This window comes from Listeria sp. ILCC792 (genome assembly GCF_900186135.1).
Classification (GTDB): Bacteria; Bacillota; Bacilli; order Lactobacillales; family Listeriaceae; genus Listeria; species Listeria goaensis.
This window is the reverse complement of sequence record NZ_FYBO01000002.1, coordinates 230,686-346,028: the sequence shown is the minus strand read 5'-3', so window position 1 is coordinate 346,028 and position 115,343 is coordinate 230,686. Positions and strand designations below refer to the sequence as shown.

The following is a 115,343-nucleotide window of genomic DNA, read 5'->3' as shown; positions in this document are numbered from 1 at the left end:
CGTTTTAAATTTGTCCGAAAGAGTTTCAAAACTTGAGGAGGGAGGCAATACGAATGGCATTACGTAAAATTGAAGTGACAATCGACATTAATAATAGAACGTGGAATCATGTGCCTATCGAGCTTGTGCAAGGGGATGATAATTCACTCGAACTTATTGTTAAAACGCAAGGGATAGAAGAATCACTTGAAGAAGCAACAATTACATTTTTCACACTGATAGCAAATACTAATAACTATGTATCAGATTCTACTATTAAACCAATTAATTTAGCAAATGGTGAATTTAGTTACACATTCCCCGCTCAAGCTACACAATTACCGGGATTATACGATACTGCAAGATTTATTATTACTAGAACTGGAGAAAATGGGGAAGAGCTATCAAGTATGTTGCGTTTTAGTTATACAGTAAAAGCGGATCCATCCCAAGGAGCAATAGCAGCAGAAAGCTGGATTAGTGATTTTCAAAATTTACAAAATGCTATCACTGGTATGCAAGATGAACTTGACTTAAATGACGCAAGACAAGACGAATTACAGCAATCTATGGATATTTTGAAAAATGAAATATCTCAAAGCGGTTATGTAAGCAAGCAAGGCGATAACATGACTGGAACAATTAATTTAGGCGCTCAAGAAGCGTTAAATGTTCAATTAGGAACAATTAGGCATTATGTTGGCACTGGGTTAACAGCGGGGACAGAAATTACTTTTATGATAGGTTATGATAGTTCAAATTTCGCTACTGAAAATACTCTCACGTTTGTCGTTGGTGGCGATTCAGTCGGCGATTCTCGTTATTCGATTTCAAGCTACAGTGATGGCTATGTGTACGGATATGCACCAGCAGACTTCATTTGGTGTAAATCGGTAGTAAATGGCGCGTCTAGAATAGGGAAAACTGTCACACCCAAAAATTTAATTTCGTTATCTCGCAATGGAATGAAGGGGCTTATTACTGTAAATGACTTTGACATTTATACAAAAGAAAATCAAGTTCAAGAGTATCTCTTGACTGATTCAGCAGGTAAGCTTTTGATTAAGCAACAAGTCGACTTTAACAATCTCGATGCAAGTATAACCTCAACGTTTCATGGATATGTGAATCTTTCTAAAAATGTTCCTTTTAATTTAAACGCAAATGGTTATTTAGACGTGCAAATGCATTCAAGTGGTTTTGCGAAAGCCACTTATCAAGCATATGATTCTAATGTTGTGATTTATAATCGACGCGAGGGCGACAGTTGGACTGGGTGGGAGATGCAACAAATTAATAACGCGCAATTTCAAGCTTTGCTAAACGACGCATTAACAGTTCAAACAGTGAGTTTAACTACTTTAAACGGATTTACTGCATTTATACCAGTAACAGCAAACTACACCAAGTTTGGAAACCGCTATCTCGTTCATATCTCTGGAATTGTTGGAGCGGGAACAAGCTCGGGAACAGGAGTGTGCGCAATAGTTCCCGATTATTTACAGCCAGACACAAGCTGGAATAAGGTATTTCCTGCGGCACAACAGTCCACTTCTGCATCTAATCAATCAAATGTATACTTGAGTGCGGCCGGTGAAATTAAAATCGTGGCAAGTGGTGCGCCAACGGTCAATGTCGGTTTAGACAGCATTTCATATTTCACAAAGGTGATAACGAATTGATGTTTATCTAATTGGGAAAGAGGTGGTGAAGATGAATCAAGAAGTAAAAATTTCTAATGCGGATTATCTCACTTTAAATAAGCGAATTCAAAGCAATGAAAAATGCGTGGAATCGCTAAAAGAAGACCTTCAGCAGTCCAATGCGGTTATAAGTAAAATGCAAGAAGAGTTTGAAGAGGTCAAACATAACCGCGTGTTAAACGAGGACACTCTTTCGCTCATGATGGAAAACGCCGTCCGCAACGGTCTTGGAGAGGTCTTGAAAGAAATAAAAGACCACGAAAAACAAATTCACGAGTTAAAAATAGATAAGTATAAAATGTCTTATCGCATCATTGTTTGGGGATTTAGCGTTGCGGGGGCGGTCGCTATAACTTATTTTGTCACTCGGTTTTTGCACGGATTATAAAATGTTAAGGAGTGTTTAAAAAATGAAAATCAATTGGAAAGTACGTTTCAAGAATAAAACATGGGTAGTGGCGATGATTGCCGCTATCTTTTTTGTTATTCAAGCGGGGCTATATGTATTCGGCATTACGTGGGATTATAACGAGCTCTTGCAACGTGTAGTTACAGTCGTTACTGGTCTGTTTGCTGTTTGGGGGCTTATTATTGACCCGACGACGGCAGGAAGCCCTGACAGCCCACAAGCCTTAGAATACGAAAAGCCACGATTAGATACCGAAAAGCTCGATAAAAAAAATCAAGCTAGGAAGGTGAGATAAAATGGCCAAAATATTAGACGTCTCCCATCACCAAATACCAAGTGATTTTGATTGGGCTAAATTAAAGCGGGAGATAGACGGGATTATTATCCGCGCACAGTTTGGGAGTAATCTGATGGATCGTCAGTATAAACATTTTGTCGCAAAAGCAAAACAATATAAAATTCCGTTTGGGGTCTATGCGTTCGGCATGTTCGTATCGGTCAATGACGCGAAAGTGGAAGCCCGCGACTTTTTAGCACGTAGCGATTCAGAAGCAAAATTCTTCGCGCTAGATGTTGAAAAAGAGAGCATACAAGCGTGCGGCAAGAAAAACCTTGCGGCTGCATCACAGGCTTTCCTTGATGTCCTAAAAGCGGCAGGAAAGCGTACAGGTTTTTATTATGAGCATAATATGATTGGGGCATATGGCTTGGAAAATGTAAAAGCTGATTTCACTTGGATTCCGAGATATGGGACAAATAACGGTACGAAACAAAGTCAATATAAACCAAAAGTCAAATGTGATTTGTGGCAATATACTAGTACAGGTATCGCAGGTAATGGTAAACCTGTCGACTTGTCAGACCTGAACAGCGACAAGCCTATCAGTTTCTTTTTTGGCAGTACTAGCAACGCAATCAGTGCAAAAGTGCAGGACGTTGCACCGCTGTTATTGAAGCCGCAATTTAAAGGGCAAACACCCATTAGATTATGGCGTACAGGAACGAGAATAAAAGTGTATCGACATTCCAAATACTGGTATAAAACGTATGTTAATGTCAACGGGAAAATGACGCTTGGCTACGTTTACCATAGTTTTCTAACTAAAGTAGGGAAGCCGAACAGAAAAGGGCAGATTAACGCAACTGTGAAAGCCTTCGCTATTTTTTGGGATAATGAAGAATTGAATGGCGGTCAAGTTTTGACATATAAACCCGGAGCGAAATTGAAGCATTATCCTACGAGAAACGGCTTGAAATCAGCGTATTTTTTAAAACAGAAAAAAGTATTTTACACAACGACTTATTGGCTTAAATAACCCTTCGCCTCGTCCTTATGGATGGGGCGTTTTTTTATGTATTTCTATTAAAAATTCACAAATCATCTGCATGCTATTTTTTTCTATGTTAAACTAGAAAGACAGGAGGTGAATTTTTTAATGAAAGATATACATTATCAGGAAGATGACTTTGAAAAAGCGAAAAAAAGCATCGGAGACCTCATCGGAAAGGGTGCTTGGGGAAAGGGCGCCATCGACTGTTTAAAAGATGCTTCTAAGAATTTAGAAGAAGTAGAAAAAGATATTCGTACATATGATTCAGACGGTGCCATTTCATTTCAACATACGAACCAAAAAGCCCAGTACCAAGAGCTTTTCGAAGATTTCGATGTCCTCTACCGCTTTTCCGACCAAATTGGCGAAATCGTCAAAAATACGATCGACCGCCCCTTTTATGAAAAGCTAGATGATTTTGTGGAAGGGATGCGCAACCTAGATGCCACCACTTTCACAACAGAAAACCGCATCGGCGCAACAAGAACAAGCATGGAATTTGTCAACAGCTCCACACAAAAACAAGTCGAAGTCCCGAAGAGCAAAGTGAGCCTCGACGATTTATTCAGCGGAAGCACGTTTTACGCCGACCAAATGAAAGCACAGTTTGACGCATGGAAAAAGACCCATCAAGAGAAAGACGTGAGCCGCCAAGATTTCCAAGCCGCCATGCTAAACTCTCGCGCTTTCAGCTATACATCCATCAAAGACGAACAACAGAAGCAAGAATTTTGGGTGAACATCGCCGCCACAGTGGTCATTATCGGGGTTGCCGTCTTCTGTCCTCCCGCCGGCCTTGCCTTAGGAGCCGTATACGGTAGCCTAGAAATGAGCACCGCAATCACTGGAAAAGACTGGGTAAGTGGCCGCGAGCTCGATGCCTCCGAACGCGCTATGCGCGGTAGTTTTGCCTTATTCGACGTCTTGCCCGGCGTAAAAGCCCTATCTGGCGGCGTACAAACCATGCGCTCGGGAAGCCGTTTAGCGAGCCTAAGCGATACATTCGTGCACGGAGTAAAAAGCGCCCCAACCCAACTCGGCGACATCACAAAAATCGGCCAAACCCAAATACGCACACGCATCAAGAGCCTAAAAAACGTCACCCAAGACGCCTTACAAATCGCCACCCAAAAAGGCATCCAAGGTTTAGACAAAGTGGGGCAAACTGCGACAACCATGAAAGGCTCCCTCAATTTGCCTCCAAGGCAAAACCTAGCCTTAGCCGGAATGGGCGGCATCCCAAACCAAGTCCCATCCCAAATCACACAAGGGACGGAAAACCTCAAAGACATCCTCCAGAAATTTGACGTGAACTTGAGTGGCAAAGGAAAGCAGGCGGATGGTATAATAAAAGAAACAAGTAAAGTGTTTGAGCCTGAAAAAGTGACATTGAAGAATGGAGAAACAGCTTATAAATCCTCACGTGGTGAACTTGTAAGGTCTCCTAATTTTCTAGATGAAGCTGGAAAAATAAAATGGCCTGATGCAGATGGATTTGTATGTGATAGTGCTGGGAATCCAATAAAGACCGATGCTAATTTGAAGGCAGGTCAGGTAATTGACAGGTATGGAGATTCAATAGGTAAATTTACAAGTCCAGTCAAGAATGGAAAGATACTTGATTATAATACAAGGGGTCTTCCTTATCATGAAAGTGTAAAGCCATATCATCAATATGAGGTTACAGCAGATATAAATTTAGAGAATGTAAATGAAGCTTTTAATAAATTGGATTTTGATACGCAAGAAGAACTAAGAAAGGTTATGGACGACTACGATTTAAGTTTTTCCGATATAGCTAATCCACAGCAAGGAGAGATTGCAGAAGTTTTTGGTGAAGGCGGAGGAATTCAGATTCAACTGGGAACTGTAGTTAAATGGTATGAAAAACTAGGTCTTTTAAAGGAGCTTAATTAATAATGGATAAAAATATTTCAAACTATAAAAAAATGATAGAAGACGAAATTGAGCTACTAGGTTACACAGATTTAAGATATTCACTTTTTGCAGGTAGAGACAATAATCGTGATGAGTTTCAATTAAGAATAGAATATCTAGATGATCATTTTGAAGTTTACATGACGGGCGAAAGAGCTTCTGTTTCTGGATCAAAAAAATACGATGAATTTTTTCAAGCGTATAAAGATTTTATGTATAGAATACAAAGTAGAGTGATAACAAATAGAAAAAGTGTTAGAAACAATGAACCTCCTGAATATCCTTCATTTTTATGGGATAAAAATATATAAAACAAAAGACCTCTTTGCTTCTAATGCAAAAAGGTCTTTTCATATTTCACTATTTTTAAATGCTAAATTTAAAATCACAGACTAAAATTTTAGTGTATCATGTTGTCTCCTACCATCATAATTCGCACCGAAAAACTTGCAACTGGTTTTAATTAACTCAAATGGGGTAAATTTAGAAATAGAGTCAGACCCAATTTCAATTACCCTCGAAAAAAGTGGACCTCCGGCCGAGTGTGGCAAAATAATCATCGTATGTGGATTCACCTCATAGATTTGTTTCTCTGCTTTCTTGTTTTCCATTTTCATACATCCCTTTCTCGTGATAGTCTTTTTTAATTATGTAAAGAAGTAGTTCACTTCAAAACACCAATGTTAAGGAGTTACTATTTTTTCGTAATTATAGCACAGAAAAAAACGGGAGTCAGTATATTTTGGGAAAGTAGAGTTTTGGAGCAGTACAATGATTTTTGAAGCCAAATTGTGAATTTTCGGAGTTGTTTTCGCCATATAGTAGTGAAAGGAGTGATTAGTCGTGGAAATGCGAGATTTTTCAAACTCATTAATGAATCAAGTTGGCATTTTAAAAGGAGAAAAAGAGTTAACAAACGTCTTTATTGAGTGCTACATGACAATGCTCCTAGATCAGAGGAAAGTAGAACAGTTGAAAAAAGAAGTCGATATTGCTCTCGATAAGAAGGACGAAAAAAGTTTTATAGAGCTTACAAATAAAATAAATGAAATTCAAAAGGAAATGCTAGCATTTCAGTGAATTTTATGAAAAACTAAGGTAAAGAAGAATTTGCCTTAGTTTTTTTATTGTAGCGCTTAAAATTTTATAAATGGACCTCAAAATAATACTAGACGAAGTTAGTATTTTTGGTTAAAATAAAACAAAACGTATGTTCGGTGGTGAGGCTATGAGTTTACAGTTTATATCTGGAAGGGCTGGAAGCGGAAAAACAACTTTTTTGATTGAGCAACTCAAAAAAAGAATGCTAGAAAATCCCAGTGAGAATCAAATTCTCATTGTGCCAGATCAAATGACATATCAAATGGAGCGATTTCTTTTTAAACAAACCGGATTTAAAGGAATGATGAATATTCAAGTTTACAGTTTCAGCCGAGTAGCGTGGCGAGTATTACAAGAAACTGGTGGACTTTCTCGAGTATTTTTGACCCATTCTGGTATGGAGATGCTTGTACGACAAGTTGTGCAAGAAGAAGCTGGTGAGTTGAGGCTGTTTGGTAAAGCTTCTTCTAAAAGAGGGTTTTACAAAGAATTAACTAGTTTGTTCCAAGAATTAAAGCAATACGAAGTAGAATTAGCTGAGCTAAAGCAACAGTCTGAAGAAGCAAATGATTTTGCGATGCGCGAAAAACTAGCAGATATTTCATTAATTTATGAGCGTTATCAAGAAAAATTATTCGGAAAATTTCTTGAAAATGAAGATTATTTACGTTTGTTAAATGAAAAAATGGACAAAAGTCCATATGCCCAAAATGCCTCTATCTATTTTGATGGCTTCGACTCTTTTTCAAAACAGGAAATTTCAGTGATTTCAAAATTTATGGAAGTTGCTAACCAAGTGCAAATTACTTTGACTACAAGTAAGGAAGCTGTCGCTGGACAATTAAATGATTTTGATATGTTTGAATTGACCCGAGAGTCCTTATTACAAATCAGAGAAGCAGCTAATAATTTAGGAATACATGAAAAATCACTTGTGTTTTTAAATACGAACAAGCGATTGCAACACCCAGATCTTACTCACCTTGAAGCAACTTGGGGACAAAGCAGGTCTGCAAAATATGAAGGAGAAATATCTGGAATCCGCCTTCATCAAGCGAATAATAGACATTCTGAGCTAGAAGGAATTGCCCGTGAGGTGAAACGCTTAGTTCGCGAGGAAAACTATCATTTTTCTGATTGCGCCATACTGGTTCGCAATATGGCTGATTATGAAGAAACCATTTCTTCCGTATTTCGCGCCCATAAGCTACCGTATTTTTGGGATAAAAAACGTTCTATGGCAAAACATCCTTTGATTGAGTTTATTCGTTCTAGTTTAGATGCACTAAAACTAAATTGGCAGTATGAAACGCTTTTTCAGACAGTTCGAACAGAGTTTTTCTTTCCAATTGAGAAAGATATTAGTATCTACCGGAAAAAAGTAGATTTATTTGAGAACTATTTATTAGAGAATGGTATTTTTAATCGCGGACGTTTTATGAAAAGCGATAAATGGACATATCGGCGAATTCGCGGCCTTGAAACGAATGTGCAGACGCAAACGGACGCTGAACTCGAAATCGAAGAACAAATCAATGAAGTCCGTAACCTTATTCAAATTCCACTTCTTTTTCTTGAAGATAAATTGCATTCAGCTAAGACAGGAAAAGAATATGCAGAAAGTCTATTTGCTTATTTAGAAAAGCTAAATGTGGCTGAACGTATTGAATTATGGCGTGCTCGTGCAGACGAGGAAGGACTACTTGAACTATCTCGTGAGCATGAACAAGCTTGGCATGCCGTTATCAATCTCCTCGATGAATTTGTGGAATTATTAGGAGATACCGTAATTTCGCTGGATGATTTTATTGAAATTATTCAGACAGGACTTGAGTCGATGGAGTTTTCATTGCTTCCACCTTCTCTTGATCAATTCGTTGTCACGGATATGGAACATGCTCGTTTGTTAGAAGAAAAGATTGTTTTTGCAATAGGTCTTAATGATGGTGTGTTTCCGAAGAAAGTGGGCGATAAAGGCATTATCTCAGACGAAGAACGCGAAACCATGACAAATGATGGAATTGCTTTAAAACCAAGAAGCTATCAATCACTTATTCAAGAAGAGTTCATAGCTTATCGTGTATTTACAGCTGCAAGTGACCGGCTGTATTTAAGCTATCCAATTGCTGATTCAGAAGGGAAATTGCTTTCAGCTTCTAACTATGTACGTAAGATAAAAACGGTGTTTCCAACTTTAAATGAAGAGCTATATTTAAGTGATCCATCACTTTTATCAGAAAAAGAGCAAATGGAGTATATTGCGGGTGAGATGGATGCGCTAGGTTTTCTTACCGCTCAACTACAAATGTATAAGCAAGGATATAAGATTGCGCCAATCTGGTGGGATGTTTATAACATTTTTATTAAGAGTAAAAATAAACTAGCTTTACAAGTGCTTGCAAGTTTAAACTATCATAACGATACAACTAGATTGACCGAGGAGACAGCTACAGAATTGTTCGGTGATAAAATTCATGCCAGTGTTTCTCGTATGGAAAAATTTTTCAGTTGTGAGTTTCAACATTTTGCTCAGTATGGCTTGAAGCTTGAAGAAAGAAAAACATATCAATTACAAGCTGTTGATATGGGGGAAATCTTCCATGGGGCGATGGAGTGGATATCCGCTCAGCTAAAAGAACGCGGCATTGATTGGGGAGCTCTATCTGAAAATGATTGTTTGACTCTAGCTAATCAAGCGATGACTTATTTAGCGCCGAAACTGCAACATGAAATACTTCTTAGTACAAAAAGAATGGCGTATATTCAATATAAGTTGCTTCACATTATTTTACGTGCAACTAATGTGCTAAATGAACAAGCGAAACAAAGTACATTTCGTCCGCTTGGTTTAGAGGTTGATTTCGGTATTGGAAAAAGTATTCCCGCAATGAAGATTCCGTTAAAAGGCGAGCGTGAATTGTTCTTGCAAGGGCGCATCGACCGAATTGATTACGCTAGTGCAGAGGAACGAAATTATCTCCGCATTATCGACTATAAATCTAGCGCACGAGATTTACAACTTCCCGAAATTTATTATGGTCTTGCGCTCCAAATGCTAACTTACTTAGATATAGTCGTGACAAATGCTAAGAAATTAGTAGGAAATGATGCTGACCCAGCAGGTGTTCTTTATTTTCATATGCACAATAAGCTTGTCAGTGCCGATAGTCCATTAGATGATGAAATACTCGAAAAAGAGCTTCAGAAAAGTTTTAAGATGAAAGGAATTGTTTTAGGCGATCCTCTTGCTGTAACGCTTATGGATAACTCAATTAAAGACGGGGGAGCCTCTTTAATTGTTCCTGCCGAAATTAAAAAAGATAACACGCTTAGCGCAAGGTCAAAAACAGCTTCTAAAGAGGACTTTGATTCTATGCGGCATTTTGTTCGCCACAAATATCAGGAGGCTGGAAACAAAATTTTAGATGGGGAAGTAACAATCAATCCGTATCATTTAAAAGAAACAACGCCGTGTAATTTTTGTCCGTTTCGCTCAGTATGTCAATTTGATCCAGGTTCACAAAGTGACAAGTATCGCTATTTGGCGTCAGAAAAACCAGAAGTAATTATTCAGAAAATGAGAGAAGAAGGAGGGGAGAGTCAATGAATCAACTACCTGCTAAGCCAGAAAATGCAACATGGACTGATGAGCAGTGGCAAGCGATTCATGCGAGAGGTCAGAATATTCTAGTTGCGGCAGCGGCCGGTTCGGGGAAAACAGCTGTGTTAGTAAATAGAATTATCGAACGGCTTCAAGATGAAGAAAATCCGTGCAATGTGGACGAGTTACTGGTCGTTACATTTACGAATGCTTCGGCAGCTGAAATGAAACATCGCGTCGGACAAGCATTAGAGAATGCCCTGGTGCAAAAACCGGATTCACTACACTTGAAGAAACAACTGGCACTTTTAAATAATGCATCGATTCAAACACTCCATTCCTTTTGTTTAGATTTAATTCGCAAATATTATTATATTGCAAGTGTCGACCCGGATTTTAGGTTGATGGACAGCATTGAAAGTATGATGTTGCGAGATGAAGTTATAGATAAGTTACTAGAGGAAGAATATGCAAAGCCAAATAATGAAGCTTTTTTCCATCTCGTGGATAGTCTGACAGACGATCGGTCAGACCGAAATTTAACAGAAGTGGTTTCGAAGCTATATGACTTTTCGAGAGCGAATCCAAATCCAGAAAAGTGGTTAAAACAGCTCGTTGATTTTTATGAAACTAAGGATTTGCAAGGGATAAAGGATCTACCATTTTATGATGAAATCATGAATCAGATTCAATTGTCCATTCAACAAGCACTAGGTGCGCTTCAGCAAGGAATGAATATTGCCAAAATGGTCGATGGTCCAGAAAGCTACATAACAAATTTTACAGAAGATATCGCTGAGGTAGAAACGTTGACTGGACTTCTTGACGATGACTGGAACAAACTGCGCGAAGGTTTTTCTCAAGTCGTTTTCGGTCGTTTGAAGCCGCTTAAAAATAAAGAGGAAGTAGATGAACAGTTAGTAAAGCAAGCAAAAAAAGCTAGAGATCGTGCTAAGAAATATATTCAAGATGCAGCGACAGATTGGTTTAAACGTGAAGAACGAGCATATTTAAGCGATTTAGAAAATATGAAGCCAGATGTTGCCACGCTTATTCAACTTGTTCAAAATTTCTCCGAACAGTTTTTTCGGGAAAAAGAAAGAAAAGGTGTGCTCGATTTTAATGACCTAGAGCATCTAGCGCTTGCCATTTTATCAGAAAACGATTCGCCCTCATTTGTAGCAAAAGAGCTCCAAAGTCGCTATCATGAAGTGTTGATTGACGAATATCAAGATACTAATCTAGTACAAGAAACTATTTTGCAATATGTGACTTATTCGGGCGAAGCGGATGGGAATTTATTTATGGTAGGCGATGTGAAGCAATCTATATACCGCTTCCGTCTTGCTGAACCTACACTGTTTATGTGGAAATATGAAAATTACCGACTAGACGGAAAAGATACTGGTTTACGTATTGATTTAGCCAAAAATTTTAGAAGTCGAGCAGAAGTTCTAAATGCGACTAACTTTATTTTTAAACAAATTATGGATAAAGAAGTCGGCGAAATTGCATATGATTCGGCAGCAGAACTTGTTCTTGGTGCTAGTTTCGAAGAACATAATAATACTGAAACAGAACTGATGGTAGTAGACATGAAGAAAAAGTCGCTCGATACAGAAGAGGGCTTATCAAAGGACGAATTACAAAAAAATCAGCTTGAAGCGAGAGCTATTGCCCAGAAAGTCAAAAAGATGATAGATGAAAAATATCCTGTTTTTGATAAATCAATGAAGCAATTTCGACCAATTCGCTACCAAGATGTTGTCATCTTATCAAGAGCGATGACTAGTGCGCCTGACATCGAGGAGGCTATGAGAGAGCAAGATATTCCTTTCTATGCATCTAGCCAACGTGGTTATTTTGAAGCGGTTGAAGTGGCCGTCATGATTTCGGTGCTTAAAATTATCGATAACCCTTATCAGGATATTCCGCTTGCCTCGGTTTTACGCTCACCGATTATCGGATTATCAGAAGAAGAGCTTGCCTCTGTCAGACTGGTTAACAATCGCAGCTATTTTTTCGATGCATTAGAAGAATATGCCAAACAACCAAACCAAACAGCAGAAAAAATAAGCTCTTTTTTAGAAAAACTAGTAAAATGGCGAGAACTTTCCATTCGTGAGAATCTAACAACGCTTATTTGGCAGATTTATGAAGAAACCGGCTTTTTTGAGTTTGTAGGTGGACTTCCAGGTGGCAAAGTGCGGCAAGCCAATTTACAAGCGCTATATGAGCGGGCGGGACAATACGAAAAGACAGCATTTCGTGGCTTATTTCGATTTGTTCGTTTCGTAGAACGTTTAGAACTGCGTGGCGATGATTTTGGTACAGCGAAGGTATTAGGCGAAAAAGAAGATGTTGTTCGTATGATGACCATTCATTCAAGCAAAGGCTTGGAATTTCCAGTTGTTATTCTAGCGGGAGTAGGACGCAAATTTAATATGCGTGATATTAATAGTAAAGTATTGCTTGATAAAGACTTTGGTTTTGCATCAAGTTATACGGACGTTCAGAAACGAATTACTTATCCGACAATCATGCAACAAGTTTTCCGTAAGAAAAAAATAAATGAAATGATTGCAGAAGAAATGCGCGTTCTATATGTCGCTATGACGAGAGCAGAAGAAAAATTAATTATTGTTGGGACGATTCCGGAATGGGAAGAAACATTAGAAAACGCGTTTCAAGTAGCGGAAATGACCGACTGGGTCTTGCCGCCGAGCATTAGAGTGCAGGCAAGAACTTATCTCGACTGGATACTTCAGACGCTAATTCGGCATCCTGATTTTGCGGAGCAGGTTAATAAAACAGCAGGCGTAACATTGCCAACAGATATGAAATTGTGTGTTACGATTATTGAGAAGGAAACTTTGACAGATGATTTTGTGAATGAACAAGCCCAGCCCTATTTGCGCTCATTAGAAACGCTTGAAGAAGTCCCGCTTTCTGGCGGAGCAGAAGGGCAAATTGCTGAGATTTTTTCCTTCAAATATGAGAAGCAAGCAGCAACTGAAATTCGCTCTAAACAGTCGGTTACAGAATTAAAAAGGCAGTTTCAAATTCAAGATAGTTTTAGTGATGACCGCTTTTTGAAAACGTTAAAACAAGCTTCGCTTAAGCGCCCCAAATTTATGCAGGAAAATAAATTAAGCAGTACGGAAATTGGGACGGCAATGCATACTGTCATGCAGGCGATATCGTTTGAAGCGATACCTGATGAGGCAGAATTAGATCAACTTTTAGATGAGATGGTGGCAGAGTACAAATTAACAGAAACAGAGAGTAGAGCAATTCGTAGGCAACAAATCCTTTCTTTTTTTCAAACAGCACTTGGTAAAAAAATGGTTGAAGGGGTGGATCAATTAGCTAAGGAGGTTCCATTTGTGTATCAGCTTCCTGCTAATCGGGTGTCTGAAGGTGCAGACGACGCGGACACCATTTTAATCCAAGGTGTAGTAGACTGTATGTTAATAGAGGATGATGGGATTATTTTGATTGATTTTAAGACGGATCGTACCGAGGGGAAATATGCGTCTAAGGAGCAAATGGAGAAAACCATGCATAGCCGTTATCATACGCAATTGGAATTGTACCGGGAGGCTGTACAAGCTATCACAGGCTTGCCGGTGAAGCAAGCCTCACTGTACTTCTTTGATTCGGGAGAAATACTGGATTTTTGAGGACTATAAGCGTTCATGCTATGATAGAACATATAATAAAAGAGGAGAGGGATTTTTATGTGGGGATATTTACATTTAATATCGTGGGCGGCTATTTTTGTACTGACAATTGCGGCGTTTATTGCATATCCAAAGTCAGAAAAAAGCTTTACGATACTTGCGATGATTAATCGTGTTTTCTACTTGCTTGTTATTTTTAGTGGGATTATGATGATTCAATATAGTGTAGAGAAAGGTTGGCTCATTGCGATTTTTAAAATTTTAATGGGACTTCTTACAATTGGTGTGATTGAAATGTTGCTTAGCTATCGAAAAAAACAAAAGCCGACAGGAATGTTTTTTATATTGTTTTTTGTGGCTGTCATTGTAACGGTTTCTCTTGGGTTTTACCTATCAGGTGGAGCGCCTTTATTTAATTAAAAAAGGACTAATGGAGCTCCCTAAAAGAGTTTTCATCAGTCCAGCAGTTTATAAGATATTTTCTTCTAAATAAACGGCAATACCGTCTTCTTCGTTGGAAAGTGTGATGGTGTTGGCTACGTTTTTTGCAGATGGGACAGCGTTTCCCATCGCAACGCCAACGCCAGCATAGTCCAACATTTGTAAATCATTTGATTCATCGCCAAAAGCAATGATGTCTTTTTGAGAGATGCCAAGTGATTTTGCTGCTTTTTGGATTCCAACGGCTTTATGAATGCCGTATTTTACGATTTCAACAGCTGGCCAGCTCGCACCCCAAGTGTGATGAGAAATAACATCAGCCAATTGTTCATCAAGATGTTTGCTCATTAAAGCCAGTTCTTCATTTTTTCCAAAGAAAAGTAGTGAAGTTGCGTTGGCGTTAATTGCATTTCGTATATTTCCGATGATCATGTTGTTGACGCCTAAATGAAAGGTGTCGGGCACAGTGTCATCGCTACGCTCTAAAAAAACGCTATCTTGAACTTCAGCAGCAATATTAGCAAGGGGTAGTTGATAAGAGTAATCAAGTATATCTCTTACGATATTTAAGTCGATTGCTTCGTGGTAACCATCATGGAAATTGACGTCGAGTGGGTGATGCAAAACAGCACCGTTAAAATTAACAATAGGTGTTGTAAGTTCTAGTTCGCTATAATAGAAGCTGCTTAAACGGTAAGGGCGACCAGTTGCAATCATTACTTCGTGGCCAAGGTTACGTGCTGATTCAAGAGCTACCTTTGTTCGTTTCGAGATAGTTTGGTCATCTTTTAAAGTTGTGCCATCTAAATCAAGTACAATTAATTTTTTATCCATAGTTAGCTCCTTTTAATTAAGTTGGATATTTTTTGTTAGCATAATCTACTATCATGATAGACTGTAAAAGAATCTTTGTAAATGAAAGAACATTAATAATTGGTAAGAAAAACAAATAGAAATGAGGCCGTGCAATTGATTCAAGTATTTCATGAAAAAATAAAAGATATTCCAGTTTTACATATTGTTGGCGAAAAATATAGTGCAGAAAAGATTCGAACTGTAGTATTTTATCATGGATTTCAGTCCCAAAAAGAGCTGTACCTTCAGTATGGCTATTTTTTAGCTGAAAAAGGGATTCGAGTGATTTTGCCAGATGCGAAATTTCACGGAGAACGAAAAGGGAATATTAGTGAAGAAGAGCAAGCGATGTATTTTTGGGATGCTGTGCAGGCAAATATTGATGAACTAGGTGGAATTGTTGATGAGCTTGTTGAGAGAGGACTTACTAATAAGCAAGAAGTGGGCGTTGGCGGTGTATCCATGGGAGCGATTACTTCGCTTGGAATATTAGCCAAATATGACTGGATAAAAGTTGTTGTGAGCCTCATGGGAAGTGCTTATTATGGTCATTTTGCTAAAGCGCTTGTCAAGCAGTCCGTAGAGTACGGGTTGGAATTTCCTTTTGATGTTGAAAGTAGGATTGCGGCGCTGAATCCGTACGATTTAAGTGAGCAACTTGAAAAAATAGAGAACCGTCCACTGCTTTTATGGCACGGGAAAAAAGACGATGTCGTTCCGTTCGCTTATAGTGAAAAACTGTTCCAAACATTGGTGGAACAGCAATTAGATCAGAATGTAGAATTTATTGTTGATCAAAAAGCGAAACATAAAGTGAGCATTGAAGGAATTTTAGCTGGCGTGGCGTTTTTTGAGAAGCACCTCTAGAACAACGATAGTGAAAATGATTCTCATGTATGATACAATAATTTTACAAACAGCTAAAAGGAGGTTCGTACCTAGTGGATGAGGAACTAAAAGAAAATATTATGGGTGCACTTGAACAAGTGATTGACCCTGAACTTGGAATTGATATTGTCAATATTGGTTTAGTCTACGATGTAGATTTAGATGAAGACGGTTTATGTACGGTAACCATGACGTTAACGACGATGGGCTGCCCGCTTGCTGGCGTGCTGACAGATCAGGTTCACGCAGCGTTAAGTGATATCCCAGAAGTTAAAGATACGAATGTTGAAATCGTTTGGAATCCACCTTGGACAAAGGACCGGATGTCACGTTATGCTAAAATTGCACTCGGTATCCGTTAAATAAAAAAGTGAGAGCTAGCATCTACACAGGATGCTAGCTCTCACTTTTTTTCAAGTTGTTCAATTCGTTTAACGAGAGCGGCTTCACGTTCATAAACTTTTACAAGCTTTTTAGCGAGATTTAATTCGGTGTGCGCGGTCATTAAATGATCTTGACCATGAATTAATAAAAAACTAGGTGCGGTATTTTCAGTTTCTCTTTGTGAAACTAATTTGACTTGCCAACTGTGACCGCTTTGGTATTCAACTAAACCAGCTTGTAGGTGTGCTTCTGCGGACGCAAAATCATATTTTTCGGCGGCATCAATTGCGTTAAAGGCTTCTTTTCGTGTGTTGCCACCATGAAAAATCATTTTAACAACGGCTTCCTCAGTTTTAATCCCCATAATCTCACCTCAACATATACTTTCTTTTTATTTTAGCAGAATAAAGCGAATAAATCAGCCTATAGATGGATTTAGTGAAGAGTTTTTTTGTTTATAATGAAAGTATCTAGTTGAGTAGGAGGGATTTTTCATGGAAGAGCGTTTATACGAGCTAGAAGATAAGGTTCAAGATTTAGAGCTTGAAATTTTTGAATTGAAAAAACAAGTCCATGAGCTGGAAAGTCATCCGAATGAAAGTAGGGGTTTGCTAGGCGGACAAGTGTGGGTTTTAATTCCCATTATAGCCATTATTGGCGGTGTTCTTATTACTATTTTGGATTGATGAAAAAATTTTGTAAAAAATATAAGGGTTTTTACTCGATTTTTTTGTCATTTTTAGATATTATGTATAAAGGTGCTATTTTTTTAAAAGAATTATTCTAATTGGTCACAAATTTTCCACAGTTTGTTCCCTTGCTTTTTTTGAGAAGAATAGTACAATATAAAGTATAGAGTTTTATCCTGATGAAAGCGAAATTGTATATTTTGTTTTCATGGGGATAAGACCCTATCATGGTTATAGTGGCTTTCGGTGTATCCATCTTCCAATAGATTAACGTTTGTTAATCGTCTGTTTTGACACCGAACCATTATTTGTTTTCATTCATCTCATTTGCCGTGTAGTTCTGTTTATGCCTCATCCCGTTATGCATAGACTGATGAACATGATGGCGACGCTGAATTTCTATTCAGCGTATTTTTTTTGCCATAAAAAAAGAAGAAGTATGACTTCCTCTCTTTAAAAATAATAGCTAATAATAAAACCAATGAAATTTGGAACTGCCGCAATGGCGAACATGATGCTCCACTGCATTTGTTTTTTTCGATTTGGATTGCCAGCGCGGCCACCTAAAGAGACGAAAGCAGAACAGAAAATAGAGGCGAACACGAGTAGCGCAGCGATAAATGAAAATAAGGTCGAAAGCGTGTAATTTGGTAAGATGAAGCTAGATAAAAAGATAAGAAATGCTAAACCGATGCCGGCTAAAAATGATTTTAAGTACAAAGTAGTCATCCTTTTCTAAATTAAGATTACTTTCTTTATAGCAAACGTAGCTTTTTTTGTCTAGTAAAAAAAGCCAAAAGTCTCGGAGGAAACTTCTGGCTTTTGGCATTAATGTGGTAAGAAGGCGACTAAAATGAAGAATAGTACGGCGATAACAATGAGGAATACGTTAAGCTCACGCCATTTACCAGTAAATATTTTTAGGATTGGATAAGAAATGAAACCAAACGCAAGTCCGATTGCAATGCTTGAAGTTAGTGGCATCGCTAGAATGACTAGGAATGCTGGGAATGCCTCGTCAAGCGTATCCCAATCAATTTCTCTAACAGCGCCAATCATCATGCTTCCAACGATGATAAGAGCGGGAGCTGTAATGGCTGAGATGCCGGAAACAGCGCCAACTAGTGGTGCGAAAAAGGCTGAGATGACGAACAGAATCGAAACCGTTAGCGTCGTCAAGCCGGTTCGTCCGCCAGTTGCCACACCTGCTGTGGACTCAATATAAGCGCTCGTAGGGGTTGTTCCAAAAACAGAGCCGACTGTAGTTGCGACCGCATCCGCCATTAGAGCTTGTTTGGCATTCGGCAATGATTCGCCTTTCATTAGGCCTGCTCGCTTGGCTACGCCAATCATTGTGCCAGTCGTATCAAAAATGGTAATAAGTAAAAATGATAAAATGACAGCGTATAAACTGTGTGTGATAACATCTGAAAATGCGTTAAGCGGGTTTGTAAATACAAATTCAGGCATTGGCGGCAATTTTACGAAGCCATCTGTGAATTTTAGTTCGCCAGTGAAAAAGGCGATGATACCTGTGGCAATCATACCGATGAATAAAGCGCCTTTTACATTTAAAGCCAGGAAGATTAACGTGATAAGTAGACCTGCAATGGCAAGCAGTGCTTCTGGCGAGTGTAGGTTTCCTAGGCCGACCAAGTTTGAATCGTTTTGTACGATGATGCCGGTCATTCGGAAGCCAAGAAATGCAATGAACAAGCCAATTCCGGCGGTGATACCAGCTTTTAGATTATGCGGAATAGCCGTGATGATTTTCTCCCGAAACGGTGTTAATGAAAGCAGTAAGAAAATAAGTCCCGCGACAAAAACGGCCGCGAAAGCTACTGAATAATCGAGTTTTTGAGTGGTGACAACAGTGACGAAATAAGCATTCATTCCGAGGCCAGGTGCGATAGCGATTGGGTAGTTGGCGAATAATGCCATCCATAGGGTACCTACAACAGCGGAAATGATTGTGGCCATAAACACTGTGTTAAACGGCACGCCTGCTGCAGATAAAATCGCTGGGTTCACGACGATAATGTATACCATCGTTAAGAAAGTTGTAAATCCGGAGATGATTTCTGTTCTAGCATCGGTTCCGTTTGCTTTTAATTGAAACATAAAATAGTGACACTCCCTTTAATTAATGTTATTTACGAACAATAACTATTACACATACAATAATATTCGTTTTTTAGTTAAAAAGCAAGTGCGGCTTGGCAATTTTTTCGCGCTACCGTCAAAAAGTGAATTATGATACAATGAAAAGGATTACAAAAAGAAGGAGGGCGCAATTTGAAGGCGATTATATTTGATTTTGATGGTACGATGATTGATACCGAAAATTTATGGCATGAGGAAACCATGCGCTATGTCAAAGAAAATTATGATATTACAATTCCCGCGCATATTTATCAAGCGATAATTGGAACATCAGAAGAACCATTACATGAATACTTATTGGAAAAAACAGCCGGGCGGTTTAATGTCGAAAAATTTACAGCCCATATTGCGGAACGTTTACACGGAGGTGTAGATGAATTAGAACTTCGGGAAGGCTTCCTACATATTTTTAATTACGCCGTTCAAAATAATTTTAAAATTGGTTTAGCAACCAGTTCTGGTCGCGATTGGGTCATTCCTGTTTTAGAAAAATTTGAGTTGTTGAAACATTTTTCTAGCATCCAAACAGCCGATGATGTTACAAACATAAAACCGCATCCTGAACTTTACATAAAGGCAATCGAAGAACTGGGGGCGGGAATTGAACGCACTTTTGCCGTTGAGGATTCCTTAAACGGTACGCTAGCCGCAAAAGAAGCCGGCATCCAAGTCATCGTTGTCCCAAATGAAGCAACAAGCGGCATCAAATTCCCTACAGACGTCAAAATCTATCCCAACTTTGAAGCAATTCCATTAACAGAAGTATTCAAATAAGCCATACGCCAAGCGTATGGCTTATCTTTATCTAATTTTACAAATCTAAAATTCAAGCCCCGCCAGTCGGTCGAAAGCTTCTTCTAGTGTTTTTAAGTCTTGAGTTGCCGCTAGTCGGACATAATTGTCGCCGCCATCGCCAAATGCGCGTCCCGGGATAACGAGAACTTGCGTTTTTTTCAACAGATATTCACTAAAAGTTACAGAATCCATGCCTGTTTTCGTGATATTTAGAAAAGCGTAAATCGAACCTTTCACAGGATGAAGTGATAAATAGGGAATTTCTTTGACGCGTTTTGCGACGTATTCCAGGCGTTCCTGAAAGACTTTACTTACCTCTGGGATAAGTTCTTCCGCATGATTTAAAGCGTAAATAGCCGCACGCTGTGAAGGAGTAGGGGCAGAGTAGGTGATGCCCTCGTTTACAAGCTTGGCTGCCTCGTTAATATAGCTCGGCGCAACCATGTAACCAAGCCGCCAGCCTGTCATCGCAAAGTTTTTCGACATGCTGCCGAACGTAATCGTGTTTTCCGGCGCAAGACGCGCCATCGGAATAAAAGGCTCATAAAAACTAAAACCGTCGTACACTTCGTCAGAAAGAATATAAAAATGATGTTTCTTAGCAAGCTCCGCGATTTTCTCAAGCGTTTCAAGTGAAAAAACCGCGCCAGTTGGATTGTTCGGCGAATTTAAAATAAGCGCCTTCGTTTTATCCGTGATGGCCGCCTCTAAAATGTCCGTATGAATCATAAAATCATCTTTTTCAAAAGTAGGAATGATGACCGGCACGCCACCAGCTGCCAAAACCTGATCTTTATACGGCGAAAAATAAGGTTCATGAATGATAACTTCGTCGCCTGGATTTGTAATGACTTGTAGCGCCAAATACATGCCGTGCAAAGCGCCCACAGTTGCCCGAACTTGATTTCGCTCAAAAGAAAGTTCATATGTACGCTTGAAAAAATCACGAATGGCGTCAATCAACTCGACATCGCCGCCTGATTCCGTGTATTTCGTATGCCCCGCTGTAACGTCTTTGAAAGCCGCCTCAATGATTTTCTGATTCGTAATTAAATCCGGATCCCCAATGGAAAGGTCCAAAATGTTTGGCGTTGTTTTCGCAAGCGTCCCAATATCCGCTAAAATATTAACAGGCGTTTCCTGCCATTTCGCACTAATAAAACTTTTATCCATTATGTCATCTCCCTAACGAAAAAGGAACGCACGGAGCATCCCTTTTTCTTGTATTGTAGCATTAAGCTAAAACTTTTCCTAGAAAATCTTTCGTCCGTTCATTTTGCGGATTGCCGAAAATTTCTTCCGGTGTGCCCATTTCTTGAACAACACCAGCGTCCATAAAGACGACACGGTCAGCCACTTCACGAGCAAAGCCCATTTCATGTGTGACAACCACCATCGTCATGCCCTCTTTCGCAAGAGATTTCATGACGCCAAGCACCTCACCGACCATTTCTGGATCAAGCGCGGAAGTAGGTTCATCAAACAGCATCACATCGGGATTCATCGCGAGCGCTCTAGCGATAGCCACACGTTGCTGTTGACCGCCAGATAAACTTGACGGATAACTTGATGCTTTTTCTGCTAACCCCACTTTGGTTAAAAGCTGAGTCGCGTGTGTTTTCGCTTTGTCGGCGTTCTCTTGCTTGACCTTCAGAGGAGCAAGCATTAAATTCTCAAGTACAGTTTTATGTGGAAATAAATTGAAGTTTTGAAAGACCATGCCCATTCTTTGGCGTAAGCTGTTGATATCCGTACCCTTGGCAAGCAAATTTTTGCCTTCGAATAAAATTTCACCGCTTGTCGGTGTTTCTAGTAAATTTAAACAGCGTAGGAAAGTACTTTTGCCGCTTCCAGAGGGGCCAATGACCACCACCACTTCTCCGGCTTGAATGTCTAAATCAATTCCTTTTAGAACCTCATTTTTCCCAAAATATTTGTGTAAATCATTGACTTTAATCACTTGTTTTCATTCTCCTTTCAGCAACGCCTAGCAGTCTTGATAAGCTGAACGTTAAAACAAAGTAGATGAGCGATGTGATGATAAGCGGAATAAATGGCTTGAAGCTTGCGCCTTGAACAACACCTGTCATAAACATCAGCTCGCTGACGCCGATGATGGAAACAACGGAAGATTCTTTAATAACTGTTACGAATTCATTTCCAAGCGCAGGGAGGATATTTTTAATCGCCTGCGGAAGAATGATGTAACGCATTGCTGCACCTTGTGTCATGCCAAGCGAGCGAGCCGCCTCCATCTGACCTTTATTCACGGCCGAAATACCAGCACGAATAATTTCTGCTACATATGCGGCGCTGTTTAAAGATAGCGCGATGCAACCTGATGCAAAAGCAGATAAATTCAGCCCGAAAACTTGTGTGCCGAAGAAAACGATGAAAATTTGCACGAGTAGTGGGGTACCACGAACAAATTCGATGTACCAAGTCGCCGGCCAGCGCAACCATCTTGTTTTCGCTAGTTTGAGGAGAGCAAGGAAAGCACCAAAGATAGCACCGAAAAACACGCCAATCGCAGCGAGCGCAATCGTATAAAGTGTTCCTTTTACAAAATAACTACCATACTGCTCAAAAAAACCACCTTTTTGGAACATTAGCTCATTCGCTTCTTTTTGATAGTCTTTCAAAAGCCCCTCATCTTTAATCGTTTTAATAGATGAGTTTACTTGATCTTTGAGCGAGGTTGCCCCTTTTTGCATCGCAATAGCTGTTTCTTTTTCGCCATTTACAAATGTAATATCAGAAATGGCAAGCGCCTTATCTTGACTAACATAAGCATCAGCAACAGGCCCCTCAAGCACAACACCGTCTACTTTATTACTCTTTAAGTTTAAAATCAGGTCAGGTACTTTTTGAAGTGAAACGACCGAAGATCCCGTCAGCTCGTTTTGAGCCAGCTCTTCCTGTGTCGTCTGCTTCTGCGCCCCAACTTTCTTGCCGTTAAAGTCTTGTGTGGACGTAAATTTATTTACATCCGCTTTTCGAACAATCACTTTTTGTTGTACGGTCATATACGGATTCGAGAAATCGACTTCCTTTAAACGTTCTGGTGTAGGCGACATGCCTGAAATGATTAAATCAATTTTCCCGGTTTTTAAGGCGCCTAGGAGGCTATCAAAGCCCATCTCTTTAATATCAAGTTGAACATCCATATCGTCCGCAATTTTTTGCGCGATACTAATATCGAAACCAACCGTTTTATCTTTTCCGTTAATTGTTTGGTGGAATTCATAAGGTGGATAGTCAGCAGATAAGCCAACAACAAGCGTCCCTTTATCTTTAATTGCTTGCAAAGAATTGTCGGAAGCTGCATGTGCAGGAATGAAACTTGAAAAAATGAAAAGAAAAATAAGTCCAATAACTGCGAGCTTCTGCAAGATATTTTTCTGTGCCATGTGCATAACTCCTTTTTTGTATCATTGATGTAATAATAATACATCAATATGTTTAAATATGCAATGTTTTTTTGAAAATTTAGCACTTGAAACTTAAATTGCTATTTTACTACGGGTAAGGTATATTGAAAGCGATACAGAAGTTTTGTTGTAACATAAGGGAGCTTAGAACGATGAAGAAAAGATTTTTAAAGATTTTAATTATTTTTGGCATTGTATTGGTCATTCTTTGGCTATCAGGATTTCTTAAGATAATCTATGTTTATTTGAACAACACAGAAACGACAGCCGAAATTACTCAAGTGAAAAGAACGTTCGAAAAAACGAATTCTGGGAACGTTTATAAAATATATGTCACATATAAAACAGACAATCAGGAAGAAATCCAAACAAGTTTTAGGGAAACTGTTGATGTGTATGAAGCTGATTATTATTACGTTGGAAATACAATTTCAGTGCTCTATTCAAATTGGACACCGTCAGTTTGTTTAGGTCAATGAATGAGGAAGGAAAATGTTTTGCTCATAAAAAAACTATAGACAAGATTAGTTGTCTACAGTCAAAATTCTTCCTTCATCAATTTCTGGATAAAATATCCGAGGAAGAAAAAATTATCGGGGATATTCGTATTGTCGGATAAAAAGTCAAAAGTGACATCATTTTCATTTTCCGTAATGACTGCACTTTCTTGTCCGTGGAATAAAATAATAATCGGAGCATCCTTTTGCTTTTGAATAATCTCAATTGGAAACTCGCCGTCCGTAGAAATAATATGTAGGGGATAATTAGGAAGGTCTTTTTCTACAAAAGAAATGGCCTTTTTGTTTTGCTTATCATGATAGACGATAGAAGCTCCGTCTTTACCAAGCCAACCAATTTCGAGGGTAATCGAGCTGAGCTCTTGATCCATTGTAGATGTATAGGCGAAAATATCATGATTTTTAGAAAAAGCAATTTTGGAAGCAAGTTTGACAAGTTGCCCGATGCTTTCATCTTTTTCGTTTTTCACCTCAATGGGCCGATTTTTAGCGACATAAAGTGGCTTTTCATAATAAAACCTGGACATCAAAAAACTCCTTTCCTTATTTTGTATACGTATTCCCTTTTTTAAAACAAAAAAACCACTACCAGAAGCGGTAATGGTTTGAACAGTTTTATAAGAATAAACGTAAAATGAAAAAGGCTAGCGCTGCAATAACAGCGGAAATTGGGAGTGTGATAATCCAAGTAATAATCATACGTTGTGCGGTATCCCATTTGACCCCTTTTACGCGATGCGCGGTACCAACGCCAAGAATAGACGAGCTGATAACGTGCGTAGTGCTGACTGGTAAATGAATGAAAGTAGCGCCGAAAATAACGATAACAGAACCGAGGTCAGCTGCAACCCCGTTTACTGGCTTGATTTTCATAATTTTACCACCAACGGTTTTGATGATTTTCCAACCACCAATACTTGTTCCAACAGCCATGGCAACTGCACAGGCAACCTGTACCCATAATTGCACCTCATCATCGGATTGGAATCCATTTGCGATGAGCGCCATTGTAATAATACCCATTGATTTTTGTGCATCATTTGTTCCGTGCGTATAAGACTGGAGGGCTGCTGTTCCGACCTGAATCATTCGGAAGCGGCGATTTGTCGCGGCTAAATTTAAGTTTTTCAAGAAAATCTTAAATAAAGTGTAGAGCGTATACCCGACAGCAAAAGCTAGGAACGGAGAAGCGATAAGACCAATCAATATTTTGGAAAACCCACCGTATTCAATGGCAGAAAATCCTGCGGAAGCAATCGCAGCTCCTGCAATGGAACCGATTAAAGCATGCGAAGAACTACTTGGAATACCATAGTACCAAGTAAGTAGGTTCCAGAAGATAGCGGCTAAAAGTGCGGCTAAGATTACAATTTCGCCGTGCGGCACGCTAAATGGATCTACGATGTCTTTCGTAATCGTTTTGGCAACACCAGTAAAGGAGATTGCCCCGACAAAGTTCATAACAGCAGCTAAAACAATTGCATGTTTGGGCTTAAGAGCCTTTGTGGAAACACTCGTCGCAATGGCGTTGGCTGTATCATGAAACCCGTTAATCAGGTCAAATGCAAGCGCGGCCAGTACGATGACTACGGTAATTAGTAACATTCCTTCCATCTGGTTGCTCCTTACGCGTTTTTCATGACAATTGATTCAAGCGTGTTTGCAACGCTTTGACAGTTGTCAGCGATTTCTTCTAGGTTTTCATAGACTTCTTTTTTGCGGATGATTTTAACCGCATCGGTTTCTTCTTGGAAAAGCTTAATTAATGATTCGCGGTAAACTTCATCACACTGAGACTCATAATCTTTAATTTGAATCGCAAGCTTGCGTACGTCTTTAAGTTTCTTATCGAAAACTAAATCTACTGCTTTTTCGATTTCAACCGTACTTTTTTGAATAGCTTCAATGAATTTAAGCATATAGTCGTCATAATGCGTGATTTGACAGATTTCAAGTGAAAAAGCTGTTTGCTCAAGGCCGTCCATAACATCGTCTAGACGATTGGTAAGCTCAAGCATATCTTCACGTTCGATTGGCGTGATAAAAGCATCGTTTAGTTCCATAATCATTTTATGGACCATTGTATCACCAGTTGTTTCATACTCTTTCATTTTATCTGAGAAAGTATGCAAGTCCTCCACTGAATTGATGTTGTAAGATGCAAAAAAGTTGGCGCCTTCATGCAAATTTACTGCAATATCATGAAGCAAAGATGCAAAACGGTCTTTTTTGTTTTTAAAAGCCATTTTTTTCAATTCCCCCGATCTTTTTAGTAAGTCATTTTGGTCATTTTAAGTTGCCCTTCAAGTTAGAACAGGAAGGGTTCTCTCTTTACAATTTGCTTACAAAAAAATAAAAAACTTTTACTTGAAATTTACCACATGTTAATACTAACATATTGATGCTCTAAATAGTAACTTTTTTTTAAGTATAAAGTTACATAAATCGGTCGTAAACGCTTCCATTGCCAAAAATAAAACGTTGCGTAGCTTTAACTAAGAAATAAATTTTTTTAAGTTCATTTCTTTCGGATGATTGCTGACACAAAATTAGCTCATGAAATTATCCTTTTTAGTGGGAAGAAAAGAATAATTTCGGTATACTGGGAGTATTATGTAGAATCTTTTTTGGATAGCTAAAGGAGGTTTGTCAAAGTGAAGACTTTAAAGGACAAAATGATGCTTACAAACGGGGAACAAATTCCATACATTGGTTTAGGTGTTTTTCAGATGAGCGAACCCAATTATATTATGCAAGCTGTTATGCAGGCAATTGAATGCGGCTACCGTTTATTTGATACGGCAGCTGTTTATAATAATGAGAAACAAGTTGGTAATGCGATTCATGCGTGTGACGTAGAACGAGACGAACTTTTTATTAGTTCGAAAATTTGGAATGGCAATCAAGGTTATGACGAAACACTTTTTGCGTTTGAACGCACACTTCAAAATTTAAAGCTGGACTATTTAGATTTATATTTAATTCATTGGCCGATTGCGGGGAAATATCTCGATACGTGGCGGGCTTTCGAACGCCTACTGCGCGAGGGGGCTGTGAAATCAATTGGGGTCGCGAATTTTAAACAGCATCACCTCGAAAAATTATTCCAAGTGGCACAAGAGAAACCCGTTTTAAACCAAGTGGAAACGCACCCGCTACTGCCGCAAAATGAGCTGCGCGAATTTTTGAAGAAACATGATATTGCGCATGCCGCATGGTCGCCGCTTGCGAAAGGGACGCTGATGCAGCATCCGGTTATTGTCGATATCGCGAAAAAGCACGGGGCGTTTGTGGATCAGGTGATTTTGCAGTGGCATTTAAATCGAGATACGATTATTATCCCGAAATCGATTACGTCAAGTAGAATACGTGAAAATGCCAATTTGGCGTATTTTAAATTGGACAATGAAGATATGCGGAAATTAAATAAGTTGGAAACGGGGACATATGTTGGTCCTGACCCGGACGACTTGGACTACTTTTTGAACAGTGTGGAGCGCGAGCGGGAATTCATTGAATCAGGAGATAAGGACGCATGAGCGACTTGCAAAAAATCAAAGACGCGTTACAAAAACTTGCCAATGCGGAGAATCAGCCCAAAATGGAAGCCTATATGAAAAATCAGTTCGCTTTTTTGGGGATAAAAGCTGGTCCGCGCAAGGAATTTGTACGCGACTATGTAAAGATAAACGGTGCTCCCGAAAATCTCGAATTGTTGGCAGAAAAACTATACCGCGAACCTTACCGGGAATACCAATACGTGGCGATTGATTTATTGATCCGCTACATGAAAAAAGCAGATGAAAATGTGATTTCTGTTTATGAGAAGCTCATTCAAGAAAAATCTTGGTGGGATACGGTTGATTTGCTAGCTAGCACGCTTGTTGGTCACTATTTTTTGAAATATCCCGAACAAATGGCGCCTTACAATCATAAATGGGTGACGGGCGACAACATGTGGCTTGTTAGAACCGCGATTTTATTTCAACTGAAGTATAAAGAAAAGACGAATGAAGCGATTCTTTTTGGAAATTGCGATCAGTGGCGTCATTCCAAGGAATTTTTTATTCAAAAAGCAATTGGCTGGGCGCTCCGCGAGTATGCCAAAACGGAACCTGACAAGGTGAAACAATATGTACTTCGTGCGAACCTTGCGCCGCTTAGTAAACGAGAAGCGCTGAAGCATTTTAAGGACACGCTATGAAGTTGCATCATGTGGAACTTTACGTGGGGGATTTAGAGGCGTCGCGGGAATTTTGGTCGTTTGTGTTGGAAAAACTTGGCTACTCGCTTTTTTCCCAGTGGGAGAAAGGTTTTAGCTACTCAGATTCAGATTGTTACATCGTCTTTGTGCAGGCGGAGGAGCCATTTTTGCCTTTTGGGTACCACAGGGCGCGAATTGGTTTAAATCACTTGGCGTTTTATGAGGCGTCGCGCGCAAAAATCGATGAATGGCGGTCAACTTTGCGTGAGCGCGGGGTAAAATTGCTTTACGATGAGCGTTATCCATATGCGGCAGGAGCCGATTATTACGCAGTCTTTTTTGAAGACCCAGACGGTATGAAAGTCGAGATAACAAATAGCAGTAGCCGGTGAGGCTACTGCTATTTGTATACCCAATCGCGCCCGGGGGACACTTCAAATGTCATTTTTTCTTCGGTGAACGGGTGGGTGAGGTGGAGCCGTTCGGCGTGCAGCAAGACACGTCTTGCGCGCTTTGAACCACCGTAAAGTGTGTCGCCAACAATTGGGTGGTGGATACTGGACGTGTGGACACGAATTTGATGGGTGCGGCCAGTTTTAAGCGTGCAGCGGACGAGCGTGACACCTGCTGTTTTGTCGGCGCTTAAAACGTGAATGTGCGTTTCGGCAGCTTGCCCGTTTGGACTCACACGTTTTTTGCCAGACTGGTGGCGGTCATTTCCGATGGGCTGGTTGATGATGCAGTCACCGTTTAAAACGCCGCCTAGGACAGCTAAATATTCGCGTTTAATTTGCCGCATTTCGAGTTTATACGAAAGGGCAGCTAGGCTGAGCGAATGTTTCGCGAAAAGGATGAGCCCGGATGTCGTTTGATCGAGGCGATGGACAGGCAAAGCGGTGCCGCCACGCGTTTTATTCAAGTAGAATTGAACGTGATTTGCAAGCGTATCCGTTTCACTTGGCGCATTCGGATGAGTTTTCACGCCAGCCGCTTTGTTCACAACAAGCAGATGCGCATCTTCAAAGACCACATCAAGCGGTGCTTTAGTCGCATGAATCGGCTTGTCTTGCGTGGGCAAGGTCAAAATGCCGCCAGAAACGAGCGGTTTGTCGAAGTCTATCAAAACCCCATTAAGCAGCACATTTCCTGCCATACGCAACTCATGGCGCGCCTTTTTCCCAAGATGAAAAAGCTCTTTTAGCACTTCTGCAAGCGTCAGCCCGTCCCAGCTCGGCAAAATTTGAATTTCCACAGTAATCCCTCCTACAAAAGAAGAAAGAATAAGCACGTGGCCTATTCTTCCAGTTTTTTAAAGATTTCTAAGTACTCGATATGATGCGGTTCTGCCTCTTTTACGCGGAAAATAAATCCGCCATATTCAATTTCGTCTCCGACTTCGACTTCGTAGTTTTGCGTTAAGAACCAACCACCAATTGTGTCGACTTCATCTTCCGCGAGATCCGTACCTAAAATATTATTTACTTCGTCAATCAAGAGTTTTGCGTCCACGATAAAATGCCCATCTTTAATTTTTCTGATTTCTGGAATTTCATCTGCATCGAATTCATCGCGAATATCACCAACGATTTCCTCGACAATATCTTCTACCGTGACAAGGCCAGATGTGCCGCCGTACTCATCTAAAAGAATGGCAATATGTGAACGCTCTTTTTGCATGCGAATTAAAAGTTCCTTAATGGGAATCGTTTCAATAACACGAATAATTGGTTTTACAAACGGGTCAATTGGAAACGGCTTACTTGATTCATGTTCGACGTAAGCCGACAAGATTTCCTTCAAGTTTAAAACCCCGATAATATGATCTTTATCACCGTCAATGACAGGATAACGCGTGTAGCGCTCGTTTTTCATGATGTCAGAAAGACCAGAAATATCAGAGCCGGAATCAACGGTCACAATTTCCGTACGCGGAATCATAATTTCTTTTGCCATTCGTTCATCAAAATCGAAAATTTTATTTACATAACGAAATTCCGACTGGTTAATTTCGCCGCTCTTGTAGCTTTCGCCAACAATGATGCGCAGTTCTTCTTCCGTGTGGGCAATTTCATGCTCACTAGCTGGCTCCAAGCCAAACAATTTCGAGATTAGAACAGAAGATTCATTGAGCAACCAAATGAACGGGAACATGATTTTATAAAAATAATGTAGCGGTCTCGCAACTGTAAGTGCGACAGCTTCTGTTTTATCGATAGCGAGCGTTTTTGGTACAAGCTCCCCAACGACCACATGTAAAAAGGTGATGAATACAAAAGCAATCACAAAGGAAAGAATCGTTACAGCCGAACTCGGAATGGCAAGCATGTCGAAGAGTGGATGTAAGGCCGCCTCAACCGTAGATTCACCGAGCCAACCAAGACCTAGCGAACTAATCGTAATCCCAAGCTGGCAGGCAGATAAGTACGCATTTAAATGGTTATAAATGTATCGTGCCAGTTTAGCACGCTTGTTTCCTTCTGAAATAAGCTGGTCTAGCCTACTCGGTCGCATTTTCACAATTGCAAATTCTGTCGCCACGAAAAAGGCGGAAACTGCAATTAAAAATGCAATAATTAAAAACTTAATCGTTAATATCAATCGCATGCCATCTATAGAACACTATAAATGGCTAACACCTCCTATGGTATCTGTTTTTTTATGAAAGCAGGTGTGAGCTTAGTTCCCAAGAGGAAATACTAGAAGCATCGCCCTGCATAAATTGATTTAGTTTCTCTGCCCCATCGGTATATTCCCTCCCAACCTTAAAAAGCTATACATACTCAAATTATAATGGACTTTCCAAAAGAAAACAACGAATTTATTCTTTAGAAAAAGGCTCGATATGTACAAGCGTGTAAGCATTTGGAAATTCCGTACGAATCACGCTTTCGATGCGCTCGGTAATGGCGTGACTTTCGGTTACATTTAGCGCCGCATCAACCGAGATAGTTGCGTCAATCCAAATACGATTACCGTTAAAACGTGCTTTAATATCCTTCACCTCTTTGACATCGTCCACGCCCGCAATTAGCTTGTGGATTTCTTCCAGTTTGGAGACATCGAATCCGTCTGTCAAACTATGCGCGGCATCAAAGAAAATTTTGACGGCGGTGTAGCCGATGAGAACGCCGACAAGAAGGGCGGTGACCGCATCAAGCCACGGCACCCCAATGATGGCGCCTAAAATCCCAAGACAAGCCCCAAAGCTGACCCAAGCGTCGGAACGATTATCATATGCGGCAGCACGAATGGCTTGACTGTCGATTTTTTTCGAAAGCCGAATGTTAAAAAGATAAATGATATACATAAACACGCCAGAAAAGAAGGCTACAATGGCAGTGAGCATGCTCGGTGTGCCGTAATTTTTTTGAATTAAGTTGACGATGGATTCAAAGACAACTTGTAAGCTGACGAGTAGCATGATAAAAGAGGCAACTAGTGAGCTGATGGTTTCGGTTCGGCGATGGCCATAGGCGTGGTCTTTGTCCGGCGGAATACGCGAAATTCGAAGGCCAATTAATAGGGCGATAATGGCGATAACATCGGTTGTGTTGTTTAAGCCGTCTGCAAAAAGAGCGTCAGAATGCCCAATAAGTCCAACTGTTACTTTTAGCGCGGCGACAAAGATGTAGGCAAACATGCTTAGGAAAGCGGCTTTTTCTGCTTTTTTAATATCTTGATAGGCTTCCACTTTTCATTCCTCATTTCATTACAAAAATCTCTCCGAAAAAATTCGGAGAGCTAAACTTCTATAAAAGCTTTTTTTAATTGTTTTACCGAAAGTGCGATCGTGTCACACACTTCTTGGTAGTGCGCCCACTTTGCTGGTAATTCATTGATGTGTTCGGGGTCTTCAATATCCCAGTAAACGATTTTTTTGTTAAACGCATCTGGGAAATTCGGTGCTAATTCATTTGTAGAATCGTAAATCGTCACAATTAAATCTGCATCCTCAAGCAATTTTTGGCTAGGCGTGTAAGAAAAACTGTTTGGAGCTTCCATTGAAAATTCATGAAGCACATCATTTACAAAAGAAGTTTCCCGCGCTTTTGACCAAGAGCCGCTGATGAAAGTGACATCACGAAGCGGTAGTTTCTTTGCCCAAGCAAGCGCAATGCTGCTACGAATATGCGATTGTGACAAAAAATAAATAAGCTTGTGAGTCATATTCCAAATCCTTTCTACATCAGTCTGAAAAATAATCTAGCAATATTGTAAAAGTACCCCTTTTTCGCGTTTAGAAACATGATTTATAGGAAAAGTTTTAGAGGAATTGTGACAATGTTATGGCAAGTGTTTACTTTGACTAAAAATAAGACTTAAGAAGGTAGAAAAAAATTCTGATTTAGCGTAAAATGATCATATTCCCGTGTATTTTTATATGCGCGGAGAAAACTAATTAGAGAAAGCTAGGAGATAAATTTGGAAAATTTTAAGCAGCTGATTGTGAAGTATTTCAAACAATTTTTCAGCTTTATCTGGAAATGGATTGGCATTGGATGGCGCAAATTTAGGCGCTTTTTGAGAAATCGTCATGTAATTAAAATTATTATTTTAGCAGTTTTATTAGCGGTATTAGGATTTATTGTATACTTGACGATTGTGGCCAAATCAGCAGATATTGACGCGCTTAAAAAGGGACTTGAAACAGCTACGATTATTTATGATAAGGACGGGGACAAAGCAGGGGAACTTTCGTCTACTGATGCGACGTTTGTTAAAATTGATAAAATTTCCCAAAACTTACAAGACGCAGTTGTTTCCATTGAAGATCGCAAATTTTATGAGCATAATGGTTTTGATATAAAAGGGATAATGCGTTCTGCAGCTGGACTCGTTTCAACTGGTGGGATAACCGGCGGAGGAAGTACGATTACGCAGCAGCTCGCTAAAAATGCTTTGCTAACCCAAGAACAGACGTTTACACGTAAAGCAAAAGAATTGTTTATGGCACGTGAAATTGAGCGGACATATTCGAAAGATGAGATTTTAGAGATGTACTTAAACCGTTCGTACTTTGGTAACGGTGAATGGGGTGTAGAAAACGCATCTAAAAAATACTTCGGCAAATCAGCGGCCGATTTAAACGTTCCAGAAGCCGCTACAATTGCGGGTTTACTTCAGGCGCCTAGTGCGTACGACCCTTACAAGCATTTAGACAAAGCAACGAACCGTAGAAATATGGTTTTAAAAGCGATGCAGGAAAATGGAAAAATTACAGAAGCGCAGTATAAAGAGTATAGCAACACGAAAATTGTGTTAACGAACAAGGCGCAAGACCCACTTGCGAATAAATATCCGTGGTATATTGATGCGGTCATTAATGAGGCGGTCAATGAAGCCGATGTGACGCAAGATGAAATCATGAAAAAAGGTTATAAAATCTACACGGAACTTGACCAAAACTATCAGACTTCGCTTGAAGGAACGTATAGCGATGACAGTTTATTCCCGAAAAATGCGGCAGACGGGACGCTTGTTCAATCTGGTGCGGTATTAATGGATCCAGCAACTGGCGGGATTCGGGCGTTAGTTGGCGGACGCGGAGAACATACTTTCCGAGGGTTTAACCGTGCAACGCAAATGAAAGCTCAACCAGGTTCCACAATGAAACCTTTAGCAGTGTATGTGCCAGCGCTTGAAGCAGGCTGGAAAGTAGACGACATGCTGCAAGATGAGAAGACAACGTATGAGGGCAACTATACCCCGACCAATGTTGGTGGCTACTATCAAGGTGAAGTGCCGATGTATGAGGCTGTCGCTAAATCGATTAATGCGCCTGCTGTGTGGCTTCTTGATCAAATAGGAATTAAAAAAGGTGTTAAATCTTCGAAGGAATTTGGTATTCCGCTTGAAGAAAGCGATGATACGCTCGGACTTGCGCTTGGTGGCTTAAGCAAAGGTGCTTCACCAGTTGATATGGCAACAGCTTACGCAACCTTTGCGAACAAGGGCGTTAAACCAGAAAAGGGCTACATCATTAGTAAGATTGTCGATCCTGCGGGTAACACAATCTATGAACATGTACCAGAAACAAAACGCATCATTTCGGAAAAAACTTCGAATTCAATGACCTCGATGCTTTTAGACGTTGTTAACACTGGAACAGGTACAAACGCTGCTGTTGCAGGATATGAAATGGCCGGGAAAACGGGGTCAACGCAAGTTCCGTTTGATGATACAAGTGGAACGAAAGACCAGTGGTTCGTCGGGTACACACCCGATTTAGTAGGCGCTGTTTGGATTGGCTTCGATAAAACGGATGAGGCGCACTACTTAAAAACAACTAGTTCGCAAGGCGTTGCTAATTTGGCACACTACGTCATGAAGAGCGGATTGCGCTATCAAACGCCGCAAGATTTTGATACGAAGAGTGCCGCACAAGAAACAAAAGCGAAGGAAAAAGAAGAAAAACAAAAAGCGGCAGAAAAAGATGATTTCTGGAATACCGTCAAAGAAAAAGCAAATGATGCTGGAGACGCCATCGAAAAAGGCGCTGACAAAGTCGTTGAATTCGGCGGGAAAGTCAAAGATGGCATCGGAGATTGGATTGGTTCGTGGTAATAAGCAATTGAGTTGGAGCATTTAGCTCCAACTCAGACTGATGACAAACAGCGATCTTCGTCGTTAAAGCCTCCGTTCCGCTCCTCGCGTACTCGAGTACGCTCCGGTGCGGTACTCGGCTTTGCCTAGAATCTCACCATTTGTCATCAGTCTGAATATAGTGGGATTACGTTTTGTTTTGTGTTTTTCTACAATCTGAGTTGGAGCATTTAGCGCCAACTTTTTTTATGTGATTGACTAGAAGTGTTATCTGTTATACAATATATATAACAGAAAAGGAGTGTTTAATATGGAATTTGCGGGAATTAATTGGGCCTTAATTTTACCTATCTTAATTTTAAATCTTGTTCTACTTATTACGGCGCTTGTCGACTTAATTAGACACTGGAATGTGCGCAAAAATGCCATCATTTGGCTTGTCGTTATTTGTTTTATTAATACAATTGGTCCAGTGATTTACTTTATTTTTGGAAGAAAAGAGGAGTTCAAATGACAGAGCTCCGCATTCAAAATTTGTCCAAGCGTTTTGGCGCGCAAAAAGCAGTTCAAAATGTGGATTTAGTTGTGCCAGACGGGGCGTGCCTCGCACTGATTGGCCCAAATGGTGCTGGGAAAACGACACTAATTAATATGCTGGTGCAAATTTTGAAACCAGATGGCGGTGAGATTTTGCTTGACGGGAAACCAATTCGGCATTTGAAAAATTTGATTGGCTACTTGCCGCAGTATCCGCATTTTTATGGTTGGATGACGGCGAAAGAATGCCTGAACTTTATGGGCAAGCTATCCAAAATGAATCAAGCCGATTTAAATGTGCGCATTCCGGAAGTTTTAGCGCTCGTCGGTTTGGAAAAAGAAGGAAACAAACGAATTAGTGGGTTTTCAGGCGGCATGCGTCAGCGTTTAGGCATAGCTCAAGCCATTTTGCATCGCCCGAAATTGCTTGTCATGGACGAGCCAGTCTCGGCACTGGATCCAATTGGACGTATGGAAGTCATTCGGTTGGTTGAGAAATTGAAATCGGAAACGACCATTTTGTTTTCAACGCACATTTTGGCGGATGCCGCTGAAATTTGTGACCATATTACGATGATCAAAAAAGGTGAAGTGGTACTTGATAAGCCGCTCGAAACGCTTTTAAAAGAAGCAAGCACAAATGTTTTTGAAGTGGAACTATTAGGCGAAAACGCAGCGTGGTATGCGGAAGTAAGCGAACACTCAAACATTTTGTTTTCCGAAAAAAAAGGCTCGGTTTACCGGTTTGAAGTGCAAAATAAAGCGGAAATGAGTGTTTTTTTGTTGCAGTCGCTTGCATCAGCGAATGTCGAAGTGGTGCGCTTTATGAATGTGCATGAAACGCTCGAACAAATTTTTATGAAGAAGGTGAGCGAATGAATGCATTACTTGTGAAAGAATGGCTCGAAATGAAACGCAACTTAAAGCTATTATGGTTGCCAATTGTTTTCGCGATTCTTGGCTTAACGCAGCCGCTTATTGTAAAATTCCTACCAGAAATTCTAAAAGCAGTCGGCGGCATTCAAAACGCAGATGCGCTCACACAAATGATGGGCCCCACGACGCCAGAAGTCATTTTAGGTCAAACGCTCGCTTCGCAATTCGACCAGCTCGGCATCATCATTTTTGCAGTCGCAGCGATGGGCACTATTTTGGCCGACAGAACAAGCGGCATGCTCGCTTTTATTATGACGCGTCCCGTTGAACTCAGTAGTTACATTGGCACGAAATGGCTTAGCCAGCTCGCAACCGCATTTTGCGCACTGCTGTTTGGCTACGCGCTATCCGCTTATTACACGATTCTTTTATTCGGTCATTTAAGTTTAAAACGAGTCATCATCGCCTTTTTGATTTATTTTGTCTGGTTTTGTTTCGTGGTCGGAATTGTCATCTTGGCCAGTGCCTTCTTCAAAAGCAGTGCCGCTGTAGCGAGTACCGCTGTCGTGCTCGCGATTGTTTTCACTGCGCTCAATGCGGTAGACTCAAAATGGCTAGCACTAAATCCAGCCTATTTAAGCAAAAACGCGGTCGAATTTTTAGCCAGTGGTAAGGTTTTAGAATGGTTTTACGTCTCTTTAGTCCTTACGGTGATTTATCTAGTCGCACTATTCGTTTTAACGCTTGTCGTGATGCGAAAAAAACCATTACAGGTTGAGAACCATTAAAAGAGCAAATAGATTCATAAAGAAACGCACTTTTCATTTGAAGAGTGCGTTTTTTAGCTGCAACTGATAAACAAGTTGTCCGTCGTAACTTAGACCACAAATCGACTTTTATTGCCAGTTGGATATAATGTGGTTGTGAACATTTGAACTTTAAGCATAGGAGAGTAAGATGTTTGACAGGTTTGATAGAGATGAAGCCAGTGAGGCAAAAAGTAAGAAACGAAAATATCAAAATTTAGTGACTAAAATTGGATAAATCGAACGAGATATTCAAATGGCTGTTAAGGAAACGGTGTCGTTAGAAATGACACAGTATTTAAATCCTTATAACTAACCAGGATATTCTGTTAGATGGTATAATAGCACAGAAATTGCCGAATTAATAAAAGTTGAATTATTAATGTATCCTAAAAATGTTCAATCGCTATTAGTAAATGTTGATGTAAATGGGAATCATGTTGAGAGGGTCTTAGATTCAGCAGGTAAAAAAAACAGTGAAGGAGAATGTTATGCGAGATATTATTAAAGATTCACTATACTTTGAAAACCATCTCAATGAAATAAATAGATTGATAAAGAAATATGCTGATATGAAACTCATAATTATAGGTGAATATGGGGAAAATAGTCCGAGGGTGAGGACTGCTAATATAATTTTATCGAACTATTATCTTGATAAAATAAACTCGCTATATTCAATGGGTAAAACCCAAAATGAGATTAAAGAAGTTTATTCTTACTTTGTTGAAACACTTGATTCAACATGGGATAAAGAAACTGGAAGTTATATACAATTACTTCAAGCTGTTTCACTTGGAATACTCTTAGAGGAGACTAAAGAGCTTGAAATATTGCAGCAGTTAGTACAAAGAGAAGGTTTTCATGATTTTCTGATTGATTATATGTTTCATAGTGTAGATAATTCATGGGTGAAAACTAATGAGCTTGCATTCACCAGACCATATGAAACTTTGAAAGCTGTGACGCAAGCTCACACAAAAGAGGTAGCGGAAACATTACTGAAGCAATATGTGGAAAAAGAATGGTATCAAGGTCATCGTGATGCTGGTTGGTATAATTCACATAAAAGCCCTCATGCTATCTATAACGGATATTGGAGTTATGAAAGTGGGGCAGTTGCTAAAATTATGCAACTTAATGACGCGGAATTTCAAACTATTAAATATTATCCTTATGATTTTGTACAATATGAACAATGAAGAGTCTGGAGCCTACTTAACATTTGTTCCGTGAAAAGGAAAAATAGAGAAGCAAAAAGCCATCTTTAAAAATGGTTTTTTGCTTATTTTTATGACTCAGACTCTTTTTAAATGTGCTATACTATTTTCGAGGTGAGGATTGTGGAACGAATTGAAAAGGATTCATTTGGTGAGATTTCTGTTGATGCGAGTAAATTTTGGGGGGCACAAACTGAGCGGAGTCGGCAAAATTTTAAAATTGGTGAGCGACGAATGCCACTTGAAATTATTGATGCTTTTGCGTTTTTGAAAAAAGCTTGCGCAAATGTGAATGCTGCTGCTGGGAAGCTTGAAATGGAGAAAGCGCAAGCAATTGGCCGCGCCTGTGACCGCATTTTGAGCGGCGAACTAGACGAGCATTTTCCACTTGTTGTGTTCCAAACAGGGAGCGGCACGCAGACAAATATGAACGTGAATGAAGTGATTGCATTTGTTTCGGAGGAAAATGGAACAAAGGTGCATCCTAACGATGATGTGAACATGTCGCAAAGCTCAAACGATACGTTTCCGACCGCAATGCACATTGCTGCGTATAAGGTGATTCATCAAAATCTTTTGCCAGAACTCGATAAATTTCAAGCTATTTTAAAAGAAAAGAAAGAAGCTTATATGCAAGTCGTGAAAATCGGGCGGACGCATTTACAAGATGCAACGCCGCTTACGCTCGGACAAGAAATTAGTGGTTATGAGGCGATGATTAAAAATGCCAAACGTTTTATTGAGGAAAGTAGCGGTTCACTTCGCGCGCTGGCAATTGGTGGCACCGCAGTTGGAACCGGGATTAATGCATCGAAAGATTTTGGAGAACAAGTCGCAGCCGAACTTGGCAAGATGACCGGCAATCCATTTGTGTCGGACGAAAATAAGTTTTTTGCGCTCTCAAGCCACAGCCCAATCAATTATGTGCATGGCGCCATTCGTGCTCTTGCGTCTGATCTCATGAAAATAGCAAACGACATTCGTTTTTTAGCCAGCGGACCAAGAAGTGGAATTGGCGAAATTAGCATTCCAGAAAACGAGCCCGGTAGCTCTATTATGCCGGGGAAAGTCAACCCGACGCAGTGTGAGGCGCTTACAATGGTTGCCGCACAAGTGATGGGCAATGATATAACAATCAATGTGGCGAGCAGCCAAGGGAACTTGGAATTAAACGTGTATAAGCCGGTCATTATCGACAACTTTTTAGAATCTGTACGTTTGCTGACAGATGGTATGAAATCGTTCCGTATCCACTGTTTAACGGGGCTTGTCGCCAATGAAGCTGTCATTCAAGAAAAACTCAAGAACTCGCTCATGCTCGTGACAGCCTTAAATCCACATATCGGCTACGAGAAAGCCGCAGAAATTGCGAAGGCGGCACATAAAAATGGCACGACATTACGCGAAGCCGCGGTCACTTCTGGCTACGTAACAGAAGAGCAGTTTGACGCTTTTATTGACCCGCTTAAAATGACGAACCTTTAATCATACTTTAGAATGAAATTCCCCGAGAAGCATTGTCGCTTGGGGGATTTTCGCGTATAATGAAACCACTCTAAAGGGTGGTGCAAAGATGCAAACTATAGTAACAATTGGGTTAATGGCGCTAATCGGTGGTTTTATTGGAGCGATGACGAATTTTATTGCGATTCGCATGCTTTTTAGACCATTTGAGGCGAAATATATCGGAAAATGGCGCGTGCCGTTTACACCGGGATTGATCCCTAAAAGACGGGACGAACTCGCGAAAAAAATAGGTGAAGTGATTGTCGAACACTTGCTCACTGGCGATATGATACAGCGCAAACTAGAAGATGAGGCACTTCAAAAGGAAGTTATCCTAACCGTACAACAATTATTTGAAGAAAAAATGGCGCTGCGGACGACACCAGAGGAACTCGCAGAACTCGCTGGATTTAAAGACGGGAAGGAAAGGCTCATTCACTGGGTTTCGGACAAAATCGAACAAGAGCTAACCCGCTTTTTGGAAGAAAAACAGGATGTGGCATTGCAGCAATTTGTTCCCGCCGAACTAAAAAACAGTGTAAAGAAACATTTGCCTGATATGACAAAAATAGGCACTGAACGCGTTCAAAGCTACATTTTAAGCGAAGCCGGCGCCGCACAAATTGCCGCTATGTTAAACAAGTTTTTCACCGAACATGGCAAAATGGGGAGCTTTGCGAAGCTTGTTTTAAACGTGGAATCCTTGACGGAAAAAGCGCAAAAAGAATTGGTAAAAATGCTTGCGCAACCTGAAACGGAACAAATGATTTTAAATTTATGTGAAACCGAACTCGACCATGTATTTTCACAAAAATTAAATGACATTTTGGCAGCGGATAAATGGCAGCAATTTACTCAGCAAATAAAACATGAAAGTGAGCAATTTTTACGTTCGGAGAAATGGTTGAATAAGCCACTTCAGGACAATTTGAGGAAATATGAAACGCATATTTCGGAGCATCTCATTCCGTATGCCACACTTCGCGTACTCGATTTTGTCGCAAGCCACAGTGCCGACATGATGAAGCGACTCGATATTTCAGGCCTTGTCGAAAAACAAATCGAGACATTTTCCCTAGAAGAGGTAGAAGCGATTGTAATCGATATTTCGGGACGCGAGCTAAAAATGATTACGTATCTCGGCGGTGTTTTAGGTGGTTTTATCGGAATTATTCAAGGGATTCTAGCGATTTGGGTGTGACAAGCGTTAAGACTTTTGTTATAGTTAGTTAAGAAGAAATAAACTATTTTGGAGGACTTACTAATGAGCGAAAATATTTATGATTTAGCACATGGTTTAGACAAAGGAATTCGTGAAACAAACGAATTTAAAAGCTTGCAAGAAGCATACAAAAATGTGAACGCAGACGAGGAAGCTAAAACAAAGTTCAATCGTTTTCGTGAAATTCAAGTTACGATTCAAGAAAAACAAATGACGGGTCAGCCGATTGATGATGAAACGGTTCAAACTGCACAAGAAGTTGCTGAGGATGTGCAACAAAACGAACTGATTATTGCGTTAATGGAAAAAGAACAAGCGATGAGCACAATCATTAACGATTTGAATCGCATTATCATGACACCACTACAAGATTTATACGAAGTACAACAATAAAAAAGAAACCGCGCCAAGTGTTTGGTGCGGTTTTCATCTATTTATAGGAACGACTGTGCTTCAAGTTCAAGAGCCAGTTCTTTAGCTTGGACTAAAATAGGGGACGCCGTCTGCGCGTTTATTTTTTCAAATGAGAGCAACTTATATTTTTGCGGCTCTTCTTTGACGCCCTCAAAAATAAGTGGCACTACAGTGTCCTTAGAAAAATTCAAATCGACTAAATAAAGCGCACAAATTTGGTGCAGCAGCCGTTTTCCGTCCATTTCATGACCGATTAAGAAATCAAATGTACCAAGTGTTCTTTTCGCTTCGGGGAAAACGCGATACATACTCAAGTGACGTTTTAGTGCGTCATCAAGCATTTCGTCCTCCAAAAGACTTCCACCCGGCAAATCATATTTTTGCTTAAACGGGCCATTCTCGCGCATAACGACCAGGATATGCTGTTCATGAATATATAAGCCATACGTGCAAAAAATACGGTTCCAGTTCCCCATATTATCAATCCCTTCCGTTAACAATCTATAGTTTATTGTAGCACAACTTTAGCTGATTAAAATAGGGCTCTGGCAGGACTTGCGAAAAAAAGTCATTCTCGGTATAATTAGAACATACATTCGTTTTTAGGAGGTGGATAAAAATGAAAGAAGTAAAATTTTTACATATTGCAGATTTGCATTTAGACAGTCCTTTTGTCGGTTTGAAGTCCCTTCCTAAGCCGATTTACGAACAAATTAAAGAAGCGAGCTATCGTTCATTTCAAGAAACAATCAGGCGGGCGGTAGCCGAACAAGTGGATTTTGTCCTAATTGCAGGCGATATTTATGATAAGGAAGACCGCAGTATTAAGGCGCAAGTTCAATTTTACAAAGAGATGAAACGGCTGGAAGAAGCCAAAATTGACGTGTTCCTTATTCACGGAAACCATGATTTTTTAGAAAAAGGAAAAGATTTAATTGCCTTGCCTGAAAATGTGCACACGTTTTTCGAGGAAGTAAGCGATATGGTTTGGCAAGATGGCGACAAAAAAGTAAAAATATACGGCTTTAGTTACCCAGCGCGGCATGTATTAGAAAATAAGACGGCTCTTTATCAAACAAGTGGCGATGCGGATTTTCATATTGCGATGTTACACGGGTCGGAGCTTACGAAATCGAGCGAGCACGATGTGTATGCACCGTTTCGTTTGGAAGAAATTACTCGAAAAGGATTTGACTACTGGGCGCTTGGGCACATTCATAAACGCGAGATTTTGTCTGAAAACCCAGGCGTATATTATCCGGGCGTTATTCAAGGCCGAAATCGGAAAGAAGCTGGCGAAAAAGGTGGCACAATTGTTACGTTAAACGAATTTGGCGTGCAATTTGATTTTTTTCAAACGGCACCAATTATTTGGGAACAAATTCGCCTAGAATTTAAGGAAGAGGTAACGAATAACAGCCTTTTTCGCAAATTAGAAGATGTTCTTTTGGAATTTGAAAATCGTGAGGCTTCTTATATTTTGGACATTGACGTCTCGATTAATCAAAACATTGCGCACGAAGAATGGCTGCCCATGTTGCAAGACGGTCGCGCTAATGAAACGCCTTTTGTATGGGTGAATCGTCTAAGCTTTATGACAAAAAAAGGTTTGTCTAAAGATTGGTTCCATGAAGGGATTTTGCAGGGTGAATTGACGCGTTCAGCGGCGGAGTTAAGCGAGGAAGAGGCTTTTTTCAAAAATGTTGAGCCGCTCTATTTTCATAATGGCATCAGAAAATTTTTGCCAGATATAACGGAAGATAAGCGTGCCCAAATTGTGTTACAGGCGACCAAAAAAGTAGATGAAATCCTAAATCAGGTGGAGGGAGAGCGCAAATGAAAATAACTGCCATTGCGATTTTAGGTTACGGAAAATGGTCGAATGTGACGTTTTCGGATTTAGCAGATTTCCAACTTGTTTACGGCGGCAACGAAGCTGGCAAGTCTACGATTATGGCTTTTATTCATAGCGTTTTATTTGGATTTCCGACAAAGCAAAGTTCGATTCCGCGTATGGAGCCAAAAAATAAAGGGCCATACGGTGGGAAATTAACGCTTGCTGACACGAAACTTGGCGTTGTCACGGTTGAACGGTTGCGCGGAAAAGCGACGGGGGACGTAACGGTTCAACTCGAAAACGGTGACGTGTTTGGCGAGGAGAAGCTAGCGGAGATTTTAGGCGAGATGGATCGTCAAACGTACGAAGCGATTTTTTCTTTTGATATTCACGGTTTGCAACACGTTCAGCAAATGAAACAAGCTGAGTTTGAAAAGCAGCTGCTAGTAGCGGGAACTGCCGGTTCGGATACGCTTTTACAGGCGCTTTTGCAACTTGAAAAGCAAATGGAACTCTTGTTTAAGCCAAATGGACGGAATCCGCAAATCAACCAAGCGATTCAAGCGACAAATAAAGTGCATGAATCCTATCTTTCGGCCAAGCAAAACAATGATAATTACGCCAAGCTACTTGCGAAATTGACAGAGCTAGACGATGCATCGGCGGAAAGATTTAACGAACGCAAAACGTTGACAGGCGAACTTTCAAAACTTGAATGGATGAAGGAAAAATGGCCGGTTTATACGGAGTGGCAATCCTTACAAGAGAAAATCAAACCGGCAGCAGATGAATTTCCAGTAGATGGAAATATTCGTTTAGAGCACTTTCTAAATCGGATACGCGAACGCGAAAATGAATTATTACAACTGAAAGTGCGTAAAAAAGTGCTGGAAGACAGCGGGATTCAAAACGGAGCGATTGCGGATAAATCACAAATTGGCCAGATTGAATCGCAACTTGAAATGTGGCCGATTTATCAGGAACGCAAAGCGGCATTTTTAGAGCTGCAATTTGAAGAGCGGAAACAATTGGAACAGGTGACAATGGAATTTGATGAGCTGCCACTTCATTGGACGGCTGAAACTGATCAAGAAGTAAAACAAATTAGTCGCGAGCAGGAAAAGCTGGACAATGATGTTAAAACGGAAGAATTAACACGCGCTTTTCTCCAAAAAGAAGAAGATGGTGTGCAAGAAGAAATTGATGCACTGGAAGAAGTAATGTGGCCGGCTGAAAAATGGAAAGAAAGCGCGAACCACAAAAATACGAACAAATGGCGTGAATTTTTGTGGCCGACTTCCATGATTTTGACACTGTTTTCTGTCGTGCTAGCCATGGTGTTTTCCTCGTTTTGGCTGTATGGACTGGCCGTTTTATTCGCTGCAAGCTCGCTTTTTTTCTATATGAAAAGGCCAGCGCAAAATGTGGAGGCGCAGTTCATTTATGAAGAGCAGAAAAAATACCGCAACAAATGGCAGCAATTGTATGTGAAAATGGACGGCATCGCCCATAAAAAAGCACAGAGCGAAATGATTCTTCAAGAAAAATCAGAGAAAAAAGCATATTTAGAACAAAAACAAGCTTTGCTCTATGAAAAATGGGATATGCCACCTAAAAATGATTTTTCAGTAGATATGGCCGAACTGAAAGCACAAATTGAATTGCAAAACAGATTAGTGGACATCAAACGCCAATTAGTCGAAAAAGAAAAATTCATCAAGGACTGGGAAGCTAATTTATTCGCCCTGCCTGGCGATGGGGCCTCGCCTGAAGAGCGCGTAGCATATTTGCGGCAAAGCTTAATTTCATATCGGGAAAATCAAACGGATTTTGCGAAGCGTGAGGAAAAATTAGACCAGCTTGCAAACCAAATTGATTTGCTTGAACGTGATTTGCGGGACTTAAAACTGGAAAAAAGCAACTTGATGGCGCAAGCCGGCGCGCATTCAGAGGACGATTTTAGACAAAAGGGGCTTGAAGCGCAAGTGCATCAAGAGGCTAAAGCACGGTTACTGCTTTTAGAAGCCGAATTGCCGGCACGGGAAAATTTTGCGGGCTATGATGAACTTTCTAAGCTGAAGGAGCAAGAATTTTTGGTGAAGCAAAAAATCGCCAATTTAGAAGCGGAATCGCGCGAATTTGAGCGGCAACGTGCCGAATTGAAACACGAAATTGAACGACTTGAAGAAGGTGGTCTGTATGCGGAACAAAAACAGCTGTTTTATTTAGCGCAAACGGATTTAACGGAACTTGCGGAAGAGTGGTTTGTTTTAAAAACCGCGCATGAAGTGTTGAAGCAAACAGTTGTCCACTTACAAGAAGAAAAATTTCCGAAAGCTTTGCAATTTGCTTCGACTTATTTTGAAAAGTTAACGCACGAAAGATATAAGCGGATTTATTTTGAAAATAATCGCATACGTGTTGAAAATACTGAACAAGTGATGTTTTCGCCAGAAGAACTCAGTCAAGCGACAAAAGAGCAACTTTACTTATCACTACGTTTTGCTTTAGTTGAAACGATAGCTGATGAATATCCATTCCCTATTCTGATTGATGATGGCTTTGTTAATTTTGATCAGTCGCGTCTCGATTTAATGATGGAACTTCTGCGCTATAAAAAAACGAGCAATCAAGTTATTTTCTTTACGTGTCATGAGGAAACTAGCAAATATTTTTCACCTAACGATAGACTCATGCTATACTAAACATAAGAAAATGCATAGACGGAAAGTAGGCGAAATGATTGGAAAGAAAATTATTAGAATTTGATGTCGGCGAGAGCATAGAGTTGTTTTTACTCATAAAATCCAGTGTGAAAGGAACGGCAAGCAACGGGAAGCCATTCCTGAGCCTTGTCTTGCAAGATAAATCTGGAGAACTTGAAGCAAAACTTTGGGATGTGTCAGAAAACGATGAAGCGGCTTATGCAGCAGAACATATCGTTCATATTACAGGTGATATTCAAAATTATCGCGGAAGAAAGCAGCTCAAAATCCGTCAAATTCGTCAGGCGAGCCCTTTAGACAATGTGAGCGCAGGCGAATTTATGGAAACGGCCCCAGTTAATAAAGATGAAATGGCCGAAGAGATTACACAATATATTTTTGAAATGAAAAATGCCAATTTACAACGCATCACGCGTTCGCTTTTAAAAAAATATCAGGATAAGTTTTATGATTATCCCGCGGCGGTTCGACACCACCATGAGTTTGTATCAGGTTTAAGTTACCATGTCGTTTCCATGCTGAGACTTGCCAAATCCATTAGTGACCTTTATCCAAGCGTTAATCGCGATTTGCTTTATGCAGGAGTTATTTTACACGATTTGGGAAAAGTTATTGAATTGTCTGGGCCTGTTTCCACAACGTATACGATAGAAGGCAATTTGATTGGGCACATCTCGATTGTCGTAGAAGAAGTGAGTAAAATGGCTGAGGAATTGCATATTGACGGGGAAGAAGTAGTTGTTTTAAAACATATTCTACTTGCTCATCATGGTAAAGGGGAGTGGGGAAGCCCTAAGCCACCACTTGTCCGAGAAGCGGAAATTTTGCATCAAATTGATTTGATGGACGCTTCAATGAACATGATGGAGAAAGCACTACGCCATACAAAACCAGGAGAATTTTCAGAACGAATCTTCGGCTTGGATAACCGTGCTTTTTATCGTCCAACTTTCGATGATAAATAAAAAGGATAGCCTAATTTTAGGCTATCCTTTTTGCTTTTATTTTTTAGAGTCGTCGCTAGATTTAGAAGATGAATAATCTTTAAATGCATCTTTCAAATCTTTGTCTTCAATTTTCACATCAGCGTCTTTGTAAACATCTTTAAGCGCTTTTTGCATGTTTTCTTGGTTGATTTGAGAAGCTACATAAGCATCTTTTACTTGTTTCTTATCTTTTTCAAAAGTAGTTTTGCTTGCTGGTTCATCCATTTGGATAATGTGGTAACCATATTGAGTTTTTACAGGAGCACTGACGTCGCCTTTGTTTTTAAGAGCATAAGCTGCTTTTTCAAACGCAGGATCCATTTTTCCTGGACCGAATGGCTCAAGTTTACCGCCATTTTCTTTTGTTGCTGTATCAGTAGAGTATTCTTTTGCTAAGTCAGCGAATTTTGCACCGTCTTTAAGTTTTTTCTCTACTTCGTTTGCAGTTTTTTCATCACCAACAAGAATATGACTTACAGTAATATCTGGTTGCCAAGTTTTGTAGTATTCTTTTAGCGTTTTATCATCGGTTTTAATGTTTGCTTCAGTAGCTTTTGTTACAAGCATGTTGTACTTGATGTTTTCTTTGAAGCTTTCTTCAGTTAAACCGCTTTGCGCAAGAACTGTTGCAAATTGATCGCCATATTGATCTTTGTATTTTTGAACTTCAGCATCAACTTCTTTGTCCGTTACTTTATACTTATCTTCAAGAATTTTCTCGAAAGTAAGTTGTTGAACAATTTGATCGCCGTATTTATCTTTCATTGCTTCGTAAAGCTCATCTTTGGTAACGTCCCCGTTATCAGTTTTGACAACATCGCCGCCATTACCACAGGCTGTTAAACCGACTACTGCCATTGCAGAAACGATTCCTAATGTCATTTTCTTTTTGATTTTCATTAAACTAAACACTCTCCTTAGTTGATTGTAAATATCTCCTGTTTACGAATACTATCATAACACATTTTATTCCATAATTTATGAATATGTCAAAAATTTAATGGTATTCTCATGGAATTTTTGCACTTACTCAGCGATTAAAATAGAAAAGCCACGTTTTCCATCCTCAACATAGCAATTTTTCGGGCATTTGCGTATACGGTTGACGTGAATAAAGTCAGGACAACACATTCCAATATGGACCGATAGTAAAATGAGAAATACCGGTGAATTCCAAATCGGAATCAAAAGCGCAATGCCAAAAAAGATAAATAGAATGAAAAGAAACGGGAAAAGCAATGAAAAAATATATCGCTTTCGTGGAACAATTTGTTTAATACGAACATGAAGACAAGGTAGTATATAAAAATGCTTTTTAATACCAATTTGTAGTCCAGAGTGATAACGGAATAAAGCTACCACATGTAGCACCTTATGAATAGGATAAATGAAAACGAGTCCTAAAAAAGAAGCCAAGTTATACGTAGTATCAAAATTATCAAAAACTAAAAAATTGTGAACCAAAAATAACACGCAAAGTGCGATAAATGAAATGAACGCACTTTTTAAAATAACACGATTATATTCATCACGGCGCTCTGTGTTAACAGATTTAAAGCAGCGCATTTTAACGTCCTCCAGTATATTCATCTTCGTACATACCATAGTATTGTATGCTCTCCGGCTTCGTATTTCAAGTCTTTTTAGAAATTTGATGGAAGAATTATGACGAAAAATTGACAGAAAAATCCCTCTACCAAGTGATAGAGGGAGATAAACATTACTTTGTATCTTTTTTTAATGTTTTTTCTAAGTCAGAAATTGTTTTTTGCATATCTTTAATTTCATCTTTTAAACGTTTTTTCTCTGGTTCCATTTCTTCATTCCATTTTGAAACAGATTCCATAATATCACCTGAAACATCTTTTAAAAGCGCGCTTCCTTCCGTGCCTAAAACTTGGACGGACTGTATTAATTCATTCGCATTATACGCAAGCTCTTTTAAAATAACGGATGCTTCACCAGATTTTTCTACAATGTTTTGACGCAATTCGCGACCGGATTTTGGTGCAAATAAAATGGATGTCGCAGCACCGGTAACAGCTCCCGCGAGTATACCGAATATCAAAGATTTTTTATCCAAAATAATCACTCCTTAGCAAGTTAGGTACCCAAAACTATAAATTTATTAAAGCGCTAATTTTTTCGGCGCGTTCGAGCAATTCTTCCTGGGTATATGTATTTGAGTTCTCTTTCCATTTAAGACCGAAGTCATCATTATTTTTTGAATAACGTGGTATTAAATGTACGTGGCAATGAAAGACGGTTTGTGAAGCCACTTCTTCATTATTATTTAAAATATTCAGTCCATCCGCATTGTAAACATTTTTTACAGCGTTTGCGATTTTAGGAATACGCCTGAAAAGTTGAGCAGCCGTATCTTCATCTAAATCAAGCATGTTGCGAGCATGTTTTTTCGGAACAACAAGCGTATGGCCTTTTGTCACTTGTCCTAAATCTAAAAAGGCATAAACGGCATCATCTTCATAGATTTTTGCAGAGGGAATATCCCCATTTATAATTTTGCAGAAAATACAATCTTCCACGTGCAATACCACCTTTCGTTAGTTAAATTGTTTCTACATACTAATTTACCATAAAAAAATCGGAAAAGCTTGTTTCAGGGCTAGATAATTATTGAGAAGTTTAGTTATAAATATGCTATTATTAAAAGTAAGCAAAAAATAGATTACAGACTGAGATTATTTAAGGAGGCTTCTAAAACAATGCCCTTACTTGAAGTAGAACACTTAACTGGTGGCTATACGAAACGACCAGTATTAAAAGATATTTCATTTGAAATTGAAGAAAAGCAAATTATTGGACTCATTGGATTAAACGGAGCGGGGAAGAGTACTACAATAAAGCATATCACCGGATTAATGCAACCCAAAATAGGACAAATTCGAATTAATGGTCACGAATTAACGGAAGATGTTGAAAAATATCGCTCACAGTTTTCCTATATTCCAGAAACGCCGATATTATATGAAGAATTAACTTTGCACGAACATTTAGAGCTTACAGCAATGGCTTATGGCCTGACGCAGGAAGAGTTTGAAGCGCGAATGACACCACTTTTAAAAGAATTTCGTTTAGAAAAAAAATTAAATTGGTTTCCGGCGCATTTTTCAAAAGGAATGAAACAAAAGGTGATGATTATGTCTGCTTTCCTAGTAGAGCCGAAACTATATATTATCGATGAACCATTTGTCGGTCTAGATCCGCTTGGAATCCAGTCTTTGCTCGGTTGGATTCGCGAAATGCGTGATAAAGGTGCGAGCATTTTAATGTCAACGCATATTTTGGCAACAGCCGAAAAGTATTGCGATAGTTTTATCATTCTTCATCACGGCGAAGTACGAGCAGAAGGGACGCTTCAGGAGTTGCAAGAACAATTTGGGATGAGCGGAGCATCTCTGGATGAAATCTATGTCCAATTAACAAAGGAAGAAGACAACAATGAAGAAGAAATTTGACAGCCTAGAACTTTTTCGCGAAAGATTTAGTTCTTATACAGATGAGTTAAATAAATATCTCCGTTATATGTTTAACGACCATCTGCTTTTCGTGTTAATCATTGGTATAGGAGCAGGTATTTTTTATTATGCTGATTGGGTAAAACATATCTCGCCTAGTTTTCCAGCAGTACCGCTCATGGTTGTATTATTAACATGCACAGTTTGTTTTGGTAGTATCGCTACGCTTTTAAAACGACCTGATGCTGTATATTTAATTGTTCAAGAAAAAGAAATGCATCGCTACTTTCAAAAAACAAAATGGACAACGGCTTTCATGCAAAGCTATCTATTTGCCATTGTCTTACTTGCTGCAATGCCAATGTATGTGGCGGTAACAGGCTATAGCTACACACGTTTTATGCCATTATTTATCATGATTCTCGGAATTAAATTTTGGAACACATATGTTCAATTTGAAGTGGCTAAGCTGGATAATCCTGACACCACATGGATGTTTTTCCGCGTTTTAATCAACGCATTTAGTTTATATGTGCTGCTAGCTTTTTCACTATTTTGGGCAATCCCGCTTGTCATCATCTTATTTGCAGGAAGTTTTTATTTTATCCGCTTAAAAGTAGTAGGAAAAACACTGCGCTGGGAGTATCTAATTGAAAAAGAAGAGGCGCGCATGAACCGCTTCTATCGCCTAGTCAACCTCTTTACAGATGTGCCGCATCTGAAAGGTACAGTCAGACGAAGAAGTTATTTGGATTTCTTATATAAACCGATTCCCTACGCGAAACGCAAAACATTCGCTTATTTATTCAGCAGGACTTTTGTAAGAACAAACGAATATATTGGATTGTACACGCGCCTAGTAGCAATCGCGCTATTGCTACTCATTTTCATTCAAGGCTTCTATATTAATATTATCGTTTCCTTACTTTTTCTATATTTAACTGGTTTTCAGTTTATTCCAATGCTCAAACATTTTGATGGACAAATGATGCTTCAACTTTATCCAATTCAAGATGCTTACCGAACACGAAGTTTCATTCACTTCGTCCGTATTTTGCTTGTCGCCCAAGCAGTTCTATTCGGAATTGTTGGAGTCGCTCAAAATGGCACAATTGGAGGATTAGTCATTTTAGGTGCAAATTTGGCCTTTGTTGCCATTTTTTCCTTCCTATACATTCCATTTCGCGTCAAGAAAATGTACGCATAAAGTAGCTTGTAGAAAAATGCTAAACTTAAGCAAAACATACCACGTATAATCAGACTGTTGACAAATGGTGAGATTTTAGGCAAAGCCGAGGCAAGAACTGTTTGTCATCAGTCTGATAAAGAAACGCGTTGTGAGCGATCTGCTCACAACGCGTTTCTTTATTTTATTTCGAGTCATGCGAGAATTCAGGGAAATGATACGTATCAATATGTGAAAAACCAATTTGCGTATTATTATTTTCCATCACTTTAATTACTTGCGCATGATGAGGCGTTGTTTTCCACGCTTGGTAATACCTTTCAGAATCCCAAAACGTCAAAATTAAGTATTTGTTTTGCGTCACTGATTGCCCAAGTTGAACACATTGTAAGCCTGCCGTATCAGCTAAAATAGCAGCAATGTTTTGATACATTTTAAGAAAAATGGGAATCTCTTCATCACGTACCATGATATATTCAAAGGTTACAGAACCGAAACCTTTTATTTCACCGTAAGATTGCATTAAACGGTACGTGGAAGCCTCCTTTAAAACAGTAGGATTTTTTGATTCTTCAATTAAAACCGCATTGCTATAATTTTGTAAAAGAATAAGTGGTTCATTTGGGTGGTCAGCCAGCACTTGCCGCAAATAGTGCTCCGTTCCAGATGTAATATAAATATTTTTCATGATCCTAACCAGCTTTCTGTTTTGAAATTATGTTGCTGAAATTCATTTTCCACCTTTAGAAAGTTTTAAACAAGCTTTAAGCAATTTGTTTGGTTTTAAACATGATTTTTAGTATTCTTGGGTGGGACTGTAAAATATTATATGCGAGGGGCAGACAACGGGATGAAAAAAATCGAGAATGACTTGTTTTTACGAGCTGCAAGAAAGGAAGCGGTTGATACGATACCAGTTTGGTATATGCGACAAGCTGGACGTTCTCAGCCGGAATATCGAAAACTAAAAGAAAAGTATTCGCTTTTTGAAATCACGCATAACCCAGAATTATGTGCGTATGTGACGCGTCTTCCTGTAGAAAATTATGGTGTAGATGCAGCAATTTTATATAAAGATATTATGACGCCACTCGTCGGAATGGGCGTCGAAGTTGAAATCAAAAGTGGGATTGGGCCTGTCATCCATAATCCGATTCGGACCATTCAAGATGTTGAAAAGCTAGACGTGCTTTCGCCGCAGACAGATGTACCTTATATTTTAGACACGATAAAGTTATTAACAGAGGAACAACTTACTGTGCCGCTCATTGGTTTTTCAGGCGCGCCGTTTACACTGGCAAGCTACATGGTAGAAGGTGGTCCTTCTAAAAGCTATCATAAAACGAAAAGTTTGATGTATCGTGAGCCAGCGCTCTGGTTTTTACTTATGGAGAAACTTGGAAAAATGACAGCAGACTATTTAATTGCCCAAATTGAAGCCGGAGCAAGTGCCGTCCAGATTTTCGATTCCTGGGTCGGGGCAGTCAGTCGGGCCGATTATGTGCAGTACATAAAACCGACGATGCAGGAAATCATTCGAACAGTGAAAGCGGTGCATCCAGATGTGCCAATCATTATGCAAGCGGTCGCTGCGGCACATCTTGTAGATGAATTTAACGATTTACAAGTAGATGTTGTTGGTGTTGATTGGCGTATGACGATACAAGAAGCACAAGAAAGGCTGTCGAATAAGGCATTACAAGGGAACTTAGACCCTTCCATGCTTCTCGCAAAAGAAAAATGTTTTGAGCAAACGAATGAAATCCTCGTGCAAGGAACGAAAAAGCCGGGCTTCATTTTCAATCTGGGTCATGGTGTTTTCCCTGAGGTTGAGCCCGAAATGCTGAAAGAATTGACGCGATTTATTCATGAACGCAGCAAAATTTTATTAGGGAGTGACAAAAAATCATGAAACAAGTTGGATTATTAGTGATGGCTTACGGAACACCTTATAAAGATGAAGATATCGAGCGTTATTACACAGATATTCGGCACGGAAGAAAGCCAACAGATGAGATGGTTTCGGACTTGCGCGGCAGATATCACGCAATCGGTGGCTTATCGCCGCTTGCCAAAATAACCGAGGAGCAAGCGTATGGTCTCGAACGGACGCTTAATGAGTTTCAAGAGGAAGTGCAGTTCAAAGCTTATATTGGATTAAAGCATATTGAGCCTTTCATCGAGGACGCTGTTTCAAAGATGCGTAAGGACGGAATTGATGAGGCGATATCAATTGTTTTAGCACCGCACTACTCGAGCTTTAGCGTCCGAGCGTACAATAAGCGCGCACAAGATGCAGCAGACAAGCTCGGCGGGCCGGTCATTAGAAACATTAACGACTGGTACACGGAACCGAAATTTATTCAAATGTGGGCGGACCGAATTAACGCCGCGACAAATGAAATCCCAAATAGCGAACTAGATGAAAGCATTCTAATTGTTTCCGCGCATAGCTTGCCTGAAAAAATTAAAGCGCACGGCGACCCGTATCCTGACCAATTAGCTGAAACTGCAAAATTACTTTTTGATAAAGTAAACGTACCGCATTACGCGCTAGGCTGGCAAAGCGAAGGGAAAACTGGCGAGCCGTGGCTTGGGCCAGATGTGCAAGACTTAACGCGCGATTTATACAAGGAAAAAGCGTACAAACATTTCATTTACACACCAGTTGGCTTTGTTGCAGAACACCTTGAAGTGCTTTACGACAATGATTATGAATGTAAAGTGGTGACAGACGAAGTAGGTGCGACTTATCATCGTCCACCAATGCCAAATGCGGATCCAGAGTTTTTAGAAGTCTTAAAAACGGTTGTTTGGAATAAATATAAAGCGAAATTCTGAGAGTGCACTTAGTGTGCTCTTTTTGTTTCTAAAAAATGAAAACGTTTTCGATTTTTTTACCATAATACTATAAACTTTTAATCGGATTCTCATTTTTATGGGGCATAATGAATTAAGGTTAAGGTTCATAGGAGGTTTAAATGATGAATAATACAAAAGAGAAAAAACGAATTGCTGATAATGTAGCGTTTTATATGACGATGAATGGATATACAAAACGAACTTTCGCGAAAGCAGTTGGCGTAAGTCAAAATACAATCACGGCAGTTATGACAGGAAAGATGAGGAATCAAAAGAAATTTGATAAATACATACACGACATGACCGAAAAACTTCAATTAGAAGTAAATTATTTTAAAAAAGATCAAGCGGAAATTGCGGCTGAACCAATTAAATTCCAAGACGAAAATAAACTTCATCTTGGCGATGAAAAATTCAACACCTTAAGTTTGATGCTGAAAATTGGCGAAATACATTACGAATGGGAATAAAATTGACAAGAGCTCCTTATTTCATTTGAGATAAGGGGTTTTTATTTGCTTTAAAATAATTGCTAGCACAGGGCTCTTTTATGTCCAACTTGTTGACTAATTTTCATTTATCAACTAAAATGAAAGCACTTTTTGATGAGCTATTTTGGATAGGGAGTGGAAGAACTTGATTAAAAAACTGACATCAGCAAATGAACAAGAACTGAACGAACTACTTAAACCAGAAGCACTTTTAAATTTGTTTATTTTAGGAGATATCGAAAATTTCGGCTATGATAATGATATTATTGACATTTGGGGCGAATACAATGAAGATTCTTCTGAATTAATTGCTTGTCTATTACGGTTTGAACGTAATTTCTTACCTTATTCAAAAACAGAAAACTTCAATGCGCAAGGTTTTGCGGAAATCATTAAAGGTTATGAAAATTTTAATATTAGCGGGATTCCGCGTGTGACGAAGCAATTTGAGAAGTATATTCCAGATTTAAACAAGAAGCGTCATGATTCTTTCTTTGGAAAATGCAATAATGCGAGCATGATGAATGCGAATCGTGAAGTGATTATCCGGTCGGCAAAAGCTGAAGATGTTGCGGAAATTATTACGATGCGCGCAGAGATTAAAGAATTTGGTGAACGCGTGGAAAATGAGGAGCTTGTTATTCGGCAATTAGAACAAGGATCGAAACGGATTTATTATATTGAACAAGATAATCGTGTTGTATCTGTTGTGGAATCGTCAGCAGAGAATTCTTTTTCAGCGATGATTACGGGTGTGGCAACACTTGATACATACAGAGGGAACGGATTTGCGAGTACACTGATGAAACGAATTTGTTGTGATTTACTTGCGGAAGGTAAAACGCCATGTTTATTTTATGATAATCCGGTTGCTGGAAAAATTTATCATAAAATTGGCTTTGAAGATGTGAGTGATTTTGCGCTTTACAGATAAGGGATAGTCCGATATGAAAACCATACGCAAGTCTGATAGGGATTCCTTTGGAAATATGCTATACTTTTTTTATGAGTTTAAAGACGGGAGAGATTTATGATGAGTGAAGTAAGACAAAATGAACGGATACACGCTGAAGAAGCGACGAATAAGCAAGTGATTATGCAAAAAACATTAAACTGGTTCGTGATTTCATTACTGGTTGCAACACTCGGGGCAGCGGTGGGAAACTCGCTTAATCCAGCTTGGTTTATCCCGCTTGTTGTGTTAGAATTTGCGCTTTTAATTGCGGCCATTGTTGTTCGTAGGAAAAAAGAATTGAGTCGAACATGGGGATTCCCAATTTTACTCGCTTTTGCCTTCGTAACAGGCCTGATGCTTGGCCCAACGTTAACGTATTATTTTAACGCCGGCGCAGGAACAGCCGTTTTACTTGCCTTTGTGACGGCATCGGTTACGTTCACAGTACTAGGCTTTGTCGGAGCAAAAATGAAAACCGACTTACACTTTTTAGGGAAAGCTTTGTTCGCGGGACTAATTATTTTAGTGCTATTCTCGCTTTTTGGATTGTTTATGCCGCTAGGCGGATTCTCAATGATTATTGCGGGAGCAGGAACATTAATTTTCTCGCTTTACATTTTGTTTGATTTCAACCAAATTATGAAACGAGACGTAACGCTTGATGATGTTCCAATGCTTGCACTTAGCTTATATTTGGATTTTCTAAATCTATTTCTATACTTGCTCCAATTGTTCACTGGACGCGATTAATAGTCAAAACTCATCGGGGGATATCTTCGGTGAGTTTTTTTGGAAAAAGTTATAATTTCATTGGACAAAGAAGGTCAAACGTCCTATAATATTATTAAGGTCAAATTTGGTCAAAGTGTATTTTAAAGGAGGCCATATGATGGAAATGCAAAAATTTACAACGCAAGTTCAGGAGACAATTGAGGAGGCGCAGAAATTGGCGCAAGGTGCTTTGCATCAGGCGATTGATGTGGTGCATATTTTTAAAGTGCTGCTAGATGAGAGCGACTTTACAAAACGTGTGTATGACATCGCGGAAGTCCGCGCGGACGCGCTTAACGAAACGCTTACGAATGCTTTAGACAAAATTCCTGTTGTAAGTGGAACGAACATTGAATACGGGAGTTCGATGACTCAAGAGCTTTACACGTTAATGATGGACGCTGAGAAAGAAGAAAAAGAGTTGAATGATGAATTTATTTCAACGGAACATTTACTTTTAGCGATAATGAATCAAAAGAAAACGGTTGTGGCGGAGGAAATTTTGTCACAAGGTAAAAATAAAAAAATGATTTTAGATGCGGTGATGCAAATTCGAGGAGGTAAGCGTGTGACTAGTCAAAATGCAGAAGAAAATTATGAGGCTTTAACGAAATACGGGCGGGATTTAGTTGCGGAAGTGCGCAGCGGGAAACTTGACCCGGTTATTGGGCGCGATACGGAAATTCGTAACGTGATTCGGATTTTATCGCGGAAAACGAAAAATAATCCGGTTCTAATTGGGGAACCAGGCGTTGGGAAAACGGCGATTGTGGAAGGACTTGCACAGCGAATTGTACGCAAAGATGTGCCAGAAGGCTTAAAAGATAAAACGATTATTTCGCTTGATTTAGGGGCGCTCATTGCTGGCGCGAAATACCGCGGGGAATTTGAGGAGCGTTTGAAGGCGGTTCTGCAAGAAGTGAAGGAATCAGAAGGGCAAGTCCTACTTTTCATTGATGAAATTCATACGATTGTTGGGGCCGGCAAAACGGACGGGGCGATGGATGCTGGGAATATGCTGAAACCGATGCTCGCGCGGGGCGAGCTCCACTGTATTGGCGCGACAACGCTTGATGAATATCGCCAGTACATCGAAAAAGATGCTGCACTAGAGCGCCGCTTTCAAAAAGTATTAGTTCCCGAACCGACTGTCGAGGATACGGTTTCGATTTTACGGGGGTTAAAGGAGCGATTTGAAATCCACCACGGGGTTAATATTCACGATAACGCGCTTGTAGCGGCCGCAACACTTTCGAACCGCTATATTACCGACCGCTTCTTGCCAGATAAGGCGATTGACCTGATTGACGAGGCGTGTGCGACAATTCGGGTGGAGATTGACTCGATGCCGAGTGAGCTTGACGAAGTGACACGTAAAGTGATGCAACTCGAAATTGAAGAGGCAGCTTTAAAAGAAGAAAAAGACCCAGCAAGTGTTAGACGCCTAGAAATGCTTCAAAAAGAATTAGCGGACTACAAAGAAGAAGCAAACAAAATGAAATCAAAGTGGGAATCTGAAAAAAGTGAGATTGGTAAAATTCGCGAAGTGCGTGAGCAAATTGATGCAGCTCGCCACGCGCTTGAAGAGGCTGAAAATAATTATGATTTAGCGAAGGCGGCGGAACTGCGTCACGGGAAGATTCCAGAACTCGAAAAAGAATTAGCGCAACTTGAAGCGGAAAATCATGCAAAGGCGCAAGATGAGGAGCGTTTACTTCAAGAAGAAGTGACGGAAAATGAAATTGCTGAAATTATTGGGCGCTGGACGGGTATTCCGGTGACAAAACTTGTTGAAGGCGAACGAGAGAAGCTATTAAAACTGGCGGACGCACTTCATGAAAAGGTGATTGGGCAAGACAATGCGGTCGATTTAGTCAGCGATGCAGTGCTTCGTGCGCGCGCTGGAATTAAAGATTCGAATCGTCCAATTGGTTCGTTTATTTTCTTAGGGCCGACGGGGGTTGGGAAGACGGAGCTTGCGAAAGCTTTGGCTTACAATATGTTTGATTCGGAAGAGCATATGATTCGGATTGATATGTCGGAATATATGGAGAAACATGCGGTTTCAAGGCTGGTCGGTGCGCCTCCTGGCTATGTTGGTTATGAGGAAGGCGGGCAATTGACGGAAGCTGTGCGGCGTAACCCGTATTCGATTGTATTGCTAGATGAAATCGAAAAGGCGCATCCAGATGTGTTCAATATTTTGCTACAAGTGCTAGACGATGGCCGCATTACAGATTCGCAAGGAAGACTTGTGGACTTCAAAAATACGGTCATCATTATGACGAGCAACATCGGTTCGACGATGCTACTTGAACGCACGGAAGATGGCGAAATTTCTGCTGAGCTCGAACAAGATGTGCAAAAGGTGCTGCAAGCGTCGTTCAAGCCGGAATTTTTAAATCGTGTAGATGACATTGTTTTATTCAAACCTCTTACGCTAGAAAATGTCAAAGGAATTGTGGAGAAACTGGTTGCCCAGTTACAGCTGCGGCTACAAGCGCAGGAAATTCACATTTCGATGACAGATGAAGCCAAACAATTTGTTGCCGAGGAGGCCTATGATCCAGTTTACGGTGCGCGACCACTAAAACGCTATTTAGTTCGCCATGTGGAAACCCCACTTGCACGCGAAATTGTTTCTGGCGCAGTTATGCCGCATACAACTGTTGAAATTGGACTTGTGGACGGAGAATTTACATTTAATGTGACGGATTAGAAGTAGGAGCGGATTTCCGCTCCTACTTCTTTGCTATTTTTAGCAACTCACATCATAAAAAACGAGGAGTCGCTTAGTTGAAAGGAGTAAGCCAACTGCTTTTAAGGTTTATTTCTACTAAAAAAGGGAAAATTTTGGTGTTAAGGTGTATAGTAGGTGTAGAGAGGATGATGAAGTTATGAAATTAGTTTTAATCCGTCATGGTCAAAGTGAGTGGAATAAACTGAATTTGTTTACTGGTTGGCATGATGTGGACTTATCCGAAGAAGGCATTTTGGAAGCAAAAACTGCTGGAAAGCGCATTAAAGAAGCAGGTCTAGAATTTGATGTCGCCTTTACCTCCGTTTTAACGCGTGCGATTAAAACGCTCAATTTTGCTTTAGAGGAGTCAAATCAAATGTGGGTGCCCGTACATAAATCGTGGCGTTTAAATGAACGGCATTACGGGGCTTTACAAGGATTGAATAAACAAGAAACAGCCGATAAATATGGTGCCGACCAGGTGCAAAAATGGCGTCGCAGCTATGACACGTTGCCGCCGCTGTTAGAAGAAAATGACGAGCGCCAAGCTAAAAACGATCGCCGCTATCAACTTCTTGATACACATGCGATTCCTTCTGGGGAAAATTTGAAGGTTACGCTTGAACGGGTAATCCCGTACTGGATGGACACAATTGCGCCGGAAATTAAATCAGGAAATCGCGTTGTGATTGCTGCTCACGGAAACAGTTTGCGCGCACTCGTGAAATTCCTAGAAGGCATTAGCGATGATGACATTATGGAACTCGAAATCCCAACAGGCGTTCCGCTTGTTTATGAGCTGGATAATGAATTGCAACCGCTAAACAAATATTATCTCGACAAATAAAAAGAAGCGTCCCAAACGGGACGCTTCTTTTTATTTAATATCGTAAATTTCGCTATCTTTTGGCATAAGAAGTGGAATAACAAGTACGAAAAATGAAATCCCAACTGTCAAAATAAGTCCTCTAGTGAAATCGAATGGCACGTAAAGCATGGAAGAAAGTACGAATTCAGCCATCATCGAAAGGAAAAACACCCAAATGATTGTTACGATATAACGCATAGCGGACACCTCGATTCACATTATTACTTGGTTAATTTTAGCATAAAGAAACAAATTATTCCAGTTTTAGCAAAGACACAAATAAAAAGTGTCACTGGATTGTAACATTTAGCTGAAAAACAGTTAAAAGCGTGTGATAGCAATACTTTTTTTGTTGTGTATTCATGATGTGATAAAACTGTTATATTTTTCACATCTTTTTATAATAAACAGCTGTTAAACTAAGTTTTGCAATTGAGGTTTACAGCAAGACAACTTTAAAGAATAGGATGTGCAATAAAGAAAGATGAAAAAAATTAAACATGCTGTTATAGCGTCGGTTATTGCTACTTCTGCTTTACTGCCGTTTGCTACTGTACAAGCGGAAGCTGCTGATAAATCGGGTGTAACAGCGTCACTTCAAGGAATGACAGTTTCACAGCAACAATTTGTTCAAGATATAGCACCAAAAGCGCAAGAACTACAAAAAAAATATGGTGTGTTAACAAGCGTCACAATCGCCCAAGCTATCGTAGAATCGAATTGGGGAAACAGTGGATTATCCACGCAAGCGAATAATTTATTTGGGATTAAAGGTTCTTATAATGGTGATTCCATCACCATGCAAACAACAGAATATGCCGGGGATGAGGCCTATAAAACAGATGCGGCATTTCGTTCTTACCCGAGCAGAGCAGCCTCTGTAGAAGATCATACGATGTTATTTGTAAATGGAATCAGCGGCGATCCTTACCTCTATCATGATGTATTAAATGAAACAGATTATAAACAAGTTTCAAAAGCCATTCAAGAAGCTGGATATGCGACAGATCCAAACTATGCCAATACTTTAATCCAAACCATTGAACGCTATAATTTAACCGCATATGATGATATTTATGATTCGATTCAAAAATCAGAATACGTGCTCGCTTATGGAAAAATGGAAGATCCTAAAAACGCCGCTATTTGGACCTCCCCGTACGGGACAAAAGGAGCAAAAAAAGTAGCCAATGCTTCCGCTTATAAAGAGAAAAGTTTACGTTTAGGTAAGAAAGTAACAACTGAAAGTGGCGACTGGTATGAAATTTTTGAAAATGGCAAACGTCTTGGCTACGTGGACACAGATGTAGTAGAAATTTTCTATACGCCAAAAAATGAAGTGCAAAAAGAAATGAAAAAATATGTCGTTGAAAATGACCAAAAAATTTATACGTATCCAGTAGAAGACAGCTCACAAATAAAAGGTAATCTTAACGATTTAAAAGGTAAGAAAGTCACTATCGATAAACGCGCTGATGTCAACAATGAATATTGGTATCGCATCACTGACAAAGATGGTAAATCGGTCGGCTGGTCAAAAGCGCCTGGTTTTTCCGACAACAACCCTAATAAATAGATAGTTAAAAAAATCGCCTAGTGCGATTTTTTTGTTCATAAAAAGTTTATTTTTTCTTTAGTTGGAGTTTAGTTTCTTTCGGTAAGATGACGATAGAAATTAACAAAGGAGGAAAAAATAATGAATAAACAAGTAAAAATAATGGGGGCATTTCTGCTCGGCGGAGCGGTGTTATTCACAACAGCATACGGGCAAACTACTTACGGTGAGGCGAAAAATGTCGAAGCAAAGAAATATGAACAAAAGAAAAAGTATGTTTCTGGGGAAAAAGCAACGCAAATACTCGGGAGCACCAACTGGCAAGGCACGAAAGTTTATGATAAAAAGGGGAATGACCTGACAGCAGAAAATCAAAACTTTATCGGCTTAGCAAAATACGAGTCTGAAACTGGACGCTACGAGTTCTTTGATGCTAAAACCGGGGAGTCAAGAAATGATGCGGGAACTTTCTTTGTAACCAATGATGGTAAAAAACGCGTTTTAATTTCGGAAACGTTAAACTATCAAGCGGTTGTCGAGATGGAAAAAATCAATCGCGATATTTTCACTTATAAACGCATGGGAAAAGATAAAGCGGGCAAAGACGTAGAAGTATACGTGGAGCACATTCCGTATAAAGGCAAAGATTTACAATTTACACAGCCGGACAAACAATTGAATTCGCAAACTGGAAAAATTATGAAATATGTTGACGGAGATAAAATTTTAGGAAACCGGCTTTGGAATGGCACAAAAGTTTTAGATGAAAAAGGAAATGATGTGACGGCTCAAAATCGGAACTTCATTAGCTTAGCAAAATTTGATAGCAAGACGAATAAATATGAATTTTACAACTTGCAAACGGGTGAAAGTCGGATGGACTATGGCTACTTTGACGTTTTACATGGCAATAAAATTCGCGCGCACGTTTCAATTGGAACAAATAAATACGGCGCCGCACTTGAACTTACAGAACTAAATCCAAATAAATTTACGTATAAACGAATCGGCAAAGATGCAGCAGGAAATGATGTTGTTGTTTTTGTGGAACATGAGCCTTATAAAGGACAATTAAATCCGAAATTTAGTTTCTAATTTATTCCCCTAGTACAGTTTTTGTGCTGGGGGTTTTTTACATAAAAAAACAATAAAATTGCTAATCGGACTAATATCTGTTAAAATTAGCACCAGGTCATAAAGACAGCTTTATATGGAGGAGAAACAATGAACGCAGGTATTCTAGGAGTAGGGAAATATGTTCCTGAAAGAGTATTAACTAACTTTGATTTGGAAAAAATGATGGAAACATCTGACGAATGGATTCGCACGCGTACAGGAATTCAGGAAAGACGTATTGCGCGTGACGATGAATATACACATGACATGGCTTATGAGGCGGCCAAAAAAGCAATTGAAAATGCAGGGTTGACGCCTGAAGATATTGATTTATTTATTGTGGCAACGATAACCCAAGAAGCTACTTTTCCGTCCGTTGGGAATATTATTCAAGATCGTTTGGGGGCTAAAAACGCTGCAGCCATGGACTTAGAAGCAGCATGCTCCGGATTCACCTACGGCGTTGTGACAGCTTCTCAATTTATCCAAACAGGGGCTTACAAGCATGTTGTTGTTGTTGGGGTAGATAAGTTATCAAAAATTACCGATTGGGACGACAGAAGTACAGCTGTATTATTTGGTGATGGTGCTGGCGCAGTTGTGATGGGGCCAGTTTCTGAAGATAAAGGTTTGCTATCGTTTGTTTTAGGTTCTGATGGTTCAGGCGGTAAATATTTAAATTTAAAAGCAGAGAATAATAAAATGTATATGAATGGACGTGAAGTTTTCCGTTTTGCTGTGCGTAAAATGGGTGATGCGTCAATGCAAGTGTTAGAAAAAGCTGGCTTAGAGAAAGCGGACTTAGACTTGCTAATTCCTCATCAAGCAAATATTCGTATCATGGAAGCATCGCGTGAGCGTCTAGATTTACCAGAAGAAAAATTAATGAAGACGGTTCATAAATACGGCAATACATCATCATCGTCCATCGCACTTGCTTTAATCGATGCGGTCGAGGAAGGACGAGTAAAAGACGGCGACAACTTATTACTTGTTGGCTTCGGCGCAGGTTTAACTTGGGGAGCGCTAGTTCTCCGTTGGGGTAAATAAATGCTTTGATTTTTAGATGTTTGAGGTGTTTTTATGTATAGATAAAGACACCTTTCTTTCTTTTGTGGTATAATAAAATCGGCTTGAATTTTGCTTCAAACCAAGCTCTATTTATTTGTACAATAGCTGCCAAGTTGGCTATATGTTTTTGCTATATTTTTATTTATTATTTTGAAGCAACAAATATTAAGGATGACTCCTGTCAGTTGACAGAAGTTGTTTTTTCATGAGCCCAAAGACAAGGAGATGAGTACATGGAAAGAAGAAGAGTAGTCGTTACTGGTATTGGAGCAGTTACACCACTTGGAAATGATGCAGAAACTTCTTGGGAAAACGCGAAAAATGGTGTTAACGGTGTTAAAGAATTAACGCGTTTAAATCCTGATGATTTCCCAGTGAAAATTGCTGCTGAATTAAAGGACTTCGATGTTGAAAAATATATCGAGAAAAAAGAAGCTCGTAAGATGGATCGTTTCACTCACTATGCAATTGCAGGTGCAGAAATGGCATTAAACGACGCTGATTTTAAAATTGATGATTCCAATGCTGAGCGTGTAGGCGTTTGGATTGGTTCTGGTATCGGCGGAATGGAAACTTTTGAAACACAATATGATACGTATATTAATCGTGGTCTTCGCCGAGTTAGCCCATTCTTTGTTCCAATGATGATTCCAGACATGGCTTCTGGTCAAGTATCAATCCGTTTTGGTGCCAAAGGAATTAATACCGCAACGGTGACGGCTTGTGCAACAGGCACAAACTCAATTGGTGATGCTTTCAAAGTGATTGAACGTGGCGATGCCGACGTGATGATTACAGGTGGAAGTGAAGCACCAATTACAAAAATGGCGCTCGCTGGCTTTTGTGCTAATAAAGCTTTGTCGCTAAATCCAGACCCTGAAACAGCTTGCCGTCCATTTGATAAAGACCGCGATGGCTTTATTATCGGTGAAGGTGCAGGAATTGTTATTTTAGAAGAGTATGAACACGCTAAAGCACGTGGCGCTAAAATTTATGCAGAAGTTGTTGGCTACGGTTCAACAAGTGATGCGCATCATATTACAGCACCAGCTCCAAACGGCGAAGGTGCAGCACGTTCGATGAAACAAGCTTTAAACGATGCTGGATTAGAGCCGGAAAGTGTAGACTATATTAATGCACACGGAACAAGTACAGGTTATAACGATGAATTCGAAACAGCTGCAGTTAAAACGGTTTTTGGCGACCATGCTTATAAGTTAGCTGTTAGTTCAACAAAATCTATGACAGGGCACACATTAGGCGCATCTGGCGGAATTGAAGCCATTTTCTCTGTTCTAACGATTCGCGATAGTGTGATTCCACCAACGATCCATCTTGAAAATCCAGATGAGCTTTGCGATCTTGACTACGTGCCAAATGTTGCGCGGAAGCAAGATGTAAAAGTGGCAATGTCCAATTCATTTGGTTTCGGCGGACATAATGCGACGCTAGTATTTAAAAAATTTGAGGCGTGATGATAAAGGACTTGAACAATATTGTTCAAGTCCTTTTTTTTGAGCAAACAATTCGCTTTTTGTTAAAATATTGCTTACAATTAAATTGTGAACAATATAAAAGGAGATGATTTTATGGAAACAAATCATCGATTACTAGATGAGCAGCTATGTTTTGCAATTTATAACGTCCAGCGCAACTTCACAAAATACTACCGGAAAGCGCTCAGTCCCTTCCAGCTAACCTACCCACAGTACATCGTTTTGCTCGCCCTCTGGGAACAAGACGCACAGAGCGTAATGGAACTTGGCGCACAGCTAGATTTAGATAGCGGAACACTGACCCCTTTGCTTAAAAGAATGGAACAAGATGGGCTAGTCCTCCGGAACCGCAAGCAAAGCGACGAGCGTGTCGTCATCATCTCTTTGACGGAAAAGGGTAGCCAATTGGAAGGCGCAGTTATTGGCGCAGTGAATGCATGCATTCAGCAATTGTTTTCTGGGCAAGTTGGGCATACAAATTTACTTGCAGATGTGAAAAACTTGAATGAGACACTTAAAAGTTATTTAATTTAGGAGGAGAAAAAATGAAAAAATTATATGAAACAACGGTTGTTAATACAGGTGGCAGAAGCGGGGAAGTGCATTCAGAGGACAATGTCTTTTTCTTTGATATTTCGGCGCCGAAGGAACTTGGTGGCGACGGAGGCGGTGGCACAAATCCAGAACAGCTATTTGCCGCCGGATATAGCTCTTGCTTTAATAGCGCGCTGGAACTTGTTATGGGAAAAGCAGGCGTAACAGGCAAAAGCGAAGTAACCGCAACAGTTTCCCTATATAACGATCCAGAAGACAACGGATTTAAAGTTGGTGTGGATTTGGTAGCACATATCGACGGCGTGGACGAAGCGACTGCCAAAGAGTTGATTGAAAAAGCCCACCAAGTTTGTCCGTACAGCAAAGCAACACGCGGCAACATCGATGTTACGCTGCAAATTGTATAAGCAAGAAGCCAAAATCAAAAAATTGATTTTGGCTTCTTTTTTTAACGGCGTTTGCGGCCGAGTCCAATGGCATTTTCCATTTTTTTAAGGGTCTTATTAGCAACAAAACGGGCTTTTTCAGCACCTTCATCAAGAATTCTATCCAATTCATCAGATTGCAGAAAGTCTTCGTAGCGCGTTTGAATCGGCTCTAATTCCTGAACAACCAATTCGGCAAGGTCAGATTTAAAATCGCCATAGCCTTTCCCCGCGTATTTTTCTTCGATGGCAGAAACCGTTTCGCCCGTTAAAGCAGAATAAATGGAGAGTAAGTTAGAAATACCAGGCTTACTTTCCTTGTCATATTGCACGACACCAGATGAATCGGTGACCGCACTCTTGATTTTCTTCCTAATCGTGCTTGGAGGATCTAACAAATAGATGGCACTTTTAATATTTTCATCGGATTTACTCATTTTTTTCGTTGGTTCCTGTAAAGACATCACGCGCGCGCCTTGTTTTGGAACGAAAATATCGGGCATTTTAAAGATTTCGTTATGTTTTTTGTTAAAGCGATCCGCTAAATCACGCGTTAATTCAATGTGCTGCTTTTGGTCGTCACCAACCGGAACAAGATCGGTTTGATAGAGTAAAATATCGGCAGCCATTAGCGGCGGATAAGTTAGTAGTCCTGCGCTGACACCAGCTTTCCCAGCAGACTTATCTTTAAATTGGGTCATTCGCTCCAGCTCGCCAATGTACACATTACATTGCAAAATCCATGCAGCTTGCGCGTGCGCCGGAACTTCTGATTGAATAAATAAGGTCGCTTTCTCTGGGTCTAAACCAACCGCTAAATACAGTGCGGCCAAGCTTCTAATTTGCTTTCTAAGTTTTAAGCGGTCTTGAGGCACCGTAATGGCGTGCTCGTCAACAATACAGTAGTAGCAGTCATATTCGTCTTGGAAGCTACCAAACTGTTTTAATGCGCCGATATAATTCCCAAGTGTTAAATCACCACTCGGTTGAATACCAGAAAAAATAACTTTTTTCATCCTGTTTTCCTCCTAAAATTAATATGCGATCGAGAGAACATAAAAACCGCCCGTCTCTAGCAAAAAATTCTGCTAGGGACGAACGGTTTGTCCGCGGTACCACCCTAATTGCTTTAAAAAGCACTCATAAGATAACGGTCTTAAGCCGCCACTTGCTACTAAAAGTTCACAAGCAGTTCTCGGGAAGCCCATTCCATTTTGTTCTATACTTGTTTCCACCAAACACAAGCTCTCTATAAATAGTTTACACAAAATGTACTATTTTCCCTCTAACGCATCAGTTATAGTAATGACATTTTACCAAGAAATGGAATAAGCTGTCAAACTCTTACATATAATAAAACAGCATAACAAGAAAACTTGAAGCAAGCACAATGAGAGAACTAATCAAAATATCGAGATACGGAATGCCGACAAGTTCCGAGAGCATCATATCCGAAAACTCGTTATCTTCTTCGCCTTTAAATTTCCGGGACACTTTACGAAAACCGTCGTGTACGCGGTCAAGAAAGCCAGAGCGCATAATATAAACGATAAGACCTATTATGAAGACGCTAAAACCAACATAAAAGGAAAGGTCAATATACTGCAGGAGCGTAAAATGTTGCTGAAAAAGCATTATAATTAGAATAAGAACTTCTTGAATAACCGTATAGATGATTAATCGTTTTAACAAATGCATGTCACCTCGCGTTTTTGATTCTTGTATTACTTTAGCATAAAAAAAGAAGGTAGACGAATTTTAATTGTTTAGCAGATATGACGACAGATTATTCGGACAATTGTAGATATTTAGTAATAAATGAGTGAGTGACTGGCTTTCTGATGATGTAATGAAATGTTACAATTTTTTATTTTGAAAAATCCCATTATATCAACCTTTTTATTAATGATTCATAAATTAAATTTATTTTTTAGTCTTTTTATATAGACAAGAGCAAAAAAAAAGTATATAAATAAATATAATCCTAAAATTATTCGGGATTAACATCACTTTTTGTTAGTATTTTAGTTTTGCTTGTTTTTTGATAGACAAATTCCGAATTCAAGGCAAAAGTAGTTTGACTAAACTAGATTTATTTTCTGAAAACTTAATCAATGGTGTTTCGTCTTTCAAATCAATGTACTAAACGTATGTGTTATTTGTCAGACTTTTCATATTCTTTAGCCATTGTGAGAATTTTTTTGAAATTTATCACTTTTAGCCTTGATTTGAAATATTTGGTTAAATCAATTTACAAAGCTTAAAAAACTGAGGTATAATAACAAGTGAAACAATTTTTCAGAAAAATAAAAAAGGGAGGTATATTTAGTGAAAAAATCTAAATTATTTTTAGCTCTTGGATTGACACTTGTACTGAGCTTAGTCTTAGTAGCATGTGGAGGAGGAAATGATTCTTCGTCCGACGATAAAAAAGGCTCAGGTGATGGTAAAGCATCAGGGGAACAAGTTCTTAACTTGTCAGAATCAGCATTAATTCCTTCTGCTGATAGTTCAAAAGCAGATGACCAAGTTGGTTTAAATGTACTTAACCAAACAAATGAAGGTCTATATGCGCTTGACAAAGATGGTATTCCTGCAATTGCTGGAGCCGCTGAAGAACCAAAAGTTAGTGATGACAAAACAGTCTATACCTTCAAATTACGTGACGATGCAAAATGGTCTAACGGTGACCCTGTTACAGCCAAAGATTATGTCTTTGCTTGGCAACGTGCGGTTAACCCAGACACAGCTGCAACGTATTCTTACTTATTCTCCGCTATCAAAAATGGTGAAGAAATTGTAGCAGGTAAGATGAAACCTGAAGAATTAGGGATTAAAGCAGTAGATGATAAAACTCTTGAAATTACATTATCTAAACCAGCTGCTTACATTAATTCATTATTCGCATTCCCAACATTCTTCCCATTAAATGAGAAGTTTGTAACGGAAAAAGGCGAAAAATATGCTCAAAACAGTGATAATATTTTATATAACGGTCCTTTCGTATTGAAAGATTGGACAGGAACGAATAAAAAATGGACTTACGTTAAAAACGATAACTACTGGGATAGAGACGCTGTGAAATTGAAACAAATCAATGTTCAAGTTGTTCAAGACGCAGGAACTAACTTAAATCTTTATAACACTGGTAAAATTGACCGCGCGCTTCTAAGTGCTGAATATTCTGCCCAAAATAAAGATAATAAAGACTACACTGTAGTTAATGATTCTTCAACTTTCTACATTAAATTTAACCAAGAACGCAAAGGGAAGAAAACTCCACTTGCAAATAAAAACATTCGTAAAGCAATTGCACTTGCAATTGATAAAGAAGCGTATGTAAATACTGTACTTCAAAATGGTTCTAAACCAGCTAACAACTTAGTGCCACCAGATTTCACATTTGATCCAGGTAACAAAGAAGACTATGTGAAAGAATCTGGCGCACACTTAGAATACAATAAAGAAGAAGCTCAAAAAGCTTGGAAACAAGGTTTGAAAGAGCTAGGAGTAAGTAACCTTACTTTAGAATTTACAAGTGATGATACTGAAAATGCTAAAAAATCTTCTGAATTTATTCAAAACCAATTAGAAACTAACCTTGATGGTTTGAAAGTGAACCTTAAAAATGTACCATTCAAGATTCGCTTGCAAAACGACCAAAACCAAGATTATGATGTTTCTATGAGTGGTTGGGGTCCTGACTATCAAGATCCATCTACTTTCTTAGATTTATTCCAAACAGGTGGCGCTCAAAACAGAATGAGCTACTCTAATCCTGATTATGATAAAATCTTAGAAGATGCAGCTGTGACTTATGCGGCTGAACCACAAAAACGTTGGGATGAAATGGTTAAAGCAGAGCAAATCTTGCTTACAGATGATGTAGCGATTTCGCCACTTTACCACCGTTCAAATGCATACTTGCAACAATCTTATATTAAGGATTTACAAAAAAATCCATTTGGTCCTGACTATACGTACAAAAATACGTATTTGACTAAATAAGTTTTTAAGAAATGCTTGACTTGAGAGAGAGTATATTTCGATATACTCTCTCATTTTGCTGATGTTTTGCGAGATGCAACAAAACGCTTTAACGTCATATTTAAATTTGGAAAAAGTAGGTTTTGAGAAAATTACTTGATTAACATATGTAATGAAATAAAATAAAGGCTCTAAGCATATGGCGAATTTTTGAAAACCTTTAACACATAAAAATAAATTTGGGAGGTGTAGAGATAGATGGCAAAATATACGTTAAAACGCGTTTTCTACATGTTAATAACACTCTTCATTATTGCTTCGGTTACATTCTTCCTAATGAAGCTTTTGCCGGGTACACCGTATCGTAATCAGGAAAAACTATCTGATGAGCAAATTCATATTATGAATGAGAAATACGGTTTAAATGATCCGGTGCCTGTTCAATATTTTAATTATATGACAGGTTTAGTAAAAGGGGATTTAGGGGTATCTTTCCAACTTGACAATCGTCCTGTATCTGAAATTCTAGGCGCGCTTATTGGTCCATCCATCACACTCGCACTAGAAGCAATGGTTTTTGGTCTTTTCTTTGGTATTATTTTAGGAGTTATCGCCGCCATGTATCAGAATAGGTGGCCTGACTATACCAGTACCTTCATTGCGATACTAGGAAAATCGATTCCTTCTTTCGTCTTCGCTACAGTCCTGCAATACTGGATTGGAGCAAAATTACAATGGTTGCCTGTAGCTGGGTGGGGGACTTTTGCAGAATCTATTTTACCAGCATTTGCGCTTGCAATGTTTCCACTTGCAACAGCAGCACGTTTCATGAGAACTGAATTAATTGATGTATTTGCATCTGACTATATTTTGCTTGCCAAAGCAAAAGGGAACAGTCGACCTGAAATAGCAGTGAAACATGCTATTCGAAATGCACTTATTCCGCTTATTACTGTTATAGGACCATTGTCTGTTGCGCTGATGACAGGTTCACTTGTAATTGAAAATATTTATGGGATTCCTGGGATTGGTAGCCAATTTGTAATGTCTATACAAACGAATGATTATCCGGTAATTATGGGAACTACTTTACTATTTGCTGTGATGTTAATACTAGTCATTCTTATTGTAGATATTTTATATGGACTAATTGATCCTCGAATTCGTGTGTCTGGAGGGAAAAAATAATGGCAGAAAAAATTGCAAAAGAAATGTTCCAGCCAGTGCAAATTAAAGATGCTGAAGCAGAAAAAATTTCACGCCCAAGTTTGACTTTCCTTCAAGACTCATGGATACGCGTACGGAAAAATAAAGCTGCTTTAGTTTCAATCATAGTATTAGGGGTTATCGTTTTGATGGCTATTTTTGGGCAATATATGTCACCAAATCTAGGTCCTAAAAATAGTGTTAACTACCAAAATAATCAATATGCAAGTTTACCTCCGAAAGTACCTGGTTTTGAGAATATGCCTTTTTGGAATGGTAAACAGAATATTGGTGGTACAGAAGTAGATGTTTATCAACAAAAAAATGTTGAAGAAGGCACATACTATTGGTTAGGAAGTGATACATTAGGTCGTGACCAATTTGCTCGTATTTGGGCTGGGACACGAGTTTCACTTATTATTGCTGTTGTTGCGGCACTATGTGACTTGGTTGTCGGCGTTGCATACGGACTTATTTCCGGGTATAAAGGTGGCAGAGTTGATAGTATCATGCAAAGAATACTGGAAGTACTCTCCGCTATTCCTAATTTAGTGGTTGTTATTTTGATGATTTTAGTACTGAAAGCTGGTATGGTTTCAATAATTATCGCCATTGCGATGACGAGTTGGATAACGATGGCCAGGGTTGTTAGGGGACAAGTTTTAAAACTGAAAGACCAAGAATTTGTTCTGGCATCCTTAACTCTAGGTGAATCTGTTCCTAAGATTCTAAGCAAGCATCTTTTACCTAACGTAGCAGGTGTTGTTATCATTAACGTTATGTTTAGTATTCCAAGTGCGATATTCTTTGAAGCTTTCTTAAGTTTTATCGGTTTAGGTTTACCTGCGCCGACAGCTTCACTTGGAACATTAATTAATGACGGGTATAAAACCCTTCAAGTATTGCCGTATATGGTTTTATATCCATCGATTGTATTATGTATTATTATGATTGCATTTAACTTAGTAGCTGACGGACTTCGCGATGCGTTCGATCCGAAAATGCGGGACTAAAGGAGAGGTGAGGAAAAATGGAAAAACTATTAGAAGTTAAAGATTTACACATTTCCTTCCACACTTATGCCGGCGAAGTCCAAGCCATTCGTGGAGTGAATTTTGATCTTCATAAAGGTGAAACTCTTGCTATTGTGGGAGAATCAGGTTCTGGGAAATCAGTTACGACAAAAGCAGTTATGAGGTTGCTTCCTGAAAGTAACTCTAGCATAAAATCCGGTCAAATTTTATTTGATGGGAAGGACTTGGCAACAGCGTCTGAAAAGCAAATGCAAAAGATTCGTGGTAAAGATATCTCGATGATTTTCCAAGATCCGATGACGTCGCTTAATCCAACAATGCCGATTTGGAAGCAAATTGCGGAACCGCTTATTAAGCATCAGAAAATTAGTAAGACAGAAGCGCGTAAAACGGCACTTCGCTTACTTCAACTGGTAGGAATTCCGAACGCTGAGGAACGCGTTAAGCAGTATCCGCACCAATTTTCCGGAGGGATGCGCCAACGTGTTGTTATTGCCATTTCACTCGCGTGTAACCCGCAGATTTTAATCGCGGATGAGCCTACGACAGCACTAGACGTAACAATCCAAGCTCAAATTTTAGACCTAATGAAAGATCTTCAACAAAAAATTGATACATCTATCATTTTCATTACGCATGACCTTGGTGTAGTAGCGAATGTGGCGGATAGAGTTGCTGTTATGTATGCAGGGAAAATTGTTGAAATTGGGACGGTAGATGAAATTTTCTATAACCCGCAACACCCGTATACATGGGGCTTGATTAGTTCAATGCCAACGCTTGATACAGATGATGAGGAATTATATGTTATTCCGGGAACTCCTCCTGATTTATTAAAACCGCCAAAAGGTGATGCGTTCGCTGCGCGTAACCAATATGCGATGGCGATAGATTTGGAAGAGCAACCGCCGATGTTTAAAGTATCCGATACGCATTATGCGGCGACTTGGTTACTTCATCCGGATGCGCCTGAAGTAACGCCTCCAGATGCTGTATTAAGACGTCAAGAACAATTTGCGAAGGAACATCCTGGTATGCAAGCTGTTCATGCGAAGGGGGTCGAACAAGGTGAGTGAACGCGAAAAATTACTTGAAATCCACAATTTAAAACAATACTTCAATGAAGGCAAAGCGAATGAAGTTCGTGCTGTGGACGATATTTCTTTTGATATTTATAAAGGTGAAACACTGGGCCTTGTAGGTGAATCAGGCTGTGGGAAATCAACGACTGGTCGTACCATTATTCGTTTGTATGACGCAACAGGTGGCGAAGTTTTATACAACGGTAAAAATGTTCATGCAAAAAAATCTCGTAAAGAGATGCATGAATTTCGTCGTAAAATGCAAATGATTTTCCAAGATCCTTATGCGTCTTTAAATCCGCGTATGAAAGTGCGTGATATTATTGCAGAGGGAATTAATATTCATGATCTTGCAAGTTCTCCAGCTGACGCTGATGAACAAGTTTATAAGTTGCTTGAAACAGTTGGTTTGAGCAAAGAACATGCTGGCCGTTATCCACATGAGTTCTCAGGTGGACAAAGACAACGTATTGGAATTGCTCGAGCACTTGCTGTTCAACCAGAATTTATCATTGCAGATGAACCGATTTCAGCACTTGATGTTTCTATTCAAGCTCAAGTAGTCAATCTTTTGAAGGAATTGCAAAAAGATAAGGGACTAACGTATCTCTTTATTGCACATGACCTTTCAATGGTAAAATATATTAGTGATCGTATTGGTGTCATGTATTTTGGGAAATTAGTTGAGTTAGCTCCAGCTAATGATTTGTACCGTGCACCGCTACATCCTTATACGGAGTCGCTTTTATCTGCTATTCCACTTCCAGACCCGAATTATGAACGTACTCGTGTGCGTAAAGCATATGATCCAACGATGCATAATTATAAAGACGGTGAAGAATTGAAAATGCGTGAAGTTGCTGAGGGACATTTTGTTTATTGTTCGGAAGCGGAACTTGAGTCTTATAAAGAGAAGCATGCTAGCTTGATAGCTAGTGTATAAATAAGTAAAAGAGTTCTAGCATTTTGCTAGAATTCTTTTGTTTAATGAGAAATATTGATAGTGAATTCTCATTGAATTTTAATAAATCTGAGGAAATTTTCATGTGATTCTAGTTTAAACCAAGTATAGTAAGGGTACATACTAAGAGCGACTTACTAAAAAACATTTCTACATATTTGTTATAATTTTTTCGAAAATAGTATATAGAATTTCACAAGTTTAGTGTATAATGGAAATGTAAGTTCTTATATTGCTATTTTCAAAATAGAGAAATGAATTAGCGATTCGTTTGTGAATGAAACAAAATTAAAACCGATTAAGGAGTGTGAATGTCTAATGGTAACGTTATACACTTCACCTAGTTGCACATCTTGCCGTAAAGCACGTGCATGGTTAGAAGAACATGAAATCCCTTATAAAGAAAGAAATATTTTTTCTGAACCACTGAGTTTAGATGAAATAAAAGAAATCCTCCGTATGACGGAAGATGGAACAGATGAAATTATTTCAACACGTTCTAAAACATTCCAGAAACTAAACGTTGACTTGGACAGTTTACCTCTACAAGAGTTGTTTGAGTTAATTCAAAAGAATCCGGGTTTGCTTAGACGCCCGATTATTATTGATGAGAAGCGTTTACAAGTTGGTTACAATGAAGATGAGATTCGTCGTTTTTTACCAAGAAAAGTAAGAACTTATCAACTTCGAGAAGCGCAAAAAATGGTTAACTAAACTGATTATATTAGGGTTGTTGAATGAATTTTTGTTCAGCAACTTTTTTTCTTGCTTATTTTTGGATTTTCGGCTAATATTATAAGACTACCAGTAAATAATGGTGGTATAAAATGCAGTTTTGAGCTAAAATATAAGTAAAGTAGTACCCTTCATTGTCAATGACTAATTTGGAAGGGAGAGTGTGACGATGGAAATTGAACGAATTAACGAAGATACAATCAAGTTTTATATTTCTTATCTTGATTTAGAAGAGCGTGGTTTTAATCAGGAAGATGTCTGGTATGACCGTGAGAAAAGTGAAGAACTTTTCTGGGAAATGATGGACGAGCTGAAATATGAAGAAGAGTTCTCTCCGGAAGGTCCGCTCTGGATTCAAGTACAAGCGCTAAAACATGGCTTAGAAGTATTTGTTACAAAAGCAAGTATTTCTGGTAAAGGTGAGGGGAATTTAAACCTCAGTGTAACACAGGGCGATGAATTGGCGGAAGAACGAATTGAAAAAATGCTGGAGGAAAATTTTAATCCAGTTAAAAAGGATAATTCAAATACTGAAGATACGTTAGAGTTTATTTTAGAATTTAATGATTTTGAAGATTTGATTACAATGAGCCAAGCAACTGGGCTTGAACATGTAACGACAAAATTATTTTCATACAAGGACAACTATTATTTGTATGTTGAGTTTCCTGAAGTAGAAATTAACGAAAAAAACATTGACAATGTTGTAAGTATTTTACTTGAGTATGGTTTGGAATCAAGCTTGACAGGTTATATTCTTGAAGAATATGGCAATCTAGTCTTGGATACGCCTGCTTTAGAACAAATTAAGAAACATTTTAATTAGAAATGATGAAAGACTTATTTCCGCTGATTGTGGAATAGGTCTTTTTTTATGCAAGAATTTTTTTGATTAAAGAAGGATTTTGAGATTACACGGCGAATTTAAAATATAAAAGAGGTGCATCTATGTTTACTGCTCAAACTGAAACTGGTAAAGTCATTACAGTTACAAAGACCAATCGAGATTTATTAGAAAAGAATAAAATGCGTTACGTATGTTGTTGCTGTCAAGAAGAAGTTATTTTAAAAAATGGCGATATTAAAGTACCACATTTTGCTCATAAAAAAGGTGGCAAGTGCAAGACTGCTTCTGAGGGCGAATCAGCTAAGCATTTGAAGGCTAAAGAGCTACTATTAGGTTGGCTCACTGCCCAAGCTTTTCAAGTGGATTTAGAACATTATTTCTCGGAGATTAAGCGGCAAGCAGATTTATTTGTTGAGGGAAATATTGTGCTCGAGTATCAATGTTCAACAATACCAATTAAAGAAATGATTGAACGAACGGAAAACTACTTATCTCTTAGTTTAAAGCCCTACTGGATATTAGGACAAGAATTAACAATGCGCGGGGGCAAGTATTTGTTTTCAGCTTTTCAGTTAGCTTTTTTGCTAAAAGATAAAGATTTAGGCTACTACTTATTTTGTTTTCATCCAGAAGAAAAGTGTTTTGAGTTAATTTATCATATTCATCATTATGTGGGGAAATATTTTTTTGCTTCATCGATGAAGTTACCACTTTCTATTTCACTCGAAGAAATGCAAGCTAAAATAGCGAGAATTCGTTTTAAAAGTTTATACATTAAACGCAACCGTAAAATGGAACGGGAGCATTTAAGTTATTTCTATGCAAAGTATAAAAGTAAGAGTATGTTTTCAAAGCAGCTGTATCAATCAGGCTATGCCATTTTGAATCTACCATCAGAAATTGGTGTTCAGTTGTCACGGCAGTTTCTGACCCACACACCAGCATTAGAATGGCAGTTCTTGCTATGGGAAAATTTCTTTAAGCTACTTGAAGTGGGTGATACTTTTAGTAAAGAGCATATCGTACAATATTTCAGAAAGTATGTTGTTGGAATTAAAATGATTTTCCTGCCACTTAATGAATGTCATTTGCTACTTGAGGAATACTTGCTTTTCTTAGAGAGTGAGGGTGTTTTGGTTGAATATATTGCGGGACGTTTCCGCATAAAACGGCAGATTATTTATATGGAAAAGTTGTTTAGATAAAGAGTTGTGATTTTTTGCAATTTATGAATTCTTGGCTCATAATAAAAGAAATATGACTTTGGGGGTTATGGATTTATGGTGGAAAATAAAATCAAAACAATTCCTGCAAGAAACGAAGTGCCTGAACATTTAACATGGGACTTAACGACTATTTTTGAAAGTGATGAGGCATGGGAAAACGGTTTTAAAGAGGTGCAGCAGTTAAGCGAGAAGAGTGCTGCTTATAAAGGAACGCTAGGCGAAAGCGCGAAACATTTGCTTCGTGCATTGCAATTTAGAGATGATTTATTAAATAAATTAGAAAATGTGTATGTGTATGCGCATTTGAAGTTAGATCAAGATACGGCGGATGCAAAATATCAAGGTTTAAATAGCCGTGCGGGAAGCTTAATTACACAAGTTATCTCGGGGATATCCTATTTTGATCCGGAGATTTTAGCGATAAATGAGGACGTATTAGCTTCTTATTTGAAAGAAAATGAAGACTTAAAACTCTATAAACATCTGCTAGATGATTTGAATTTAAGTCGTCCTTATATTTTGTCGGAGAAAGAGGAAGCCATTTTAGCAAGTGCTGGTGAAGTACTGGGAAGCCCGTCTAGAACATTTAATACATTAAATAATGCTGATTTGAAATTTCCAACGATAGAGGGTGAAGATGGAAACAAAATTGAAATCACGCATGGTCAATATGGTAAGCTTTTAGAAAGTGGAAACCGCCGCGTTCGCCAAGAAGCCTTTTTGGGTATGTATTCGGTTTATGAAGGCTTAAAGAATACCCTTGCAACGACACTTAGTGGACAAGTGAAGAAATCTAATTTTTATGCGAAAACAAGAGGATATAAATCGGCCAGAGAAGCGGCTTTGTCTTCAAATCACATTCCAGAATCGGTCTATGACTCACTTGTTGAAACAGTTAATGCACATTTGCCTTTATTACATCGTTATGTCGCTCTTCGCAAAGAACTTTTAGGCTTAGATGAATTGCATATGTATGATATGTATACACCGCTATCAAATGATGTGAACCTTGAGTTTACGTATGAGAATGCCAAGGATATTGTCTTAAATGGCTTGCTTCCATTAGGCGCGGAGTATCAAGAAATTCTAAAAGAAGCTTTTGATAAACGCTGGATTGACGTTGTTGAAAATAAAGGGAAACGGAGCGGGGCATATTCGTCAGGTGCGTATAGTACAAGCCCATATATATTGATGAATTGGCAAGATACAATTGACAACGTATTTACACTTGCGCATGAATTAGGGCATAGTGTGCATAGTTATTATACGCGGAAAAATCAGCCATACGTATATGGGGATTATTCTATTTTCTTAGCGGAAGTTGCTTCGACAACAAATGAAAATCTACTAACAGATTATTTATTGAAGAAGTATGAGGATAAAAAAGTTAGAGCCTATTTGTTAAATCATTACTTAGATGGTTTTAAAGGAACGGTTTTCCGGCAAACGCAATTTGCTGAGTTTGAGCATCTGATTCATCAAGCTGATCAAGAAGGCGAGGCTCTTACAGCGGAATATTTAACAGAAAACTATTTTAGAATTAATAAGAATTATTATGGGTCTGATGCCATGAAGTACGATGATGAAATTGGTTATGAATGGTCTAGAATTCCACATTTCTATATGAACTATTATGTTTTCCAATATGCAACTGGGTTTTCTGCTGCTTCTGCACTTAGCGCGAAAATTTTGAATGAAGGAGAGAAAGCTGTTCAGGATTATGTGCAATTCTTAAAGGCTGGGAGCTCAGATTTCCCAATTGAGGTATTAAAACGCGCTGGTGTGGATATGACAACACCAAAACCTGTTGAAGATGCGCTAAAGGTCTTTGAAGAAAAGCTAAATGAATTAGAATCATTAACAAAATAAATTTGTGAAATATTGGTTTTGTGAAAAATTTTCTCGAGAAACTTATAAAAAGAAGCTTTGCTATTTGAGAAAGCTTCTTTTTGTTATAGTTTTTACGTGTTAGATTAAAACAGTTAAGAGTATTGTTAAGAACAAGTCGCTAGAGGTGTTACATCGCCTGGAAATTGCCTGTGTGTGTATTATTTTTTAATAGTAATAATTAGGTGGGAATGAATTTAAAATAAAAAGTTTGTGAAGTGTTGAATTAATTGAAAGAATGTGATATATTTATACAGTGAAATATATCACAAACAAATACCCCCTTTATTTGATTGTGTGAATTTCTCCTTTTGATTGCGCTGAAAAGAGCCGTGGACCAAGTCCACGGCTTTTTTCGTTTGTTTGCTGCTGGAATTCTAGTTTTTGAACGTGGTGTTTTTTACTTTCCAGTCTTCTAGTTTGATAAATAACCAGAAACTATAAATTCCAAAAGTGATGATTGTCAAGAGCAACCACTTTATCCAATTGCCGAACAGTCCAACTGCTGAGCCGTTGAATTGTAGTCTTTTCCCTTCCACAACTGTGTGATTTATTTTCCAGCCGTAGACCATGCATAGAGCCCACGGGAAGCAAATTCCAATCGTGCATACTGTGACTAGAGCGCCTAGTATACTCCAACCAATATACTGTAATAGCCCGCCGTCGAAGAATGAGGATCTACCATTCTTTGTTTCTAAGATAGTTTCTGACATGAGTTTTCCTCCTGAAATATAAGTAATACTACAGACTTTTTTAGATTGTGTCGCAGTAATTTTAATTATACTAGTTTGGATTCGATTTGCAAATATTTATTAATAATGCACTTGAAGAATATTTTTTATAAACAGTTGACATGAAATGCATTTCATTTGGTATAGTGGAGATGAGGAAAGGTGTGTTGGAATGATTAAATTAGTGGCAGTAGATATGGATGGGACTTTTTTGGATGATAAGAAGAACTATGATAGGGAATGGTTTTTGGATATTTATGGGCGTATGAGGCGCGTAGGAGCGGAATTTGTTGTTGCGAGTGGCAACCAGTATGTCCAATTAGCTACATTTTTTGAAGAGATAAAAGAGGAGATTACATTCGTTTCGGATAACGGGGCGTATGTGCGGAAAGGCGACGAGGATATTTTTGCGGGCATTTTTGATAAGCGTGCTTTTACTGAGATTACGGCAGTTCTGCGTGAGAAAACGGATTTTGAGACCATTATTTGTGGGAAGAAAGGCGCGTATGTACTGGAGACGGTGTCGGAAGAATTTTGTGATTTTGTGAAATTTTATTGCCCGATTTTAATAAAAGTGGCTGACTTTTCGGAGATTGATGATGTGGTGTTTAAATTTGCGCTTTCTTGCAAGGAGGAGGAAACATACCGCTTGCTGGACGAGTTAAGTGGTTCGATTAGTCATTTGGCGACGCCTGTTAGTAGTGGGCATGGTAGTATTGATTTGATTCAGCCGGGTTATCATAAAGGGCATGCAATTGAGATTTTGATGGAGAAATGGGGCATTTCTAAAGACGAAGTGATGACTTTTGGAGATGGTGGCAATGATTTAGAGATGCTTAGGCTCGCGGAATTTAGTTTTGCGATGGAGAATGCGCCTGATTATGTGAAAAAAGCAGCTCGTTTTGAGGCGAAATCAAATAATGATTCGGGTGTGTTAGTTGAGCTGGATAAGCGCTTCTAGCCTTGCCAGAAACATTGTTTTAAATTGACGCAACCATTCTTTTTAAAGGGGACGTTTTCTTGATGTAGTAATGTTGTTTGTTCGGGCCAGCCGGGAACGGTGCGTCCGGATGAGTTCACAACGCGGTGACAAGGCATGTTAAGTGTGCGGTCGGTATGTTTTAGGACGTTGCCGACTAGGCGGGCGTTTTTAGGATGGTGAATCATATAGGCGATTTGGCCGTATGTGGTTACTTTGCCTTCTGGGATTCGCTGGATGACGGAATAGACGCTGTTGATAAATGCTTGAGTGGCCATTTGAAAAACTCCTTTTTAGTTTAGTATAGCAAATTTTTGGATTGTCAGGTATGCTAATAGTTGGAAAGATTGGAGTGACGAATTAGATGGTGGATTTTACATATGCGAAAGTGAAGCAGCTCGTAGTTCATTTTGTGGGGAATAAAGCGCAGGAGGAAGGCTATGAGGTGTCAAAAAATTGTTTGACGGATATTTCGGAAGATTTGAACCGGACGCTTATTTCGATTTTTTGTGATGGTTTTCAAAATGATGATTTTTTTCATTTTACGCATGAAACGAGTTTGGATTTCAATGAGGTTTATACATATTCTAATAATATTTTTGCTGATAATACGCATTTTTTAGAGGATACAGAGCAAATTTTAAAGCATTTATATAGTGAATCGACACATCCGAATATTAAAAGTGGTGATGTGTGGATTTTTGAATTGGAAGGCTGCGTTGTGGATGGGAATTTCACGAATGCAATTGGGATCTTTAAAGTGGAAAATAAAGAAGTATATGTTAAAAATGATTTTAATGGGGAAAAATTCACGATTAGTTATGATTCAGGGGTGACGGGTACTGATTTAGATAAAGGGTGCTTTATTTTTAATGATGCACTTGAAGATGGAGGCAAAGTGCTGGTGCTCAGTCGGCTTTCGAAAAATGACTCGATATATTGGAAGGACCGCTTTTTAGCGATTGAAAAAACTGCGGATGAAAAATTTTATACAGAGAGCTTTGTTAATATTTGTACGGACTATATTAAGCAAAAAGAGGAGTCGCTGATGGAGAAGGCGAGTTTTGTGAAGGCGACGAGCGAGTATATGCAGTCGTCAGAAATGCTTGATATTGATGCGTTTACGGAGAAAACGATTGAGAGTCCGGTGCAACAGGCGGAATTTAAGACGATTGTGGAGAACTTTGAGCAGGAAAATAATTTTCGTTTGCCGAAGGAATTTCAGGTGGACGAGGAAAAAGCGGAGAAGCTTTCTAAAAAAGTGAGAAAAACGCTTAAATTGGGGCGAAATATTACGCTTACGGTTAAGGATTTGGAAAACTTGAACGAAGATGATTTTGTGCAAGGGTATGATCAGGAACGTGGACGGAAGTATATGATTGTTTATTTTGATGAGTAAAAAAGCCAAGCATGTTGTGAACGCATGCTTGGCTTTTATTTTTAGCGATTTTGAATAACTTCTGTTTTGTAGCCGTCTGGGTCGGTGATGAAGTAATAAGTTGGATCGCTACCTGGAAGACCTTTTAAGTCTGTAACGGTGTAGCCCGCTTGGACGTGTTTTTGGTGAGAGGCTTTCAAGTCGTCTACACCAACAGCTAGGTGGCCATAGCCGTCGCCAATATTATAAGGTTCCTTTTTATCATAATTATAAGTGAGTTCAAGTTCGAATCCACCCTCCTCGAAAGCGAGATATACGAGCGTGAATTCGTGTTCTGGAAAGTCTTTGCGGCGTGTTTCTTTTAATGCAAAAGCGTTCGTGTAAAAATCAAGGGATTTGTCTAAGTGTTGGACGCGGATGCATGTATGTAGCATATTTGCCATTTTATTTCCTCCTCTTTTGGTTCTTGTTTTATTTTAGTATAGCGGTCTATGAATTTCAACCTCGAGGACTCGCGTTGTTTGGATTCGTGCGTTATAATGAAGCTAGAAATTATAATGAAGGTGTGGGTGTTTGCATGCTAAAAGTAGAGCATATTGTGACAGGACCAGTGGAAGAAAATACGTATGTGGTTCATGACGGGAAGTCGCTTCTGGTCATTGATCCGGGAAGTGAGCCGGAGCGAATCATTGAGATGATTGAAGGGACAGGTGCAAAGCCAGTGGCAATTTTGCTGACGCATACGCATTATGACCATATTGGTGCGTTAGACGCGATTCGTGACCACTACGAGATTCCTGTTTACGTGAGTCCGCTTGAAGAGGAATGGCTTGGGAATCCGGAGCATAATGGTTCGATTATGTTAAGAGATTACGGATTTGCTTTGATTAAAGCGCGTCCCGCGGAATTTGAACTGGAGATGCGAGATTATGATTTTTCTGGTATCAAATTTAAAGTCGTACCGACGCCAGGGCATTCCATTGGGAGTGTGAGTTTTATTTTCGGTGATTTTGCCGTAGTTGGTGACGCTTTATTTAAAGGCAGCATTGGGCGGACAGACCTTTATACGGGTGACACGGAGATGCTTCTTAGTAGTATTCAAACTGAGCTATTTACTTTGCCTGATGAAACGATTATTTACCCGGGGCACCGAGAGTCTTCTACGATAGGTTTTGAAAAAGCGACAAATCCATATTTTAATTAGGAGGAATGCTTGATGAATGAACAAGAATTACTCGAAAAGGGCTACCGCAAGTATGACGGGGAAAAAGTAGATGTGTTTTTCAATACGTCAATTTGTGCACACTCGGGAAATTGTGTGCGCGGGAATGGTGAGCTGTTTAATTTGGACCGGAAACCATGGATTTTACCAGATAATGTTGCGCCAGAAGAGGTTGTTCGCGTCATTGATACGTGCCCGAGTGGGGCGCTGAAGTACATTGTTCATACGACTGAAAATGAAAAGTAGGGAGAGATGTGTGATGGAATTCAAAAATGGTGAGAACCGAATTTATGCACTTGATGATAACGGAGAAGAAGTAGGCGAGATTACATTTACAGATGTAGGTGAAACGATGTTTATCATTGATCATACTGGTGTGGATGATAAGATGCGTGGCCAAGGAATTGCTAGCCAATTAGTGGCGCACGCTGTCGAAAAGGCAAGACGGGAAAATAAAAAAGTTATTCCGCTTTGTCCGTTTGCTAAAGCTGAGTTTGCACGTAAGAAGGAGTACCAAGAAGTGGAAGCGAACCGTAAATGAATGTTTTAGACTTGAAGAAAGAGCGAAAAGTTTCCTGGCTTGAGCTCTTTTTCGATTTAGTCTTCGTAACTGCGGTGTCGAGCACGACGCATTTATTGCTTGAAGTTGACGAGCATCCGGGGAAAGTTGCTGTTTATTTTGGCGAATATTTGCTGATGGTGACGCCGATGTTTTGGGCATGGATTGGTCAGACGATGTTTTTCAATCGCTACGGGGAACAAGTGAAAAGACCCGAGATGTTTATGTTGAGCCAGATGTTCTTCCTCATTTTGATGACGGCGAGTTTTGATTTGAACTTTAACAATACATTTTATACGTTTATCATTGGGTATGCGGGGATTCGGCTGATTACGGTTTTACAATATTTTATTGTGAGCAAAAGGCTTTTGGCGGATGCTAGGCGTGTTTCGAAGTTGCTCGGAACGATTTTTCTAATAGGCATTCTCATTTCGCTAAGTTCGATGTTTTTTGCTAGCCCAATTCGTTATTTTGTCATGTATGTGGGGATTTCATTTGATATTATTATGCCGATTGTGCTCACACGTCGCCTAAAAAAAGTACCCGTGGATTTCTCGCACTTGGCGGAGCGCTTTGGATTGTTTGTCATTATTACTTTTGGGGAAAGTATCGTTGCGATTACCAGCCTTTTAGTTGGGCATACAGAAAATTTATACACGTTACTTTATACGATATTAAGTTTCGGTCTAATTGCCACACTTTTCGTGTCTTACTTCCACAGTTTTGAACATGCTTTAGACAATGAAAAGGAAACAAACGGGCAAGTTTTACTTTACGGGCATTATTTTATCATCGTTTCCATCATGATTCTTGCCGCAAATATTCATTTGCTCTTTGCTGGGCATCTTGAAAAGAACATTCTACTGCTGTTTAGTTATGGTGCGGTCGCCGTATTTTTTATTGCGAAACAAATTGTGTTTGGGTTTCATCAAAAAGCGGAAATCGAATTTTCTTTTTGGAAAGACACCTTGCTAGTGCTGCTTCTAATCGCCGCGTTTTTAATCAACCAATTGACGACCTTACCTGTTGTAGCGAGCTTCGTTTCGCTGTGGCTTATTGCGCTTCTCGATTTGGCGCTGCAATTTAGGAAGACGCGGAGGGTGCGCGGGAAGTGAATTTATTTGAAAATAGGTGGGCACTGGTGGTTGCTTATCTGACTGGATAAATGCTTCTTTTGTGGAAATGGAATTAGATAAAAAAGATTGCTATCAATGTGATAGTGAGAGTCGACTCATCTTTATGGGGGCGGCTCTTTTTTTACAAAACTCGATATTTTCCTATTGACAAAAATGTTTCCTTGATGCAAAATATATTTATTAGAAATAGAGAGAAGGCAGGCATATGGAGTCAGAGGAGCTTATCATAAATAAAAAAAAGAAAAAGGGAGCGTGGATTCAAGACGCGCACAATGTTAGTTTGGAAGAAGTGCATAGCACGGTTCGGATCCCTAAAAATGCTGGTTTTATGAAAAAATTGTTGGCGTTTATAGGGCCAGGATCGCTTGTTGCGGTTGGTTACGTGGATCCGGGGAACTGGGCGACATCAATTGCTGGGGGCGCGAGATTTGGCTATACGTTGCTTAGTGTTGTTTTAATTTCCAACTTAATTGCGATGCTTTTGCAAAGTTTGTCGGCGAAGCTTGGAATTGTGACGGGAATGGATCTCGCGCAGGCAACTCGGGCTGCTGTTGGGAAAAAAACGGCGGTGGTGCTGTGGATTTTGACGGAGCTCGCTATTATTGCAACGGATATTGCGGAGGTCATTGGCTCTGCCATTGCGCTGAATTTATTGTTTGGTATCCCGCTGCTTTTAGGGGTGGCGATTACGACGCTCGACGTCTTGCTGCTTTTACTTTTACAGAAAAAAGGGTTTCGTATTATTGAATCCATCGTCATTGTTTTAATGACAACCATTCTTTTAATATTTGGGTTTGAGGTTGTGGTTTCGCACCCGAACGTGGCGGAGCTTATGAAAGGCTATATTCCGCAAAAAGAAATTGCGACAAACCCTGCGATGCTTTTCATTGCGCTTGGCATACTTGGGGCGACAGTGATGCCGCACAATTTGTATTTGCACTCGTCACTTGTGCAGACGAGGCGCTACGACCGGACACGAGATGGGAAGAAGGAAGCGGTCAAATTCGCGAAGATTGACTCCACTTTTTCCCTAACCGTAGCTTTTGTTATTAATTCTATGATTTTGATTCTCGGCTCCGCGGCATTTCACGGTACGGGGCTGAATGTGACGGAGATTGAGGGGGCGTATAATCTGCTCGGTCCGACGCTTGGCATGGGGATTGCGAGCACGCTTTTTGCTGTGGCACTTCTTCTTTCTGGACAAAATTCGACCATTACGGGTACTTTAAGCGGTCAAATCGTCATGGAGGGTTTTATTCACCTTTGTATGAAACCGTGGCTACGGCGTGTGATTACGAGGCTTCTTGCGGTCATTCCTGTGTTTATCGTGACGCTTCTAGCGGGCGAAAAAGGAACGGGTTCGCTGCTGCTTTGGAGTCAGGTTATTCTTAGCCTGCAATTGCCGTTTGCGGTTGTACCACTCGTTTTGTTTACGAGCAGCAAACAAAAAATGGGTGAGTTTGCGAATAGCCGCTTAGTGAAAATCACCGCCTGGTGCGCAACAATTGTGATTGTGGCGCTGAATATTTTCTTACTTAGTTATATCGTTATGACGGGTCAAGATTTAGGGTAACACACGGCGGGGGATTTATAGTAAAATGGATGAGAAGCCTAAGGAAAAAGGAGCATATACGATGGGCAATTATCTTGAAATCCCGAATTTGGACAAAAATTTTCCGTTTCGTACATTTACAAATGATGGCGAAGTGCTTGTGTATCCTCATTGGCATAAAGAAATCGAAATCATTTATGTGCTTCGTGGCAGTTTGAATTTAGGTGTGAACGATGTGCCGATTCAGATGAATGCGGGAGAAATTCAAATCATTAATGGCGGCGATGTACATTATTTTCTTGGTTCCCCGAACAGCGAGCGAATCGTGATTCAATTTGATTTGGCGTTTTTCCAACAAGATAAGAAGTCAGATGAGCAAGCCGATTTACGGCGTTTGTTTCAAACATGCGTAAGCTCAAGCAGGCACTGGGACGATCCGATTCGTTCGAAGATGCGCGAACTGATTTTGGCGATTCACGAAGAAGAGCAAAAGCAGAAAGACGGATTTGAATATGCGACAAAGGCCAAAATGTTGGAGATGCTCGTTTTGCTATACCGCGAAGTGCCAAAAAATGAAGCTATTCCAGATAACTTGTTTCAAGGCGAGGCCGTTTTGAAATCGCAGGAAACGTTAGAGATGCTTGATGAAATTTTTTCTTATATTGAACAGCGCTACAAAGAGCCAATTGCTTTACAGGAAATGGCTGATTTGACTGGCTTTAGCACGTATTACTTCACAAAGTTTTTTAAACGCAACACGGGTATGACTTTTGTTACCTTTTTAAATGATTATCGTTTAAATAAAGCAAAATGGATTTTAATAAATGAAGCCTATCCAATTACGGAAGTTGCGGAAATGACGGGCTTTAGTAGTGTCAAAACGTTCCACCATGCTTTTAAGCGAGCGATGGGAATTGCGCCACTTAAATTCAGGAAGACAATATACGAGAAGAATCGGACAATAAAGTAGGAAGAATTTCTCTCATTTGTTTTGTATGATAAGGCTATACAAAACGAATGGGGGATTTTTTTATGAAGATTGGAATTATCGGTTGTGGTGGTATTGCAAACGGAAAACATATGCCTAGTTTGGCGCAAGTTGAAGGTGTGGAAATGGTCGCTTTTTGCGATATTATTCGAGAACGTGCAGAGGCGGCAAAACGTGATTTTGGGACAGAAAATGCAAGCGTATACACGAACTTCAAAGAACTGTTAACGGATAAAAGTATTGATGTGATTCATGTTTGTACGCCGAATATTTCGCATGCCGAAATTACAATTGCGGCGTTACATGCGGATAAACATGTGATGTGTGAAAAACCGATGGCGAAAACGGCTAAGGAAGCTCAGGCGATGATTGATGCGGCAAAGGAAACAGGGAAGAAATTAACCATTGGGTATCAAAATCGTTTCCGCAAAGATTCTCGTTATTTACATACGGTTTGCGCGGACGGGGAACTGGGCGATATTTATTATGCGAAGGCGAGAGCAATTCGTAGACGTGCTGTACCGACATGGGGCGTATTTTTAGACGAGGAAGCTCAAGGCGGCGGCCCGCTGATTGATATTGGCACACATGCGCTTGATTTAACATTATGGATGATGGATAACTATAAGCCGAAATATGTAGTTGGAAATAGCTACCATAAACTTTCAGGGACGGAAAATGCGGCCAATGCTTGGGGTTCTTGGGATCCAGCTAAATTTACTGTGGAAGATTCGGCGTTTGGTTTTATTACGATGGAGAACGGCGCAACAATTGTGCTTGAAGCGAGCTGGGCGCTGAATACGCTAGACGTTGGGGAAGCGAAAACGGTGCTTTCAGGGACACTAGGCGGTGCGGATATGGAAGATGGCCTACGAATTAATGGTGAGGCGCACGGTTTAACATATGAGAAAAAAATTGACCTTGAAACTGGTGGCGTGGATTTCTATGATGGAACGGGTGAGGATCCAGCTGTTCTTGAAGCACAAGCTTGGATTGAGGCACTTCGGGAGGGTCGCGATCCAGTCGTTAGGCCAGAGCAGGCACTAGTTGTGACACAAATTCTAGAAGGCATTTATGAATCGGCAAAAACTGGAAAACCGGTATTTTTTAATTAGAAAGTAGGGGGTTTTGATGAAACAAAAAATCGGACTGCAAATGTGGAGTGTGAAGGAAGATGCAGAACGCGATTTTTTTGGAACACTTGAAAAAATTGCGGAAATGGGCTACGACGGCGTTGAATTTGCGGGTTATTACGGCGTGAGTGCGGCGGATTTGAAGGCGAAGCTCGCGGAACTTAATCTTACGGTAGCAGGTTCGCACATTCCGCTTGAACGCTTGCTTGGCAACATTCGTGAAGTGATTGACTACGAAAAAACGCTTGGTAATAAACATATCGTTTGTCCATATGCGGATTTTAAATCGGCTGAAGCGTGGGCGGAACTGGCTGAACAGTTTGAACAAATTGCGCAAGTCGCGACACAGGCGGGCATGACGTTTAGCTATCACAACCATGCACATGAATTTCGAATGATTGACGGCCAATATATTTTAGACTTTTTGCTCGAAAAAGCGCCACATATTTCGCTCGAACTGGACACGTATTGGGCGGAATTTGCGGGTGTGTCGGCGCCCGATTACATGGAAAAATACAAAACCAGAATGTCGCTTGTGCATTTGAAAGACCGTTTAGGCGACGAAAGCACTGAAATCGGAAATGGCGATTTAAATATCCAAAGTTTTGTTGATGCGGCACGTAAAAATGGCACGGAATGGCTTATTGTGGAACAGGAAGCGTTTCAGAAATTCGAGCCGCTTGAGAGCATTGAAACGGGCTTTCGTAGCCTAGAAGGGATGGTAGCAAAATGACACAAGTCACAGTTTGGAATGAGTTTCGCCATGAGAAAGAAAGCGAGGTCGTGAAAAGCATTTATCCGGATGGGATTCATGGTCAGATAGCGTCATTTCTAAAGGCGGCGGGCTTCGATACGCAGACGGCCACGCTTGATGAGCCTGAACACGGTCTTACGGAAGACGTTTTAAACAAAACCGATTGTTTGATTTGGTGGGGGCATATGGCGCATGGCGAGGTATCGGAAGAAATTGTTTCGCGTGTACAAAAGCATGTTCTCCGTGGTATGGGACTTGTTGTGCTTCACTCGGGGCACATGTCGAAAATTTTTATGCGTCTTATGGGCACAAGTTGCGATTTGAAGTGGCGTGAGGCGGACGAGCGCGAGCGGCTTTTTGTGGTCGATCCGAGTCACCCGATTGCAGAAGGCATTCCAGAATCGTTTGAGCTTGAAAAAGAAGAAATGTACGGCGAGCATTTTGATATTCCAGCGCCTGATGAAACGGTGTTCTTAAGTTGGTTTGAAGGCGGAAATGTATTCCGGAGCGGAATTACGTATAAACGCGGCAACGGGCGAATTTTTTACTTCCAACCAGGCCACGAATCCTACCCAACTTATCACCATGAATGGGTGCAAAAGGTGATTGTAAACGGGGTTAAATGGTGTTCGGAAAATCGCAAGACGTATCCAGAGTATGGGAATCAGCAACCATTTTATACAATTGGAAAGGAGTAATGAGCGATGAAATTAGGAGTTTTTACGCCGCTATTTGCGGATTTAAGTTTAGAGGAAATGCTAGATAAGGCGAAAGAAAGCGGGCTTGACGCGGTGGAAATTGGAACGGGAGGAAATCCTGGGAATCATCACTGCCCAACTGATGAGCTTTTGGAAAGTGCTGCTGCGCGCGAGGCGTATCTTGCGAAATTTCAAGAGCGCGGGATTCAAATTAGTGCGCTAAGCTGTCATGATAATCCGATTTCGCCTGTTAAAGAGGAACGCGAGGCGGCGGATCTGATTTTGCGGAAAACAATTAGGTTGGCGGCACTTTTAGGCGTTCCGGTTGTCAATACGTTTTCGGGGACTGCGGGGGATTCAGACGAAGCGAAGGCGCCAAACTGGCCTGTCATTCCTTGGCCGACGGTTTATAGCGACATGAAAACGTGGCAGTGGGAAACGAAACTCATCCCGTATTGGAAAGAAATTGGCAAATTGGCGGAGGAGCATGGCATCAAAATTGGTATCGAGCTACACGGCGGCTTCCTTTGCCACACACCTTACACAATTTTAAAATTACGGGAAGAAACGAGCGATGCAATTGGGGTCAATCTTGACCCAAGTCATCTTTGGTGGCAGGGGATTGATCCGGTTGGCGCAATTAAAATTTTAGGCGAAGCCGGTGCGATTCATCATTTCCATGCGAAAGACACCTATTTAGACCAAGATAATATTAATATGTATGGCCTTACAGATATGCAACCTTATGGGGAAGTAAAAACGCGTGCGTGGACATTCCGTTCAGTGGGGTGTGGTCATAGCCTCGCAGAATGGTCTGATATGATGAGTGCGCTTCGTACGTACGGCTATGATTATGTTGTGAGTATTGAGCATGAAGATCCGCTCATGTCGATTGACGAAGGTTTCAAGCGCGCGGTAACGAATTTGCGTTCGATTTTGATTCGTGATACGCCGCAAGATATGTGGTGGGCATAATGGAAAAGGTGAATTTAGTTATTGTTGGTTTCGGTGGCATGGGGACGTACCATGTGGAGCTTGCTAAAATGAGCGACCATGTTGTTCCTGTTGGGGCTTATGATATTGATGAAAATGTGCACGAAAAAATTCGTGAAAAAGGCTTGCGCGTTTATCGGAGCTATCAGGAAGTTTTGGCTGACGAGTCGGTTCATGCGGTTTTAATTGCGACACCAAATGATGTGCATAAAAAGCTAGTCATTCGCGCGTTAGAGTCTGGCAAGCACGTTTTATGTGAAAAGCCGGTTACGCTAAATAGCGAGGAGCTAAAAGAAATTTTAGCGGTGGCAAAGAAGACTGGGCGGACGTTTATGGTGCATCAAAATCGGCGCTGGGATCAGGATTTCTTGATTATAAAACGCATGCTTCAGGAGAAAGCAATTGGCGATGTATTTCGAATTGAATCGCGCGTGCAAGGGGCAAATGGTATTCCCGGTGACTGGCGTCATTTGAAAGCGCAAGGTGGTGGCATGGTACTTGACTGGGGCGTTCATTTGCTCGATCAGCTGCTATTTATGGTTGATTCGCGCATCAAGAGTGTGTCTGCGAACCTAAGCTTTATTTTAGGAGATGAAGTGGACGATGGTTTTACGAGTTTAATTTCGTTTGAAAATGGTGTGACGGCGCATATTGAAGTGGGGACGACGAACTTTATTAAGCTACCACGCTGGTATGTCCTCGGCACGAACGGAACGGCGGTCATTCGCGACTGGGATATGAGCGGGGAGATGGTAATTGCAACGGAAAATCTGCATAATTCCGAGCCGACACCGATTCAAGCAGGGCAAGGCCTAACCAAAACGATGGCGCCACCTTCCGAAGAGGCGACGGAAACCGTTTCGCTGCCGGCACCACTTGAAATGGAAACGAGCCTGTATAACAATTTTGCGGACGTCATTTTAAATCAGGCAGAACCAATTATTAAAAATGCAGAAGTTTACCGCGTATTGATTTTAATCGAAGCGATTTTTAAAGCCGCAGAAGAAAATAAAATTATTGAAAACTTTGATATCGTTTAAAAAAACGCCACGGTGGAACATTACTAAAAACAGCTTGATTTCTTAAAAGCAGGAATCAGGCTGTTTTTTTTAGAAAAAGGAGTGGTAGTCTTGGAAAAAGTACTATTTGTGTTGCTCGACGAATTTGCCGATTGGGAAATTGCCTCCCTTGCAGCGGCTATCAATGAAACACCAGAAAATGGCGAGGAAAAGCGTTATTTAGTAGAAACCGTGTCCCTTTCAAAAGAACCTATTAAGTCCATTGGCGGAATTACGGTGCTGCCCGACTACGCGCTAAATGAAGTACCAACAGATTTTGTGGCACTCATTTTGATTGGCGGAAATTCATGGCGCAAAAAAGAAAGCGAAGATGTTATGGAACTCGTGCACTATGCAATTAAGCGCAACGCCGTCTTAGGTGCGATTTGTGATGCGGCTTATTTCATTGGCTCGCATGGCGTTCTAAATGAAGTGCAACATACAGCGAATTATTTAGAGGAGTTGCGGGAAGTGCCCGTTTATAAAGGCGAAAAACACTTTGAAGAAAAGCAAGCCGTTCGAGATGGCTTAATCGTTACAGCGAATGGTTCCGCCATTTTTGAGTTTGCGAAGGAAGTTATGCTTGCGATGGAAGCCTTCCCGAAAGAGGAAATTTTGGAATGGTATGATTTCTTTAAACTAGGCTATTACGAGGCGAAAAAGAAAGGCAAATGACAAACGGCGAATATGGCCGTTTGTCATTTGCCTCGTTTAAATATCTTCCGGATTAAGAATGGAAAGCGTCATATGATCTTCCCATTTTCCGTTAATTTTAACATTTTTCCGTGCAATACCTTCTTTTTCAAAGCCAGCTTTTTCTAAAACACGCATGCTCCGAATATTGTGCGGCATGACACCAGCCTCAAGACGGTGCAATTTTAGCTCAGAAAAGGCGATTTCAACAACTTGTTTGACCGCTTCAGTCATATAACCACGGCCATTCATTTCTTTATCTAAAAAGTAACCAATCCAAGCGCTTTGCAAACTATGGCGCAGTACACCAGTGAGCGCGATAAGACCGATGATAGTTTGATCATCTTCAATTAGATACGAATAAGCTTGATCTTTTTCGCGGTCTGACATGGCTTGCATGATGCGTCTTTTTTGTCCAGCAAGCGTATAAAATTCTTCATTTCTTAGCCCTGTGTAGTTTTGGAAAAATTCCCGGTTGCGCAGTTCGAGCGCAAGTAAGTCCTCTGCATCAGACAGTCCCATTTGTCGTATGTGCATCATAAAGCCCCCCAAAAAACGTTTAACTATTTTTAGTATACACGAGTTGGAAAGGTCAGGCGACTTTTAACGCGTTAAAACCATTTCAATGTCATGCAAGTACTTGACCTGCCCTTGTTCTAAGTTTAAAGCAAGCCGGGAGATAACGCCTAGTAGGTCGTTGTTCATTCGAATTTTCTCCGTAATAATGACGCGCGTTTGGTTGTCCTTCGCCGTCTTATATTCCTCCCAAATGTAGCCGCTAAAAAAGCGATGTTTAATTTTATAAACGCGATATTTAGTAGGTTGTTCATCAATGATATGGAATTCCAGTTTTTGCCCGTTCGGATAAAATTCAGTTATTTTATTTGAGGAAGGTTCAGTTTCTACACGTATAATATCTGTCCGCCAAGATACATTACTACGATTGGCTAATAGTTCCCAAACTCTGTCAATAGGGGCAGAAACAATACGTTCAGCTACAGATTTTTCATAGAGCCACATAAAAATTCCCCTTTCTTTCTAATTAACGTTCTTATACCTTTTTTCGGTTTGTTTAAAACGCATTTGACAGAAATTAAAATATGGTTTATTCTGCTAATGAACAGGAAGTGTTGAAATTGAGATTAATTGTACCGTTAGTAGAAAAGATTTCCTCTGCACAACTGAATGCGACAAGGCATTGTGTAGAGGCTAATAAATTCGAAATTCCTTGTCGGTAAAAGCCGCAAATTGAGGTAGTTTATTTGTGTTGCATTTTTACCGACAGTGACTGAAATTTATTTAAAAGGCCAAAGACAAGTGCGCTTGTCTTTGGCCTTTTGTTTTGATAGGAAACAGGAGGCGAACGGAACGCTTCCTGTTTTTTTATTTTGTTCGAAAGAGGAGATTGAAATGAGTATTTTAGAAGTGAGAAATTTAACGCAAAGTTTTCCAGATCGCTTACTGTATAAAGAAGCGGAATTTAGTATTTACAAAGGAGAACATGTTGGTGTCGTAGGTCAAAACGGCGCAGGCAAAAGCACGCTTTTACAAATTCTACTTGGACAGCTTTTGCCAGATAATGGTGTCATCAAGTGGCAACAAGGCTTACAAATTGGGCATTTAGACCAATATGCGGAAGTGGACGGCGATCACGACATCGAAGCTTATTTGAAGCTTGCCTTTGCGGATTTCTTTCATAAAGAAGAAAAAATGAATGAGCTGTACGCGACTGGTGATGCAGAAGCAATTGAAATGGCAGCGAAAATCCAAGAAACACTACTCCAAATGGATTTTTACGGGATTGACCGAAAAATTGCGGAAGTGACGCGGGGGCTAGGGATTGATGCGTTTTTAGGGCAGCAAGTGAAAAGTTTAAGCGGCGGTCAACGCGCCAAGGTGATTTTGGCGAAGCTACTACTCGAAGCGCCAGATGTTCTGATTTTAGATGAACCGACGAACTTTTTAGATGAATTCCATATTAAGTGGCTTTCAGGCGTATTGCAATCTGCGGAAGGTGCGTTTATTGTGGTATCGCATGACCAGGCGTTCTTAGAGGCAGTGACGACGCATATTTTAGATGTTGAATTTGGGACGATTAAAAAGTATACGGGAAACTATCAAGCATTTTTAGGACAAAAAGCGCATTTACAGGAAGCCTATACGCGTGAATATACGAAACAGCAAAGGAAAATTTCGGAAACGGAAGCGTATATTCGGAAAAACAAGGCGGGTGTTCATTCAAAATTGGCGCGGGGGAGGCAAAAACAATTGAATCGGCTGGAACGGATTGCCCCTCCGACGTTCCACGAAAAACCTCGCTTTATTTTTAAAGAAAAAACGGGCGTAGTTAGTGGCGAAAGCCTAGTCGTATCAAAACTTTTAGTTGGCTATCAAAAAGCGCTTTTGCCCGAGCTTGATTTCTACGTGCATGCCGGCGAAAAGCTTGTGATTACAGGGTTCAACGGCATAGGGAAGTCCACGCTTTTGAAAACGATCCTTGGCAAAATTCAAGCCCTTTCTGGAAAAGCTGTTTTTGCTAAAAACGTGCGTATTGGTTACTTTGAGCAAGACCTCGTTTTCCAAGCACCAGAAATGACGCCCCTCGCCTACATTAAAAACAAGTTTCCTGAAAAGGGGACAAAAGAAGTTCGGCAAATTTTAGCGCGTAGCGGCATCCGTGCCGAGTTTGTGGAACGCCCAATTGCTACACTGAGCGGCGGCGAACAGTCCAAGCTAAAACTAACAGAGCTCCTTCTTCTTGAAACGAACTTTTTGATTTTAGATGAGCCGACCAATCATTTGGATGCACTTGCGAAAGCAGCGCTTAGGAAGGCACTTCAAACGTACAAAGGAAGCTTACTTTTAGTATCGCATGAAGCCGATTTCTATAAAAATCTAGCAGAACGCGAATTAAAGTTGTGAGGACAAACAGTTTTTACTACAATAGAAGAAAAGGGGGAGAAGCTTATGCAAACGAATGTGAGTTTACTAATTAAGAAACCTGTAGCGGTCGTTTTTGAAGCATTTATTGAACCAGACGTGACAACCAAGTTTTGGTTTACCAAAAGTTCCGGTAAGTTAGTTGTTGGTCAAAAAGTAACGTGGGACTGGGAAATGTATGGTGTCTCGGATGAAATTTTAGTTTTAGAAATTATCCCAAATGAGCGTATTCACGTCCGCCATGCGAATGCAAAAGAAACGATTTGGAAGTTTGAGGCGTATTCAGAAACTGAAACTATCGTTAAAATCCAAAATGGTGAATTTAATGAACTGAGTGAGATTATTGATGCAACGGAAGGCTACACGCTCGTATTAAGTGGACTTAAAGCCTATTTAGAGCAGGGCGTCTTGTTAAATTTAATAGAAGATAAGCATCCTAACGCAAGAGTGGATAGAGAAAAATAGAGAGCTAATTGATAAAATGAAAAAATATCACAAATTTAGCTTTAGATTTCACAAACTGAACATGGCTTTGTATCAGGTTTTCATGCTGATGTTGAGCTTTGAATGTTCAGTTTGTATTTATTTTTAGTTTATAAATATTATAATTTACTGTTGACATCTTCCTAAAATCAGATGATAATTTAAAAGTGAGCAATCACGAATTAAAGCTTTTAGGAGGAATTTACATGTCATTAATTGGAAAAGAAATAGAGGAATTTACGGCGAAAGCATTCCACCAAGGTGAATTTATTGATGTATCATCTGAAAACTTTAAAGGAAAATGGAGTGTAGTTTGCTTTTATCCAGCAGATTTCACATTTGTTTGCCCGACAGAGCTTGAGGATTTGCAAGACCAATATAAAACGCTTCAAGATTTAGATGTAGAAGTTTATTCTGTTTCTACAGATACGCACTTTACACATAAAGCATGGCACGATTCTTCAGATGCCATCGGTAAAATCGAGTACATAATGATTGGCGATCCGTCACACACTATTTCAAATATTTTCGATGTGCTGGACGAAGAAGAAGGCTTAGCAAATCGCGGAACATTTATTATTGATCCAGACGGAGTTGTTCAAGCTGTAGAAATTAACGCAGATGGTATTGGTCGCGACGCTAGTACTTTAATCGATAAAATTCGCGCAGGTCAGTACGTGCGGAATAATCCAGGCGAAGTTTGCCCAGCGAAATGGAAAGAAGGCGCTGAAACGCTTAAACCGAGCCTTGACCTTGTAGGGAAAATCTAAAGATGCCTTTAGAAAAAGAAATCAAAGAACAGCTAGCGGGTTATCTGGAATTACTTGAGCAAGATATTGTCTTAAAGTTAAGTGTCGCAGCAGATGAAAACTCCGAGAAGCTGGCAGAATTTGTAACAGAAATTGCCGAGATGTCGCCTAAAATCCACATGGAAAAAGCGAGCCTTGCGAAAACGCCTAGCTTTAGCGTCGAACGCGTTAATGAAGATATGGGCATTGTTTTTGCGGGCATTCCACTCGGGCACGAATTCACTTCATTCGTTTTAGCGATATTACAAGTGAGCGGCCGGGCACCGAAAGTGGACGAGAAAATCATTCGGCAAATCAAAAAAATTAGTGGAACGTTCCACTTCGAATCTTACGTTAGCCTAACATGTCACAACTGCCCGGACGTCGTTCAGGCACTCAACATCATGAGCATTTTAAACCCAAATATTAGCCATACGATGGTTGAAGGCGGTATGTTTAAAGCGGAAGTCGAAGCGAAAAACATTATGGCTGTTCCGACAGTTTTTGCAAACGGTGAGCCATTTGGAAATGGCCGCATGACAATCGAACAAATCGTAACTAAAATTGCTGGTGCAGCTGACGCGTCGGAGTTTGAAACAAAAGAACCGTTTGATGTCCTCGTCATTGGTGGCGGGCCGGCTGGCGCTAGCGCGGCGATTTACGCGGCTAGAAAAGGTATTCGAACGGGTATCGTAGCTGAAACTTTTGGTGGCCAAGTTTTAGAGACTTTAGGCATCGAAAATGTGATTGGAACGAAATATACGGAAGGTCCGAAGCTGATGGCGCAAGTGGAAGAGCATGTGAACGAGTATGATGTTGACGTGATGAAATCCGTTCGCGTAGCAAGCCTTTCGAAAAATGAACAAGTGGAAGTAACGCTTGAAAATGGCGCCGTATTGACGAGTAAAACCGCAATTATTTCAACGGGTGCTAGATGGCGTAATATCGGCGTTCCTGGCGAACAAGAGTTTAAAAACAAAGGTGTTGCGTATTGTCCGCACTGCGATGGCCCTCTTTTTGAAGGAAAAAAAGTTGTCGTTGTGGGCGGCGGTAATTCTGGAATTGAAGCCGCGATTGATCTCGCAGGAATCGTCAAACATGTGACGGTGCTCGAATTTATGCCAGAATTAAAAGCAGACCAAGTGTTACAAAAACGCCTATACTCTTTACCAAATGTAACGGTGCTGAAAAACGTTCAAACGAAAGAAATTACGGGTGACAGCAAAGTAAATGGCGTAACATACGTGGACCGCGAAACAAATGAAGAAACGCATATTGATGTGGAAGGCGTCTTCATTTTAATTGGTCTGGCACCAAACACAGAATGGCTAGAAGGCACTGTGGAGCGCACGAAAATGGGCGAAATTATAGTAGATAAACACGGCGCGACAAATGTGCCAGGCGTGTTTGCTGCTGGGGATTGTACGGATAGTGCTTATAAACAAATTATCATTTCGATGGGATCAGGTGCAACAGCTGCGCTGGGCGCGTTTGATTATATGATTCGGAATTAAAAACTTAGCAGGCATTTTAGTGCCTGCTAAGTTTTTCTATTACCAATTATTAGGCGCATTTTTGATTAAACTAATGATATATTGTTCGGTAAGTTTTCTCTGTTGATTGGTTAATAGCCAATTTATTGCTGGTCCCGAAAACAGTAAAAAAGTAATATAGAGTGTTCCTAACATCTCTAAAGGAGATTTAAAGTACGCTGTTATAAAACTTCCAATAAGTCCTAGAAGAAATGAAGCTAAAATAGGTATGAAAACAGGGATGGGTGCTTTGTTTTTTGCTTCAAAATAACTTAAGAGCAAGTGTCTTTCTTCAGGAGATAAATTTAAAATACTACTTTTGATTTTTTTGAGTTTACGATATGTATTCTTTTTTTTATATGAATTGTTACTGTCAATTTCGAAGGCTTGAATTTCAAATCCAATTCTTCTATTCATGCCTTTTTTTAAATATTCATAGGAATTTTTATAGGTTGGGGCAAGCATTAATCCAAGCATCAATAGCGTGACTAGAATTAAATATGTCCAGTTAGTTATTTCTATGAAAACTAAAAAAACACTTCGAGATAATAATGCTTTTGAAACAAAAGTGATGATAAGATATAAGATAGTGAGTATTAGTGTTAACACCATGGAATAACGTCGTTTACGATAAAATTTTATAACGATATTTATAATTTTGTCCAAGTTGATTTTCTCTCCCATATATGTGTATTTTATAAAATTGAGTAGGATTCTGCTTATTTTATTTAAAACAAAAAGCCTTGAAAAATCAAGGCTTTTTGTGCGAACGGAGAAACGGGGATTCGAACCCCGGCGCGAGTTAGACCCGCCTAACAGATTTCGAGTCTGTCCCCTTCAGCCGGACTTGGGTATTTCTCCACGACAAAAGTTATTGTATAATAAAACAGCTTAAAAAGCAACAGCCACTTGTTTAAAATAGGGGATTTGGCGAGTTTTTTAATTAAAAGATGATATCGTTTTCATGAAATGGTAAAATGAAAGTATCTTAATTAAAGAGGTGGAAATAGTGGAACAGTTAAAACTTGGTGGCAAACTTGCTGCGCCTAGCATTGCAATTGGCTGTATGCGTATGGCTGATTTATCGGTTGAAAAAGCAGAGAAAGTGATTCAGACTTCTCTTGAAAATGGCTTGAATTTTTTTGATCACGCGGATATTTATGGCGGTGGGAAATCGGAAGAAATTTTTGCAGAAGCGATTCAAAAGGCTTCTGTACCGCGCGAAAAACTTATTTTGCAATCGAAATGTGGGATTCGAAATGGCTTCTTTGATTTTTCGAAGGAACATATTATAAACTCAGTTGAGGGGATTTTAAAACGGTTGCGTACGGAGTATTTGGATGTCCTGTTACTACATCGTCCGGATACGCTTGTTCAACCAGAAGAAGTAGCGGAAGCTTTCTTTGAACTTGAAAAGAGTGGGAAAGTGCGTCATTTTGGTGTGAGTAATCAGAATCCGCTTCAAATTGAGCTTTTGAAGAAATCTGTGGAGCAGGATTTGCTTGTGAATCAGCTGCAGTTTAGCATTATGCACACAGGCATGATTGATGCAGGGCTAAATGTGAATATGACGGTTGATGCTGGAGTTGTGCGCGATAGCGGGATTTTGGATTACAGCCGTTTAAATGATATGACAATTCAGGCCTGGTCGCCGTTCCAATACGGCTTTTTTGAAGGTGTGTTTTTGGATAACCCGAAATTTCCGGAATTAAATCAAGCAGTCAATCAATTGGCGGAGAAATATCAAGTTTCGAACTCAGCAATTGCGGTGGCTTGGATATTACGCCATCCGGCTAAAATTCAAACGGTGCTTGGAACGATGAACCCGGAACGTATTGCAGGAATTCGCAAAGGCGCTGACATTGAGTTGACGCGTGAAGAATGGTATGAAATTTACCGTGCAGCTGGAAATGTGTTGCCGTAAAGAAAACTGGAAAGGCGTAGAAGATTTTTTCTATGCCTTTTTTTAAAGGGGAATGGTATGAAATTTGAATTATGGAATGAACATACATTTTATTCGCGAGTGAACGAAGCAAAAATTTATGCGGCGATGGCTGACTTAGAAAGCGGCTATTGCCGAGTGCTGGTGCTAGAATCCACGCCTAGTTTAGCGGGGAGCTCCTATATTCAAGCGATGAAGGAAAAAGATAGTTATACGGTTGAAATCCGTTTTGAGAACGGTGATGAGTCGTTCAAACAGTTACAAAGAAAAATGGTGGATGTTGAAGAACTTACCAATCTTTTTCAAGCCTATGCAAATGGAATTCCGCCAAACATCGAGGGGTGGAAAGACATCACGGAACTTGTTGCTTGGTATTTTGATGATGCCGAAACAGGTGTCACGCGCGAAACCTCGCACCCTTATTTTCGACAAGCTTTCCTAGCCGATATTTATTACGACATTAGTCAAGAGGAGGCACCCTTTGGAAACGATACAGGTGCTGATACGCTCGCTTTTTTAGAAGAACTAATTGAAGCGGATGAGCTGGAAGATTTAGATGCTTACCCGAAAGAGTTAATCGAAGAGAACTGGGAAATGGACTTTTTTCCTGCAAGTGAAAACCTTTCGGAGGAAATAAAGCAAACGTATAAAACAGAAATCTATCAATCCTACCAAGTCATCATCGCAACTGGTTTTTCCTCGATTAAAATCACTGGCGAAATTTCTGAAGAGCTCAAACAGGAAACCGTGCTTGCGCTTCAAAAGTTAGCGGATATGACAAATAAATCCATTTATGAACAACAGGCAACAGCGATGGAAAAGTTTTCGCTAAATTCGTGAATTTATTGCCAGTTCCATTGAATTACCTTGCTAAATTTAGTATAATAAAGGTGAAAAAATAATATAAATTTAATGTAAATCTGTTTCTCACGCTAGTGGGAGCAGATTTTCGTGTTTTTTAGGGGAACGAAAATGATTCTCAAATAGAAAGGATGGGGAAAACATGCAAAAAATAAGAGAAAATGTTGCTTTTATTGCAACCGCTGTGAGTGGGATACTCATACTAATCGGCTGGCAACTGGAAGGCAAAATTTCGGAAATGGGCATTGCGATTATTTTTATAACGGCCTTCATTATCGGTGGTTTCGAGCAAGCGAAATCGGGTATTTTGGATACCATCAAAACGCATAAGTTGAACGTTGAACTACTGATGGTCCTTGCCGCAACAGGTGCGTCCATTATCGGATACTGGCTGGAAGGGGCCGTCTTGATTTTCATTTTCTCACTAAGCGGGGCGCTTGAAACTTATACGACAAACAAAAGCAAGCGCGAGCTTACAAAATTGATGGCTTTAAAGCCTAAAACCGCTTTTTTGCAATGGGAAAAAGGAGAGTTAACAGAAGTGCCCGTCGGTGACCTAGCTATTGGCAATCTCATTTTAGTTCGCCCGGGTGAGCGCGTTCCAATTGATGGCGTGATTTGTGGCGGTGAAACGACCGTGGACGAATCCGCGATAAACGGCGAATCGATGCCGAAAGAAAAATCAAATGGCGCTGACGTATTTGGCGGGACCGTCAATTTGACTGGCGCCGTTACGGTTTCTGTCAGCAAAACGGAAGGGGAAACGCTGTTTAGCCAAATCATTCAAATGGTGCAAGACGCTGAAAATCAGCCCTCTGAAACAGCGGCTTTCATCGAGCGCTTCGAGGACAAATATGTCAAAGCCGTGCTCGTTTTAGTCGGCATCATGTTGTTCTTGCCGCATTTCGCACTCGGTTGGACGTGGAATGAAACCTTTTATCGCGCCATGGTTCTCCTAACCGTCGCCTCGCCGTGCGCACTCGTCGCCTCCGTCACACCCGCGACACTCGCCGCAATTTCAAACGGGGCAAGACATGGGATTTTGTTTAAAGGGGGCGTTCACCTTGAGCATTTAAAGCGCGTTCGTGCAGTGGCTTTTGACAAGACAGGCACCTTAACGCGTGGCACACCCAGCCTTACCGATTTTATTTTAGAAACGGAAGACCAAGATGAGCTACTAAATGTCGTCTATACGCTCGAGAAAAATTCCACCCACCCGCTAGCAAGAGCGATTTCAGATGCACTAGGACGCCGCGGCGCCACCTACTTGCAAGGTTTAGTAACCGAAGACGTCCCCGGATTTGGTGTTCAGGCTGCTTACGCAGGTCACAACTGGAAAGTCGGCAAAGCCCGTTTTATAGGCGCAGAAAACACGGCCAAGTATGTAGATGAATACGCCGAAAATTTAGCCAAAGAAGGGAAAACAATCGTTTATGTGGCAAAAGACAATTTAGTGGTTGCGGTGCTCGCATTACGAGACGAGGCCCGCAGAGAAGCCGTCCGGGCGATTTCAGCACTAAAAAGCGATGGCATACAAACGGTGATGGTGACAGGAGATAATGAGGAAACCGGCCTTGCTATTGGAAGAGAAATTGGCATTGATTATGTTATTGCAGGTTGTTTGCCGGAAAATAAAGTGGCTGTGATGAACGATTTAAAAGCTACTTACGGCAGCGTTTGTATGGTCGGCGATGGCATCAATGACGCGCCCGCACTTGCGCATGCGACAGTCGGTGTTGCGATGGGAGAGGGCACCGATATTGCGATGGAAGCCGCAGATATTGTTTTAATGAAAAATGATTTAGAAAAACTGGCTTATGCCAGAAAGCTTTCCGTGCGGCTTTCCCGCATCGTGAAACAAAATATTTTTTTTTCAATTGCAGTTATTATTTCGCTTGTCATTTTAAACGTATTCCAGTCGATCAACTTGCCTTTTGGCGTCATCGGGCATGAAGGAAGTACGATTTTAGTCATTTTAAATGGCTTGCGGTTACTACTAAACAATCGCAAATCCAGACAGCGAACGCATTCACAAACTGGTGAAGACTTCCAACCTAAAATTTACGTGCACACAACACCTTAAAAAAGCTAATTTGAAAAAAAGAACGTTTCTTGCATAGAGAAACGGGAAAAGAAGGGGAGAATAAATTAAAAAAGGGGGCAGCATCATGGAAGACGATTCCAAAAAAATATCGATAAGGCTAATTGTTATATGTATTATCATTGCACTTGTAGTTTTATTTATGATTCTAAACAGAGAAAGTGTAACAATCAACTTATTATTCGGCAAAATGACGATTCCAATTTTCATGGTCATCGCTATTTCTGCAATTTTAGGCTGGCTTGTTGGTTTTCTAGTACCTAAAGTTAGAAAGAAAGACAAGTAAAGGTTAGTTTTTTAAAATCCGTTCGTTATGAGCGGATTTTTGTTTGACTATTTAAAGTCGGGGGAATATCCAAATAGATTTTATGTTTAAGAAGCGTATTCAGGGGGGGATTCGTTTGAAAAAAGCATTCTATTTGTTGTTCAGTTTTTTACTTATCACGCAAATGTTTTTGCCGTATATCGTAAATGCTGATTCAAAAGAAGAGGGTGTCAATTTAGTTAGCTTAAATCAGACAGCAGGAGCTACAGATCAAAATAATTATTTTACATTTAAAGTAACAGCACATGCTAAAAATAGTGATACACAATTAAAAGGGGAAACAATTTCCGTTTCTGAAAAATTTTCGTTACAAGAAGTAAATAAAGGAACGATTTTAGATTCAAATAATCAAGCTGTTGGAACTTATGAAATTAAAGATAATCAATTGCTTTTTGATATACCGGCTGAATTTGAAGCAGATATTACATTTGATGTTGCAGCAACTTACCTTGGAAATGGCACCACGACTGACAAAGACCGCATCGATTTTTCTTCAAGTTTGAATCATTTAAGCAAGGAAGTCACCCTTTATCAAGAACCTGCTAAATCAAACGAAATTGAAAGTGAACTGGAAACGCCGAGCGTAACGGACGACTCTAAAACGTTGCCAGAAAATGGACAAACGAGCACTTCGGGGGAAAAGCCTGAGCAAAGAGCAGTTGCTGCAGATGAACCACAAGATGTAAAAGACATTTTTGCGAGTTTAGGCTATTCAGAGGCAGATTCAACCATACTGACAGGAATGGAATTAACCTATTTTGATGCAGATGGAAATCCTATTGCTGAACCAACCGTGAACGATTATGTTCATTTTAAATTCACGTGGGCGATACCGAATGATGTTGGGGCAGAAATTAATGCAGGGGATTATTATACGTTTCAATTACCTGATACAGTAAAAGTATCGCAAAATCAAACTATACCGCTTGATCCGTATGCCGATGTCGAAGTGAGTACGGATAATACGATAAAGTTTGTTTTTACAGATGCAGTTCATGAAAATTCCAACGTCCATGGGACTTTGGAATTCGACACACAGCTGAACCCAGCAGATATTGATGGTCCGGGAGAAATCACGATTAAGATACCTTTTGAAGATAACATTCCACCTGTTGATATCAATGTTAAACCAGCTGTAGACAGTACCATTGAAAAAAGTGGTCACTTTGATAAAGAACTAAATCCAGATTTTATTTATTGGCAAGTGGATATTAATAAAGCGCTTGATACGATTGATCAAGCTGTTGTGAATGAGAATTTTCCACCGGGCACAACGTATCAATCTGTAAAAGTCTATAAAGTAGAAGTAGATTTATACGGGGAAATATATCCGGGGAGTGCAGAGCTTGTGACTTCGGGATATACAGTAGATGCTGCGGGTAACGTAACGTTTACAACGCCAATTAGTGATGCTTACCGCTTAGAATATACAACAAAAATTGATGAGGATGCGAAACCTGAAAATGGTGGGAATAAGACATTTGAAAATACGGCTATTCTAGATGCAGATGGGACAGAACTCCCAGCTAAAGCGTCTGTTGCGAGCTCATACGGTGTTCTTTTGACTAAACAAGCGAGCAACTATAACCCAGATACGCAAACATCAGAATGGACTGTCAAATATAATTACGGTGAAAAGACAATTGCGCAAGAAGATGCGACACTTCACGATGAGTTTGGAGATAGTCGCATGAAACTTGTAGATGGTTCTGTAGAACTTTATGTAATCACATTTAATCCAGATGGATCGGAAGTTCAGGGTAGGCAACTAATCGAGGGCGTCGACTATAGAATCGAAAATACAAGCAATGGCTTTGATATTGTCTTTTTACATGATATTGATTATGCAGTAAAAATGAAGTATCAGACACAATTAACGGGGATTATTGATGACAATGTAACGATTAATAATTCAATTAATACGGATACAGGAGATACAAGTAACTCGTCTGGTGGTATTGTGCAACAAAACGTCATTAAGACGCTTGGGACAGTCGATTATGATGCAAAAGAGGTTTCGTGGCAAATCGACATTAATAAAAATCATTATATGATGAAAAATTGGCAAATGACTGATGACCTCAGTCCGGGTTTGACTTTGCTACCTGAAACATTCGTCATGACAGATATGGTAACAGGTGCCACACTTGTTGAAAATCAGGATTATTCCTTAGTATATGACGAACCCAATCTTCAATTTACTGTCCAGTTTTTAAATACGTATGCGGCTGGAACTGATCATGACTTCCGTATCACCTACAAAACAACATTTAATACGAGTGTCGACGGGGTGGATGACCCAAATCGGATTTTCCCTAACAATGCCACTACTTCTTGGACAGATGAATCTGATGATACGCATTCGAGCAGTGACGGAGCGACGTTTGACCCGAATGATTCTGCGAAATATGATGGATTTAAAAACGGGAGCTACAATGCGACGACTTCTCGAATTACTTGGTCAATCGGCATTAATTATGACTCGAAAGAACTAAAAGATGCTGTACTCGTGGACCCAATTTTAGGAAATCAGCAATTTGTGCCAGACTCCGTTAAAATTTATCATTATACGGTAAATCCAGATGGCAGTGTTGAAAAAGGAGATGAAGTCGATAACTACGGTGATTTCACCATTATTGAACCTTCTGAAGTTAATAATCAAACGCTTACGGTTCGATTTCCAAATGAGGAATCTGCAGCGTACATTGTCGAATTTAAAACATCATTAAATGGTGAAGTAATTGAGCCCACTTATGATAATGACGCTACATTCACAAATGGCGATGCCGCGCCGCATCACTTAACTGCTGAGGTTTCTATCCAAAATGGTGGAGATTTTGTAAATAAAACTGGTTATCAGGACGAAAATGGTTTCGCGCATTGGTCCATTACTGTGAATCCGAGTGGTTCGACGTTAAATGATGTTGTGGTGACAGACCACCCGTCGAAGAACCAAGCGATAGACAAGAATTCGATTGTTGTGTACCGAACGATTGTGAAACCTGATGGTACGATTGTTAAAAATCCGTACTTACCTCTAGTAGAAGGAACGGATTACTCGGTTTCTTTAACAACGGACTCAGCAACTGGGGAGCAGGAATTGAAGATTGAGTTTCTACACCAAATTAAATCACCATACATTATTGAATATCGCTCATTTGTATTCATAAGCAATGCGCCAGAACAAAAACTGACAAATGACGTCACGGTGAACGGGAATAATGATGTGACGATTAACGACGGTGCAGATGATACGGTTGATGTTGTGGTAATAAATGGCTCGGGGACTGCTGTTGGCGAGACAGGTGGCATTCGTTTCCAAAAAGTTAACGGTGAGGGAGATCAACTGACAGGAGCGAAATTCAGGCTTTGGACTAAAGATAAAATGATTATCCTTAGAGAAGGAACAGTAGATGCGAATGGCGAGTTAGCTTTCGGTAACCTTCCATATGGCGACTACATTCTACAAGAAATTGAAGCACCTGTCGGCTATACAATTAGCGATGAACTTGCAAATGGAAAAGTTGTAACCATTGATGCGGAAACAACGTCAGGTACCGCGCCAATTGAAATTGTCAACAATCCAAATAAAGTTATTCTTCAAAAGGAGAACGCCTCAGGTGAGCCTTTAGTGGGTGCAACATTTAAATTGGAGCAAAATATTGCGGGTTCATGGAATACGATTCAAACGGACGAGGAATTGAAAACAGATTTAAATGGTCAACTTGAAATTGATGGGCTTTTACCGGGAGATTATCGGTTGACTGAAACTTTTGCGCCGCCCGGCTATATATTAAATACAGACCCCATCTTGTTTACAGTTTCTGAAACGGCAGAAGGTCAAATACCAGATATTACACTAGGGCCGTTTATAAATTATACAGGCAGCATTGAAGCTGTGAAGCAAAGTGAGTCTGGACAAATTTTACCCGGAGCTATTTTCGAAGTTAGAGATTCTGAGCAAAATCTGGTGAAACGGGTTGTTTCTGATCGTAATGGGCATATTTCAGTGGATAATCTTGCACCTGGTGAGTATAGTTTGATTGAAATTCGTGCACCTCGTGGGTACATCAAGAATACGACTCCGGTCATGTTTACGATTCCAGATGAATTTTCTGGTGATCCGGGCGTGATGCAGTTAGATGCGTTAGTGAATTATCGAGGCAGTGTCGAGCTTCTGAAAAAGAGCGATTCAGGTGATTCATTGCCAGGTGCCGTCTTTAATTTATATAAAGCGGACGGAACTCTTGTGCAAAGCAATTTGGTGGCAAATAGAAGTGGGAGAATTCAGGTTTCAAACCTTTCGCCGGGAAGTTACTACTTTGTAGAAACAAAGGCGCCAAATGGATATAAATTAAATGCATCAAAAATACAATTTGAGATTGTTGCTGAAGCTGCAGGTAAGCCGAAACGTATTGAATTAACAGCAATAAACCAAGCAAATGAAAATCCAAATGTAACGCCAACGAATCATACGAACGGCGGCAATTCTAACCATTTAGACTTCTCAAAACTTCCTGAAACTGGGGATTCAAGTAATACCGAGTGGTGGTTGATTCTAGGTTTGCTGCTCGTCAGTTCGGCAGGAATCGTTGTGATTAGAGAATATCGGAAGGATAATTAGTCAATACATGAAATCACCCCACCAAACACTACCTCAAGTTAACGAGATGGTGCTTGGTGGGGTGATTTTTGAATGGCATATTAATTGGCATTTTTATTCGAACGTTTTTTCACAAGTTTTACAATCCAATAAACAATAATAAGGAAAATTCCTAGGTAGATACTAAATAGTCCCGTAGCCACATATGCTAAGCCGGGTTCATGAACAATCCCGTCAGCGCCAACTGTAACACCAGCAATCATTGATACAACAAAAGAAATAAAACCTAAAACAATAAAAGCAGGACCACTATATTTAAATACTGTATTCATTTTCTTTCCATCCTTTCGAAATATAAGTTTTATGTGATAAATTAGAAGTAGAACTTCTATGTTTTTATTATAACGGATAGTTTTAGAAAAAACAACATAAATTTATCGAAAAACAATAAAAAAGAGGTGCGAAATGATAAAACGAGAAGAAACCTTACAAAAAATAGTCACGTATTTCCAAACGGAAGAAAGCGTCAAAATGCTTGTTCAGGAAGGTTCTTTCGCAAAAAAAGAGTACATTGATGAATGGTCAGATTTAGATATAAATGTTTGGTTTGAAGGAAAGCATGATTTTTCAAAAAATCTCACTTGGCTTGAAAAAATAGGACGTCCGCTCGTAACTGTGCCGCTTGATTTTCCTGCTCAAGAAGGTATGCGCTCACTCATTGTTATTTTTGATAATGGCGTAAAAGTTGATTTTTCATTTTGGCCGCTCCGCCTACTTGAATCCCCGTTTCCGTATTACAAGAAATATTTAGTTTTGCTTGATAAAAAAGAATTAGGCGGAAAACTTATTTCGTTTTTACAGCAAGATGAACAAGAGCGGCTTGATGAGAAGGGATTTCAGGCGCTGGTTGATGAATTTTACTTGGAGATGCATTATGTGGCGAAGTTTTCAAAGCGAGGGGATTTCTGGTTTGTTGGGCAACTTAAAGCTGGCATTCGCGAAAATTATTTTCTGCCACTCTTAGAGGAGATCGCCTATTTGTATGGTAAGAAGCCGCATTTCCTTGGTCGGCGCATGGCCGACTGGCTACCATCAGTGTGGCTAAACAAAATTCAGCTTTTATTCCAAAAAAATGACTTGGTAGAAGTGTTTGATTTATTTTCAGAACTAGCGCAGGAAATTTGTGTGAAACGTGGTTTTTCTCTTGATGAAAAACGTCTGACGGAGCTTAAAAAAGTGATTGTAAGCGTATAATTTGTGCTTTTTGAGCGCGGCGTATACAGTAAGAGTGGGAGTGAAGTTTATGGAGATTTATCATGTGAAAATGGGGCCAGTGCCCGATAAGCGAAAAGCAGTTTTGTCCATTGGGAAATTTGACGGAATTCATCTCGGGCATCAGAAAATTTTGGAAGCAGCACATCAAGTCAAGCAGGCAGGCGAACAGCTTTCAGTTATAAGTTTTAGCCCGCACCCGCTCTGGGCTTTAAAAAAATTGCCTGAATACCGGGAAGCGATTACGCCACGGACAGAAAAGGAGCGTTGGCTTGCGCATTACGGTGTAGACGTGCTATTTGAAACGGATTTTACACCAAAATATGCAGAAACAACACCTGAAGTTTTTGTGTCTGAACATTTGACCACGCTTCATTTATCCCATATTATTGTCGGTGAAGAATTCAACTTCGGGAAAGGTCGCGCCTCCGATGTGGATCTTTTAACGGAGCTTTGTAAGCCTTTTAATATTTGTGTGACTGCTGTTTCTGTGAAAAAGGATGGAAAAAATAAAGTGAGTTCGACGGATATCCGTGCTATGATTCGGCGTGCAGAATTTCGGGAAGCTGAAAAATGGTTAGGCCACCCGTGGTACGTGTCCGGTGAAGTCCAAGATGGCATCATGACGGGGCTAGACGATTATTGTCTTCCTACCGCAGCCAGCTATAAAACGAACCACGGCCCCGTCCAAATGACCAAAAACCACCAAATAAAAGTGGATTTACCAGATGGCGCGCACACGCTCCGTTTTATAGCCCCGTTCTAATGAAAAGTCTATTTGATATAGGCTTTTTTTAATACGCCAAATCAGACGAGTGGTGAGACTTTAATGACGAAATTTGCCAATGCTTTACTTTTTACTTATTTAGTAATATACTAATTTAGTAAATTAGTAAAAGGAGAATGAAAATGATTCCTGTAAATTTAAAACATAAGCCGGTATTTGTTGTACCAAATTATGAAGATGTCGATGGAAAATTAGCCTATCATTCAGATGCGAAAGGACTTTCGCTTGGCCTAGCACAGTGGAACGACCGCGGGAAAGTAGATATTTCCGCTAAAATCTGGCGCCACACAGGCGGCAAATGGTCACGCCAATCGGAAGAAATGCCACTACACCGCGTGCTTGATTTGGCCATTTTAATTGCGCGTACAAAAGTTCATTTTAATGATGCTTACCAATTTGAGCATTTTTATGATAAAGAAAAACCTGAATTAGATCGCATAGGTTTACAAGGCGATGCGATGACGGTTCAAGTTTGCGAAGAAAATCCATACATTGATGAAGACATAGATTTATTTCAGCAAGTTTTACACGATAATGACGAACTTTTAAGTGAGCGTCTGCGAATTTTAAGCAAGCTGCTGAAAGAATCAGGTTACTAGGAGGTTAAAAGATGGGACAAAATCGCGAGGACCGGAAAGCAAAAATCCGTGCGTATAAAGAAACGCCGCCTGACGCTGGTGTTTACCGTTTTTTAAACAAAGAAACAGGCGTATTTTTAATTGGAAAAACGATGAATTTAAAGGGCGCAGCTTCCAAGCTTGAATTTGGTTTAAAGCTAGGAGAGGGAAGCATGTTACCGCGTTATATGGCTGACGAGGCACGAAAATCAGGTGTGGAAAATATCACGTTTGAAGTGCTCGAACGCGTAGATGTGAAACCTGAAATGACGCGTGAAGATATTCAAGAAGAATGTGACGTGTTATTTGAAATTTGGGAAGAGAAATGCGAAAAGGACCGCTAGCAATTGTTAGCGGTCCTTTTCGTTATTTTGTCACTTTTTTCTTTTTTAGTAAAAGTAAACCTGCGATGATGGCAGCGAACGCAACCCAAATGCTCACTGAGCTGTCGCCTGTTTGTGGCAGTTTCGTTGTCTTCGTAGTGCTTGAAGTGTTCTCAGGTTTTGCCTGGTCCACGTTGACTAACACAGCCGAATCCGCCTTTGAATACACATAAATGACTTCCTGTGCTTGAGCTGAAAAAGTTCCATTAGCCGCTCCTTCTGTTTTCACAAACGTATAGCCCGGAATTTCTTTTTTTGAAAAAGCAAAACTCGCGCCTAGTTCGCCCGTAAGTACAACATCATCTGCAATTTTATTGCCACTTTCATCTTGATATTTTGCCGTTACTGGCTTCGCCACATTTTGAAGTTCATTTTGCAAACTTGCCGTAAGCGAATTAACTTCGGAAACAGTGTACTTTTTACCGCCTAGCAACGTAGCAAGTTTATCACGTGCCGCTTTTAGAGCGGATAAATCATTATTTTGTAAAAGTACCTCTGCTTTGTCTAAAGCAGCTGTTGCCGCCGTTAAATCGATGGCCATAAGTTCTTTTTCCAAGATAGGATCATATGTTGGATTTACAGCTTCAGCATAGGTTGCGCCTAGAATAGCCACGTTAACATCATATAAGTTTTTCGCGTTTTGAATATTTTTTTCGATGGCCTGAATCTCTTCAGAGCTTAAGCTTTTCGCGTATTTAATCCGATTCAAGTGATGAAGAGCGAAACTTTTTGCGCTATCTAGAGAGTAACCGTTTACCTCTAAAATCGCCGTTTTAGTCCATAAAAGGTTGGATGGGGAAATACTGTTGATGTCTGGCTCGTCATAGGTTTTACCGTCCCTATCAAAAGCATAGAGGAACATACCAGCTAAATTATTTTCTCGAGAATATTTCGCAACTTGATAAATGTTAGACAGTTCATATGGAAGCGTTGCGTCATACCAACGATTAATAGGATCTTGTTCTTCGGGGAAAGTCAGGCCAGGTAAAAATTTATTTTTTGAAATGAAAGGAGAGTAAGCATCCGAAGCGAATGCTGTACGTTCTGCATTGCTACCGTATTGTTGATAGGCAAGTAAATCAAAACTATCGCTTACATTTTGGAAAGGTTTCGTATTTTGACCATTTGTATCATAGAGGAAGAGGGTTCCGTTGTTTGCCTTTGGACCAATATATTTCGAAAGCGCATTAATGACGCCATCTGAAATGCGGACTTCAGCATCGGTTGGAGAAGTTTCCATATCAATGTCAAGACCATCAAGTCCCCAAGGTAACATAAGTTCGTCTAGTAAGGCTTTTGCGTAGTCATCAAATTCTTTTTCAGTTGGAAAAGCGCCAGCATAAGGGATTTCGAGTAATTTTGTATAGTCGAAACCGCGAATCAATTTGACGCCTCGCGCATGAAGCTCCGGCTCATACTCTTCTTTTAATTTTTTAAAAAAAGGTTCGGCTAACTCTTCTTGACCGGGAGGCACATAACTGAACACATTCACAATATTAATCCCGTACGGAATGTCGCTCATAGATAGCCAGTTTTCATCTGGTAGGCTAGTGTTGACACCTTTCATCTCTTTATCTCGCCAAGCTCGGTAGTAAATCATAAAGTTTTTGCTTTCTGCTGCTTCGGCATGTTTTACGGGAGGGATTACGGGAATCAAACTAATACAAAGTAACATGACTAAACCAATAATAAAGCTTTTCTTCTTCATGTAAACACCCCTTTTTTTATTGTCGGAAACGAAAAGTAAACGCTTCCAAATGAAATTTTATCATAAATATATCATTTTCATATGTAAAAATTAAAGTATTTCGAGTAATAATCATAGAGATTAAGCAGGCAACATTGAAAGATAAAACATTTTGTTATAATGAAGCTAACGATAAACATTTTAACCTGAGGTGATGGAATGAAAAAAGTAGAAGAAAGAGATATTATTCGGATTTTGCCACTTTTCCAAAATGAAGCTGATAATTACTTGGCGACGAACAAACGAATCATTGAAAAAGCGGATATTTTTGCATGGTTTAAAACACCCGACCAAATCCCATATGTCGCTTATGAAGGCGATGCCCCGACCGCATACGGTGAAATTTGGGTGGACGATGAGGAAGGCGACTTGGAACTCGCGCATCTCATCACATCACAAGATTTTAGAGGACAAGGATACGGGAAAAAACTAGTCGAAGAATTACTTGAAGAAGCAAAGACGTTTCCCTATGACGACATTTTTATTCGCGTCCTGCCAGAAAACGCACGCGCCATTAAGCTTTACAAAAGTTTCGGTTTTGAAGAAATCAAGCCATTTGATGCCCGTTACGTCTGGATGAAACGAAAAAATTTACGTTAGAAGGTGTTAATATGTACCTTTCCATCAGTCAAATGATTCAAGAAAAAATTGCAGAACTGCGACAAGCGAATGAACGGCTCGTATTGAATTTAAATGACGGCGCTGGAAAATACTCGGATTATGATGCATCTTGCGCGCTGGATCTTTACTTCGATTTAATTGTTGTGGCACAAAATGAGGATTTAAAAGAGTATAGTAGCGTACTGCCATCTACACTCGGTTCAGTTTACATGAAACCGTATTCGCTTGCTTATTTAGATGAGCAAAACAGTTTAACAACCGCATCTATGGGCACTTTCGCTTTAGTTGGCGAAACAAGCGGCGTCATTTGCCAAAATGTAAAATTGAAGAGAGGGTAATCTGCTTATTTTTTGTAAGCAAGTTGCTTTACATTTTTATTGTTTAGTTATAAACTGTTGGTATAGAAAGGAGGCGCGACATGACTAGAAAGATTCATCACATTTCCGCGTTTATTAAAAATTTTGAGGTGTCCCATCATTTTTATCAAGATATTTTAGGTTATCGGTTTGTAAAAAATACAGTCAATCAGGCGAATATTCAAATGCGACACTTATTTTATGGCGACCAGAGAGGGAATCCGGGTACGCTGTTAACATTTTTTGAAATCCCGCGAATGGGGCACACGTACAATGAAAAAGCTTTTTTTGGCCTCATTACACTTGCCATTCCTAAAAATAGCGTAAGCTTTTGGCAAAAACGGTTAGCTGGTTTTGAGGTGGAAACATCATTGCAAGGAGGAAAACTGTATTTTACTGACCCTGATGGACTTGCATTTGCGCTTTCCGAAATTTCAGAGGAAATCAGTGAACAAAATTCGAAGGCGCACACTGATATTCCAGCAGACAAGCAAATTATTCGCATTTTAGATGTCGTTTATCATATACCGGAGCCAGAAAAAACGAAAAAATTTCTCGCTGGTTTTGGCGTAAGCGAAGTAGCAACGGAACAAACTTTTTCTTTAGAGAAAACGAGGTTTGGGCGTGGCACAATTGATCACGTCGCTTACGAAGCAGCAAATAATGAAGAACTTGAAACCCTCTACAAGTTTGCAAAAGCAAATGAAATCGAGGTGGAAGAATATATTGACAGAGGCTATTTTATGAGCCTTTACGTCCGCGACCCATTCGGTTTAAGGATTGAATTTGC

The 115,343-nt window shown here is 39.8% G+C and carries 116 protein-coding genes, 1 tRNA gene and 1 other annotated feature (2 of these 118 only partly in view); of the genes, 84 read left to right on the top strand and 33 right to left on the bottom strand.

All coding sequences use genetic code 11. The features are described 5' to 3' along the window. From CFS60_RS04315 to CFS60_RS04285, 7 genes are all read left to right on the top strand, one after another. Window positions 1-67 carry the 3' end of a phage tail protein gene (locus tag CFS60_RS04315; protein WP_088838874.1) on the top strand. 1,982 nt of this gene lie to the left of the window's left edge, so the window shows 67 of its 2,049 coding nt (coding positions 1,983-2,049); its start codon lies off the left edge, out of view; the stop codon is at window positions 65-67. Then, a complete protein-coding gene (locus CFS60_RS04310; RefSeq protein WP_088815439.1) occupies window positions 54-1,661 on the top strand; it encodes a BppU family phage baseplate upper protein in 1,608 nt (535 codons plus the stop codon). The genes CFS60_RS04315 and CFS60_RS04310 overlap by 14 nt, the downstream gene beginning before the upstream one ends. Before the next feature lie 31 nt (window positions 1,662-1,692). After that, window positions 1,693-2,070, top strand: coding sequence for a hypothetical protein (locus tag CFS60_RS04305; protein ID WP_088815438.1), 378 nt, complete (start codon window positions 1,693-1,695; stop codon window positions 2,068-2,070). 22 nt (window positions 2,071-2,092) lie between these two features. Then, window positions 2,093-2,386, top strand: a complete 294-nt coding sequence (locus CFS60_RS04300; protein ID WP_088815437.1) for a phage holin — start codon at window positions 2,093-2,095, stop codon at window positions 2,384-2,386. A 1-nt stretch (window position 2,387) separates the two neighbouring features. Further along, window positions 2,388-3,407, top strand: a complete 1,020-nt coding sequence (locus CFS60_RS04295) for a GH25 family lysozyme (protein ID WP_088838873.1) — start codon at window positions 2,388-2,390, stop codon at window positions 3,405-3,407. A gap of 120 nt (window positions 3,408-3,527) precedes the next feature. Beyond that, a complete protein-coding gene (locus tag CFS60_RS14015; protein ID WP_244169923.1) occupies window positions 3,528-5,339 on the top strand; it encodes a glycohydrolase toxin TNT-related protein in 1,812 nt (603 codons plus the stop codon). A 2-nt stretch (window positions 5,340-5,341) separates the two neighbouring features. After that, window positions 5,342-5,671 carry an Imm59 family immunity protein gene (locus CFS60_RS04285; RefSeq protein WP_088815435.1) on the top strand — a complete coding sequence of 110 codons (330 nt, stop codon included), beginning with the start codon at window positions 5,342-5,344 and terminating at the stop codon, window positions 5,669-5,671. Window positions 5,672-5,752: 81 nt separating this feature from the next. Here CFS60_RS04285 and CFS60_RS04280 read toward each other — a convergent pair whose 3' ends face one another. Continuing rightward, on the bottom strand, window positions 5,753-5,971 hold the full coding sequence (locus tag CFS60_RS04280) for a competence protein ComK (RefSeq protein ID WP_088815511.1): 219 nt from the start codon (window positions 5,969-5,971) through the stop codon (window positions 5,753-5,755). A 232-nt stretch (window positions 5,972-6,203) separates the two neighbouring features. Between CFS60_RS04280 and CFS60_RS04275 the strand changes: the two genes are divergently transcribed. From CFS60_RS04275 to CFS60_RS04260, 4 genes are all read left to right on the top strand, one after another. Then, a complete protein-coding gene (locus tag CFS60_RS04275; protein ID WP_088809370.1) occupies window positions 6,204-6,440 on the top strand; it encodes an IDEAL domain-containing protein in 237 nt (78 codons plus the stop codon). 148 nt (window positions 6,441-6,588) lie between these two features. Then, entirely contained in the window at window positions 6,589-10,068 is a 3,480-nt protein-coding gene (gene addB, locus CFS60_RS04270) for a helicase-exonuclease AddAB subunit AddB (protein ID WP_088838872.1), read from the top strand. After that, window positions 10,065-13,745 (top strand): helicase-exonuclease AddAB subunit AddA, encoded by a 3,681-nt coding sequence (gene addA, locus CFS60_RS04265; RefSeq protein ID WP_088838871.1) that lies wholly within the window; start codon window positions 10,065-10,067, stop codon window positions 13,743-13,745. Before addB ends, addA begins: the two co-directional genes overlap by 4 nt. 57 nt (window positions 13,746-13,802) lie before the next feature. Beyond that, window positions 13,803-14,165 carry a YisL family protein gene (locus CFS60_RS04260; RefSeq protein WP_088809367.1) on the top strand — a complete coding sequence of 121 codons (363 nt, stop codon included), beginning with the start codon at window positions 13,803-13,805 and terminating at the stop codon, window positions 14,163-14,165. Window positions 14,166-14,213: 48 nt separating this feature from the next. Here the strand turns inward: CFS60_RS04260 and CFS60_RS04255 are convergent, their stop codons facing one another. Next, a complete protein-coding gene (locus CFS60_RS04255) occupies window positions 14,214-15,020 on the bottom strand; it encodes a Cof-type HAD-IIB family hydrolase (RefSeq protein ID WP_088809366.1) in 807 nt (268 codons plus the stop codon). A gap of 135 nt (window positions 15,021-15,155) precedes the next feature. On the opposite strand from CFS60_RS04255, the gene yjfP reads away from it, so the two are divergent. Both yjfP and CFS60_RS04245 read left to right on the top strand, forming a co-directional pair. Then, entirely contained in the window at window positions 15,156-15,908 is a 753-nt protein-coding gene (gene yjfP / locus CFS60_RS04250) for an esterase (protein WP_088809365.1), read from the top strand. A gap of 74 nt (window positions 15,909-15,982) precedes the next feature. Continuing rightward, window positions 15,983-16,291, top strand: a complete 309-nt coding sequence (locus CFS60_RS04245) for a metal-sulfur cluster assembly factor (RefSeq protein ID WP_088809364.1) — start codon at window positions 15,983-15,985, stop codon at window positions 16,289-16,291. A gap of 41 nt (window positions 16,292-16,332) precedes the next feature. On the opposite strand, the gene CFS60_RS04240 is transcribed toward CFS60_RS04245, so the two are convergent. Continuing rightward, window positions 16,333-16,677 carry a PTS lactose/cellobiose transporter subunit IIA gene (locus CFS60_RS04240; RefSeq protein WP_088809363.1) on the bottom strand — a complete coding sequence of 115 codons (345 nt, stop codon included), beginning with the start codon at window positions 16,675-16,677 and terminating at the stop codon, window positions 16,333-16,335. Window positions 16,678-16,807: 130 nt separating this feature from the next. Here CFS60_RS04240 and CFS60_RS04235 point away from each other — a divergent pair, with 130 nt between their 5' ends. Next, on the top strand, window positions 16,808-16,999 hold the full coding sequence (locus CFS60_RS04235) for a bZIP transcription factor (RefSeq protein ID WP_088809362.1): 192 nt from the start codon (window positions 16,808-16,810) through the stop codon (window positions 16,997-16,999). A 456-nt stretch (window positions 17,000-17,455) separates the two neighbouring features. Here the strand turns inward: CFS60_RS04235 and CFS60_RS04225 are convergent, their stop codons facing one another. Beyond that, complete coding sequence (locus CFS60_RS04225) at window positions 17,456-17,722, bottom strand: hypothetical protein (RefSeq protein WP_088809361.1); 267 nt, start codon at window positions 17,720-17,722, stop codon at window positions 17,456-17,458. 108 nt (window positions 17,723-17,830) lie between these two features. After that, window positions 17,831-19,123, bottom strand: a complete 1,293-nt coding sequence (locus CFS60_RS04220; RefSeq protein WP_088815431.1) for an NCS2 family permease — start codon at window positions 19,121-19,123, stop codon at window positions 17,831-17,833. A 174-nt stretch (window positions 19,124-19,297) separates the two neighbouring features. On the opposite strand from CFS60_RS04220, the gene CFS60_RS04215 reads away from it, so the two are divergent. Then, complete coding sequence (locus CFS60_RS04215) at window positions 19,298-19,939, top strand: HAD family phosphatase (protein ID WP_088838870.1); 642 nt, start codon at window positions 19,298-19,300, stop codon at window positions 19,937-19,939. A gap of 45 nt (window positions 19,940-19,984) precedes the next feature. Here the strand turns inward: CFS60_RS04215 and CFS60_RS04210 are convergent, their stop codons facing one another. From CFS60_RS04210 to CFS60_RS04200, 3 genes are all read right to left on the bottom strand, one after another. Next, complete coding sequence (locus CFS60_RS04210) at window positions 19,985-21,133, bottom strand: pyridoxal phosphate-dependent aminotransferase (protein ID WP_088838869.1); 1,149 nt, start codon at window positions 21,131-21,133, stop codon at window positions 19,985-19,987. A 61-nt stretch (window positions 21,134-21,194) separates the two neighbouring features. Continuing rightward, window positions 21,195-21,920, bottom strand: coding sequence for an amino acid ABC transporter ATP-binding protein (locus CFS60_RS04205; RefSeq protein WP_088825503.1), 726 nt, complete (start codon window positions 21,918-21,920; stop codon window positions 21,195-21,197). After that, window positions 21,913-23,370, bottom strand: a complete 1,458-nt coding sequence (locus CFS60_RS04200; RefSeq protein ID WP_088825504.1) for an ABC transporter permease subunit — start codon at window positions 23,368-23,370, stop codon at window positions 21,913-21,915. Before CFS60_RS04200 ends, CFS60_RS04205 begins: the two co-directional genes overlap by 8 nt. 173 nt (window positions 23,371-23,543) lie before the next feature. Here CFS60_RS04200 and CFS60_RS04195 point away from each other — a divergent pair, with 173 nt between their 5' ends. Next, on the top strand, window positions 23,544-23,870 hold the full coding sequence (locus tag CFS60_RS04195; RefSeq protein ID WP_088809355.1) for a DUF3592 domain-containing protein: 327 nt from the start codon (window positions 23,544-23,546) through the stop codon (window positions 23,868-23,870). Window positions 23,871-23,929: 59 nt separating this feature from the next. Here CFS60_RS04195 and CFS60_RS04190 read toward each other — a convergent pair whose 3' ends face one another. From CFS60_RS04190 to CFS60_RS04180, 3 genes are all read right to left on the bottom strand, one after another. After that, window positions 23,930-24,436, bottom strand: a complete 507-nt coding sequence (locus tag CFS60_RS04190; protein WP_088809354.1) for a hypothetical protein — start codon at window positions 24,434-24,436, stop codon at window positions 23,930-23,932. Between the two features lie 88 nt (window positions 24,437-24,524). Next, the gene (locus CFS60_RS04185; RefSeq protein ID WP_088809353.1) at window positions 24,525-25,523 is read right to left on the bottom strand and encodes an inorganic phosphate transporter; all 999 of its coding nucleotides are present in this window, start codon (window positions 25,521-25,523) and stop codon (window positions 24,525-24,527) included. 11 nt (window positions 25,524-25,534) lie between these two features. Next, window positions 25,535-26,155 (bottom strand): DUF47 domain-containing protein, encoded by a 621-nt coding sequence (locus CFS60_RS04180; protein WP_088809352.1) that lies wholly within the window; start codon window positions 26,153-26,155, stop codon window positions 25,535-25,537. Window positions 26,156-26,584: 429 nt separating this feature from the next. On the opposite strand from CFS60_RS04180, the gene CFS60_RS04175 reads away from it, so the two are divergent. Genes CFS60_RS04175 through CFS60_RS04165 form a run of 3 tightly spaced genes read left to right on the top strand, consistent with a single transcriptional unit; the run spans window position 26,585 to window position 28,505 of the window. Next, window positions 26,585-27,448 carry an aldo/keto reductase gene (locus CFS60_RS04175; protein WP_088809458.1) on the top strand — a complete coding sequence of 288 codons (864 nt, stop codon included), beginning with the start codon at window positions 26,585-26,587 and terminating at the stop codon, window positions 27,446-27,448. Next, on the top strand, window positions 27,445-28,113 hold the full coding sequence (locus tag CFS60_RS04170) for a DNA alkylation repair protein (protein ID WP_088838868.1): 669 nt from the start codon (window positions 27,445-27,447) through the stop codon (window positions 28,111-28,113). The genes CFS60_RS04175 and CFS60_RS04170 overlap by 4 nt, the downstream gene beginning before the upstream one ends. Next, on the top strand, window positions 28,110-28,505 hold the full coding sequence (locus tag CFS60_RS04165) for a VOC family protein (RefSeq protein WP_088838867.1): 396 nt from the start codon (window positions 28,110-28,112) through the stop codon (window positions 28,503-28,505). The genes CFS60_RS04170 and CFS60_RS04165 overlap by 4 nt, the downstream gene beginning before the upstream one ends. An 8-nt stretch (window positions 28,506-28,513) precedes the next feature. Here the strand turns inward: CFS60_RS04165 and CFS60_RS04160 are convergent, their stop codons facing one another. From CFS60_RS04160 to CFS60_RS04145, 4 genes are all read right to left on the bottom strand, one after another. Next, window positions 28,514-29,365: an RluA family pseudouridine synthase gene (locus CFS60_RS04160; RefSeq protein ID WP_088809349.1), complete on the bottom strand. Its 852-nt coding sequence runs from the start codon at window positions 29,363-29,365 to the stop codon at window positions 28,514-28,516. A gap of 41 nt (window positions 29,366-29,406) precedes the next feature. Next, window positions 29,407-30,711 (bottom strand): hemolysin family protein, encoded by a 1,305-nt coding sequence (locus CFS60_RS04155; protein WP_088809457.1) that lies wholly within the window; start codon window positions 30,709-30,711, stop codon window positions 29,407-29,409. Window positions 30,712-30,931: 220 nt separating this feature from the next. After that, complete coding sequence (locus CFS60_RS04150) at window positions 30,932-31,804, bottom strand: cation diffusion facilitator family transporter (RefSeq protein ID WP_088815426.1); 873 nt, start codon at window positions 31,802-31,804, stop codon at window positions 30,932-30,934. A gap of 50 nt (window positions 31,805-31,854) precedes the next feature. Continuing rightward, complete coding sequence (locus tag CFS60_RS04145) at window positions 31,855-32,280, bottom strand: hypothetical protein (protein WP_088809347.1); 426 nt, start codon at window positions 32,278-32,280, stop codon at window positions 31,855-31,857. A 255-nt stretch (window positions 32,281-32,535) separates the two neighbouring features. Here CFS60_RS04145 and CFS60_RS04140 point away from each other — a divergent pair, with 255 nt between their 5' ends. The 8 genes from CFS60_RS04140 to CFS60_RS04105 all read left to right on the top strand — a co-directional run bounded on the left by CFS60_RS04140 (window position 32,536) and on the right by CFS60_RS04105 (window position 41,216). Next, window positions 32,536-34,677, top strand: a complete 2,142-nt coding sequence (locus CFS60_RS04140; RefSeq protein WP_088809346.1) for a transglycosylase domain-containing protein — start codon at window positions 32,536-32,538, stop codon at window positions 34,675-34,677. Window positions 34,678-34,966: 289 nt separating this feature from the next. Next, window positions 34,967-35,170: a PLD nuclease N-terminal domain-containing protein gene (locus CFS60_RS04135; RefSeq protein ID WP_088809345.1), complete on the top strand. Its 204-nt coding sequence runs from the start codon at window positions 34,967-34,969 to the stop codon at window positions 35,168-35,170. Further along, window positions 35,167-36,072 carry an ABC transporter ATP-binding protein gene (locus tag CFS60_RS04130; RefSeq protein WP_088809344.1) on the top strand — a complete coding sequence of 302 codons (906 nt, stop codon included), beginning with the start codon at window positions 35,167-35,169 and terminating at the stop codon, window positions 36,070-36,072. Before CFS60_RS04135 ends, CFS60_RS04130 begins: the two co-directional genes overlap by 4 nt. Next, window positions 36,069-36,857, top strand: coding sequence for an ABC transporter permease (locus CFS60_RS04125; RefSeq protein WP_088815425.1), 789 nt, complete (start codon window positions 36,069-36,071; stop codon window positions 36,855-36,857). The genes CFS60_RS04130 and CFS60_RS04125 overlap by 4 nt, the downstream gene beginning before the upstream one ends. Before the next feature lie 509 nt (window positions 36,858-37,366). Further along, window positions 37,367-38,077, top strand: a complete 711-nt coding sequence (locus tag CFS60_RS04120; protein ID WP_088838866.1) for a PoNe immunity protein domain-containing protein — start codon at window positions 37,367-37,369, stop codon at window positions 38,075-38,077. A 141-nt stretch (window positions 38,078-38,218) separates the two neighbouring features. Beyond that, window positions 38,219-39,580, top strand: coding sequence for a class II fumarate hydratase (fumC, locus tag CFS60_RS04115; RefSeq protein ID WP_088838865.1), 1,362 nt, complete (start codon window positions 38,219-38,221; stop codon window positions 39,578-39,580). An 88-nt stretch (window positions 39,581-39,668) separates the two neighbouring features. Beyond that, window positions 39,669-40,802, top strand: coding sequence for a DUF445 domain-containing protein (locus CFS60_RS04110; RefSeq protein ID WP_088809340.1), 1,134 nt, complete (start codon window positions 39,669-39,671; stop codon window positions 40,800-40,802). A 63-nt stretch (window positions 40,803-40,865) separates the two neighbouring features. Further along, window positions 40,866-41,216 (top strand): YlbF family regulator, encoded by a 351-nt coding sequence (locus CFS60_RS04105; RefSeq protein WP_088809339.1) that lies wholly within the window; start codon window positions 40,866-40,868, stop codon window positions 41,214-41,216. Window positions 41,217-41,257: 41 nt separating this feature from the next. Here CFS60_RS04105 and CFS60_RS04100 read toward each other — a convergent pair whose 3' ends face one another. Further along, on the bottom strand, window positions 41,258-41,713 hold the full coding sequence (locus tag CFS60_RS04100) for a hypothetical protein (RefSeq protein WP_088809338.1): 456 nt from the start codon (window positions 41,711-41,713) through the stop codon (window positions 41,258-41,260). 143 nt (window positions 41,714-41,856) lie between these two features. Between CFS60_RS04100 and CFS60_RS04095 the strand changes: the two genes are divergently transcribed. The 3 genes from CFS60_RS04095 to yhaM are packed head-to-tail and all read left to right on the top strand — an operon-like array spanning window position 41,857 to window position 46,765. Beyond that, on the top strand, window positions 41,857-43,077 hold the full coding sequence (locus tag CFS60_RS04095) for a DNA repair exonuclease (RefSeq protein ID WP_088809337.1): 1,221 nt from the start codon (window positions 41,857-41,859) through the stop codon (window positions 43,075-43,077). Next, window positions 43,074-45,779, top strand: coding sequence for an AAA family ATPase (locus CFS60_RS04090; protein ID WP_088838864.1), 2,706 nt, complete (start codon window positions 43,074-43,076; stop codon window positions 45,777-45,779). The genes CFS60_RS04095 and CFS60_RS04090 overlap by 4 nt, the downstream gene beginning before the upstream one ends. 38 nt (window positions 45,780-45,817) lie before the next feature. Then, window positions 45,818-46,765 (top strand): 3'-5' exoribonuclease YhaM, encoded by a 948-nt coding sequence (gene yhaM, locus CFS60_RS04085; RefSeq protein ID WP_088838863.1) that lies wholly within the window; start codon window positions 45,818-45,820, stop codon window positions 46,763-46,765. Between the two features lie 36 nt (window positions 46,766-46,801). Here yhaM and CFS60_RS04080 read toward each other — a convergent pair whose 3' ends face one another. From CFS60_RS04080 to CFS60_RS04065, 4 genes are all read right to left on the bottom strand, one after another. Further along, window positions 46,802-47,680: a peptidylprolyl isomerase gene (locus CFS60_RS04080; RefSeq protein WP_088809456.1), complete on the bottom strand. Its 879-nt coding sequence runs from the start codon at window positions 47,678-47,680 to the stop codon at window positions 46,802-46,804. A gap of 132 nt (window positions 47,681-47,812) precedes the next feature. Further along, the gene (locus CFS60_RS04075; RefSeq protein WP_088809334.1) at window positions 47,813-48,352 is read right to left on the bottom strand and encodes a DUF3267 domain-containing protein; all 540 of its coding nucleotides are present in this window, start codon (window positions 48,350-48,352) and stop codon (window positions 47,813-47,815) included. A gap of 154 nt (window positions 48,353-48,506) precedes the next feature. Then, window positions 48,507-48,869: a YtxH domain-containing protein gene (locus CFS60_RS04070; protein ID WP_088809333.1), complete on the bottom strand. Its 363-nt coding sequence runs from the start codon at window positions 48,867-48,869 to the stop codon at window positions 48,507-48,509. Window positions 48,870-48,903: 34 nt separating this feature from the next. Next, on the bottom strand, window positions 48,904-49,332 hold the full coding sequence (locus tag CFS60_RS04065) for an HIT family protein (RefSeq protein ID WP_088838862.1): 429 nt from the start codon (window positions 49,330-49,332) through the stop codon (window positions 48,904-48,906). 180 nt (window positions 49,333-49,512) lie between these two features. On the opposite strand from CFS60_RS04065, the gene CFS60_RS04060 reads away from it, so the two are divergent. Both CFS60_RS04060 and CFS60_RS04055 read left to right on the top strand, forming a co-directional pair. Further along, the gene (locus CFS60_RS04060; protein WP_088838861.1) at window positions 49,513-50,265 is read left to right on the top strand and encodes an ABC transporter ATP-binding protein; all 753 of its coding nucleotides are present in this window, start codon (window positions 49,513-49,515) and stop codon (window positions 50,263-50,265) included. Then, entirely contained in the window at window positions 50,249-51,472 is a 1,224-nt protein-coding gene (locus CFS60_RS04055) for an ABC transporter permease (protein ID WP_088815418.1), read from the top strand. The genes CFS60_RS04060 and CFS60_RS04055 overlap by 17 nt, the downstream gene beginning before the upstream one ends. A gap of 163 nt (window positions 51,473-51,635) precedes the next feature. On the opposite strand, the gene CFS60_RS04050 is transcribed toward CFS60_RS04055, so the two are convergent. Beyond that, window positions 51,636-52,139, bottom strand: coding sequence for an antibiotic biosynthesis monooxygenase (locus CFS60_RS04050; RefSeq protein WP_088809329.1), 504 nt, complete (start codon window positions 52,137-52,139; stop codon window positions 51,636-51,638). Between the two features lie 162 nt (window positions 52,140-52,301). On the opposite strand from CFS60_RS04050, the gene hemE reads away from it, so the two are divergent. The 7 genes from hemE (at window position 52,302) to gpmA (ending at window position 60,117) form a co-directional block, all read left to right on the top strand. Beyond that, window positions 52,302-53,363 carry a uroporphyrinogen decarboxylase gene (hemE, locus tag CFS60_RS04045; protein WP_088838860.1) on the top strand — a complete coding sequence of 354 codons (1,062 nt, stop codon included), beginning with the start codon at window positions 52,302-52,304 and terminating at the stop codon, window positions 53,361-53,363. Beyond that, the gene (gene hemH, locus CFS60_RS04040; protein WP_088809327.1) at window positions 53,357-54,292 is read left to right on the top strand and encodes a ferrochelatase; all 936 of its coding nucleotides are present in this window, start codon (window positions 53,357-53,359) and stop codon (window positions 54,290-54,292) included. Before hemE ends, hemH begins: the two co-directional genes overlap by 7 nt. Window positions 54,293-54,435: 143 nt before the next feature. Continuing rightward, on the top strand, window positions 54,436-54,783 hold the full coding sequence (locus CFS60_RS04035; protein ID WP_088809326.1) for a hypothetical protein: 348 nt from the start codon (window positions 54,436-54,438) through the stop codon (window positions 54,781-54,783). Between the two features lie 166 nt (window positions 54,784-54,949). Beyond that, window positions 54,950-55,738, top strand: a complete 789-nt coding sequence (locus CFS60_RS04030) for a GNAT family N-acetyltransferase (RefSeq protein WP_088809325.1) — start codon at window positions 54,950-54,952, stop codon at window positions 55,736-55,738. 99 nt (window positions 55,739-55,837) lie between these two features. Further along, complete coding sequence (locus CFS60_RS04025) at window positions 55,838-56,509, top strand: Bax inhibitor-1/YccA family protein (RefSeq protein WP_088809324.1); 672 nt, start codon at window positions 55,838-55,840, stop codon at window positions 56,507-56,509. Between the two features lie 139 nt (window positions 56,510-56,648). Further along, window positions 56,649-59,249, top strand: a complete 2,601-nt coding sequence (gene clpB / locus CFS60_RS04020) for an ATP-dependent chaperone ClpB (RefSeq protein ID WP_088838859.1) — start codon at window positions 56,649-56,651, stop codon at window positions 59,247-59,249. Window positions 59,250-59,427: 178 nt separating this feature from the next. Beyond that, window positions 59,428-60,117: a 2,3-diphosphoglycerate-dependent phosphoglycerate mutase gene (gpmA, locus tag CFS60_RS04015; RefSeq protein WP_088809322.1), complete on the top strand. Its 690-nt coding sequence runs from the start codon at window positions 59,428-59,430 to the stop codon at window positions 60,115-60,117. Between the two features lie 30 nt (window positions 60,118-60,147). Here gpmA and CFS60_RS04010 read toward each other — a convergent pair whose 3' ends face one another. Next, window positions 60,148-60,336 (bottom strand): YjzD family protein, encoded by a 189-nt coding sequence (locus tag CFS60_RS04010; protein ID WP_007474606.1) that lies wholly within the window; start codon window positions 60,334-60,336, stop codon window positions 60,148-60,150. A 286-nt stretch (window positions 60,337-60,622) separates the two neighbouring features. Here CFS60_RS04010 and CFS60_RS04005 point away from each other — a divergent pair, with 286 nt between their 5' ends. From CFS60_RS04005 to CFS60_RS03980, 6 genes are all read left to right on the top strand, one after another. Continuing rightward, on the top strand, window positions 60,623-61,714 hold the full coding sequence (locus CFS60_RS04005; protein WP_088838858.1) for a glucosaminidase domain-containing protein: 1,092 nt from the start codon (window positions 60,623-60,625) through the stop codon (window positions 61,712-61,714). A gap of 120 nt (window positions 61,715-61,834) precedes the next feature. Next, window positions 61,835-62,788, top strand: a complete 954-nt coding sequence (locus tag CFS60_RS04000) for a DUF4822 domain-containing protein (RefSeq protein ID WP_088809320.1) — start codon at window positions 61,835-61,837, stop codon at window positions 62,786-62,788. A gap of 129 nt (window positions 62,789-62,917) precedes the next feature. Beyond that, window positions 62,918-63,859, top strand: a complete 942-nt coding sequence (locus tag CFS60_RS03995) for a beta-ketoacyl-ACP synthase III (protein ID WP_088809319.1) — start codon at window positions 62,918-62,920, stop codon at window positions 63,857-63,859. Between the two features lie 254 nt (window positions 63,860-64,113). Continuing rightward, entirely contained in the window at window positions 64,114-65,355 is a 1,242-nt protein-coding gene (gene fabF, locus CFS60_RS03990; RefSeq protein WP_088809318.1) for a beta-ketoacyl-ACP synthase II, read from the top strand. 114 nt (window positions 65,356-65,469) lie between these two features. Continuing rightward, window positions 65,470-65,910, top strand: coding sequence for a MarR family winged helix-turn-helix transcriptional regulator (locus CFS60_RS03985; protein ID WP_088809317.1), 441 nt, complete (start codon window positions 65,470-65,472; stop codon window positions 65,908-65,910). A gap of 11 nt (window positions 65,911-65,921) precedes the next feature. Further along, on the top strand, window positions 65,922-66,338 hold the full coding sequence (locus CFS60_RS03980) for an organic hydroperoxide resistance protein (protein WP_088809316.1): 417 nt from the start codon (window positions 65,922-65,924) through the stop codon (window positions 66,336-66,338). Window positions 66,339-66,379: 41 nt separating this feature from the next. On the opposite strand, the gene trpS is transcribed toward CFS60_RS03980, so the two are convergent. Then, on the bottom strand, window positions 66,380-67,372 hold the full coding sequence (trpS, locus tag CFS60_RS03975; RefSeq protein ID WP_088825511.1) for a tryptophan--tRNA ligase: 993 nt from the start codon (window positions 67,370-67,372) through the stop codon (window positions 66,380-66,382). A 71-nt stretch (window positions 67,373-67,443) separates the two neighbouring features. After that, window positions 67,444-67,654, bottom strand: a binding site (T-box leader). A 46-nt stretch (window positions 67,655-67,700) separates the two neighbouring features. Then, a complete protein-coding gene (locus tag CFS60_RS03970) occupies window positions 67,701-68,048 on the bottom strand; it encodes a DUF3899 domain-containing protein (RefSeq protein ID WP_088809314.1) in 348 nt (115 codons plus the stop codon). Between the two features lie 636 nt (window positions 68,049-68,684). Here CFS60_RS03970 and CFS60_RS03965 point away from each other — a divergent pair. From CFS60_RS03965 to pepF, 9 genes are all read left to right on the top strand, one after another. After that, window positions 68,685-70,364, top strand: coding sequence for a peptide ABC transporter substrate-binding protein (locus CFS60_RS03965; protein ID WP_088809313.1), 1,680 nt, complete (start codon window positions 68,685-68,687; stop codon window positions 70,362-70,364). Between the two features lie 237 nt (window positions 70,365-70,601). Further along, on the top strand, window positions 70,602-71,531 hold the full coding sequence (gene opp3b / locus CFS60_RS03960) for an oligopeptide ABC transporter permease (protein ID WP_088809312.1): 930 nt from the start codon (window positions 70,602-70,604) through the stop codon (window positions 71,529-71,531). Then, the gene (opp3C, locus tag CFS60_RS03955; protein WP_088809311.1) at window positions 71,531-72,562 is read left to right on the top strand and encodes an oligopeptide ABC transporter permease; all 1,032 of its coding nucleotides are present in this window, start codon (window positions 71,531-71,533) and stop codon (window positions 72,560-72,562) included. Before opp3b ends, opp3C begins: the two co-directional genes overlap by 1 nt. 17 nt (window positions 72,563-72,579) lie before the next feature. After that, window positions 72,580-73,659, top strand: coding sequence for an ABC transporter ATP-binding protein (locus tag CFS60_RS03950; protein ID WP_088809310.1), 1,080 nt, complete (start codon window positions 72,580-72,582; stop codon window positions 73,657-73,659). Next, the gene (locus CFS60_RS03945) at window positions 73,652-74,608 is read left to right on the top strand and encodes an ABC transporter ATP-binding protein (RefSeq protein WP_240310315.1); all 957 of its coding nucleotides are present in this window, start codon (window positions 73,652-73,654) and stop codon (window positions 74,606-74,608) included. The genes CFS60_RS03950 and CFS60_RS03945 overlap by 8 nt, the downstream gene beginning before the upstream one ends. Before the next feature lie 336 nt (window positions 74,609-74,944). Further along, a complete protein-coding gene (spxA, locus tag CFS60_RS03940) occupies window positions 74,945-75,340 on the top strand; it encodes a transcriptional regulator SpxA (protein WP_007474633.1) in 396 nt (131 codons plus the stop codon). A 190-nt stretch (window positions 75,341-75,530) separates the two neighbouring features. Beyond that, on the top strand, window positions 75,531-76,187 hold the full coding sequence (gene mecA / locus CFS60_RS03935; RefSeq protein WP_088809308.1) for an adaptor protein MecA: 657 nt from the start codon (window positions 75,531-75,533) through the stop codon (window positions 76,185-76,187). 122 nt (window positions 76,188-76,309) lie between these two features. Next, window positions 76,310-77,413: a competence protein CoiA family protein gene (locus CFS60_RS03930; RefSeq protein ID WP_088838857.1), complete on the top strand. Its 1,104-nt coding sequence runs from the start codon at window positions 76,310-76,312 to the stop codon at window positions 77,411-77,413. Window positions 77,414-77,488: 75 nt separating this feature from the next. After that, on the top strand, window positions 77,489-79,303 hold the full coding sequence (gene pepF, locus CFS60_RS03925; protein ID WP_088815412.1) for an oligoendopeptidase F: 1,815 nt from the start codon (window positions 77,489-77,491) through the stop codon (window positions 79,301-79,303). A gap of 395 nt (window positions 79,304-79,698) precedes the next feature. On the opposite strand, the gene CFS60_RS03920 is transcribed toward pepF, so the two are convergent. Continuing rightward, the gene (locus CFS60_RS03920) at window positions 79,699-80,034 is read right to left on the bottom strand and encodes a DUF898 family protein (RefSeq protein WP_088809305.1); all 336 of its coding nucleotides are present in this window, start codon (window positions 80,032-80,034) and stop codon (window positions 79,699-79,701) included. 190 nt (window positions 80,035-80,224) lie between these two features. On the opposite strand from CFS60_RS03920, the gene CFS60_RS03915 reads away from it, so the two are divergent. Continuing rightward, window positions 80,225-81,013: a Cof-type HAD-IIB family hydrolase gene (locus CFS60_RS03915; protein WP_088825514.1), complete on the top strand. Its 789-nt coding sequence runs from the start codon at window positions 80,225-80,227 to the stop codon at window positions 81,011-81,013. On the opposite strand, the gene CFS60_RS03910 is transcribed toward CFS60_RS03915, so the two are convergent. Beyond that, window positions 81,010-81,309 (bottom strand): MGMT family protein, encoded by a 300-nt coding sequence (locus CFS60_RS03910; RefSeq protein WP_088809303.1) that lies wholly within the window; start codon window positions 81,307-81,309, stop codon window positions 81,010-81,012. The genes CFS60_RS03915 and CFS60_RS03910 overlap by 4 nt on opposite strands. An 86-nt stretch (window positions 81,310-81,395) precedes the next feature. Between CFS60_RS03910 and CFS60_RS03905 the strand changes: the two genes are divergently transcribed. Beyond that, a complete protein-coding gene (locus CFS60_RS03905) occupies window positions 81,396-82,430 on the top strand; it encodes a nucleoid-associated protein (RefSeq protein WP_088838856.1) in 1,035 nt (344 codons plus the stop codon). Window positions 82,431-82,471: 41 nt separating this feature from the next. Here CFS60_RS03905 and CFS60_RS03900 read toward each other — a convergent pair whose 3' ends face one another. Further along, window positions 82,472-82,852: a VOC family protein gene (locus CFS60_RS03900; RefSeq protein WP_088809301.1), complete on the bottom strand. Its 381-nt coding sequence runs from the start codon at window positions 82,850-82,852 to the stop codon at window positions 82,472-82,474. A gap of 134 nt (window positions 82,853-82,986) precedes the next feature. On the opposite strand from CFS60_RS03900, the gene CFS60_RS03895 reads away from it, so the two are divergent. The 12 genes from CFS60_RS03895 to CFS60_RS03840 all read left to right on the top strand — a co-directional run bounded on the left by CFS60_RS03895 (window position 82,987) and on the right by CFS60_RS03840 (window position 93,177). After that, on the top strand, window positions 82,987-83,613 hold the full coding sequence (locus CFS60_RS03895; RefSeq protein WP_088809455.1) for an MBL fold metallo-hydrolase: 627 nt from the start codon (window positions 82,987-82,989) through the stop codon (window positions 83,611-83,613). Window positions 83,614-83,625: 12 nt separating this feature from the next. Beyond that, window positions 83,626-83,877 (top strand): (4Fe-4S)-binding protein, encoded by a 252-nt coding sequence (locus CFS60_RS03890; protein ID WP_088809300.1) that lies wholly within the window; start codon window positions 83,626-83,628, stop codon window positions 83,875-83,877. After that, window positions 83,867-84,172, top strand: a complete 306-nt coding sequence (locus CFS60_RS03885) for a GNAT family N-acetyltransferase (protein ID WP_369823176.1) — start codon at window positions 83,867-83,869, stop codon at window positions 84,170-84,172. Before CFS60_RS03890 ends, CFS60_RS03885 begins: the two co-directional genes overlap by 11 nt. Continuing rightward, a complete protein-coding gene (locus CFS60_RS03880; protein WP_088838854.1) occupies window positions 84,169-85,305 on the top strand; it encodes a low temperature requirement protein A in 1,137 nt (378 codons plus the stop codon). Before CFS60_RS03885 ends, CFS60_RS03880 begins: the two co-directional genes overlap by 4 nt. Before the next feature lie 226 nt (window positions 85,306-85,531). Then, complete coding sequence (locus CFS60_RS03875) at window positions 85,532-86,899, top strand: Nramp family divalent metal transporter (RefSeq protein WP_088838853.1); 1,368 nt, start codon at window positions 85,532-85,534, stop codon at window positions 86,897-86,899. A 61-nt stretch (window positions 86,900-86,960) separates the two neighbouring features. Then, window positions 86,961-87,848, top strand: coding sequence for an AraC family transcriptional regulator (locus CFS60_RS03870; protein WP_088809296.1), 888 nt, complete (start codon window positions 86,961-86,963; stop codon window positions 87,846-87,848). Window positions 87,849-87,910: 62 nt separating this feature from the next. Then, complete coding sequence (locus CFS60_RS03865; RefSeq protein WP_088838852.1) at window positions 87,911-88,981, top strand: Gfo/Idh/MocA family protein; 1,071 nt, start codon at window positions 87,911-87,913, stop codon at window positions 88,979-88,981. Between the two features lie 16 nt (window positions 88,982-88,997). Further along, the gene (locus CFS60_RS03860) at window positions 88,998-89,732 is read left to right on the top strand and encodes a sugar phosphate isomerase/epimerase (RefSeq protein ID WP_179946375.1); all 735 of its coding nucleotides are present in this window, start codon (window positions 88,998-89,000) and stop codon (window positions 89,730-89,732) included. After that, the gene (locus CFS60_RS03855; protein ID WP_088809293.1) at window positions 89,729-90,451 is read left to right on the top strand and encodes a ThuA domain-containing protein; all 723 of its coding nucleotides are present in this window, start codon (window positions 89,729-89,731) and stop codon (window positions 90,449-90,451) included. The genes CFS60_RS03860 and CFS60_RS03855 overlap by 4 nt, the downstream gene beginning before the upstream one ends. Before the next feature lie 6 nt (window positions 90,452-90,457). Beyond that, on the top strand, window positions 90,458-91,426 hold the full coding sequence (locus CFS60_RS03850) for a sugar phosphate isomerase/epimerase (protein ID WP_088809292.1): 969 nt from the start codon (window positions 90,458-90,460) through the stop codon (window positions 91,424-91,426). After that, window positions 91,426-92,484, top strand: coding sequence for a Gfo/Idh/MocA family protein (locus CFS60_RS03845; RefSeq protein WP_088809291.1), 1,059 nt, complete (start codon window positions 91,426-91,428; stop codon window positions 92,482-92,484). Before CFS60_RS03850 ends, CFS60_RS03845 begins: the two co-directional genes overlap by 1 nt. 90 nt (window positions 92,485-92,574) lie before the next feature. Then, window positions 92,575-93,177 (top strand): DJ-1/PfpI family protein, encoded by a 603-nt coding sequence (locus CFS60_RS03840; RefSeq protein WP_088809290.1) that lies wholly within the window; start codon window positions 92,575-92,577, stop codon window positions 93,175-93,177. A 36-nt stretch (window positions 93,178-93,213) separates the two neighbouring features. Here the strand turns inward: CFS60_RS03840 and CFS60_RS03835 are convergent, their stop codons facing one another. Both CFS60_RS03835 and CFS60_RS03830 read right to left on the bottom strand, forming a co-directional pair. After that, entirely contained in the window at window positions 93,214-93,735 is a 522-nt protein-coding gene (locus CFS60_RS03835) for a GNAT family N-acetyltransferase (protein WP_088809289.1), read from the bottom strand. A 63-nt stretch (window positions 93,736-93,798) separates the two neighbouring features. Further along, window positions 93,799-94,215: a hypothetical protein gene (locus CFS60_RS03830; RefSeq protein WP_088809288.1), complete on the bottom strand. Its 417-nt coding sequence runs from the start codon at window positions 94,213-94,215 to the stop codon at window positions 93,799-93,801. A gap of 390 nt (window positions 94,216-94,605) precedes the next feature. On the opposite strand from CFS60_RS03830, the gene CFS60_RS03825 reads away from it, so the two are divergent. The 4 genes from CFS60_RS03825 to ahpF all read left to right on the top strand — a co-directional run bounded on the left by CFS60_RS03825 (window position 94,606) and on the right by ahpF (window position 98,920). Further along, window positions 94,606-96,117, top strand: a complete 1,512-nt coding sequence (locus CFS60_RS03825; protein ID WP_088815508.1) for an ABC-F family ATP-binding cassette domain-containing protein — start codon at window positions 94,606-94,608, stop codon at window positions 96,115-96,117. A 45-nt stretch (window positions 96,118-96,162) separates the two neighbouring features. Next, window positions 96,163-96,600 carry an SRPBCC domain-containing protein gene (locus CFS60_RS03820; protein WP_088838851.1) on the top strand — a complete coding sequence of 146 codons (438 nt, stop codon included), beginning with the start codon at window positions 96,163-96,165 and terminating at the stop codon, window positions 96,598-96,600. Between the two features lie 224 nt (window positions 96,601-96,824). Then, complete coding sequence (gene ahpC, locus CFS60_RS03815; RefSeq protein ID WP_088809285.1) at window positions 96,825-97,388, top strand: alkyl hydroperoxide reductase subunit C; 564 nt, start codon at window positions 96,825-96,827, stop codon at window positions 97,386-97,388. Between the two features lie 2 nt (window positions 97,389-97,390). Then, window positions 97,391-98,920 (top strand): alkyl hydroperoxide reductase subunit F, encoded by a 1,530-nt coding sequence (ahpF, locus tag CFS60_RS03810; RefSeq protein ID WP_088825524.1) that lies wholly within the window; start codon window positions 97,391-97,393, stop codon window positions 98,918-98,920. A gap of 39 nt (window positions 98,921-98,959) precedes the next feature. Here the strand turns inward: ahpF and CFS60_RS03805 are convergent, their stop codons facing one another. Together CFS60_RS03805 and CFS60_RS03800 are read right to left on the bottom strand one after the other, a co-directional pair. Continuing rightward, on the bottom strand, window positions 98,960-99,604 hold the full coding sequence (locus CFS60_RS03805) for a hypothetical protein (RefSeq protein WP_088825525.1): 645 nt from the start codon (window positions 99,602-99,604) through the stop codon (window positions 98,960-98,962). 104 nt (window positions 99,605-99,708) lie between these two features. Next, window positions 99,709-99,799: transfer RNA gene (locus CFS60_RS03800), tRNA-Ser, on the bottom strand. Between the two features lie 148 nt (window positions 99,800-99,947). Between CFS60_RS03800 and CFS60_RS03795 the strand changes: the two genes are divergently transcribed. From CFS60_RS03795 to CFS60_RS03775, 5 genes are all read left to right on the top strand, one after another. Further along, a complete protein-coding gene (locus tag CFS60_RS03795) occupies window positions 99,948-100,862 on the top strand; it encodes an aldo/keto reductase family oxidoreductase (protein ID WP_088809282.1) in 915 nt (304 codons plus the stop codon). A 57-nt stretch (window positions 100,863-100,919) separates the two neighbouring features. Continuing rightward, window positions 100,920-101,720: a hypothetical protein gene (locus CFS60_RS03790; protein ID WP_088838850.1), complete on the top strand. Its 801-nt coding sequence runs from the start codon at window positions 100,920-100,922 to the stop codon at window positions 101,718-101,720. Window positions 101,721-101,883: 163 nt separating this feature from the next. Continuing rightward, window positions 101,884-103,824 (top strand): heavy metal translocating P-type ATPase, encoded by a 1,941-nt coding sequence (locus CFS60_RS03785; protein ID WP_088838849.1) that lies wholly within the window; start codon window positions 101,884-101,886, stop codon window positions 103,822-103,824. An 85-nt stretch (window positions 103,825-103,909) separates the two neighbouring features. Continuing rightward, window positions 103,910-104,128: a lipopolysaccharide assembly protein LapA domain-containing protein gene (locus CFS60_RS03780; protein WP_088809279.1), complete on the top strand. Its 219-nt coding sequence runs from the start codon at window positions 103,910-103,912 to the stop codon at window positions 104,126-104,128. A gap of 115 nt (window positions 104,129-104,243) precedes the next feature. Further along, complete coding sequence (locus CFS60_RS03775; RefSeq protein ID WP_159458291.1) at window positions 104,244-108,791, top strand: LPXTG cell wall anchor domain-containing protein; 4,548 nt, start codon at window positions 104,244-104,246, stop codon at window positions 108,789-108,791. 80 nt (window positions 108,792-108,871) lie between these two features. Here CFS60_RS03775 and CFS60_RS03770 read toward each other — a convergent pair whose 3' ends face one another. Then, entirely contained in the window at window positions 108,872-109,102 is a 231-nt protein-coding gene (locus CFS60_RS03770; protein ID WP_088809277.1) for a DUF3955 domain-containing protein, read from the bottom strand. A gap of 133 nt (window positions 109,103-109,235) precedes the next feature. Between CFS60_RS03770 and CFS60_RS03765 the strand changes: the two genes are divergently transcribed. The 4 genes from CFS60_RS03765 to CFS60_RS03750 all read left to right on the top strand — a co-directional run bounded on the left by CFS60_RS03765 (window position 109,236) and on the right by CFS60_RS03750 (window position 111,790). Further along, on the top strand, window positions 109,236-110,024 hold the full coding sequence (locus CFS60_RS03765) for an aminoglycoside 6-adenylyltransferase (protein ID WP_088838847.1): 789 nt from the start codon (window positions 109,236-109,238) through the stop codon (window positions 110,022-110,024). 49 nt (window positions 110,025-110,073) lie between these two features. Beyond that, window positions 110,074-110,808 (top strand): FAD synthetase family protein, encoded by a 735-nt coding sequence (locus tag CFS60_RS03760; protein WP_088825529.1) that lies wholly within the window; start codon window positions 110,074-110,076, stop codon window positions 110,806-110,808. A 143-nt stretch (window positions 110,809-110,951) separates the two neighbouring features. Continuing rightward, window positions 110,952-111,428, top strand: coding sequence for a DUF6530 family protein (locus CFS60_RS03755; protein ID WP_369821459.1), 477 nt, complete (start codon window positions 110,952-110,954; stop codon window positions 111,426-111,428). Window positions 111,429-111,439: 11 nt separating this feature from the next. Next, window positions 111,440-111,790: a GIY-YIG nuclease family protein gene (locus CFS60_RS03750; RefSeq protein ID WP_088809273.1), complete on the top strand. Its 351-nt coding sequence runs from the start codon at window positions 111,440-111,442 to the stop codon at window positions 111,788-111,790. Window positions 111,791-111,812: 22 nt separating this feature from the next. Here CFS60_RS03750 and CFS60_RS03745 read toward each other — a convergent pair whose 3' ends face one another. Further along, a complete protein-coding gene (locus tag CFS60_RS03745; protein WP_088838846.1) occupies window positions 111,813-113,537 on the bottom strand; it encodes a MucBP domain-containing protein in 1,725 nt (574 codons plus the stop codon). 198 nt (window positions 113,538-113,735) lie between these two features. Between CFS60_RS03745 and CFS60_RS03740 the strand changes: the two genes are divergently transcribed. The 3 genes from CFS60_RS03740 to CFS60_RS03730 form a co-directional block, all read left to right on the top strand. After that, window positions 113,736-114,176: an N-acetyltransferase gene (locus CFS60_RS03740; RefSeq protein ID WP_088815391.1), complete on the top strand. Its 441-nt coding sequence runs from the start codon at window positions 113,736-113,738 to the stop codon at window positions 114,174-114,176. An 11-nt stretch (window positions 114,177-114,187) separates the two neighbouring features. Then, window positions 114,188-114,535, top strand: a complete 348-nt coding sequence (locus CFS60_RS03735; protein ID WP_088815390.1) for an iron-sulfur cluster biosynthesis family protein — start codon at window positions 114,188-114,190, stop codon at window positions 114,533-114,535. Between the two features lie 80 nt (window positions 114,536-114,615). Beyond that, window positions 114,616-115,343: the 5' portion of a VOC family protein gene (locus CFS60_RS03730; protein WP_088838845.1), read on the top strand. It continues 124 nt past the right edge of the window; only the first 728 of its 852 coding nucleotides appear in the window; its start codon is at window positions 114,616-114,618; the stop codon falls past the right edge of the window.

What these genes read in the sequence shown, in the direction of transcription:
- CFS60_RS04310 (WP_088815439.1), top strand. Translation starts at nt 54, where the DNA reads ATGGCATTACGTAAAATTGAAGTGACAATCGACATTAATAATAGAACG.
- CFS60_RS04305 (WP_088815438.1), top strand. Translation starts at nt 1,693, where the DNA reads ATGAATCAAGAAGTAAAAATTTCTAATGCGGATTATCTCACTTTAAAT.
- CFS60_RS04300 (WP_088815437.1), top strand. Translation starts at nt 2,093, where the DNA reads ATGAAAATCAATTGGAAAGTACGTTTCAAGAATAAAACATGGGTAGTG.
- CFS60_RS04295 (WP_088838873.1), top strand. Translation starts at nt 2,388, where the DNA reads ATGGCCAAAATATTAGACGTCTCCCATCACCAAATACCAAGTGATTTT.
- CFS60_RS14015 (WP_244169923.1), top strand. Translation starts at nt 3,528, where the DNA reads ATGAAAGATATACATTATCAGGAAGATGACTTTGAAAAAGCGAAAAAA.
- CFS60_RS04285 (WP_088815435.1), top strand. Translation starts at nt 5,342, where the DNA reads ATGGATAAAAATATTTCAAACTATAAAAAAATGATAGAAGACGAAATT.
- CFS60_RS04280 (WP_088815511.1), bottom strand. Translation starts at nt 5,971, where the DNA reads ATGGAAAACAAGAAAGCAGAGAAACAAATCTATGAGGTGAATCCACAT.
- addB (WP_088838872.1), top strand. Translation starts at nt 6,589, where the DNA reads ATGAGTTTACAGTTTATATCTGGAAGGGCTGGAAGCGGAAAAACAACT.
- addA (WP_088838871.1), top strand. Translation starts at nt 10,065, where the DNA reads ATGAATCAACTACCTGCTAAGCCAGAAAATGCAACATGGACTGATGAG.
- CFS60_RS04260 (WP_088809367.1), top strand. Translation starts at nt 13,803, where the DNA reads ATGTGGGGATATTTACATTTAATATCGTGGGCGGCTATTTTTGTACTG.
- CFS60_RS04255 (WP_088809366.1), bottom strand. Translation starts at nt 15,020, where the DNA reads ATGGATAAAAAATTAATTGTACTTGATTTAGATGGCACAACTTTAAAA.
- CFS60_RS04240 (WP_088809363.1), bottom strand. Translation starts at nt 16,677, where the DNA reads ATGGGGATTAAAACTGAGGAAGCCGTTGTTAAAATGATTTTTCATGGT.
- CFS60_RS04235 (WP_088809362.1), top strand. Translation starts at nt 16,808, where the DNA reads ATGGAAGAGCGTTTATACGAGCTAGAAGATAAGGTTCAAGATTTAGAG.
- CFS60_RS04220 (WP_088815431.1), bottom strand. Translation starts at nt 19,123, where the DNA reads ATGTTTCAATTAAAAGCAAACGGAACCGATGCTAGAACAGAAATCATC.
- CFS60_RS04210 (WP_088838869.1), bottom strand. Translation starts at nt 21,133, where the DNA reads ATGGATAAAAGTTTTATTAGTGCGAAATGGCAGGAAACGCCTGTTAAT.
- CFS60_RS04200 (WP_088825504.1), bottom strand. Translation starts at nt 23,370, where the DNA reads ATGGCACAGAAAAATATCTTGCAGAAGCTCGCAGTTATTGGACTTATT.
- CFS60_RS04195 (WP_088809355.1), top strand. Translation starts at nt 23,544, where the DNA reads ATGAAGAAAAGATTTTTAAAGATTTTAATTATTTTTGGCATTGTATTG.
- CFS60_RS04190 (WP_088809354.1), bottom strand. Translation starts at nt 24,436, where the DNA reads ATGTCCAGGTTTTATTATGAAAAGCCACTTTATGTCGCTAAAAATCGG.
- CFS60_RS04185 (WP_088809353.1), bottom strand. Translation starts at nt 25,523, where the DNA reads ATGGAAGGAATGTTACTAATTACCGTAGTCATCGTACTGGCCGCGCTT.
- CFS60_RS04180 (WP_088809352.1), bottom strand. Translation starts at nt 26,155, where the DNA reads ATGGCTTTTAAAAACAAAAAAGACCGTTTTGCATCTTTGCTTCATGAT.
- CFS60_RS04175 (WP_088809458.1), top strand. Translation starts at nt 26,585, where the DNA reads ATGATGCTTACAAACGGGGAACAAATTCCATACATTGGTTTAGGTGTT.
- CFS60_RS04170 (WP_088838868.1), top strand. Translation starts at nt 27,445, where the DNA reads ATGAGCGACTTGCAAAAAATCAAAGACGCGTTACAAAAACTTGCCAAT.
- CFS60_RS04165 (WP_088838867.1), top strand. Translation starts at nt 28,110, where the DNA reads ATGAAGTTGCATCATGTGGAACTTTACGTGGGGGATTTAGAGGCGTCG.
- CFS60_RS04145 (WP_088809347.1), bottom strand. Translation starts at nt 32,280, where the DNA reads ATGACTCACAAGCTTATTTATTTTTTGTCACAATCGCATATTCGTAGC.
- CFS60_RS04135 (WP_088809345.1), top strand. Translation starts at nt 34,967, where the DNA reads ATGGAATTTGCGGGAATTAATTGGGCCTTAATTTTACCTATCTTAATT.
- CFS60_RS04130 (WP_088809344.1), top strand. Translation starts at nt 35,167, where the DNA reads ATGACAGAGCTCCGCATTCAAAATTTGTCCAAGCGTTTTGGCGCGCAA.
- CFS60_RS04125 (WP_088815425.1), top strand. Translation starts at nt 36,069, where the DNA reads ATGAATGCATTACTTGTGAAAGAATGGCTCGAAATGAAACGCAACTTA.
- CFS60_RS04120 (WP_088838866.1), top strand. Translation starts at nt 37,367, where the DNA reads ATGCGAGATATTATTAAAGATTCACTATACTTTGAAAACCATCTCAAT.
- CFS60_RS04110 (WP_088809340.1), top strand. Translation starts at nt 39,669, where the DNA reads ATGCAAACTATAGTAACAATTGGGTTAATGGCGCTAATCGGTGGTTTT.
- CFS60_RS04105 (WP_088809339.1), top strand. Translation starts at nt 40,866, where the DNA reads ATGAGCGAAAATATTTATGATTTAGCACATGGTTTAGACAAAGGAATT.
- CFS60_RS04100 (WP_088809338.1), bottom strand. Translation starts at nt 41,713, where the DNA reads ATGGGGAACTGGAACCGTATTTTTTGCACGTATGGCTTATATATTCAT.
- CFS60_RS04095 (WP_088809337.1), top strand. Translation starts at nt 41,857, where the DNA reads ATGAAAGAAGTAAAATTTTTACATATTGCAGATTTGCATTTAGACAGT.
- CFS60_RS04090 (WP_088838864.1), top strand. Translation starts at nt 43,074, where the DNA reads ATGAAAATAACTGCCATTGCGATTTTAGGTTACGGAAAATGGTCGAAT.
- CFS60_RS04075 (WP_088809334.1), bottom strand. Translation starts at nt 48,352, where the DNA reads ATGCGCTGCTTTAAATCTGTTAACACAGAGCGCCGTGATGAATATAAT.
- CFS60_RS04060 (WP_088838861.1), top strand. Translation starts at nt 49,513, where the DNA reads ATGCCCTTACTTGAAGTAGAACACTTAACTGGTGGCTATACGAAACGA.
- CFS60_RS04055 (WP_088815418.1), top strand. Translation starts at nt 50,249, where the DNA reads ATGAAGAAGAAATTTGACAGCCTAGAACTTTTTCGCGAAAGATTTAGT.
- CFS60_RS04050 (WP_088809329.1), bottom strand. Translation starts at nt 52,139, where the DNA reads ATGAAAAATATTTATATTACATCTGGAACGGAGCACTATTTGCGGCAA.
- hemE (WP_088838860.1), top strand. Translation starts at nt 52,302, where the DNA reads ATGAAAAAAATCGAGAATGACTTGTTTTTACGAGCTGCAAGAAAGGAA.
- CFS60_RS04035 (WP_088809326.1), top strand. Translation starts at nt 54,436, where the DNA reads ATGAATAATACAAAAGAGAAAAAACGAATTGCTGATAATGTAGCGTTT.
- CFS60_RS04025 (WP_088809324.1), top strand. Translation starts at nt 55,838, where the DNA reads ATGAGTGAAGTAAGACAAAATGAACGGATACACGCTGAAGAAGCGACG.
- clpB (WP_088838859.1), top strand. Translation starts at nt 56,649, where the DNA reads ATGGAAATGCAAAAATTTACAACGCAAGTTCAGGAGACAATTGAGGAG.
- gpmA (WP_088809322.1), top strand. Translation starts at nt 59,428, where the DNA reads ATGAAATTAGTTTTAATCCGTCATGGTCAAAGTGAGTGGAATAAACTG.
- CFS60_RS04010 (WP_007474606.1), bottom strand. Translation starts at nt 60,336, where the DNA reads ATGCGTTATATCGTAACAATCATTTGGGTGTTTTTCCTTTCGATGATG.
- CFS60_RS04005 (WP_088838858.1), top strand. Translation starts at nt 60,623, where the DNA reads ATGAAAAAAATTAAACATGCTGTTATAGCGTCGGTTATTGCTACTTCT.
- CFS60_RS04000 (WP_088809320.1), top strand. Translation starts at nt 61,835, where the DNA reads ATGAATAAACAAGTAAAAATAATGGGGGCATTTCTGCTCGGCGGAGCG.
- CFS60_RS03995 (WP_088809319.1), top strand. Translation starts at nt 62,918, where the DNA reads ATGAACGCAGGTATTCTAGGAGTAGGGAAATATGTTCCTGAAAGAGTA.
- fabF (WP_088809318.1), top strand. Translation starts at nt 64,114, where the DNA reads ATGGAAAGAAGAAGAGTAGTCGTTACTGGTATTGGAGCAGTTACACCA.
- CFS60_RS03985 (WP_088809317.1), top strand. Translation starts at nt 65,470, where the DNA reads ATGGAAACAAATCATCGATTACTAGATGAGCAGCTATGTTTTGCAATT.
- CFS60_RS03980 (WP_088809316.1), top strand. Translation starts at nt 65,922, where the DNA reads ATGAAAAAATTATATGAAACAACGGTTGTTAATACAGGTGGCAGAAGC.
- trpS (WP_088825511.1), bottom strand. Translation starts at nt 67,372, where the DNA reads ATGAAAAAAGTTATTTTTTCTGGTATTCAACCGAGTGGTGATTTAACA.
- opp3b (WP_088809312.1), top strand. Translation starts at nt 70,602, where the DNA reads ATGGCAAAATATACGTTAAAACGCGTTTTCTACATGTTAATAACACTC.
- opp3C (WP_088809311.1), top strand. Translation starts at nt 71,531, where the DNA reads ATGGCAGAAAAAATTGCAAAAGAAATGTTCCAGCCAGTGCAAATTAAA.
- CFS60_RS03950 (WP_088809310.1), top strand. Translation starts at nt 72,580, where the DNA reads ATGGAAAAACTATTAGAAGTTAAAGATTTACACATTTCCTTCCACACT.
- spxA (WP_007474633.1), top strand. Translation starts at nt 74,945, where the DNA reads ATGGTAACGTTATACACTTCACCTAGTTGCACATCTTGCCGTAAAGCA.
- mecA (WP_088809308.1), top strand. Translation starts at nt 75,531, where the DNA reads ATGGAAATTGAACGAATTAACGAAGATACAATCAAGTTTTATATTTCT.
- CFS60_RS03930 (WP_088838857.1), top strand. Translation starts at nt 76,310, where the DNA reads ATGTTTACTGCTCAAACTGAAACTGGTAAAGTCATTACAGTTACAAAG.
- pepF (WP_088815412.1), top strand. Translation starts at nt 77,489, where the DNA reads ATGGTGGAAAATAAAATCAAAACAATTCCTGCAAGAAACGAAGTGCCT.
- CFS60_RS03920 (WP_088809305.1), bottom strand. Translation starts at nt 80,034, where the DNA reads ATGTCAGAAACTATCTTAGAAACAAAGAATGGTAGATCCTCATTCTTC.
- CFS60_RS03915 (WP_088825514.1), top strand. Translation starts at nt 80,225, where the DNA reads ATGATTAAATTAGTGGCAGTAGATATGGATGGGACTTTTTTGGATGAT.
- CFS60_RS03910 (WP_088809303.1), bottom strand. Translation starts at nt 81,309, where the DNA reads ATGGCCACTCAAGCATTTATCAACAGCGTCTATTCCGTCATCCAGCGA.
- CFS60_RS03905 (WP_088838856.1), top strand. Translation starts at nt 81,396, where the DNA reads ATGGTGGATTTTACATATGCGAAAGTGAAGCAGCTCGTAGTTCATTTT.
- CFS60_RS03900 (WP_088809301.1), bottom strand. Translation starts at nt 82,852, where the DNA reads ATGGCAAATATGCTACATACATGCATCCGCGTCCAACACTTAGACAAA.
- CFS60_RS03895 (WP_088809455.1), top strand. Translation starts at nt 82,987, where the DNA reads ATGCTAAAAGTAGAGCATATTGTGACAGGACCAGTGGAAGAAAATACG.
- CFS60_RS03890 (WP_088809300.1), top strand. Translation starts at nt 83,626, where the DNA reads ATGAATGAACAAGAATTACTCGAAAAGGGCTACCGCAAGTATGACGGG.
- CFS60_RS03885 (WP_369823176.1), top strand. Translation starts at nt 83,867, where the DNA reads ATGAAAAGTAGGGAGAGATGTGTGATGGAATTCAAAAATGGTGAGAAC.
- CFS60_RS03880 (WP_088838854.1), top strand. Translation starts at nt 84,169, where the DNA reads ATGAATGTTTTAGACTTGAAGAAAGAGCGAAAAGTTTCCTGGCTTGAG.
- CFS60_RS03875 (WP_088838853.1), top strand. Translation starts at nt 85,532, where the DNA reads ATGGAGTCAGAGGAGCTTATCATAAATAAAAAAAAGAAAAAGGGAGCG.
- CFS60_RS03870 (WP_088809296.1), top strand. Translation starts at nt 86,961, where the DNA reads ATGGGCAATTATCTTGAAATCCCGAATTTGGACAAAAATTTTCCGTTT.
- CFS60_RS03865 (WP_088838852.1), top strand. Translation starts at nt 87,911, where the DNA reads ATGAAGATTGGAATTATCGGTTGTGGTGGTATTGCAAACGGAAAACAT.
- CFS60_RS03860 (WP_179946375.1), top strand. Translation starts at nt 88,998, where the DNA reads ATGAAACAAAAAATCGGACTGCAAATGTGGAGTGTGAAGGAAGATGCA.
- CFS60_RS03855 (WP_088809293.1), top strand. Translation starts at nt 89,729, where the DNA reads ATGACACAAGTCACAGTTTGGAATGAGTTTCGCCATGAGAAAGAAAGC.
- CFS60_RS03850 (WP_088809292.1), top strand. Translation starts at nt 90,458, where the DNA reads ATGAAATTAGGAGTTTTTACGCCGCTATTTGCGGATTTAAGTTTAGAG.
- CFS60_RS03845 (WP_088809291.1), top strand. Translation starts at nt 91,426, where the DNA reads ATGGAAAAGGTGAATTTAGTTATTGTTGGTTTCGGTGGCATGGGGACG.
- CFS60_RS03835 (WP_088809289.1), bottom strand. Translation starts at nt 93,735, where the DNA reads ATGATGCACATACGACAAATGGGACTGTCTGATGCAGAGGACTTACTT.
- CFS60_RS03830 (WP_088809288.1), bottom strand. Translation starts at nt 94,215, where the DNA reads ATGTGGCTCTATGAAAAATCTGTAGCTGAACGTATTGTTTCTGCCCCT.
- CFS60_RS03825 (WP_088815508.1), top strand. Translation starts at nt 94,606, where the DNA reads ATGAGTATTTTAGAAGTGAGAAATTTAACGCAAAGTTTTCCAGATCGC.
- CFS60_RS03820 (WP_088838851.1), top strand. Translation starts at nt 96,163, where the DNA reads ATGCAAACGAATGTGAGTTTACTAATTAAGAAACCTGTAGCGGTCGTT.
- ahpC (WP_088809285.1), top strand. Translation starts at nt 96,825, where the DNA reads ATGTCATTAATTGGAAAAGAAATAGAGGAATTTACGGCGAAAGCATTC.
- ahpF (WP_088825524.1), top strand. Translation starts at nt 97,391, where the DNA reads ATGCCTTTAGAAAAAGAAATCAAAGAACAGCTAGCGGGTTATCTGGAA.
- CFS60_RS03790 (WP_088838850.1), top strand. Translation starts at nt 100,920, where the DNA reads ATGAAATTTGAATTATGGAATGAACATACATTTTATTCGCGAGTGAAC.
- CFS60_RS03785 (WP_088838849.1), top strand. Translation starts at nt 101,884, where the DNA reads ATGCAAAAAATAAGAGAAAATGTTGCTTTTATTGCAACCGCTGTGAGT.
- CFS60_RS03780 (WP_088809279.1), top strand. Translation starts at nt 103,910, where the DNA reads ATGGAAGACGATTCCAAAAAAATATCGATAAGGCTAATTGTTATATGT.
- CFS60_RS03770 (WP_088809277.1), bottom strand. Translation starts at nt 109,102, where the DNA reads ATGAATACAGTATTTAAATATAGTGGTCCTGCTTTTATTGTTTTAGGT.
- CFS60_RS03765 (WP_088838847.1), top strand. Translation starts at nt 109,236, where the DNA reads ATGATAAAACGAGAAGAAACCTTACAAAAAATAGTCACGTATTTCCAA.
- CFS60_RS03760 (WP_088825529.1), top strand. Translation starts at nt 110,074, where the DNA reads ATGGAGATTTATCATGTGAAAATGGGGCCAGTGCCCGATAAGCGAAAA.
- CFS60_RS03755 (WP_369821459.1), top strand. Translation starts at nt 110,952, where the DNA reads ATGATTCCTGTAAATTTAAAACATAAGCCGGTATTTGTTGTACCAAAT.
- CFS60_RS03750 (WP_088809273.1), top strand. Translation starts at nt 111,440, where the DNA reads ATGGGACAAAATCGCGAGGACCGGAAAGCAAAAATCCGTGCGTATAAA.
- CFS60_RS03745 (WP_088838846.1), bottom strand. Translation starts at nt 113,537, where the DNA reads ATGAAGAAGAAAAGCTTTATTATTGGTTTAGTCATGTTACTTTGTATT.
- CFS60_RS03740 (WP_088815391.1), top strand. Translation starts at nt 113,736, where the DNA reads ATGAAAAAAGTAGAAGAAAGAGATATTATTCGGATTTTGCCACTTTTC.
- CFS60_RS03735 (WP_088815390.1), top strand. Translation starts at nt 114,188, where the DNA reads ATGTACCTTTCCATCAGTCAAATGATTCAAGAAAAAATTGCAGAACTG.